The 110,284-nt window shown below is 71.7% G+C and carries 109 protein-coding genes, 1 tRNA gene and 1 pseudogene (2 of these 111 cut by a window edge); 44 read left to right on the top strand and 67 right to left on the bottom strand.

Features of this window, described 5'->3' with window-relative positions; genetic code table 11:
* Nucleotides 1–1,095, bottom strand: the 5' portion of a protein-coding gene (locus tag CCZ36_RS14715; RefSeq protein WP_128817822.1) for an alpha-lytic protease prodomain-containing protein. Its footprint begins 285 nt before the window's first position; only the first 1,095 of its 1,380 coding nucleotides appear in the window; the start codon lies at nucleotides 1,093–1,095; the stop codon falls past the left edge of the window.
* Nucleotides 1,096–1,296: 201 nt separating this feature from the next.
* Between CCZ36_RS14715 and CCZ36_RS14720 the strand changes: the two genes are divergently transcribed.
* Nucleotides 1,297–1,980 (top strand): phosphotransferase, encoded by a 684-nt coding sequence (locus tag CCZ36_RS14720; RefSeq protein WP_069738753.1) that lies wholly within the window; start codon nucleotides 1,297–1,299, stop codon nucleotides 1,978–1,980.
* Between the two features lie 85 nt (nucleotides 1,981–2,065).
* Here the strand turns inward: CCZ36_RS14720 and CCZ36_RS14725 are convergent, their stop codons facing one another.
* Together CCZ36_RS14725 and CCZ36_RS14730 are read right to left on the bottom strand one after the other, a co-directional pair.
* The gene (locus CCZ36_RS14725) at nucleotides 2,066–2,386 is read right to left on the bottom strand and encodes a DUF3263 domain-containing protein (RefSeq protein ID WP_069742436.1); all 321 of its coding nucleotides are present in this window, start codon (nucleotides 2,384–2,386) and stop codon (nucleotides 2,066–2,068) included.
* A gap of 87 nt (nucleotides 2,387–2,473) precedes the next feature.
* On the bottom strand, nucleotides 2,474–3,751 hold the full coding sequence (locus CCZ36_RS14730; RefSeq protein ID WP_069738755.1) for an ABC transporter substrate-binding protein: 1,278 nt from the start codon (nucleotides 3,749–3,751) through the stop codon (nucleotides 2,474–2,476).
* Between the two features lie 431 nt (nucleotides 3,752–4,182).
* Here CCZ36_RS14730 and CCZ36_RS14735 point away from each other — a divergent pair, with 431 nt between their 5' ends.
* Nucleotides 4,183–5,076 (top strand): ROK family protein, encoded by an 894-nt coding sequence (locus CCZ36_RS14735; protein ID WP_234428131.1) that lies wholly within the window; start codon nucleotides 4,183–4,185, stop codon nucleotides 5,074–5,076.
* A complete protein-coding gene (gene nagA / locus CCZ36_RS14740) occupies nucleotides 5,076–6,233 on the top strand; it encodes an N-acetylglucosamine-6-phosphate deacetylase (protein ID WP_128817824.1) in 1,158 nt (385 codons plus the stop codon). The genes CCZ36_RS14735 and nagA overlap by 1 nt, the downstream gene beginning before the upstream one ends.
* 69 nt (nucleotides 6,234–6,302) lie before the next feature.
* Here the strand turns inward: nagA and CCZ36_RS14745 are convergent, their stop codons facing one another.
* The 5 genes from CCZ36_RS14745 to CCZ36_RS14765 form a co-directional block, all read right to left on the bottom strand.
* Nucleotides 6,303–7,661 (bottom strand): lysine N(6)-hydroxylase/L-ornithine N(5)-oxygenase family protein, encoded by a 1,359-nt coding sequence (locus CCZ36_RS14745; RefSeq protein WP_069738758.1) that lies wholly within the window; start codon nucleotides 7,659–7,661, stop codon nucleotides 6,303–6,305.
* Nucleotides 7,662–7,709: 48 nt separating this feature from the next.
* Nucleotides 7,710–8,510, bottom strand: coding sequence for a nucleotidyltransferase domain-containing protein (locus CCZ36_RS14750; protein ID WP_069738759.1), 801 nt, complete (start codon nucleotides 8,508–8,510; stop codon nucleotides 7,710–7,712).
* Nucleotides 8,507–9,607: a histidinol-phosphate transaminase gene (locus tag CCZ36_RS14755; protein ID WP_069738760.1), complete on the bottom strand. Its 1,101-nt coding sequence runs from the start codon at nucleotides 9,605–9,607 to the stop codon at nucleotides 8,507–8,509. Before CCZ36_RS14755 ends, CCZ36_RS14750 begins: the two co-directional genes overlap by 4 nt.
* A 63-nt stretch (nucleotides 9,608–9,670) precedes the next feature.
* A complete protein-coding gene (locus CCZ36_RS14760; RefSeq protein ID WP_069738761.1) occupies nucleotides 9,671–10,501 on the bottom strand; it encodes a class II aldolase/adducin family protein in 831 nt (276 codons plus the stop codon).
* Between the two features lie 361 nt (nucleotides 10,502–10,862).
* Complete coding sequence (locus CCZ36_RS14765) at nucleotides 10,863–11,531, bottom strand: dTMP kinase (protein WP_128817825.1); 669 nt, start codon at nucleotides 11,529–11,531, stop codon at nucleotides 10,863–10,865.
* Between the two features lie 546 nt (nucleotides 11,532–12,077).
* On the opposite strand from CCZ36_RS14765, the gene CCZ36_RS14770 reads away from it, so the two are divergent.
* The 7 genes from CCZ36_RS14770 (at nucleotide 12,078) to CCZ36_RS14800 (ending at nucleotide 20,021) form a co-directional block, all read left to right on the top strand.
* Entirely contained in the window at nucleotides 12,078–13,349 is a 1,272-nt protein-coding gene (locus CCZ36_RS14770) for a hypothetical protein (protein WP_128817826.1), read from the top strand.
* A gap of 104 nt (nucleotides 13,350–13,453) precedes the next feature.
* Nucleotides 13,454–14,659: an argininosuccinate synthase-related protein gene (locus CCZ36_RS14775; RefSeq protein ID WP_069738763.1), complete on the top strand. Its 1,206-nt coding sequence runs from the start codon at nucleotides 13,454–13,456 to the stop codon at nucleotides 14,657–14,659.
* Entirely contained in the window at nucleotides 14,653–15,417 is a 765-nt protein-coding gene (locus CCZ36_RS14780) for a hypothetical protein (RefSeq protein ID WP_128817827.1), read from the top strand. Before CCZ36_RS14775 ends, CCZ36_RS14780 begins: the two co-directional genes overlap by 7 nt.
* Nucleotides 15,414–16,628: an ATP-grasp domain-containing protein gene (locus CCZ36_RS14785; RefSeq protein ID WP_069738765.1), complete on the top strand. Its 1,215-nt coding sequence runs from the start codon at nucleotides 15,414–15,416 to the stop codon at nucleotides 16,626–16,628. The genes CCZ36_RS14780 and CCZ36_RS14785 overlap by 4 nt, the downstream gene beginning before the upstream one ends.
* A gap of 164 nt (nucleotides 16,629–16,792) precedes the next feature.
* Nucleotides 16,793–18,022: an MFS transporter gene (locus CCZ36_RS14790; RefSeq protein WP_128817828.1), complete on the top strand. Its 1,230-nt coding sequence runs from the start codon at nucleotides 16,793–16,795 to the stop codon at nucleotides 18,020–18,022.
* Nucleotides 18,009–18,965 (top strand): GNAT family N-acetyltransferase, encoded by a 957-nt coding sequence (locus CCZ36_RS14795; protein WP_128817829.1) that lies wholly within the window; start codon nucleotides 18,009–18,011, stop codon nucleotides 18,963–18,965. The genes CCZ36_RS14790 and CCZ36_RS14795 overlap by 14 nt, the downstream gene beginning before the upstream one ends.
* Nucleotides 18,966–19,094: 129 nt before the next feature.
* Nucleotides 19,095–20,021 (top strand): 1-phosphofructokinase family hexose kinase, encoded by a 927-nt coding sequence (locus tag CCZ36_RS14800; protein ID WP_128817830.1) that lies wholly within the window; start codon nucleotides 19,095–19,097, stop codon nucleotides 20,019–20,021.
* Between the two features lie 75 nt (nucleotides 20,022–20,096).
* On the opposite strand, the gene CCZ36_RS14805 is transcribed toward CCZ36_RS14800, so the two are convergent.
* Nucleotides 20,097–21,101 (bottom strand): carbohydrate-binding protein, encoded by a 1,005-nt coding sequence (locus CCZ36_RS14805; RefSeq protein WP_069739814.1) that lies wholly within the window; start codon nucleotides 21,099–21,101, stop codon nucleotides 20,097–20,099.
* 143 nt (nucleotides 21,102–21,244) lie between these two features.
* On the bottom strand, nucleotides 21,245–22,903 hold the full coding sequence (gene cdgB / locus CCZ36_RS14810) for a diguanylate cyclase CdgB (protein WP_069739813.1): 1,659 nt from the start codon (nucleotides 22,901–22,903) through the stop codon (nucleotides 21,245–21,247).
* Nucleotides 22,904–23,288: 385 nt separating this feature from the next.
* Here cdgB and CCZ36_RS14815 point away from each other — a divergent pair, with 385 nt between their 5' ends.
* Entirely contained in the window at nucleotides 23,289–23,795 is a 507-nt protein-coding gene (locus CCZ36_RS14815; RefSeq protein WP_069739812.1) for a flavin reductase family protein, read from the top strand.
* 79 nt (nucleotides 23,796–23,874) lie between these two features.
* On the opposite strand, the gene arfB is transcribed toward CCZ36_RS14815, so the two are convergent.
* The gene (arfB, locus tag CCZ36_RS14820; protein ID WP_030088019.1) at nucleotides 23,875–24,309 is read right to left on the bottom strand and encodes an alternative ribosome rescue aminoacyl-tRNA hydrolase ArfB; all 435 of its coding nucleotides are present in this window, start codon (nucleotides 24,307–24,309) and stop codon (nucleotides 23,875–23,877) included.
* A 192-nt stretch (nucleotides 24,310–24,501) separates the two neighbouring features.
* Here arfB and CCZ36_RS14825 point away from each other — a divergent pair, with 192 nt between their 5' ends.
* Both CCZ36_RS14825 and CCZ36_RS14830 read left to right on the top strand, forming a co-directional pair.
* Entirely contained in the window at nucleotides 24,502–25,077 is a 576-nt protein-coding gene (locus CCZ36_RS14825; protein WP_006125579.1) for a TerD family protein, read from the top strand.
* A 331-nt stretch (nucleotides 25,078–25,408) separates the two neighbouring features.
* Entirely contained in the window at nucleotides 25,409–27,022 is a 1,614-nt protein-coding gene (locus CCZ36_RS14830; protein ID WP_128817831.1) for a M4 family metallopeptidase, read from the top strand.
* A 28-nt stretch (nucleotides 27,023–27,050) separates the two neighbouring features.
* Here CCZ36_RS14830 and CCZ36_RS14835 read toward each other — a convergent pair whose 3' ends face one another.
* The 3 genes from CCZ36_RS14835 to CCZ36_RS14845 form a co-directional block, all read right to left on the bottom strand.
* Nucleotides 27,051–28,451 (bottom strand): M1 family metallopeptidase, encoded by a 1,401-nt coding sequence (locus tag CCZ36_RS14835; protein ID WP_128817832.1) that lies wholly within the window; start codon nucleotides 28,449–28,451, stop codon nucleotides 27,051–27,053.
* Between the two features lie 71 nt (nucleotides 28,452–28,522).
* Nucleotides 28,523–29,836 (bottom strand): YncE family protein, encoded by a 1,314-nt coding sequence (locus tag CCZ36_RS14840; protein ID WP_237302665.1) that lies wholly within the window; start codon nucleotides 29,834–29,836, stop codon nucleotides 28,523–28,525.
* Nucleotides 29,837–29,880: 44 nt separating this feature from the next.
* Nucleotides 29,881–30,438 (bottom strand): GlcG/HbpS family heme-binding protein, encoded by a 558-nt coding sequence (locus CCZ36_RS14845; RefSeq protein ID WP_069739809.1) that lies wholly within the window; start codon nucleotides 30,436–30,438, stop codon nucleotides 29,881–29,883.
* Nucleotides 30,439–30,680: 242 nt separating this feature from the next.
* Between CCZ36_RS14845 and CCZ36_RS14850 the strand changes: the two genes are divergently transcribed.
* The 4 genes from CCZ36_RS14850 (at nucleotide 30,681) to CCZ36_RS14865 (ending at nucleotide 34,241) form a co-directional block, all read left to right on the top strand.
* Nucleotides 30,681–32,012 (top strand): sensor histidine kinase, encoded by a 1,332-nt coding sequence (locus tag CCZ36_RS14850; RefSeq protein WP_237302666.1) that lies wholly within the window; start codon nucleotides 30,681–30,683, stop codon nucleotides 32,010–32,012.
* Nucleotides 32,009–32,653 (top strand): response regulator, encoded by a 645-nt coding sequence (locus CCZ36_RS14855; RefSeq protein WP_069742427.1) that lies wholly within the window; start codon nucleotides 32,009–32,011, stop codon nucleotides 32,651–32,653. Before CCZ36_RS14850 ends, CCZ36_RS14855 begins: the two co-directional genes overlap by 4 nt.
* Nucleotides 32,654–32,761: 108 nt before the next feature.
* Nucleotides 32,762–33,607, top strand: coding sequence for a hypothetical protein (locus CCZ36_RS14860; protein ID WP_128817833.1), 846 nt, complete (start codon nucleotides 32,762–32,764; stop codon nucleotides 33,605–33,607).
* 136 nt (nucleotides 33,608–33,743) lie between these two features.
* Entirely contained in the window at nucleotides 33,744–34,241 is a 498-nt protein-coding gene (locus CCZ36_RS14865) for a hypothetical protein (protein WP_069739805.1), read from the top strand.
* 21 nt (nucleotides 34,242–34,262) lie between these two features.
* Here the strand turns inward: CCZ36_RS14865 and CCZ36_RS14870 are convergent, their stop codons facing one another.
* Nucleotides 34,263–34,946, bottom strand: a complete 684-nt coding sequence (locus CCZ36_RS14870) for a pentapeptide repeat-containing protein (protein ID WP_176735313.1) — start codon at nucleotides 34,944–34,946, stop codon at nucleotides 34,263–34,265.
* A 102-nt stretch (nucleotides 34,947–35,048) separates the two neighbouring features.
* On the opposite strand from CCZ36_RS14870, the gene CCZ36_RS14875 reads away from it, so the two are divergent.
* Complete coding sequence (locus tag CCZ36_RS14875; protein ID WP_237302667.1) at nucleotides 35,049–36,314, top strand: NAD(P)-binding protein; 1,266 nt, start codon at nucleotides 35,049–35,051, stop codon at nucleotides 36,312–36,314.
* Between the two features lie 109 nt (nucleotides 36,315–36,423).
* Nucleotides 36,424–37,410, top strand: coding sequence for a zinc-binding dehydrogenase (locus tag CCZ36_RS14880; RefSeq protein WP_128817834.1), 987 nt, complete (start codon nucleotides 36,424–36,426; stop codon nucleotides 37,408–37,410).
* 26 nt (nucleotides 37,411–37,436) lie between these two features.
* Here CCZ36_RS14880 and CCZ36_RS14885 read toward each other — a convergent pair whose 3' ends face one another.
* On the bottom strand, nucleotides 37,437–38,348 hold the full coding sequence (locus tag CCZ36_RS14885) for an aminoglycoside phosphotransferase family protein (RefSeq protein WP_128817835.1): 912 nt from the start codon (nucleotides 38,346–38,348) through the stop codon (nucleotides 37,437–37,439).
* Nucleotides 38,349–38,461: 113 nt separating this feature from the next.
* Here CCZ36_RS14885 and CCZ36_RS14890 point away from each other — a divergent pair, with 113 nt between their 5' ends.
* Nucleotides 38,462–39,862: an NAD(P)/FAD-dependent oxidoreductase gene (locus CCZ36_RS14890; RefSeq protein ID WP_128817836.1), complete on the top strand. Its 1,401-nt coding sequence runs from the start codon at nucleotides 38,462–38,464 to the stop codon at nucleotides 39,860–39,862.
* An 83-nt stretch (nucleotides 39,863–39,945) separates the two neighbouring features.
* On the opposite strand, the gene CCZ36_RS14895 is transcribed toward CCZ36_RS14890, so the two are convergent.
* Nucleotides 39,946–40,392 (bottom strand): MarR family winged helix-turn-helix transcriptional regulator, encoded by a 447-nt coding sequence (locus CCZ36_RS14895; protein ID WP_006125600.1) that lies wholly within the window; start codon nucleotides 40,390–40,392, stop codon nucleotides 39,946–39,948.
* A 152-nt stretch (nucleotides 40,393–40,544) separates the two neighbouring features.
* Here CCZ36_RS14895 and CCZ36_RS14900 point away from each other — a divergent pair, with 152 nt between their 5' ends.
* Nucleotides 40,545–42,011, top strand: a complete 1,467-nt coding sequence (locus CCZ36_RS14900) for an MFS transporter (RefSeq protein WP_128817837.1) — start codon at nucleotides 40,545–40,547, stop codon at nucleotides 42,009–42,011.
* Between the two features lie 186 nt (nucleotides 42,012–42,197).
* On the opposite strand, the gene CCZ36_RS14905 is transcribed toward CCZ36_RS14900, so the two are convergent.
* The 7 genes and pseudogenes from CCZ36_RS14905 to CCZ36_RS14930 form a co-directional block, all read right to left on the bottom strand.
* Entirely contained in the window at nucleotides 42,198–43,856 is a 1,659-nt protein-coding gene (locus CCZ36_RS14905; RefSeq protein WP_069739801.1) for an FAD-dependent oxidoreductase, read from the bottom strand.
* Nucleotides 43,857–43,865: 9 nt separating this feature from the next.
* The gene (locus CCZ36_RS14910; protein WP_069742421.1) at nucleotides 43,866–44,780 is read right to left on the bottom strand and encodes an AurF N-oxygenase family protein; all 915 of its coding nucleotides are present in this window, start codon (nucleotides 44,778–44,780) and stop codon (nucleotides 43,866–43,868) included.
* A gap of 424 nt (nucleotides 44,781–45,204) precedes the next feature.
* Nucleotides 45,205–45,360, bottom strand: a pseudogene (locus tag CCZ36_RS36955) (PAS domain-containing protein); the annotation flags it as partial.
* Between the two features lie 125 nt (nucleotides 45,361–45,485).
* Entirely contained in the window at nucleotides 45,486–46,277 is a 792-nt protein-coding gene (locus CCZ36_RS14915) for an ABC transporter permease (protein ID WP_069742413.1), read from the bottom strand.
* Nucleotides 46,274–47,278, bottom strand: a complete 1,005-nt coding sequence (locus CCZ36_RS14920; RefSeq protein ID WP_128817838.1) for an ATP-binding cassette domain-containing protein — start codon at nucleotides 47,276–47,278, stop codon at nucleotides 46,274–46,276. The genes CCZ36_RS14915 and CCZ36_RS14920 overlap by 4 nt, the downstream gene beginning before the upstream one ends.
* 41 nt (nucleotides 47,279–47,319) lie before the next feature.
* On the bottom strand, nucleotides 47,320–48,210 hold the full coding sequence (locus CCZ36_RS14925; protein ID WP_128817839.1) for a DUF4097 family beta strand repeat-containing protein: 891 nt from the start codon (nucleotides 48,208–48,210) through the stop codon (nucleotides 47,320–47,322).
* A gap of 119 nt (nucleotides 48,211–48,329) precedes the next feature.
* Nucleotides 48,330–48,854, bottom strand: coding sequence for a toxin-antitoxin system HicB family antitoxin (locus tag CCZ36_RS14930; protein ID WP_128817840.1), 525 nt, complete (start codon nucleotides 48,852–48,854; stop codon nucleotides 48,330–48,332).
* A 294-nt stretch (nucleotides 48,855–49,148) separates the two neighbouring features.
* Here CCZ36_RS14930 and CCZ36_RS14935 point away from each other — a divergent pair, with 294 nt between their 5' ends.
* Nucleotides 49,149–49,469, top strand: a complete 321-nt coding sequence (locus CCZ36_RS14935; RefSeq protein WP_128817841.1) for a hypothetical protein — start codon at nucleotides 49,149–49,151, stop codon at nucleotides 49,467–49,469.
* A 74-nt stretch (nucleotides 49,470–49,543) separates the two neighbouring features.
* On the opposite strand, the gene CCZ36_RS14940 is transcribed toward CCZ36_RS14935, so the two are convergent.
* Together CCZ36_RS14940 and CCZ36_RS14945 are read right to left on the bottom strand one after the other, a co-directional pair.
* Complete coding sequence (locus CCZ36_RS14940) at nucleotides 49,544–50,578, bottom strand: helix-turn-helix domain-containing protein (protein WP_128817842.1); 1,035 nt, start codon at nucleotides 50,576–50,578, stop codon at nucleotides 49,544–49,546.
* Between the two features lie 137 nt (nucleotides 50,579–50,715).
* Nucleotides 50,716–50,789 (bottom strand) — tRNA-Thr (locus CCZ36_RS14945).
* Nucleotides 50,790–50,942: 153 nt separating this feature from the next.
* Between CCZ36_RS14945 and CCZ36_RS14950 the strand changes: the two genes are divergently transcribed.
* From CCZ36_RS14950 to CCZ36_RS14965, 4 genes are all read left to right on the top strand, one after another.
* Nucleotides 50,943–51,629, top strand: coding sequence for an RNA-guided endonuclease InsQ/TnpB family protein (locus CCZ36_RS14950; RefSeq protein ID WP_237302668.1), 687 nt, complete (start codon nucleotides 50,943–50,945; stop codon nucleotides 51,627–51,629).
* A 469-nt stretch (nucleotides 51,630–52,098) separates the two neighbouring features.
* A complete protein-coding gene (locus CCZ36_RS14955; protein ID WP_128817843.1) occupies nucleotides 52,099–53,235 on the top strand; it encodes an ABC transporter ATP-binding protein in 1,137 nt (378 codons plus the stop codon).
* A 233-nt stretch (nucleotides 53,236–53,468) separates the two neighbouring features.
* The gene (locus tag CCZ36_RS14960; RefSeq protein ID WP_069739788.1) at nucleotides 53,469–53,882 is read left to right on the top strand and encodes a hypothetical protein; all 414 of its coding nucleotides are present in this window, start codon (nucleotides 53,469–53,471) and stop codon (nucleotides 53,880–53,882) included.
* A 96-nt stretch (nucleotides 53,883–53,978) separates the two neighbouring features.
* Nucleotides 53,979–54,695, top strand: coding sequence for a nucleotidyltransferase family protein (locus tag CCZ36_RS14965; RefSeq protein WP_128817844.1), 717 nt, complete (start codon nucleotides 53,979–53,981; stop codon nucleotides 54,693–54,695).
* Between the two features lie 85 nt (nucleotides 54,696–54,780).
* Here CCZ36_RS14965 and CCZ36_RS14970 read toward each other — a convergent pair whose 3' ends face one another.
* From CCZ36_RS14970 to CCZ36_RS15020, 11 genes are all read right to left on the bottom strand, one after another.
* Nucleotides 54,781–56,418 carry a DoxX family membrane protein gene (locus CCZ36_RS14970; protein ID WP_237302669.1) on the bottom strand — a complete coding sequence of 546 codons (1,638 nt, stop codon included), beginning with the start codon at nucleotides 56,416–56,418 and terminating at the stop codon, nucleotides 54,781–54,783.
* A gap of 170 nt (nucleotides 56,419–56,588) precedes the next feature.
* Nucleotides 56,589–57,545: a 23S rRNA (guanosine(2251)-2'-O)-methyltransferase RlmB gene (rlmB, locus tag CCZ36_RS14975; protein WP_069739785.1), complete on the bottom strand. Its 957-nt coding sequence runs from the start codon at nucleotides 57,543–57,545 to the stop codon at nucleotides 56,589–56,591.
* Nucleotides 57,546–57,665: 120 nt separating this feature from the next.
* Nucleotides 57,666–59,066, bottom strand: coding sequence for a cysteine--tRNA ligase (gene cysS / locus CCZ36_RS14980; RefSeq protein WP_069739784.1), 1,401 nt, complete (start codon nucleotides 59,064–59,066; stop codon nucleotides 57,666–57,668).
* A gap of 141 nt (nucleotides 59,067–59,207) precedes the next feature.
* The gene (locus CCZ36_RS14985) at nucleotides 59,208–59,612 is read right to left on the bottom strand and encodes a PPOX class F420-dependent oxidoreductase (RefSeq protein WP_010063550.1); all 405 of its coding nucleotides are present in this window, start codon (nucleotides 59,610–59,612) and stop codon (nucleotides 59,208–59,210) included.
* A gap of 61 nt (nucleotides 59,613–59,673) precedes the next feature.
* The gene (locus CCZ36_RS14990; RefSeq protein ID WP_128817845.1) at nucleotides 59,674–61,053 is read right to left on the bottom strand and encodes an MDR family MFS transporter; all 1,380 of its coding nucleotides are present in this window, start codon (nucleotides 61,051–61,053) and stop codon (nucleotides 59,674–59,676) included.
* Nucleotides 61,050–62,780: an ABC transporter permease subunit gene (locus CCZ36_RS14995; protein ID WP_128817846.1), complete on the bottom strand. Its 1,731-nt coding sequence runs from the start codon at nucleotides 62,778–62,780 to the stop codon at nucleotides 61,050–61,052. Before CCZ36_RS14995 ends, CCZ36_RS14990 begins: the two co-directional genes overlap by 4 nt.
* A gap of 4 nt (nucleotides 62,781–62,784) precedes the next feature.
* Complete coding sequence (locus CCZ36_RS15000) at nucleotides 62,785–64,311, bottom strand: ABC transporter substrate-binding protein (protein ID WP_128817847.1); 1,527 nt, start codon at nucleotides 64,309–64,311, stop codon at nucleotides 62,785–62,787.
* 31 nt (nucleotides 64,312–64,342) lie between these two features.
* Entirely contained in the window at nucleotides 64,343–65,008 is a 666-nt protein-coding gene (locus CCZ36_RS15005) for a GNAT family N-acetyltransferase (RefSeq protein WP_443069843.1), read from the bottom strand.
* 119 nt (nucleotides 65,009–65,127) lie between these two features.
* Complete coding sequence (gene ispF / locus CCZ36_RS15010; protein WP_069738133.1) at nucleotides 65,128–65,640, bottom strand: 2-C-methyl-D-erythritol 2,4-cyclodiphosphate synthase; 513 nt, start codon at nucleotides 65,638–65,640, stop codon at nucleotides 65,128–65,130.
* On the bottom strand, nucleotides 65,630–66,397 hold the full coding sequence (ispD, locus tag CCZ36_RS15015) for a 2-C-methyl-D-erythritol 4-phosphate cytidylyltransferase (protein ID WP_128817848.1): 768 nt from the start codon (nucleotides 66,395–66,397) through the stop codon (nucleotides 65,630–65,632). The genes ispF and ispD overlap by 11 nt, the downstream gene beginning before the upstream one ends.
* Nucleotides 66,398–66,735: 338 nt before the next feature.
* Entirely contained in the window at nucleotides 66,736–67,218 is a 483-nt protein-coding gene (locus CCZ36_RS15020; protein WP_003953493.1) for a CarD family transcriptional regulator, read from the bottom strand.
* A 675-nt stretch (nucleotides 67,219–67,893) separates the two neighbouring features.
* On the opposite strand from CCZ36_RS15020, the gene CCZ36_RS15030 reads away from it, so the two are divergent.
* Entirely contained in the window at nucleotides 67,894–68,610 is a 717-nt protein-coding gene (locus CCZ36_RS15030) for a DUF461 domain-containing protein (protein ID WP_128817849.1), read from the top strand.
* A 138-nt stretch (nucleotides 68,611–68,748) separates the two neighbouring features.
* On the opposite strand, the gene CCZ36_RS15035 is transcribed toward CCZ36_RS15030, so the two are convergent.
* Together CCZ36_RS15035 and CCZ36_RS15040 are read right to left on the bottom strand one after the other, a co-directional pair.
* Complete coding sequence (locus CCZ36_RS15035) at nucleotides 68,749–69,429, bottom strand: response regulator transcription factor (protein ID WP_003968183.1); 681 nt, start codon at nucleotides 69,427–69,429, stop codon at nucleotides 68,749–68,751.
* Nucleotides 69,426–70,688 carry a sensor histidine kinase gene (locus CCZ36_RS15040; protein ID WP_069738130.1) on the bottom strand — a complete coding sequence of 421 codons (1,263 nt, stop codon included), beginning with the start codon at nucleotides 70,686–70,688 and terminating at the stop codon, nucleotides 69,426–69,428. The genes CCZ36_RS15035 and CCZ36_RS15040 overlap by 4 nt, the downstream gene beginning before the upstream one ends.
* A 198-nt stretch (nucleotides 70,689–70,886) precedes the next feature.
* On the opposite strand from CCZ36_RS15040, the gene phoU reads away from it, so the two are divergent.
* Nucleotides 70,887–71,564, top strand: coding sequence for a phosphate signaling complex protein PhoU (gene phoU / locus CCZ36_RS15045; protein ID WP_006125649.1), 678 nt, complete (start codon nucleotides 70,887–70,889; stop codon nucleotides 71,562–71,564).
* A gap of 529 nt (nucleotides 71,565–72,093) precedes the next feature.
* Here phoU and CCZ36_RS15050 read toward each other — a convergent pair.
* A complete protein-coding gene (locus tag CCZ36_RS15050; protein ID WP_069738129.1) occupies nucleotides 72,094–73,422 on the bottom strand; it encodes an MDR family MFS transporter in 1,329 nt (442 codons plus the stop codon).
* A 226-nt stretch (nucleotides 73,423–73,648) separates the two neighbouring features.
* On the opposite strand from CCZ36_RS15050, the gene CCZ36_RS15055 reads away from it, so the two are divergent.
* Complete coding sequence (locus CCZ36_RS15055; protein WP_030120681.1) at nucleotides 73,649–74,410, top strand: phosphoglyceromutase; 762 nt, start codon at nucleotides 73,649–73,651, stop codon at nucleotides 74,408–74,410.
* A gap of 78 nt (nucleotides 74,411–74,488) precedes the next feature.
* Here the strand turns inward: CCZ36_RS15055 and CCZ36_RS15060 are convergent, their stop codons facing one another.
* The 10 genes from CCZ36_RS15060 to CCZ36_RS15105 form a co-directional block, all read right to left on the bottom strand.
* The gene (locus tag CCZ36_RS15060; RefSeq protein WP_128817850.1) at nucleotides 74,489–75,727 is read right to left on the bottom strand and encodes a tyrosine-type recombinase/integrase; all 1,239 of its coding nucleotides are present in this window, start codon (nucleotides 75,725–75,727) and stop codon (nucleotides 74,489–74,491) included.
* Between the two features lie 75 nt (nucleotides 75,728–75,802).
* Nucleotides 75,803–76,042 (bottom strand): helix-turn-helix transcriptional regulator, encoded by a 240-nt coding sequence (locus CCZ36_RS15065; protein ID WP_128817851.1) that lies wholly within the window; start codon nucleotides 76,040–76,042, stop codon nucleotides 75,803–75,805.
* 424 nt (nucleotides 76,043–76,466) lie between these two features.
* On the bottom strand, nucleotides 76,467–77,951 hold the full coding sequence (locus CCZ36_RS15070) for an ATP-binding protein (RefSeq protein WP_128817852.1): 1,485 nt from the start codon (nucleotides 77,949–77,951) through the stop codon (nucleotides 76,467–76,469).
* 3 nt (nucleotides 77,952–77,954) lie between these two features.
* Nucleotides 77,955–78,809, bottom strand: a complete 855-nt coding sequence (locus tag CCZ36_RS15075) for a bifunctional DNA primase/polymerase (protein ID WP_128817853.1) — start codon at nucleotides 78,807–78,809, stop codon at nucleotides 77,955–77,957.
* 94 nt (nucleotides 78,810–78,903) lie between these two features.
* Nucleotides 78,904–80,745 carry a winged helix-turn-helix domain-containing protein gene (locus CCZ36_RS15080; RefSeq protein WP_128817854.1) on the bottom strand — a complete coding sequence of 614 codons (1,842 nt, stop codon included), beginning with the start codon at nucleotides 80,743–80,745 and terminating at the stop codon, nucleotides 78,904–78,906.
* A 311-nt stretch (nucleotides 80,746–81,056) separates the two neighbouring features.
* Nucleotides 81,057–81,512 carry a hypothetical protein gene (locus CCZ36_RS15085; protein ID WP_128817855.1) on the bottom strand — a complete coding sequence of 152 codons (456 nt, stop codon included), beginning with the start codon at nucleotides 81,510–81,512 and terminating at the stop codon, nucleotides 81,057–81,059.
* A complete protein-coding gene (locus CCZ36_RS15090; RefSeq protein ID WP_128817856.1) occupies nucleotides 81,509–81,856 on the bottom strand; it encodes an RRQRL motif-containing zinc-binding protein in 348 nt (115 codons plus the stop codon). The genes CCZ36_RS15085 and CCZ36_RS15090 overlap by 4 nt, the downstream gene beginning before the upstream one ends.
* Nucleotides 81,853–82,851, bottom strand: coding sequence for a DUF2637 domain-containing protein (locus CCZ36_RS15095; protein WP_128817857.1), 999 nt, complete (start codon nucleotides 82,849–82,851; stop codon nucleotides 81,853–81,855). The genes CCZ36_RS15090 and CCZ36_RS15095 overlap by 4 nt, the downstream gene beginning before the upstream one ends.
* Entirely contained in the window at nucleotides 82,848–83,138 is a 291-nt protein-coding gene (locus tag CCZ36_RS15100; protein WP_128817858.1) for a DUF6303 family protein, read from the bottom strand. Before CCZ36_RS15100 ends, CCZ36_RS15095 begins: the two co-directional genes overlap by 4 nt.
* Nucleotides 83,135–83,398 (bottom strand): DUF6284 family protein, encoded by a 264-nt coding sequence (locus CCZ36_RS15105; protein ID WP_128817859.1) that lies wholly within the window; start codon nucleotides 83,396–83,398, stop codon nucleotides 83,135–83,137. The genes CCZ36_RS15100 and CCZ36_RS15105 overlap by 4 nt, the downstream gene beginning before the upstream one ends.
* 498 nt (nucleotides 83,399–83,896) lie before the next feature.
* On the opposite strand from CCZ36_RS15105, the gene CCZ36_RS15110 reads away from it, so the two are divergent.
* Together CCZ36_RS15110 and CCZ36_RS15115 are read left to right on the top strand one after the other, a co-directional pair.
* Nucleotides 83,897–84,649, top strand: coding sequence for a GntR family transcriptional regulator (locus CCZ36_RS15110; RefSeq protein WP_128817860.1), 753 nt, complete (start codon nucleotides 83,897–83,899; stop codon nucleotides 84,647–84,649).
* Complete coding sequence (locus CCZ36_RS15115; protein ID WP_128817861.1) at nucleotides 84,646–85,146, top strand: GNAT family N-acetyltransferase; 501 nt, start codon at nucleotides 84,646–84,648, stop codon at nucleotides 85,144–85,146. Before CCZ36_RS15110 ends, CCZ36_RS15115 begins: the two co-directional genes overlap by 4 nt.
* Nucleotides 85,147–85,261: 115 nt before the next feature.
* Here CCZ36_RS15115 and CCZ36_RS15120 read toward each other — a convergent pair whose 3' ends face one another.
* From CCZ36_RS15120 to CCZ36_RS15130, 3 genes are all read right to left on the bottom strand, one after another.
* Nucleotides 85,262–85,756, bottom strand: coding sequence for a Pycsar system effector family protein (locus CCZ36_RS15120; RefSeq protein ID WP_128817862.1), 495 nt, complete (start codon nucleotides 85,754–85,756; stop codon nucleotides 85,262–85,264).
* Nucleotides 85,757–85,800: 44 nt separating this feature from the next.
* Nucleotides 85,801–86,526: an adenylate/guanylate cyclase domain-containing protein gene (locus tag CCZ36_RS15125; protein WP_128817863.1), complete on the bottom strand. Its 726-nt coding sequence runs from the start codon at nucleotides 86,524–86,526 to the stop codon at nucleotides 85,801–85,803.
* Nucleotides 86,527–87,096: 570 nt separating this feature from the next.
* A complete protein-coding gene (locus tag CCZ36_RS15130; RefSeq protein WP_128817864.1) occupies nucleotides 87,097–87,840 on the bottom strand; it encodes a class I SAM-dependent DNA methyltransferase in 744 nt (247 codons plus the stop codon).
* A 105-nt stretch (nucleotides 87,841–87,945) separates the two neighbouring features.
* Between CCZ36_RS15130 and CCZ36_RS15135 the strand changes: the two genes are divergently transcribed.
* The 4 genes from CCZ36_RS15135 (at nucleotide 87,946) to CCZ36_RS15150 (ending at nucleotide 89,220) form a co-directional block, all read left to right on the top strand.
* Nucleotides 87,946–88,149, top strand: coding sequence for a hypothetical protein (locus tag CCZ36_RS15135; protein ID WP_128817865.1), 204 nt, complete (start codon nucleotides 87,946–87,948; stop codon nucleotides 88,147–88,149).
* 47 nt (nucleotides 88,150–88,196) lie between these two features.
* A complete protein-coding gene (locus CCZ36_RS15140) occupies nucleotides 88,197–88,583 on the top strand; it encodes a YunG family protein (RefSeq protein ID WP_069742468.1) in 387 nt (128 codons plus the stop codon).
* 149 nt (nucleotides 88,584–88,732) lie between these two features.
* Entirely contained in the window at nucleotides 88,733–88,981 is a 249-nt protein-coding gene (locus CCZ36_RS15145) for a hypothetical protein (RefSeq protein WP_032766341.1), read from the top strand.
* The gene (locus tag CCZ36_RS15150; protein ID WP_069738112.1) at nucleotides 88,978–89,220 is read left to right on the top strand and encodes a hypothetical protein; all 243 of its coding nucleotides are present in this window, start codon (nucleotides 88,978–88,980) and stop codon (nucleotides 89,218–89,220) included. Before CCZ36_RS15145 ends, CCZ36_RS15150 begins: the two co-directional genes overlap by 4 nt.
* Before the next feature lie 63 nt (nucleotides 89,221–89,283).
* On the opposite strand, the gene CCZ36_RS15155 is transcribed toward CCZ36_RS15150, so the two are convergent.
* From CCZ36_RS15155 to mshA, 3 genes are all read right to left on the bottom strand, one after another.
* Nucleotides 89,284–90,090: a hypothetical protein gene (locus CCZ36_RS15155; RefSeq protein WP_128817866.1), complete on the bottom strand. Its 807-nt coding sequence runs from the start codon at nucleotides 90,088–90,090 to the stop codon at nucleotides 89,284–89,286.
* Between the two features lie 281 nt (nucleotides 90,091–90,371).
* Nucleotides 90,372–90,884 (bottom strand): YbjN domain-containing protein, encoded by a 513-nt coding sequence (locus tag CCZ36_RS15160; protein WP_069742396.1) that lies wholly within the window; start codon nucleotides 90,882–90,884, stop codon nucleotides 90,372–90,374.
* A 68-nt stretch (nucleotides 90,885–90,952) separates the two neighbouring features.
* On the bottom strand, nucleotides 90,953–92,305 hold the full coding sequence (mshA, locus tag CCZ36_RS15165) for a D-inositol-3-phosphate glycosyltransferase (protein ID WP_128817867.1): 1,353 nt from the start codon (nucleotides 92,303–92,305) through the stop codon (nucleotides 90,953–90,955).
* A 200-nt stretch (nucleotides 92,306–92,505) separates the two neighbouring features.
* Between mshA and CCZ36_RS15170 the strand changes: the two genes are divergently transcribed.
* The 3 genes from CCZ36_RS15170 to CCZ36_RS15180 all read left to right on the top strand — a co-directional run bounded on the left by CCZ36_RS15170 (nucleotide 92,506) and on the right by CCZ36_RS15180 (nucleotide 96,285).
* A complete protein-coding gene (locus CCZ36_RS15170) occupies nucleotides 92,506–93,291 on the top strand; it encodes a methylase (protein ID WP_069738108.1) in 786 nt (261 codons plus the stop codon).
* 252 nt (nucleotides 93,292–93,543) lie between these two features.
* A complete protein-coding gene (locus CCZ36_RS15175; RefSeq protein ID WP_069738144.1) occupies nucleotides 93,544–94,626 on the top strand; it encodes a C40 family peptidase in 1,083 nt (360 codons plus the stop codon).
* A gap of 309 nt (nucleotides 94,627–94,935) precedes the next feature.
* Nucleotides 94,936–96,285, top strand: coding sequence for a PP2C family protein-serine/threonine phosphatase (locus tag CCZ36_RS15180; protein WP_069738107.1), 1,350 nt, complete (start codon nucleotides 94,936–94,938; stop codon nucleotides 96,283–96,285).
* Here CCZ36_RS15180 and CCZ36_RS15185 read toward each other — a convergent pair.
* The 4 genes from CCZ36_RS15185 to CCZ36_RS15200 all read right to left on the bottom strand — a co-directional run bounded on the left by CCZ36_RS15185 (nucleotide 96,267) and on the right by CCZ36_RS15200 (nucleotide 99,284).
* Entirely contained in the window at nucleotides 96,267–96,605 is a 339-nt protein-coding gene (locus CCZ36_RS15185) for a DUF2516 family protein (RefSeq protein WP_030078320.1), read from the bottom strand. The genes CCZ36_RS15180 and CCZ36_RS15185 overlap by 19 nt on opposite strands.
* 179 nt (nucleotides 96,606–96,784) lie before the next feature.
* Nucleotides 96,785–97,444 carry a hypothetical protein gene (locus CCZ36_RS15190; RefSeq protein ID WP_128817868.1) on the bottom strand — a complete coding sequence of 220 codons (660 nt, stop codon included), beginning with the start codon at nucleotides 97,442–97,444 and terminating at the stop codon, nucleotides 96,785–96,787.
* A 34-nt stretch (nucleotides 97,445–97,478) separates the two neighbouring features.
* Entirely contained in the window at nucleotides 97,479–97,994 is a 516-nt protein-coding gene (locus CCZ36_RS15195) for a helix-turn-helix domain-containing protein (protein ID WP_069738105.1), read from the bottom strand.
* Nucleotides 97,995–98,105: 111 nt separating this feature from the next.
* Nucleotides 98,106–99,284: an alpha/beta fold hydrolase gene (locus CCZ36_RS15200; protein WP_128817869.1), complete on the bottom strand. Its 1,179-nt coding sequence runs from the start codon at nucleotides 99,282–99,284 to the stop codon at nucleotides 98,106–98,108.
* Between the two features lie 116 nt (nucleotides 99,285–99,400).
* Between CCZ36_RS15200 and CCZ36_RS15205 the strand changes: the two genes are divergently transcribed.
* The 4 genes from CCZ36_RS15205 (at nucleotide 99,401) to CCZ36_RS15220 (ending at nucleotide 103,451) form a co-directional block, all read left to right on the top strand.
* Nucleotides 99,401–100,255 carry an alpha/beta hydrolase gene (locus CCZ36_RS15205; RefSeq protein ID WP_069738103.1) on the top strand — a complete coding sequence of 285 codons (855 nt, stop codon included), beginning with the start codon at nucleotides 99,401–99,403 and terminating at the stop codon, nucleotides 100,253–100,255.
* Nucleotides 100,256–100,648: 393 nt separating this feature from the next.
* Nucleotides 100,649–101,671: a peptidoglycan-binding protein gene (locus CCZ36_RS15210; protein ID WP_128819513.1), complete on the top strand. Its 1,023-nt coding sequence runs from the start codon at nucleotides 100,649–100,651 to the stop codon at nucleotides 101,669–101,671.
* Between the two features lie 147 nt (nucleotides 101,672–101,818).
* The gene (locus CCZ36_RS15215) at nucleotides 101,819–102,571 is read left to right on the top strand and encodes an HAD family hydrolase (protein ID WP_128817870.1); all 753 of its coding nucleotides are present in this window, start codon (nucleotides 101,819–101,821) and stop codon (nucleotides 102,569–102,571) included.
* 34 nt (nucleotides 102,572–102,605) lie between these two features.
* On the top strand, nucleotides 102,606–103,451 hold the full coding sequence (locus CCZ36_RS15220) for a phosphotransferase (protein ID WP_128817871.1): 846 nt from the start codon (nucleotides 102,606–102,608) through the stop codon (nucleotides 103,449–103,451).
* 30 nt (nucleotides 103,452–103,481) lie between these two features.
* Here CCZ36_RS15220 and CCZ36_RS15225 read toward each other — a convergent pair whose 3' ends face one another.
* From CCZ36_RS15225 to CCZ36_RS15240, 4 genes are all read right to left on the bottom strand, one after another.
* Nucleotides 103,482–104,171 (bottom strand): TetR/AcrR family transcriptional regulator, encoded by a 690-nt coding sequence (locus CCZ36_RS15225; protein ID WP_206515732.1) that lies wholly within the window; start codon nucleotides 104,169–104,171, stop codon nucleotides 103,482–103,484.
* A gap of 144 nt (nucleotides 104,172–104,315) precedes the next feature.
* Nucleotides 104,316–105,572, bottom strand: coding sequence for a GNAT family N-acetyltransferase (locus CCZ36_RS15230; RefSeq protein ID WP_069738101.1), 1,257 nt, complete (start codon nucleotides 105,570–105,572; stop codon nucleotides 104,316–104,318).
* A gap of 24 nt (nucleotides 105,573–105,596) precedes the next feature.
* On the bottom strand, nucleotides 105,597–106,583 hold the full coding sequence (locus tag CCZ36_RS15235; RefSeq protein ID WP_069738100.1) for an asparaginase: 987 nt from the start codon (nucleotides 106,581–106,583) through the stop codon (nucleotides 105,597–105,599).
* A gap of 50 nt (nucleotides 106,584–106,633) precedes the next feature.
* Nucleotides 106,634–107,281, bottom strand: a complete 648-nt coding sequence (locus tag CCZ36_RS15240; RefSeq protein ID WP_234428124.1) for an RsiG family protein — start codon at nucleotides 107,279–107,281, stop codon at nucleotides 106,634–106,636.
* Nucleotides 107,282–107,396: 115 nt separating this feature from the next.
* Between CCZ36_RS15240 and dtd the strand changes: the two genes are divergently transcribed.
* Complete coding sequence (gene dtd / locus CCZ36_RS15245) at nucleotides 107,397–107,846, top strand: D-aminoacyl-tRNA deacylase (RefSeq protein WP_069738099.1); 450 nt, start codon at nucleotides 107,397–107,399, stop codon at nucleotides 107,844–107,846.
* A 23-nt stretch (nucleotides 107,847–107,869) separates the two neighbouring features.
* Here the strand turns inward: dtd and ygfZ are convergent, their stop codons facing one another.
* From ygfZ to CCZ36_RS15260, 3 genes are read right to left on the bottom strand one after another with little or no spacing between them, the layout of a single operon-like run.
* Nucleotides 107,870–108,835 (bottom strand): CAF17-like 4Fe-4S cluster assembly/insertion protein YgfZ, encoded by a 966-nt coding sequence (gene ygfZ, locus CCZ36_RS15250; RefSeq protein WP_069738098.1) that lies wholly within the window; start codon nucleotides 108,833–108,835, stop codon nucleotides 107,870–107,872.
* 10 nt (nucleotides 108,836–108,845) lie between these two features.
* Complete coding sequence (locus CCZ36_RS15255; RefSeq protein WP_069738097.1) at nucleotides 108,846–109,295, bottom strand: Fur family transcriptional regulator; 450 nt, start codon at nucleotides 109,293–109,295, stop codon at nucleotides 108,846–108,848.
* Nucleotides 109,296–109,352: 57 nt separating this feature from the next.
* Nucleotides 109,353–109,925: an FABP family protein gene (locus CCZ36_RS15260; RefSeq protein WP_069738096.1), complete on the bottom strand. Its 573-nt coding sequence runs from the start codon at nucleotides 109,923–109,925 to the stop codon at nucleotides 109,353–109,355.
* 308 nt (nucleotides 109,926–110,233) lie between these two features.
* On the opposite strand from CCZ36_RS15260, the gene CCZ36_RS15270 reads away from it, so the two are divergent.
* Nucleotides 110,234–110,284: the beginning of a DsrE family protein gene (locus tag CCZ36_RS15270; protein ID WP_069738095.1), read on the top strand. It continues 312 nt past the right edge of the window; only the first 51 of its 363 coding nucleotides appear in the window; it begins with the start codon at nucleotides 110,234–110,236; the stop codon falls past the right edge of the window.

Here is a 110,284-nt window from a genome sequence, read left to right on the forward strand (position 1 = left end):
CGAGCCGCCGGAGGTGACGCCCTGCGCCTGGTTGCCGGAGATGTACGAGCCGCCGGAGTCGCCGGGCTCGGCGCAGACGCTGGTGCGGGTCACACCCGAGATGGTGCCCTCCGGGTAGGTGACGCTGGTGTTGAGCTGCTGGATGGTGCCGCAGTGCCAGCCGGTGGTGGAGCCGGAGCGGCACACCGAGGCGCCGACGACGGCGGCCGTGGATCCGGCGACGGTGACGTCGCCCCGCCCGTAGCCGTTGACCGTCGGGCGCGGGGTCCAGTTGGCGTTGGTGGCGACCCAGGCGTAGTCGCGGCCGGGGAAGGTGGAGCCCTGGAACGTGCCCTGGGCCTGCTGGTTGAAGCCGTTGGTGGTGGTGCCGACCCGGCCGCAGTGGCCCGCGGTGGCGAAGCCGTTCTGGGTGCCGCGCTTGACGGAGAAGCCGATGGAACAGCGGCCGGAGCCGTTCATGTAGTACGCGTCGCCGCCCCGGAGGTCGGCGAAGGTGCGGGGCTTCTCGGCGGAGCGGGCGACGGTGACGAGGGCGCCGTCGACCCCGGCCGCCTTGAGGAACGCCGTTCCGGCGGCGGTGCTCGCGGCGTTCACGACGACCCGGTTGGCCTCGACGTCGACGTACCAGACGGGCACGTCCTTGGGGGCCTTGCGCAGCGCGGCCTTGTCGAGGGCCTCCTTGACCCCTTCGAGCCGGTCCAGGCTGTGGCCGACGACCTCGGCCCTCGCCCCGGCCTCGGTGATCCGGACGGTCTGGGAAGCGTCGGTGGTGGCGACGGTCAGGGCCGCCTTCGCGCCGCTGACCCGGGCTCCGGCGTAGCTGGCGCCGAGGGACTTCTCCAGACCGGCGGCGACGGCGGCGGCGCGGTACTCGTTGGCTATCCGGCTCCGGGCGTCGTCCGCGTCCAGGCCGAGATCGCGCTCCATGGCGGCCAGCAGCCCGGGCGACAGGCTGTCGGCGGAGACCGGCGGGGCGGTGGTGCCCGCGGGGTCGGCGGACGCCACGCCGGTCAGCCCGGCGAGGGCGAGCGCGCCCACGGCCACCGTGGCGGTGCCGGCGACGAGGGCGCGTCTGCGGAGCGTGGTTCTCTCCACGTGACTCTCCTTGGTTCCAGGGGTGTCCGGGTCCGGCGGGGTTGGTCCGGACCAGGGAATTGCCGAAACCGTAGCGGCGGTGACGCCCGGCACAGGAGATCCCGTTCACCCCCCTCCCTCCGCGTTATGGGGCCGGTCGCCCCCCTGCGGCGGGGGAGAGCCGTCTCCCCTTCGGCGGGGCGCCCGGGTAGGTTCGCCCTCATGCACACAGGGCAACTTCTGGGCTCGGGACGCACCGCCGACGTGTACGCACTCGACAGCTCCTGGGTCCTTCGCCGCTACCGGGACCGCTCCGACACCACGGAGGAGCTGGCCGTGATGAGTTACGTCGGCGCCTTCGGCTTCCCGGTGCCGCGCATCGGCCCGCCCGTCGAGGGGGCCCGCCCCACGGACCTGGTGCTCCAGCGGCTGTCCGGCCCGACCCTGGCCGAGGCCCTGCTGGCGGGGCGACTGGGGGAGGCCGAGGCGGCGGCCCTGCTCGCCCGTCTGCTGCGGGAGTTGCACGCGATACCGCCCCGGGTCTCGACGGACCCGGAGGACCGCGTGCTCCATCTGGACCTGCATCCGGAGAACGTGATGCTGACGGCCGGGGGCGCGGTGGTGATCGACTGGTCCAGCGCGGCGGAGGGCCCGCCCGGCCTCGACCGGGCGATGTCGGCGCTGACCCTGGCCCGGATCGTGCTGGACCCGGCGTTCCCGGCCGGGGCCGACGTACGGCCGCTGCTGGCGGCGTTCCTCGCCGAACTCGCCGAGGACGGCGGCGCGTCGGCCGCCGATCTGGAGCTGGCCCGGGCCCGCCAGCAGCGGAACCCGTATCTCACGGAGGGCGAACGGGGCTGCCTGGCTGGGGCGGTCGACTTGGTGTTGGACCAATCCGGCGCCTGAGGCGAACCGAGCGCCTGCGGGAGATCAAGCCCCACCGGCGATCGAGGAGCGGGGCCCGGGGGCGGGGACCCCGAGGGGGGAAACCTCAGCGCCGCCCGCGCCGAGCGTCCCGCACCCGCCGCAGCCGGTTCACCGTGACCGGATCCTCCCGCAGCGCCCGCTCGTCCTCGATCAGCGCGTTCAGCAGCTGGTAGTAGCGGACCGGCGAGATCCCGAGCTCCTCGCGGATCGCCCGCTCCTTCGCGCCGGGCCCCGGCCAGGGCCGCCGCTCCAGGGCCAGCAGGGCCCGGTCCCGTACGGACAGCTCGTCCGCACCGGACGCGGGCACGGCCGGGGCGTCGTCGTGCTCGGGGGCGGCGCCGGGGTGATCGGGGTCGGGGCCGGGGCCGGGGTCGGGGTCGGTCATATCAACCAACCTAATACCCGCCCCCGACACCCACGCGCGGCCGCGACACCGCGCACACGGTCCGGGGCCGCGGCTCGGCGGCCTCCGCTACTCCGCGGCCTCCGCCTGCGCCGCCTCGGCGGATATCTCCCCGAGGATGCTCTCGGGGTTGCTGCCCGGCGCGACCGCGTTGCCGATCTTCTTCTTGATCGCGTCGCTGACCGTGGCCCAGGACGTCTTGCCGAACGGGGGCAGCGTCGAGTTGGGCAGCGCGACCAGGAACTCGTGCAGCTTCTGGTGCTTCTTGTCGGTCTCCATCGCGGCGGAGGCGCTGCCGGTCACCGGGAGGAGGTCGTACTGCTCGGCGAACTCCAGCACGTTCTCGTCGGAGTAGGCGTAGTCCAGGAACGTGCCGATCTCCTTGCGGTGACCGTTCTCCTTGAAGCCCATCATCCAGTCGGCGACACCCATGGAGCCCTTGGTCGGGCCGTCGGCGCCGGGCAGCGGCACCATGCCGACCTTGATGCCCTTGGCCTCGGCCTCGTCCATCAGGGTGGGGTGGCCGTTGAGCATGCCGACCTTGCCGGCGGTGAACGCCTCGAACGCCTTCGCCCGGTCCAGCTTGCCCGGCGCGACCGGGCCGGTGAGGCCCTTGCCGACGAGGTTGTCCCGCAGCCAGCGGAACGTGGCGACGTTCTCGGCGGAGTCGATGTCGTACGAGCCGACGTCGTCCGTGTAGCCGCCGTTGCCGCTGAGCAGCCACATCAGGGTTTCGGCCTGGGCCTCCTCCTGGCCGAGCGGCAGGGCGAAGGGGTAGTCGACGCCCTTCGCCTTGAGGGCGGCGGCGTCGCTGCTGATGTCGTCCCAGGTCTCGGGGGCGTCCAGGCCCGCCTGCTCGAAGAGCTTCTGGTTGTAGAAGAGCAGCCGGGTGCTGGCGACGAAGGGCAGACCGTACAGCGTGCCGTCGACCTTGCCCGCGTCGGTGAGCGAGGGCAGGAAGTTCGCCGTGGTGCGGATCGCGAGCGTCTCGTCGGCGGTGTAGAGCTTGCCCGCCTTGGCGTAGTCCGCGTACGCGCCGATCTGGGCGATGTCCGGGGCGTTGCCGGCCTTGACCATCTCGGCGACCTCGCGGTCGACGTCCTTCCAGGAGAGGACGGTGACATCGATCTTGATGCCGGGGTGCTCCTTCTCGAAGCCCGAGGCCACCCCGCTCCAGTACTTCTCGGAGCTGTTCTCCGGACCGGTGCCGTAGTCGGCGGCGACCAGCTTGAGCGTGACGTCGCCCGAACCGGCATCACCGCCGCAGGCCGACAACGTTGCCGTCATTCCCAGCGCGGCCACCGCCGCGGTCAGACCCAAAAAGCGCCGCTGCACAGCCTCGCCCATCCTCGTTGATCGCCTTGCCCGCGAACGGTGTGCACGGCGCGGGCCGCCGGCCTGGTGCGGCCGCGGCAGCGCCGCCCTGTCCTGGGCACCGTCCGGATGAACAGCGATTTTCCCCCATTACCGACGCGAAGGTCTACACCACCGGCGTATCGCTTCGGCAACGTATACGGGCCCTGAGGGCCACAACTCGCTTGCGGGTACTGGAAGTCGGAGACCCCGGCCCGTATCTTGGTCCAGACCTTTGGTCCGGATTCCACCGATCCGAGGTTCCCATTCGTGACCTTCCGGGAGAAAAAGCCCCGCCTTCACGCGTTCATCATTTTGTATGGGTGCGCAACAAACCACGCTAGTGGACTAGACCTTTTGGGGGTCGGCGGGCGAAACTGTCTCCCGTGAGACATGTCATCGCCCTCGATGTGGGCGGCACCGGAATGAAGGCCGCACTGGTCGGGACCGACGGCACCCTCCTTCACGAGGCGCGGCGGGCCACCGACCGGGAGCGCGGCGCCGAAGCGGTCATCGAGTCGATCCTCGCGTTCGCGACGGATCTGCGGGCCCACGGCGAGGAGCACCTCGGCGAGAGCGCCGTCGCCGCCGGGGTCGCCGTGCCCGGCATCGTCGACTCGGCGAAGGGCATCGCGGTGTACGCCGCGAACCTGGGCTGGCGCGACGTACCGCTGCGCGCCCTGCTCTCCGAGCGGCTGGGCGCCATCCCGGTCGCCCTCGGCCACGACGTCCGCACCGGCGGGCTCGCCGAGGGGCGCATCGGCGCCGGTCGCGGCACGGACCGCTTCCTGTTCGTCCCGCTCGGCACCGGGATCGCCGGGGCCATCGGCATCGCGGGCGCCATCGAGGCGGGCGCCCACGGGGACGCGGGCGAGATCGGCCACATCGTCGTTCGCCCGGACGGGCCCGAGTGCAGCTGCGGCCAGCGCGGCTGTCTGGAGACGCTGGCCTCGGCCGCCGCGGTGACCCGGGCCTGGGCCGCCGCGTCCGGGGACCCCGGGGCGGACGCCGCGGACTGCGCGAAGGCCGTCGAGTCGGGCGACCCGGCGGCGATCGAGGTCTGGCGGAACGCGGTCGACGCGCTCGCCGCGGGCCTCGTCACCGCGCTCACCCTCCTCGACCCGGGCACGCTCATCATCGGTGGCGGTCTCGCCGAAGCCGGGGAAACCTTGTTCACACCACTGCGTGCGGCCGTCGAGGAACGGATCACGTTCCAGAAGCTGCCCCACATCGTCCCGGCGGCCCTCGGGGACACCGCCGGATGCCTGGGCGCGGGGCTGCTCGCCTGGGATCTACTCTCCACGGAGGTTTCCGCCTGATGGCCCCTCGCGCAGCAGACAGCACCGTTCTCGCCGGTGCCCGGGTGGTGCTCCCCACCGGCACCGTCGAGGACGGCCGGGTGACCGTCGAGGGAACCCGCATCGCCGCCTCCGCACCCGAGGGCGCCCGGACCGTCGACCTCTCCGGCCACTGGGTGGTCCCCGGCTTCGTGGACATGCACAACCACGGCGGCGGCGGGGCCTCCTTCACCTCCGGCACCGTGGACGAGGTCCTCACGGGCATCCGTACGCACCGCGAGCACGGCACCACCACGATGGTCGCTTCCACCGTCACCGGCGAGATGGACTTCCTCGCCCGGCGCGCGGGCGTCCTGTCCGAGCTGGTCGAGCAGGGCGATCTGGCCGGGATCCACTTCGAGGGCCCCTTCATCTCGCCGTGCCGCAAGGGCGCCCACAGCGAGGACCTGCTGCGCGACCCGGACCCGGCCGAGGTCCGCAAGCTGCTGGACGCCGCGCGCGGCACCGCCCGGATGTTCACCCTCGCCACCGAACTGCCCGGGGGCATCGACTCCGTACGGCTGCTCGCCGAGCACGGGGTCATCGCCGCCATCGGCCACACGGACGCGACGTACGAGCAGACCGTCGAGGCGATCGACGCGGGCGCGACCGTCGCCACGCATCTGTTCAACGCCATGCCGCCGCTCGCCCACCGCGAACCCGGCCCGATCGCCGCCCTCCTGGAGGACGACCGGATCACCGTCGAGCTGATCAACGACGGTACGCATCTGCACCCGGCCGTCCTGGAGCTGGCCTACCGCCACAAGGGCGCGGGACGGGTCGCGCTGATCACCGACGCGATGGACGCGGCCGGCTTCGGCGACGGCTCCTACGACCTCGGGCCGCTCGCGGTCGAGGTCAAGGACGGCGTCGCCCGGCTGGTGGAGGGCGGCTCGATCGCCGGCTCCACGCTCACCCTGGACACCGCGTTCCGCCGGGCGGCCACCCTCGACGAGATCCCGGTCGAGGACGTCGTCCGGTCCATCTCCGCCAACCCGGCCCGGCTGCTCGGCGTCTACGACCGGGTCGGCTCGCTGGAGCCGGGCAAGGACGCCGACCTGGTGGTCCTCGACGAGGACTTCGTCCTCAAGGGCGTCATGCGCAAGGGCGAGTGGATCATCGAGCCGAAGACGGCTTAGGCGGCTGCTCCGGAAGAAGGAGGCCCTGGTACCGGAAGACCGGTACCAGGGCCTCCGCGTGCGGGGCGGTCACACCGGCGCGGCCGCCGTGAGCGCCGGGGCACGGGGCGCGTCGATGTCCCGGACGAGGCCCTTCACGAGCGCCTTGGTGATCTCGCCGGCGCGGACCGCCGTGTTGCTCAGCAGGCTGGAGGCGATCCCATGGCTGTGCTCGGTCGGCCCCTGAAGGTAGATCGCGGCGGGGCCCGGGAGGGTGGATTCCACGCTGTAGTCGCGGTTCACCCTCACACGTCCCTTGTCGGTGCACAGGATCGGCTCGACGCTGCCGAGTATCCCGTGCAGGTCCGTGGGCCGGTACCCGGTGGCGAGGACCAGGTAGTCGGTGCGCAGGACATCCCGCCGGCCGGTCGGCAGGAACTCGATCCCGACCCGCACGTGCTCGTCGCCGCTGTCCGCGGTCAGGAGCCGGGTGAGGTTGTGGACGTGCAGACGCTGCTTCCCCGCGACCTTCTCCTGGTAGAGCCGCCGGTACAGCTCGTCGATCAGTTCGATGTCCACCACCGAGTAGTTGGTGCTGCGGTGGTAGTCGAACATCATCTCCTTGACGTCGTCCGGCGACGTGTAGAAGTGGTCGACCGCTTCCGGGTCGAAAATCCTGTTGACGAAGGCGCTGTCGTCGGCAGGGGCGTACCCGTAGCGGGCGAAGACGGCATGGATGTCGGCGTCGGGGAACTCTCCGTGCAGGTGCGCGACCGTCTCCGCGGCGCTCTGCCCGGCCCCCACCACCGTGAAGCTGCGCGGGGCCTGCCCGGGCCCGGCGGGCAGGGTCTCCAGCCGGCCGAGGAGCTCGCTCGTGTGCCACACGCGGTCGGACAGCGAGGTGCCGTCCGGCAGGCGGGGCCGCAGCCCGCCCGCCACGACGACGTTCCGTGCGCGCTGGACGGCAGGCTCGGCCTGCTGTCCGCCGGCCCGGGTGAGGACCTGGAAGTGGGTGACCTCTCCGGCCTCCTCGACCGGAACGACGTCCACGACCTCCCGCCCGTAGTCGACCGCGCCCCGGAACGGTTCCGCGGCCCACTCCAGGTAATCGTGGAATTCCCTGCGGGAGGGGAACAGCGTTTTGTGGTTGATGAAATCGACCAGGCGGTCCCTGGCCTGCAGGTAGGCGAGAAAGCTGAACCTGCTGCACGGGTTCCGCATGGAGACGAGGTCCTTGAGGTAGGACACCTGCATCGTCGTGTCCTTCAGAAGCATGCCCCGGTGCCAGCCGAACGCCGGCTGCCTCTCGTAGAACCGCGCCGAGACGCGGTCGGCCTCGGGGACCTCCTGGTTGTACTCGGCCAGTGCGATGGCGAGGGCGAGGTTCGACGGACCGAATCCGATGCCCACGACATCGAGCACGTCACCCCGCCCGGGCGAGCAGAGCACATCTGTCTCGCTCTCCGCCCCTGTGCGTGTACTCAAGACGGGCACCCCTCAGACTCCGAGATCGTCGATGAAAGCAAATTTCGGCAGTTCCCCCGGGTAGACGCGCGACCTCTCCGCCGCCATCCACTCCACGCATGAATCGATTCTTCGCAGCGCGTCCGCCGTGTCGCTGAAATCTGACATGAGGTCCAGAACTCCCCTCATGGCGGGCTCCTGTTCCGGGTACAGCGCCCCGAAGAAGTCGCAGCACATGTCCGGATCCCGGGTGTACACCTGCTGTCGCTCGGCCACCAGTTCGAGGCCGGCGCGCAGCACGCGTTTCACCAGCCGCATGATGAGCGTCTGCGCGAAGGAGTCGGACGCGTCGTGCACGGCGTCCCGGACGACCTTGAGATCGAGCTCCAGGTTGAAGAGGTGGCTGAACGCCTCCGGACCGATCCGGTACGGGGCGATCCGCGGCCCGAGGTCCTCGCCGTGGACCAGTGCCGACTGGGTCTTGATGTAGAACCCGCTCTTACGGTCGCCGAGTACCGCGGCGACGGACGTGATGGCGAGGTCGATGTCGACGACGGCCGCGTGGCGGTCGAGCGTGCGCTCCGATGCCTCCCGGACCCACGCCCGGTCGATCCGGTGCTCCCGGCGGGTCACGCCCACCAGATCGAGGTCCGACCGCCCGAGTACGGCGGTGCCGGTGGCCACCGATCCCCGCACATAGACGCTGGCGAGGTCCGGATAGCGCGAACGGTACTCCTCCACGAGGCTCATCATGAGGGGGCGCCACTCCGGACCGACCTTGCCGATGTCCGCGAGGTTGACCAAGTGGCCGTCGGAATCAAGAGGAATGATCACTGGCCCGCCCCGGCCGCGAGGAGTGCGCCCTCGGTCGCCGCCAGTTCGAGGAACCGGTCGTTCTCCTCGGCGGCGCCCACCGTGACCCGTACGGCCTCGGGGAAGTCGCGGACGAGCACGCCGCCCGCCTTGCAATGCGCTGCGAAGGCGGCGGGATCCCGCATGGGGAGCCAGAAGAAGTTCGCGTGCGAGACGGGAGTACGGGGCGCGATCCGCTTCAGCACCGGGAACATCCGGGCACGCTCCGCGGTGATGTACTCCACGCGGCGACGCACCTCCTTCTCCTGTTCGAGCGCGGCCAGCGCAGCCACCTCGGCGAACGTGCTGGTGGCGAAGGGCGCGAGAAGCTTGCGCATGGCCTCGGCCACCTCCGGCGCGGCGGCCAGCCATCCCAGGCGCAGACCGGCGAGGCCCCAGGCCTTCGACATCGTGCGGAGGATCACCACATTTCTCCGGTCGCCGAACTCCCTCAGCCCGTCCGGAACATCGGGGTCGTCGACGAACTCGGCGTACGCCTCGTCGAGGACGACCAGGACCGAGTCCGGGACCGCGTCGATGAACGCGGTCAGCGCCGCCCTGGTGACGGCGGTGCCGGTGGGGTTGTTGGGGTTGCAGATGAGCACAACGCGCGTGTCCCGGGTCACCGCCGCGGCCATCGCGTCAAGGTCCTGGTCGACGCCGTCGGAACAGGGGACGGGGACCGGGCGCATATGGGCTCCCACAGCGACGACCGGATAGGCCTCGTAGGAACGCCAGGGGAAGATGAACTCCTGGCCCGGCTCGCACACCGCCTTCAGGAGCAGTTCAAGCAGGTAGACGGAGCCGAAGCCGGTCACGACACGGTCCGGGGTGATGCCGTGGTGGCCGGCCAGGGCGCTCCTCACCGCGACCGCCGCCATGTCCGGATAGCGGTTGGAGCCGGTGGCGGCCCGGATGACGGCGTCGAGCACCCCGGGAAGCGGGCCGAAGGGAAGCTCGTTCAGCGCCAGGCGTGCGGCGTCGGGCACCTGGGGCACACCACTGCCGTCGAGCGGGATGGGGCTCGGCAGGTAGGACGGAAGGCTGTCCAGTTCCGGCCGGGTAAGTTGCGCTTTCAACCGTCCTCCTGAGGATGGGTGGACCGGTGGTTCTCGCGAACCACCGGTGAGAGCCGGGCGGGATCAACCCGCCGTGGGCGCGAGCTCCTTGGGAGCGGGCATCCGGGAGGCGTCGGTGGTCCACGCCCCGTCCAGGTGCTCGATGTAGTCGTAGAGGGGCTGGAACTGCGCGCGTGCGCTCTCTTCGGAGGCCACGTACTTCCGCGTCCTGAGCGCGACCTCGTGCGGAATCGGTTCCAGCGGGCCGAGGCCTGCGGACAGCACCTGCGCCTGGCAGGCCCGCTCCAGGGTGATGTAGCGCCAGGCCGCCGCTTCCACCGATGCCCCCACCGTCAGCAGACCGTGGTACTTGAGGATCAGGGTGTTGAACTCGCCGAGCGCCTCGGCGGTCGCCCGGCCGTCCTCGAAGGTGTGCGGAAGCCCGCCGAACTCGTGGTCCACCGCCTGGTCCTGGTAGAAGGCGCAGGTGTCCTGGCTGATGATCGGCAGGATCCGGCCGGTGGCGGCCCAGATGCGCCCGTAGGTGGAGTGGAAGTGCGCGGACGCCACGACGTCGGGACGCGCGGCGAGCACACTGGAGTGCAGCACCAGGGCGCCGATGTTGACCGGGTGGCGGCCCGCCAGAACGTTGCCCTCGTAGTCCAGCAGCACCAGATCGTCGACGTCGATCGTCGAGAGGTGCACTCCGACGGGATTCACCCAGAACGCGTTCGTCACCTCCGGGTCACGGCAGGCGAAATGGCCGGCGAACCCCTCGCCCTCGTCGTACCCCCACCGTGAGAAGAGGCGAAGTGCCGCGATCAGCTGCGTCAGCCGGTGGTGCCGCTCCTCGGTGGCCGACCGCACGATCTCCGGATCGTCAGTGTCGTTCACCAGGACGATCGAACCCTTCATGGTGTATTCCCCTCGTTGTCGGATGCGTTGACGGAGCCGAACGCCCGGGGCCGCCGTACGGCGGCGGGCCCAGCGTGCGCACGGCGAAGAAGGAGGGCCCGTGGCCGGCGCGGGCATGGGCCGGGCCGGGCCGGGCCGCAAGGCGTGACGAGGCACGGCGGGCGGCCGACCGGAAGGTGCCCGGCGCGCGGGAAGAAGTGGCGCGGGGCGTCACGCGCCCGCGCAGGGCGTCAGCGTGGGCGCGCCGGGGAGAGCGAAGGCCGGACGGCTCGGCCCGGCAGGTATGCGGCCCGCCCGCCCGGGCCGGCTGCCCGCGCAGGACCGCCATCCGGGGCTTTGATATATCCGGTGGAGCGAAGGATCAGGAATCCGAAACCTTGGAAAAGATTTCAGGGAATGCGGACACCACGGCCTGCCTCATCGCCGCCTGCACTGTTTCGAAATCACCGTCTCCCGGGACCGAAACAAAGTCGGCGAACTCAGGCAGGCCGACATAGGCCTCCCGAAAGGCCGCCAGGAACTCCGGGCTCTCCTCGTCGATCCCGCGCACGTTGATGCGGCGTACCGCTTCGGCAGGAGAGACGTCCAGGAAGATCGTGAGATCCGGCTTGCGCGCGCCGCCGAGAAGCCTGCGCAGGAAGTCCACACTGCCGACCCCCTCGGCCTTGGCCAGTGCGTACTGGCAGTAGACATAGCGGTCGACGATGAGGAGGTCGGGGGACTTCGTGAGAGCCCTCTCGAAGGCGGAGACGCGCGCCAGTTGCGAGCAGGCGGAGACGAGGCGCATGGTCTCGCCTCCGATGAGGTCCAGATGGTCCTCGAAACCGTCCTGCTCGGCCATCAGGTTCAGCGCCTTGCGCACCGGAGCCATGGTGAGGCTCTCGTGGGCCTGCGCCGGCACCCCCTGCGAGTGGAGCCAGTCGCCGAGCATCCGGACCTGGGAAGACTTGCCGGCCCCGTCCAGACCCACTACGGCCACCAGGCGTCCGGTGTTGATTCCGGAATCCGCAGATTCTTGCTGAGTGCGCACTTCTACCGCCTAGAGACTGTTTCGTATCGCTGAGGAAAACCACCCGGCCCGCCACAGGTCCCACGAAGAGGCGGGTATATCGCGAAGGACGCTGGCTATTGATAGCGGAATCCGCGACTCTGCACTTGGGGCTCAGCCGGGCGACCTCAGCGAACCTAGACCGGCACCCGAGATCCTGTAAACCGCTTTCCTATTGCATCTCGGGGAATGAGATGAGACCCCCGGATAGACGCATTCCGCTTAGGTCGAACCCCCGGTCCCAAACGGACAAAAACGGGTCAAGTAGCGTGAAGCAATGGAGACGCAAGCCGAACTGTTGACGATTAATGACGGCGCCGCCTATCGTGCTTACTCGGTTGATCACCCCACTGTCCGCCGACCGCAGCGCCTCTCGTTGCCGTCGGCGTCACGGATTGTCCCGTTTCGGCCCCCGCAACGCCGCGAGGGGCGTTTCCGTCACCGCCTTGTCCCGCTCGGAAATCCATGGATTTACCGACTGCGATCGCCGGTACCCCTTTCACGGCTTAGTGAGTTTTAGGAGTCGCATTGACAGCGCAGTTGCCCGCTGACGACCAGGGGTCCGCCACGACGGTCTCCAGGCGCCTCGTCCTCGCCGACATCGCCCATCAGTACACGGTCGCGCCGGTCGAGAACGCGCCGGTGTGCATCGTCGAGCTCAGCCCCGAACAGGGCGACGGCGTCCGGGTCGTGGAGTACTTGCGTCAGGAGGACACGGTCGCGCGGTCCGTCGCGGTGCTGGATGCCGCGGGCCGGGCGCAGACTCCCGAGCCGCCGGCCGGGCCGACGGCGGCCTGGGGCCGCACGGGGCTCGACGAGGGGTTCGCGGACTACCTGCGCACCGCTCTGGCCGCGCTGGGGCATCCCGCGGCCGCGGCCCTCAAAGACGCCGCTCTCGCCCCGCTCGCCCCGGTCATGCTGCTCCGTACGCACGAGGGCCCGGAGCAGTCCCGTACCGAGGTGCTGATGTGCACCCGGGTGCGCGCCGTCGGAGTGCTCTTCACCCGGGTCGCCCGGTTCGACCACCGTGCCGACGTCGAGCTCGGCACACTGGTCGCGACGGCGTTCGAGCGCCGGACCGAGCTGGAGAACTTCGTCCGCGTCGAGGACAAGACCCAGCTGCTGTACGAGAAGGACATCGAGATCGAGGAGAAAATCACCCTCCTCGACGAGGCGAACATCTGGTCCCTCACCCAGGGCATGTGGGCAGCCGTCGAGGCCGGGGAGCTGCCGGGGTTCATCCCCGACCCCGGCTACGAGCTGACCCGCTGGCACTTCGTCCAGCACAACTTCGAGGTGACCGCGCCGGCCGACCGGGTCGGCCACTTCGCCTTCCAGGAGTACCCGGACGGCAGGTACCGGCTCAAGATGAAGAAGTTCGCGAAGGACTCGCTGCGCCGCGTCGAGACCTTCCGCAACGGCATAGAGGTTCCGGAGAGCGACTTCGAGGGCTATCTCGCCCGTGAGTTCCCGGACCTGAGCTTCCGGCCCCTGCCGAGCCTGCGGCGGACGAAGTTCGACATCAACATCCAGTCCGTCACCACCGGTCACGGCTTCGGCATCGAGACGGACGAGGTCACCCTCAGCGACGGCACCGGACGCGTGATGCGCCAGGTGGAGACGGAGTACCTGGACACCCGTCACCACGACGGCATGGACGGATCGACGATCGACGCGGAACTCGGCCGCCTGACCACCTTGGTGGAGGCGCATCTCGCCGGGCTCGGCATCTCGGCCAAGCGCGGCCTGTACTCGAAACTCTCCTTCCTGCGCGACAGCGCGCGAACTGCCGACAGCTGACCGCGAGGGGAGCCCTGCCCCGGGCAGAGGACGGGGCAGGACCGCCTCCTCATGCAGATTCCGGCCGGACCATAAGGACGTGCGGTGTGAAGACAAGCCGAAGGGTGATCCGGTCTTTTCACGACATCACACACAGTGATGCCGATGTGAAGCGCCCCATCGTGACGCTGTTCAGCGGCGGCCTGGACAGTACCTACCTCCTGCACCGGCTCGTGCAGGCCGGCGCCACCGAGGTGCACGCACTCAGCGTGGATGTCGGCGGTGACGAGAAGCCGGATCAGATCCGGGGCATCGCCGACCAGTTGGGCGTACGTCTGCACCTCGTCGACGAACGGGACGCGTTCCTGCAGGAGTTCGTCCGGCCCGCGATCGCCGCCCACGGCGTCTACCTGGACACCCATCCCGTGAGTTCGTCCCTGAGCCGGCCGCTCATCGCCCGCGCGGCCGTGCGCGTGGCGCGGGAGCTGGACGCGGGGATGATCCTGCACACCGCCAACCGCTCGCAGAACACCCTGCGCCGGCTGAACGGCGCACTCGACCAGCTCGGGTTCGAGGGTCACTTCGGCACGCCCTACGACCTCCACCCCGTGGACCGGGAGATGAAGATCAAGGAGCTGCGGGCCATCGGGCTGGAGGAGATGGCGGAACGCACGGCCAGCGGCGACTCGAACCTGTGGTGCCGCGAGTTCGAATCCGGGATCCTGGACGACCCTGAGCACCACGAGGTCCCGGAGGCGTTCTACCGGTGGAGCGCGCGCCGGGGGGTTCCCGAAGCGGAGTACCTGGAGGTGGCCTTCCGCGCCGGAGTCCCCGTCGCCGTCGACGGACGGGAGGCCCCGCTCGCGGACATCGTCTCCTCGCTCAACCGGACGGCCGGGGCGCACGGTCTGGGCCGTCACACCGGCCTCGAGCATCTGCCGGACGGCATGAAGGTCCTCGAAGTACGGGAGATGCCCGCCGCCTGGCTGCTGCTGGCGTCCCGGCGCCATCTGGAGACGGCGACGCTCGACGCCGAATCCCTCAGGGAGAAGCTCAACGTCGAGCAGATCTGGGTGCGTGAAGCGCTCGAAGGACGCTGGTTCGGCGGTCTGCGAGCGGCCTGCCAGGCCTTCATCACGGAACTGACGGCGCCGGTCACCGGCTCGGTGCGCTGGCGGCTGGACGGCAGCCGGACCTCCACGGTCTCCATCGTCGCCGACGCCACCAAATACGTACGCGACAGGGAGGACTGGGAGCAGACCTCCATCCGGCGAGAGCTGTCCTGCCTGGCCGGAGCGACGAACGACGAGAAGAGGAACGGACTGTGGTAGGAACCGGCCCGGACACCGCGCCCGCGACCGCCCTCCTGGTCATCGTCGACGCGACCGTGCACACCGCTCGTACGGCCCATGCCCTCGACTGCCGCACCGTGTTCGTGCAGCGCCCCGGCGCTCCCGTGCACGAGCTGGTCGACGACTCCTCGGGCTACTACAGCGTGGACTTCACCCGGGACGCGTTGTTCACCGGGTTCGTCGAAGCAGTGCTGCGCCCGCTGGCACCCACCGCGGTGATCTCCCTCAGCGACGAGGGCGCACGTCCGGCCGCGCTGGCGAACGCCGTCCTCGGCACGGCCGGCACCCCGGCCGAGGTGATCGAACGCCTCGCGGCGGGCACGCCCGACAAGCCGGCCCATGGTGCCTCGGACCGGTGGGCGTACACCTTCAGCGAGGCCGGGCAGCACCGTTGGGTGGCGCTCATGGACGCCGACGCCCCGCCGCGCCCGACCGAACGCATCGTGCCGGAAGAGGCGTTGAGCACGGATGAGTACGCGAGCGTCATGGCGGGCCTTAACCGGTTCCTCGACTCCGCAGGCCTGCGGAACGGACCCGCCCGTATCCGGCTGCGCGGCCGGAACGGCGAGGTGCGCGTCCTCGGCGGCGCACCCACCGTCGGCACGGACGAGCAGAGCGAGTTCATCCGGCGGCTCACCGGATTCGACCTGACGCGTGCCGCCCTGGCCGGAGCGGCCGGCCGCGCGGACGACCGTCTCACCGGCCCCGCCCACCCTCGGAAGGAGGCGACCCGATGACCAGGACGACCGCGCTGTTCATCAACGCCCACCCCTACTCGCACTTCCACCGCGGCGGTACCCACATCCTGCCGACCGCCGACATCGACATCCACATGGTGGCCCGCAAACAGATCGACGGCGGAGCCCGGGGGTTCGCCGAGAACCCCCTCGACCACGTCGCGCTGTGCGACGCCAACGACGAGGACCGCTGGCGGGAGATTTGCGCGTGGACGCTGCGCAACCACCCCATCAGCAGGGTCATAGCCGTGCATGAAAGGGCGGTGCTCCTCGCGGCGGAGATGCGCTCGATGTTCGGTCTCGTGGGGATGGACTACGAGACCGGACTGCGCTTTCGCGACAAAGTGAGGATGAAGGAGGCCGTACGGGCGGCCGGCGCCGCCGCCGTTCCGGACTTCGCCGCTCTCGACACCCCCGAAGACCTGGGGAAGGTGGACTGGAGCACGGGCCGCAAGGTCATCAAGAGCCGGCTGGGCCTCGCCGCGAAGGACCTCTACATCGTCCCGTCGCTGGAGGAGGCACGGCGCGTGGTCGACCGCCTCGACCTCTCCGACTCCCATTACGAGATAGAGGAGTTCGTCAGGGGCCAGATATACCACTGCGACTCCGTCGTACAGGACGGACGCATCCTCTTCAGCAGTGTCGGCAGATATCTGGCGGACCCCGCGAGCTACACCCCGGGGGGAATGTTCGGCACCGTCCTCGTGGGCGAGAGCCCGTTGCACAAGCGCATCACCGCAGTGAACGCGGACGTCCTGGCCGCACTGGGGCTCAAGGACGGCACCACGCACCTGGAGCTGTTCCACACCGCATCCGACGAACTGGTCTTCTGCGAGGTCGCCGCGCGCCCGCCGGGCGGCCTCATCCCTCCGGTCATCCAGGCGCAGTACGGCTTCGACATCGTCGAGACACAGATCCGCCTCGACGCCGGACTGGGCATCTCCCTGGGGCCGGCCCCTGAGCCCGTGGCGGGCGGCGGGACGAGCGGCTTCATCTCCTTCTACCCGGGCGGCTCCGGCTCCCGGGGCATCGCACCGGACCGGCTGGCCACGCTGGGGGTCGTGGAACACAGCACGCACCGCGGCGCCGGCAACAGCAGCGGCGGCGTCCGGCACTCCACGGACTTCCTCGACTCGTACGTGGTCAGGGCCCCCGACGACGAAGCGCTGCTGCGGCAGCTGGCCCGCATCGAGGACGAGTACCGGCGGTGACAGCGCGGCGCGTTCGCCACCGCGTGGGCGCGCCGCGCCCGGCCCACCTCCTTGAACGAGAGAACTGGCATGCCTGACTTCGGCCCGAACGGCCTTCGGACAGCGACGGGGCGCGAGCGCCCCGCCTCCTCGTCCGGCCTCCGCGTCCCGACGGGCGCGGACGTATGACCGCGGCGTCCGCGCCGGCTCCACCCACCGACACCCGCGTGCTGCGCGTCCTCATCGCGGCCTCGATGCTCTCGAAGGTCGCCGACTGGCAGCTGGGAATCGTCATTCCGCTGGCCGTGCTGGCGGAATCGGACTCCGTGGCCCTGGCGCTCGTCTCGTTCGCCCTGCGCGGTGTCTCGTACGTGGGGTCCCCCTTCCTGGGCTCGGTGATCGACCGTTTCGACAAGCGGACGGTCTATGTCCTTGCCCAGCTGCACCAGGCCGTCTGCCTGGTTCTGCTCGCGTCGACGCTGTCCAGCCAGCTCTCCGTGGCCCTGCTGGTCCTGCTCTCCGGGATCGGGGGCGTCGCGAGTTCGATCACCGGTCAGTTCGTGCTCATCCCCGTGCTGATCTCTCCGCCCCTCCGTGCCACGGCCGTCGCCAAGCTGAACTCGGCCATCGAGGTGTCCAAGGTCGTCGGCCTGCTCCTGGGCGGAACCGCCTTCGCCCTGCTCGGTCCGGCGGCGGCCTCACTGTGCATCGGGGCCCTGTACCTGGTCGCGGGCTGTATCGCCCGGCTGCTTCCCCGAGCACCGTCGAGCCATCGGAGAATGGATATCCGGCGAGACCTCGCGATCGGCTTCCGCTGGGTCGGACGCCGCGAGATCCTCTGGCTCGTCGTGACCATGTCCATGACGAACCTCGCAATCGGGCAGCTGGAGCCCGCCCTCATCACCCAGTTCAGCGACGGGGGGATGAACACCGCCGCGATCTCCGGGGTGATGGCCGCGGGCCTGCTCATGGGCGCACTCGCCAGCCGGCTCGCCCCGGCCATCGTTCCCCGTTGGAGCACCGAACGCCGCGTACTGGCGGCCCAGGTGCTGGGACTGGCCGGCCTGGCCCTCGTCGCCACGCCGCTGCTCCCCCTGCGCCTCCTCGGATTCATGGTGGAGTGCTTCGCGGTCGCCGTCAGCAACGTGGCCTCCATCACCTACCGGCAGGAGACGATTCCGGCCGATGTCGCCGGCCGGGCCAACGCGACGATCCGCATGTTCATCACCGGGGCTTCGCCCCTGTCCGGATTCCTCTTCGCGTGGGCGAGCGGTCTCGACGGATTCCGGTACTGGCTGCCGGCGCTGAGCCTGTGGGGCGCCGCGGTCGTGGTCTGGGCCGTCTACACCCGGACCTGCGAACGGGCCGCCGAGAAGGCGGATGCCCTGAAAGGAGCTTCCCTTGGAGATCGCTGAGCAGGACGGTGTGGTCGTCGCCACGGTGGACCGGGCGGAGGCCGAGCGGCAGGCGTGGAAGAGCGCGGGGGCACCGGTCGACATCGTCCGGCTCGCCGAACCGGACAGCCTCGACGAGTCCGCTCTCGCCGGTCTGGGATTCGTGACGCGCCCGCGCTGGATCAACTGGTGTGCCCCCGTCAAGGAGTCGGCGGCAGAGTTCGAGGCCGCACTCCCCGGAACCGAGCGCCGCAACGTCCGTCTCGGCCGCCGCTTCGTCGAGGACGAGGGTTTGAAGGTGAGCGTCCGGGCGGGGCTGACTCCCGCGCTCGTGGACGAGTTCCTGGTCGTCTACGACCGTCAGATCGAAGCGATGCCGCGCGGGAAGAACTACGCGCGCCGCTGGCGCGACCGCCTCCTGGACGCCGCCGACGAGCATGTCAGCGTCAGCGTGCACGACGGCACCCGCATGATCGTCGGATCTCTGTGGTGGATCCGCCCCGAGCAGTCCGTGATGCAGATGCGCTTCTCCGCCGCCTCGCCCGACGCGCGCGCGAGCCGGGTCATGCGCGTCGCCTACCTGGAGGCGCTGGAGTTCGCCCGGAAGAGCGGACTGCGCTTCGCGTCCCTCGGCAACGACCCTTCCCTCTTCGGCCATGTCGTCCAGCCCGGGCTGTTCACCTTCAAGAGCCGCCTCGGCTTCACCCCGTTGCCCTCTCAGATCCTCGACCCCCGGCTGGCGGGCGAGTACGCCGACAGGTTCCTCACCTTGCGGTCCCTGTCCGACCCCGCGCTCGTGGTGACGTGGGGAGGGCACCGGGGCGCTCCGCTGTCCTGGCCGGAAACCGCACAGGCCCCCGGCCACGATCTTCTGATCCTGTCGGCCGCGCCCGACGAGGCGCTCACGGCCCGATTCCGCGCCCGTGGCCTCCGGGAGGCCCGGTCGGTGACGGTGAGCACGTAACGAAGCGGTGGCGGTCGCCGCTCAGGACTGGGCCGACCGCCACCGCTTTGACATGATCATCAGAATCGCGTGCCGCCGGCCGGGGGCGCGCACCGCTGGGGCCATGTACCGAGGGAGGGGCCGGCCGAGATGATCCTGACCGTCACCCTGAACACCGCGCTCGACGTGACGTACACCGTCGACGCGCTCGTCCCGCACGGCAGCCACCGGGTCGGCGAGGTCATCGAGCGCCCCGGCGGAAAGGGCCTGAACGTCGCCCGGGTGCTGGGCGCGCTCGGCCACGACGCCGTGGTCACCGGCTTCGTCGGCGGTGCGAACGGAGACGTCCTGCGCGGCCTCCTCGCGCCGCTCCCGCCGCGCGACGCCCTCGTCGAGGTCGCCGGGAACACCCGCCGCACCCTCGCGATCACCGACCGCTCGACCGGCGACACCACCCAGCTCAACGAACCCGGTCCGCAGGTGAGCCCTGCCGACTGGGCCGCCTTCCTGCGGACCTACGAGGAGCTGGTCGCCGGGGCCGACGCGGTCGCGCTCTGCGGCTCCCTGCCGCCCGGCATCCATGTCGGGGCGTACGCCGAACTGGTCCGGATCGCCCGCGCCGCCGCCGTACCCGTGCTCCTGGACACCAGCGGCGAACCGCTGCGCCGGGGCATCGCCGCCCGCCCCGACCTGGTCAAGCCGAACGCGGAGGAGCTGGCCCGGCTGACCGGCTCCCGCGAACCGCTGCGCGCGGCGGGGGACGCCCGCCGCCGCGGGGCCCACGCCGTGGTCGCCTCGCTCGGCCCGGAGGGGGTGCTCGCGCTCACCCCGGACGGCGTCTGGCGGGCCGCCCCGCCCGCCCCCGTGCGCGGCAACCCGACCGGTGCGGGCGACTCGGCGGTCGCCGGGCTGCTCTCCGCCCTGGCCGAGGGCCTGCCCTGGCCGGAGCGGCTGGCCCGGGCGGTGGCCCTGTCCGCGGCGACGGTGCTGGCCCCGACGGCCGGCGAGTTCGACGCGGCGGCCTACGCGGAACTGCTGCCGCGCGTCACGGTGGAGCCGCACGTCCCGGCGCCCTGACCCGCCGGACATGCCGACGCCCCGGCCACCGGGACGGTGATCGGGGCGTGGGCAAGCGGTCGGCGTTCGGCCGTTCTACTCGATGTGGCCCGCCTTCAGCTCCAGCTGGTCGAGGTTGGCGTCGCACTGGTCGCCTTCCTCGCAGGACAGCTTGAGGGTGTTGGTGCCCTTGTCGAGCTGGACGTACGCGTAGGTGTTCGTCCAGCCCTTCTCCAGGTCGCCCTCTTCGGCGTGCGCGAAGTTCTTCATGTTGATGGAGCGCGGCTCCTGCGCGTTGACCGTCAGGGTCGTCTTCGCGTCCTTGCCGGGCACGCCGTAGGTCACGTACAGGGTGTACGCGCCGGCCTCGGGCACCTCGACCGTCCAGGTGGCCGAGCGGCCGACCTCGTTGAGGTTGATGTAGTTGCCGTTCGCGCCCTTGGCGCCCTTGACCGTGGAGTCCAGGGCCGCCGTGCCGCCCAGCGTCAGCGTCGCCGCGTCCTGCTTCGGCAGCTCGACCGGCTTCGGGGTCTCCTTCGGCTTCTCCTTCTCCGGCTTCTTCGACTCCTCGACCTCGCCGGCGGGGCCCTGCGAGGAGGACGCCTCGTTGCTCTTGTCGTCCTTGTCGCCGTCGTCGCCCGTGAGCAGGGCGGCGCCGATGCCGATGAGGACGACCGCGACCACGGCGACCGCCGCGATCAGGAGCGCCTTCGTGTTCGGGCCGCCACGGCCCGTGCCGCCGCCGTGACCGCCCTGCGCCGGGGGTTGTCCGTGGGACGCGCCGCCGGGGTAGGTCTCGGGGGCCGCGTACTGCGGGTTCGGCCGGTTGTACTGCTGCGCGGGCTGACCGTAGGCCTGCTGGGGCGGGTAGCCGTACCCGCCCTGCTGCTGCGGCACCTGCTGCTGGCCGTACTGGCGCTCACCGACGGCGCGCACCTGGTTGTAGGACGTTCTGGGCACGCCCGGCTGCGCGGCCGGACCCGGGTAGCCGTAGCCGCCCTGGCCGGGCGCCTGGGCGCCTGCCGCCTGTCCGTCCGCGTACAGGTAGCCGAACGGATCGTCGTCCTCGGGCTTGCTCGCGCCGTTGTTTCCGGCCGTCATCCCTGGGTCACTCCTCACCATCTCGCCAGCCGTCGCCGACCGGCCGAGCCTACCTCGAACGGAGCAGGCCCCGAAGTGAGCTCAAAGGCCCGGACGGCTCCGGGGAACGGGTACGGGGTAGGGGGAGAAACGGGCCGTGAACGTCATCCGGCCCTGCGGTGAACCTTCGACCGGGACCGCTTTTCCACGTACATCCGCTGGTCGGCGGAGCGCAGGACCTCTTCGACGGTCATGCCGCACTCGGCCCAGCCGATGCCGAAACTCGCCCCGACCCGGACCGCGCGCCCATCGACCCTTATGGGCGGAATGATGGCATTTCTCAGACGAACGGCCAGGTCAGCGGCGTCCGCCGCCCCGAGGCCGTCGGCGAGAACGACGAATTCGTCACCCCCGAGCCGGGCGACCGTGTCGCCGTCCCGCACACACGTGCTCAGCCGTCGGGCGACCTCGATGAGCACGGCGTCGCCGGTGTGGTGCCCGAAGCGGTCGTTGATCGACTTGAAACCGTCGAGGTCGCAGAAGAGGACCGCGAGCCCCTTCGTCCCGTCGTCGTGCTCCGGATCCGGAGCCACCGTGTGCACGTGGTGGTCGAAGGGCCCGCCGCCGGGGACCACCTCGCCCTCGTAGCCGTCGGCCTGGTAGCCGTGGGTCAGGGACGACTCGACGTCCCCGTACGCCGCGTCCAGCGCCTCGATCGCCGTCGCGGCCGGGGAGGAGTTCGGCCGCTCGCAGATCCGGGCGCTGAGCCGCGACTTCAGCTCGGCGCTGTTGGGCAGCCCGGTCAGCGCGTCGTGCGAGGCGCGGTGGGCGAGGTTCAGCTCGTGGCGCTTGCGCTCCTCTATGTCCTCGACATGGGTGAGCAGGAAGCGCGGCCCGTCGGCGGTGTCCGCGACGACCGAGTTGCGCAGCGAGACCCAGAGGTACGTGCCGTCCCGGCGGCTGAGGCGCAGCTCGGCCCGGCCGCCCTCGGCGGAGGTGCGCAGCAGGGTGCCGATGTCCTCGGGGTGGACCAGGTCGGCGAAGGAGTAGCGGCGCATGACGGAGGCCGGACGGCCGAGCAGCCGGCACAGGGCGTCGTTGGTCCGCAGCAGCCTGCCCTGCTGGTCGCCGCCCATCTCGGCGATGGCCATACCGCTGGGGGCGTACTCGAAGGCCTGCCGGAAGGACTCCTCGCTGGCCCGCAGCGCCTGCTGCTCCCGCTCCAGGCGGACCAGGGCGCGCTGCATGTTGGCCCGCAGCCGGGCGTTGCTGATGGCGATGGCGGCCTGGGAGGCGTACATCTGGAGCGCTTCGCGCCCCCATGCGCCGGGGCGGCGTCCGTTGCGCGGCCGGTCGACCGATATGACCCCGAGGAGGTCGCCCTCGCCCGCCGACGCGTACATCGGGGCGTAGAGCCGGTCGAGCGGGTGCCATTCGTCCTCGAACCGGGGTTCGGGCCCCTCGGTGTGCCACTGCGGTACGTCGTCGTCGAGCAGGACCCAGCCCTCGGTGTGCGGGATGAAGCGGAGACCGCCCCAGGCCTCGCCCATGGAGAGCCGGCGGTTCCAGGAGTCGCGGGAGCCGACGCGGCCGGTGATCAGGGCCTCGGCGGCGGCGTTGCCCGCGAAGGCGGCGATGACGAGATCGCCCTCGGGCCGGACCAGGTTGACGCAGGCCAGCTCGTAGCCGAGGCTCGCGACGATGCCGTCGGCCACGCTCTGGAGCGTGTCGGCCAGACTCCGCGCCGTGTTGAGATCGGCGACGGCCTGATGCAGCTGCCGCATGGTCGCCAGGCGGACGTACGGCTCCGACTCGGCCTCCATCGCTCGCACCCCCGAGACCTCGACAGCAACTCCAGGTTTCATATCGACGTACTTGTTGCAGTGTCCCCGCCACTGAATCACAGTGAGCTGTGCACCCGGTACACAGGGTCAGCAGAAAATGGACTCTGTGACTCAAGTCACAACAGATGACCGGGGGGTGCCGGTGACTCACGGCGACGACGGTCGTTCGGCGGTCACCGGGAGGGACGGACTCCCTTTGTGTGCGCCCGCGCACGCCCCTCCCCGCCGTCCCCCTCCCGGGGTCCTAGGACCGGCCTGGTCCCCTGGCCCGATGCGGCCGTCCGGCCCCCGCGGTTAGCGTCGGGATGTGCTCAACACGAAGCCCCCCACCCCGCGCCCCGAGAACGTCCCCCATGCTGGGGGCGTGAGCAACGACGAGTTCCGCGCCGCCCTCGCCCGGCTGGCCGCCGGGGTGGTGCTGGTCACCGCCCAGGAGCCGCCCCTCGACGAGGACGGCCGGGGTGAGGACGTGGGCATGACGGCGACCGCCTTCATGTCCGTGTCCCTGGAGCCGCCCCTGGTGACGGTGAGCCTGCGCAACGGCTCCCGGATGGACGACCTGCTGGACGAGCAGCCGCTGTGGGCGGTCTCCGTCCTGGCCGCGAGCCAGCGGCACATCGCGGGCCGGTTCGCCATGAAGGGCCGGATCAGCGACCGGCTGCTGTTCGAGGACATCGCGTACGTGCGGGGCGAGGTGACGCGGGCTCCGCTGATCGGCGGGGCCCTGGCGACGCTGGAGTGCCGGACCGAGCAGCGCGTGGTGGCCGGGGACCACACCCTGGTGATCGGGCGGGTGCTCACGGCGGAGCTGCCGAGCCCGGAGGGCGATCCGCTGACGTACTTCAAGGGGCGCTACCGGCAGCTGGGCTGACACCCGTTCCGCAACCGGGCCGACACCGCGTTCCGGGACGTGGCCGACGCGCCGCTTCGGGACGGGGCGTGGCCGCGGGCTACCAGTCGCGGCCCGAGCGGCCGCGCTTGGTGTCGCCGCGCTGCTTCTTCTCGCGCAGCCTGCGCTCGTTGATCCCGCGCGGGATCTTCCGCTTGATCCGGGGCTTGGGCGGCGGCGCGGTGGCCTCGGCGAGGAGGGCGGCGAGCCGCACGGCGGCCGTCTCGCGGTTGCGCCACTGGGAGCGGTGTTCGGAGGCCCGTACGGAGACCACCCCGCCCACCAGCCGGCCCGCGAGCCGCTCCAGCGCCCGCGCCTTCCACACCTCGGGGAGCGCGTCGGTCGCGGCCAGGTCGAAGCGCAGCTCCACCTGGGAGTCGCTGGTGTTGACGTGCTGGCCGCCGGGCCCGGAGGACCGCGAGAAACGCCACATGAGCTCGGCCTCCGGGAGGGAGACCGAGCCGCGGATGACATAGGGCCCGGACATGACACCCATGGTCCCTCCCCCGGGCCCCGCCCGTCACCTTCTTTTGCGCTGCCCCGCCCCCTGCGGGCGTCCCGTCCGAAGGAACTTCGTAAAGAAAGTAAAGCGAGCAGGAACCTCGTGGTCTCCTGCTTGCGTTAGGACGGGTGACGGTAGCTTTCGTGATGGCACGAAGCCCGCACACGACGAGGAAAGGGACTTCCCATGGCAGTAAGCCTGTCCAAGGGCGGCAACGTCTCGCTCACCAAGGAGGCACCGGGCCTTACCGCCGTCACGGTCGGCCTCGGCTGGGACGTCCGCACCACCACCGGCACCGACTTCGACCTCGACGCCTCGGCGATCGCGGTCAACGCGGGCGGGAAGGTCGTCTCGGACGGCCACTTCGTCTTCTTCAACAACAAGTCGACGCCGGACCAGACCATCGTGCACACCGGTGACAACGTCACGGGTGAGGGCGAGGGCGACGACGAGCAGATCAACGTCAACCTGGCAGGTCTGCCGGCCGACGTCGACAAGATCGTCTTCCCGGTCTCCATCTACGACGCCGAGACCCGCAGCCAGAACTTCGGCCAGGTCCGCAACGCCTTCATCCGCATCCTCAACCAGGCCGGCGGCGCCGAGATCGCCCGCTACGACCTGAGCGAGGACGCCGCCACCGAGACCGCCATGGTCTTCGGCGAGCTCTACCGCAACGGCGCCGAGTGGAAGTTCCGCGCGGTCGGCCAGGGGTACGCCTCCGGTCTGCGCGGCATCGCCCAGGACTTCGGCGTCAACCTCTGACGCGTCGCTCCCGAGCGCACAACAGTCCCGCCGGAGCCCCCGGCCGCGATCGCGGCCGGGGGCTCCGGCGTGCGTGAGCCACCGTTTGTCCGATCCTGTGTACGCAAGCCACCGCCCACCCGGCCCGGCGTGGGTGAGCCTCCGTCAAGCCGCCTCCACCGCGCCGCTGAAACCCGCCACTTCACCGAATACCGGACAGCACGACACCCCATTCGTACAAGAACTGGTCAAAAACTTGTGAGGCAATTGTCAGCACACCGTCAACTTCGCTCATTCGATGGCACGCTCTCCGCTCGTAGTCCCCCCACAGGACGACCGACGGAGAACACACATGAACCTCCACACGACCCCCCACAACTCCCGCGCCCCGCGCACCACGCGCCGACTCGCAGCACTCGCGGCCGTGGCCGCGATGGTCGTCGCCGGTGTCCAGGCCGGATCCGCCGTCGCCGGCCCCGACGACGGCGCCCGCACCGACGCGGCGAAGCCCGCCACAGCCGCCGCCCTGGGCGTGAACCCCGCCGCACAGCGCGCCACGGCCATCAAGTCGGCTCAGGCCGAGGCCTCCTCGGCGGCGAAGGCCCTGAAGCTCGGCGGCCAGGAGAAGCTGATCGCCCGCGACGTCATCACGGACGCCCAGGGCACCGTCCACACCCGCTACGAGCGCACCTACGACGGCCTGCCGGTCATCGGCGGCGACCTCGTCACCCACACCACCGCCGCCGGCAAGCTCCGAAGCGTCGACAGGGCGACCGACCGGAAGATAGCCGTGGCGTCGACGACGCCGAAGCTGAAGGCGGCGGCGAGCGCCCGCAAGGTGATCTTCGCCGGCCACGGCGGTGAGCCCGTTCTCGCCTGGGAGACCGTCAAGAAGGGCGTCCAGAAGGACGGCACGCCCAGCCGCGTCCACACCATCACCGACGCCACCACCGGAAAGAAGCTGCACAGCTACGAGGCGATCGAGACCGGCACCGGCAACAGCCAGTACAGCGGCGAGGTCGAGATCACCACCACGAAGTCCGACGCGGGCTTCGAGCTGACCGACGGCGAGCGCGGCGGCCACCGGACGTACGACCTCAACCAGGGTTCCTCCGGCACCGGCGACCTCGTCACGGACGACGACGACACCTGGGGCGACGGCACCGGCGGCGACCGGCAGACCGCCGCCGTCGACGCCCACTACGGCGCGGCGCAGACCTGGGACTTCTACAAGTCGGCGCTCGGGCGGGACGGCATCGCGGGCGACGGCAAGGCCGCCTACTCCCGGGTCCACTACGGCGAGAACTACGTCAACGCCTTCTGGGACGACAGCTGCTTCTGCATGACGTACGGCGACGGCGAGGGCAACAGGAACGCCCTCACCTCGATCGACGTCGCGGCCCACGAGATGACCCACGGCCTCACCTCCGCCACCGCCGACCTGGACTACGCGGGCGAGTCCGGCGGCCTCAACGAGGCGACCAGCGACATCCTCGGCGCCTCGGTGGAGTTCTTCGCCGACAACGCGTCGGACGCCGGGGACTACCTCATCGGCGAGAAGATCGACATCAACGGCGACGGCACCCCGCTGCGCTACATGGACCAGCCCTCCAAGGACGGCAACTCCGCGGACTTCTGGGACGAGAACCTCGGCGACCTGGACGTCCACTACTCCTCCGGCGTCGCCAACCACTTCTTCTACCTGCTCGCCGAGGGCAGCGGAAAGAAGACGATCAACGGCGTCGAGTACGACTCCCCGACCTCCGACGGCTCGACGCTGACGGGCATCGGACGGGAGAAGGCGTATCAGATCTGGTACAAGGCGCTCTCGGTCTACATGACCTCCACCACCGACTACGCGGGCGCGCGCGTCGCGACCGAGAAGGCGGCGACCGACCTGTTCGGCGCGGACAGCGAGGAGCTGAAGGCGGTCTCGGCCACCTGGACCGGGGTCAACGTCGCGTAACCCCGGCCGTACGGACCACGGAAGCCGGTCAGCCCTCCCGGGCGGGCCGGTTTCCGCCGTACAGCCAGGCGTCCCACAGCCCGCTGAGGTCCCGGCCGGTCTCCTCCTCCACGTACGCGGTGAAGTCGTCGGTGGAGGCGTTGCCGTGCCGGTACTTCGCCGTCCAGCCCCGCACCAGCGCGAAGAACGCCTTGTCGTCGTCCATGGCGAGCCGGACGCGGTGCACGACCATGGCCCCGCGCCCGTAGACCGGCGGGTCGAAGAGGTCGGGGGCGGCGGGCGGCCGGGCGGGCGGGAACGCCCAGTTGGCGTCGGAGTCGTACGCCTCGTCGAAGCTCTCCTGGACCGGTACGTCGTCGTGGTCGGCGGCCCAGAGCCACTCCGCGTACGTGGCGAAGCCCTCGTTCAGCCACATGTCCCGCCAGGTCTTCGGGGTGACGGAGTTCCCGAACCACTGGTGGGCCAGCTCGTGGACGAGGAGGCCGGTGTCGGGCGGGCCGGGGAAGACGGGCCGGTTCTGGGTCTCCAGGGCGTACGCCGCGTCGCCCGTGCGCTCCACGATCGCCCCGGCGGAGGTGAAGGGGTACGGCCCGAACCTGGCCCGCGACCACGCCAGCACCTCGGGGATCCGGGCCAGCACGTCCTCGCTCGCCGCCGCCGACTCGGGGTCCACGGCGGTGAACAGGCGGATGCCGTCGGGGGTGCGCGCCTGCTCGGTGGTGAACCGGCCGACGGCCACGGTCGCCAGATAGCTCGCCATCGGCTCGGTGGTCCGCCAGTGGTAGGCGGTGCGGCCGTCCTCCGTACGCCGGGCGACCAGCTGCCCGTTGGAGACGGCCGTCAGCGGATCGGGGACGGTGACCTCGATGTCGTACGCGGCCTTGTCGCTCGGGTGGTGGTTGCCGGGGAACCAGGCCAGGGAACCGGTCGGCTCGCCGAGGGCGACCGAGCCGTCCGCCGTCCGCAGCCAGCCCTCCTCCTCGCCGTCGGCGTCGGTGATGGCCTGCGGGGAGCCGGAGTAGCGCACGACGGTGGTGAACGTGCGGCCCTCGCGCATGTGGTCGTCGACCGACGCGGCGGGGCGGATCGTCAGCTCCTTGCCCGCCCGGTTCACGGCGGCGGGCTCCCCCTCGACGGTGGCGCTCTCCACGTCGAGCCCGGCGAGGTCGAGGTGGAAGGCGCTCAGGTGCTGGGTGGCGCGGGCGGTGATGGTGGCCGTGCCGCGCAGCCGGCCCGCGGCGGGGTCGACGTCGAGCTTCAGGCCGTAGTGGGTGACGTCGTAGCCGCCGTTGCCGAGCCCGGGGAAGTACGAATCGCGCAGGCCGACCGCGCCCGGGGTTCCCTCGACACCACCGGTGCAGCCCGAGCCGAGGAGCGCGATGGCCAGGGCGAGGAGAAGGGGGGCGGCGGCGGGGGCGCGGGGCTTCACCGGACGATTTTAGGGCGTCTCCGGTACGGGAAGGAGCCGCCCGCCTCGGGGGACGCACGGGCGGCTCCGGTTCAGAGGACGGCGATACCGAGGGGCCGGTCGCCCGCCGGCAGGCGGACGGGCTCGCTGTCCTCGTCGTCCAGGTCGACGACCGTGATCGCGTTCCCGTATCCGTCGCGGGTGAAGCCGCCGGTGACGTACGCCGTGCGGCCGTCCGCCGACACCGCCACGTCCTCGTGCGGCCCGTCCAGCGGAACGATCCGCTCCGAGCCGTCGGGGGCGCGGACGGTGAGCGAGGGGCCCTCGTCGTCCGGGCCGATCGGGCCGGTGCCGACCACGAGGAGGGTGCCGTCGGGGGTCAGCGTCGCGCCGTGCTGGTGGGTGTCGGCGGTCATCCGCTCGACCGTCACCTTCCCGGTGCGCGGGTCGAGCACGGCCAGCCGCTCCCCCTCGAAGGGCAGCAGCAGCTTCCCGTCAAAGGGGCGTACGACGGCGTAGTGCGGCTTCAGCCAGGAGCCGAGCCCGCCCTCCGTGCCGTACGGGGCGACCTGCATGCGGCGGGTCTTCAGCGTGTCCGCGTCGACCGCCGTCACGTCGAAGGAGTCGTGGTCGGTGGCGTACACCTCGCGGCCGTCCGGCGAGACGTCCACGTCGAAGGGGCGCATGCCGACCCGCGCGGTGCCGGTGACCTCGCGGGTCGCGGTGTCGATGACCTCGACCGTGCCGTCCTCGCCGGGCACGTTGACCCCGACGTAGACCTGGCTGCCGTCCGGGGCCAGAGCGATGCCCATGCCGCCGCCCCGGTACTCGCCGGTGGTGACGGGGCCGGACTCCGTCGCGTACGGGATCAGCGCGAGCCGGGTGCGCTGCCGGGTGTCGACGACCGCGACGCCCTCGGCGGTGGCGACCCAGGCCCGCCCGTCCTCGCCGACGACGAGTCCGTAGGGCGCGGTGCCGACCTTCACCGAGGCGATGGGCGCCCCGCCCTCCCCGGAGCCGTCCCGGCCGGGGTCGACGAAGGTCACGGTGTCGCTGCCGAAGTCGGCGACGAGGAGGGTGCCGTCGGGGGTGCGGCCCTCGGGGGCACGGGAGGGTCCGGGGGTCGCCACGGTGCCGGACGCGGCGGACGAGGCGTCCGGGTCCCCCGGGTCCGCTTCCGTGGTGCCGGTGGCGCACCCGGCGAGCAGGGCGGCGGCGACGAGGGCGAGACCGAGGCGGCGGGCGGCGCGGGGGCGGGCCGCCTCGACGTGGCCCCCGAGGAGCAGCGGCGTACGCGACTCCTCGTCGCGGACGTCGACCCGTGCGCCGCCCTCGATCGCGGCGCGCACCCGGTCGGTGTCACCGGTGCGTGCGGCGGTGAGCAGATCGTGATCGAGGGCGTCCATGGGTCTTCCTTCCGCTGGGAGCTTCCGCTGCCGTACGGGCGTGACTACCGGGCGAGCGAGGCGACGCCCGCCTGGGCGAACTTCTCGTCGAGGTCGCCGCTGGGCGCGCCGGCCACACCGATGCCCGCCACCGGGGCGCCCTTGACCTGGACCGGGGCGCCGCCGCCGAGGAACAGGGTGCCGGGGATGTCCTTCAGGTTCGGGGCCTGCTCCAGGCGCTTGACCAGCTCGGAGGTGGGGGCGTTCCAGGAGACGGCCGTGTACGCCTTCTTCACCGCGGACTCGGGGGACTGCGGTCCTGCGCCGTCGCCGCGCAGGGAGACGATGGTGTTGCCGTTGCGGTCGACGACCGCGACGGAGATCCGCTGGTTCTCCTTCTTCGCCGCGTCCAGCGTGGCCTGCGCGGCCTTGGTGGCGGCGGCGACGGTCAGGTGCGTCGTCTGCTGGAGGTTGCGGTTGCTCGTGTCGGCCTTGACGGCGGCGGCGGGGGCGGCCGCCGGGGAGGAGGCGCTCGCGGACATCGCGCCGAACGTGCCGGCCCCGAGGGCGGCGACGACGACGGCGCCGGTGACGACACGGGTGCGCGGCGACAGCTTCTTCATGGTGGCTCCTTGGTGATCCGGGTCGGCCCGGTGGCGTGGGGTGCGAGGAGGTCCGGAGTGGTCCGGGCGTTTCGCTCTGGTATCGATCCTCCCGGCGGATCCGGCACCGTACGGTCGACGTACCGGCTGGAAGCGGCGGGCGGGACGGTCGACGCCCCCGTCAGCCGATCGGTTGATGCGGGGGTGGCCGGATCGGTTCACCATGGAGGGGTTTACGCAGGTCAGCGACGGACGAGAGGGACATGGTGGAGCACCGCAGCGGTTCGCCGGACCGCGGACCCGGCGGCGGCCCGGATGCCGGCGGGGCCCCCGGGGGACCGGCCGGCGGCGGCACCGAGGCCGAGCGGCCCGGGGTCGCCGGGTCCGACCCCGACGCCCGCTGGCTCGCCCTCCTCATGCACGCCGCGTTCTTCCTGCTGCTCGGCGCCTCGCTGACCCGGTTCCTGATGCGGCACCCCGGCGAGGCCCGCACCCCGTGGATCATCGCCCTGTCGGTCACCCTGGCGGTGCTGTACCTCCTCGGCCCCGTCCTCGGCTCGCGCCCCACGCCGCGCCGGCTCGCCTGGCTCGCGGTGCTCGTCGTCGTCTGGATGGTGCTGGTCGTCCTGGCCCCGAGCTTCGCGTGGTGCGCGGTGCCGCTGTTCTACACCGGGCTCAGGATCCTGCCGCCACGCGCGGCCCTCGCCCTGGTCGCCCTGCTCACCGTGTTCGTCGTGGCCGCCCAGCTGCGGCTGGCCGACGGGTTCGACCCGAACCTGGTCCTCGCCCCGCCCGCCGTCGCCGCCGTGGCGACCGCGGTCTTCGTCCATATGCAGCGCCAGGCGGTACGGCAACGGGAACTGGCGGCCCGGCAGCGCGAGCTGATCGACGACCTGCTGCGGACCCGGCGCGAGCTGGCCGCCACGGAACGCCGTGAGGGGACCCTCGCCGAGCGCCAGCGGCTCTCCATGGAGATCCACGACACCCTCGCGCAGGGCCTGTCCAGTCAGCAGATGCTGCTCCAGGCCGCCGACCGCACCTGGAGCGCCGACCCGGACGCCGCCCGCCGCCATGTCCGTACGGCCACGGGCATCGCCGAACGCAACCTCGCCGAGGCCCGCCGCTTCGTCCACGACCTGGCCCCCGCCGACCTGGCGGAGGGCGGCGGACTGGAGGCGGCCCTGCACGCGCTGGCGGCCCGCGAGAGCGCCCAGGCGGAGGGCGCGCTCACCGTCCACTGCCATGTGGAGGGCACCCCGCACGCCCCGCTGCCGGACCGGGTGCAGTCCGCCCTGCTGCGCATCGCCCAGGGGGCCCTGGCCAATGTGCGGGAGCACTCGGGGGCGAGCGCCGCCGGGCTGACCCTGACGCACCTCGACGACCGGGTGGTCCTGGACATCGGCGACAACGGCCGGGGCTTCACCGCCGAGCCCGAGGGCGTGCGCGGCGGCCGCACCGTACGCGGCCACGGGCTGCCGGCGATGCGGGCCCGGGTGCGGCAGCTCGGCGGGACGCTCACCATCGAGTCGGCGCCGGGCGAGGGCACCGTGCTCTCCGCGGAGGTTCCGCTCACCACCACGGAGGACCCCACATGACCGAGGCATCCCCGGCCCCCGCCCGCGTGCGCATCCTGCTCTGCGACGACCACGTGGTCGTCCGCGCCGGGCTGCTCGCGCTCCTCGGCAGCGAACCGGACATCGAGGTCGTCGGCGAGGCGGGCAGCGGTGAGGAGGCCGTGGTGCTCGCCGCGCGCCTGAAGCCGGACGTCGTCCTCATGGACCTCCAGCTCGGCGAGGGCATCGACGGCGTCGAGGCGACCCGCCGCATCGCGGCCGACGGCACGGTCCACGTCCTGGTGCTGACCACGTACGACACCGACGCCGACATCACCCGGGCCATCGAGGCGGGGGCCACCGGTTATCTGCTGAAGGCGGAGCGCCCGGAGGAACTGTTCGCCGCGATCCGGTCCGCCGCCCAGGGCCGCACCACGCTCTCGGCCCCCGTCGCCAGCCGGGTGATGGCCCGGATGCGCAGCCCCCGCCCCAGTCTCACCGACCGCGAACGCGACATCCTGGCCCAGCTCTCCCAGGGCCTCGGCAACCGGGACATCGCCCGCGCCCTGTTCATCAGCGAGGCCACGGTCAAGACCCACCTGGGGCGGATCTACGACAAGCTCGGCGTCGACACCCGGGCGGGCGCGGTGTCGGTGGCGAAGGAGCAGCGGCTCCTGCCCTGACGGGGCCCCGGGCGGCCCGGGCCGCGCCCCCGGGTGGAGCAGTGCTGCTGGCAGGGGCGGGGAACCCGGCGGAGGCTGGGGGCGGACCCGAAGGGAAGCGGGGAACCCATGGCCGAGGACGCTCCGCCCCGGTCCGCCGATCTCAAGGGCGGGCCCGGCCACACGATCCTGCTCGCCCTGCTCCTCGCGGTCCCGGTGGTGAAGGTCGCGTACACCGTCGGGGGCGGCGGCTCGGCCCGTGACGTGTTCGTCGGCATGGAGCCCGCGAACTGGCCGGACGTCCTGATCGGCATGGTGCTCACCGACCCCCTGCTCGCCTCCGTCCTCGCCGTCGTCGTCTCCCGGGTGGTGTTCGCGCTGTTCGCGGCGCGCGGCGCGATCCCGAGAGGCGGCGGCCTCCTGCGCGCGCTCCGGCGGACGGCGCTGACCCTCGTGAACCCGGTCGCGATGGGTGTGGTCGACGCGTGCTTCTTCGGGCCCTGGTGGGGTCTGGGCACCGGGCTCGCCGCCTACGTGCTGCGCAAGGGCGTCGTCGTGGAGTACCTCACCGGCCGACGGCGGCCCCACGGACACGGAGCGAAAAGCGGCGCGCACCCCGTCGCCGCGGGCGGCCCGCACCCCGGCCCGGCGGGCGGCCCGCACCACGACGGCCACCGGCCGCCCCCGTGGCTGCGCCGGGCCGCGGCCTTCGAGCAGTGGGTGGCGCTGGGGCTGACCGCCGTCGCGCTCCCGGTCCTGGCGTTCGTCTCGGCGCTGGACGGACGGGCCTGGACCTCGATCGTCCGCTGCGAGGTCACCGACGGCGCCCGGGCCGAACGCGACCGTCTGATCGAGCTGAGCCGCAAGGGCAACGGCGTGGTGGGCTGGAACCTGGACGCCCACGAGATCTCCAACGGCCAGGGGTGCACGGGCGAGGAGAGCCTGTACGTACGCGAGCCCTGGTGGCGCTCCTGACCCCGTCGGCGGACGCAGAGGCCACCGAGCCACCGGGGCCGGCGTGGCGCCCGGTGCGCGAGGGGGCCACCGGGGTCGCCCAGGCCACCCGGATCGCCCGGGCCGCCCGGGCCGCCCGGCATGACACCATCGGACCGTGCTCGACATCGGCTACTCCCTCTCCCGTCGCTTCCCCGATCCCCCGCAGACCGACTACCGCCGCGCGGACGTCCGGGCGCTGCGGCACGATCTGTTCTCCGGCGACGTCTACCTCGCGGACACGAAGGCGGACCGCGAGCTGTCCACAGCCTGGGGATGGGTGCCGGTGCTCGACTTCGCGTGGGCGCTGTGCGACATCGTCGAGCAGATCGACCAGGACCCGCGCGGCAACCGCTCGCACCGGCGGCAGTACGCGGAGCTGGACTTCACCGAGTCCTCGGACGTCATGATCTTCGAGCGGCGCTTCGGCTGGGTCGACATCGAGGCGGACTGGATGCCCGGCGACGAGCCCCCGCTCACCTTCGGCCACTCCCTCCTGCGCCGTGAAGCCCGCGACTTCCTGCACGACCTGATCGCCGACCTGGCCGACCTGCACGACGGCCTCGCCGACAACCCCGTGATCTGGGACCTCCAGGCCCGCTTCCCCCGTATGTGAGGCCGTGGAGGACGGCCGCCCTCACGCCTCCACCCGCACCCCGATCTGCGCCGCGAACGCCGGAGCCAGCTCCATCAGCTGCGCCGGGCTGATCACCGCGCCCGCCAGCCGGTCCACGCCCCGGGCGATGTCCAGCTCGGCCACCGCGCGCAGGTCCACCGACTCCATCCGGGCGCTGCTGAAGTCCGCCCGCTTCAGCACGCAGTCCCGGAACTCGACCCGGACCAGGTGCGCGTCCCCGAAGTCCGGCTCGGCCAGCACGCAGCCCTCGAAGACGACGTCCTTCAGCCGGGCCCTGCGCAGATTCAGGTAGTCGATCTTGCCGCCCCGCACCACCACCCGCTCCAGCACCGCCCCGTGCAGCTGCACCCCGCCCAGGCGGGCGTCCACCACCTCCACGTCCCGCAGCGACGCCTCCGCGAGGTCCGTGCCCACGCCCCGTACGCCCGTCAGCACCGCGTCGATGAAGCGGGCCCGCGCCAGCTCCGCGCGGTCCAGGACGCAGCCGTCCAGCGCGCAGTCCATGAACCGGGCTCCCCGGCCCGAGGCGTCCGTCAGGTCCACCCCGTCGAACCGCACCCCGTCGTAGTCGCCGTCGGGCTCCAGGCCGTCCCCGTCCCACGGAACGAGCGGGGGCAGCCGCACCTCCGGCCGCCGCGCCGCCGTCACACCCGTCGTGCTCTTCTTCCTGCCGCTCGCTGCCATCCCCCCATCGTGACGCAGACCACCGACAACGCCCTGCCGCCGATGTCACGGGCAGCCGCCCCCGATCCGTCGCATCATCAAAGAAGCGAAGGAGATCCAGCCATGGGACACAGGGAACACCCGGGATCCACGGAGCACACGGGATCCACGGAATCCACTGGCCGCACCGGATGCACGGGGCACATCCACGTCGTCGGCGGGGGCCTCGCCGGGCTCACCGCCGCGATCACCGCCGCCGAGTCCGGTGCGCGCGTCACCCTGCACGAAGGACACCGGAATCCCGGCGGCCGGGCCAGGACGGCCGACGGCCCCTACCGGGCCAACGAGGGGCCGCACGCCGTGTACCACCGCGGGCCGTTCGGCACCTGGCTGGCCCGGCGTGATCTGCTCGGTCCCGTCGTCTCCGTACCGCCCCTCGAAGCGCTCCGCTTCCGCTTCCGGCGGGCGGGGGCCCTTCGCAAGCTGCCGCCCGCCGCGCTGCTGCGGCTCTCCCGCCGGGACCCCCGCACGGCCCCGGTGGACAGCACCTTCCGGGAGTGGGCCACGGGTCAGGTGGGCGAGGCGGGCGCCCGGGCCGCCGCGAACTTCGCCGCCACCGGGCTCTTCCACCACGACCCCGGCGCGCTCTCGGCACGGTTCGTCCAGGAGCGCCTGCGCCGGCTGGCCTCCCTTCCGCCCGAGGCCCGCTACCCGGTCGGTGGCTGGGCCCGGCTCGTCGAGCGGATGGCCGCGCACGCCCGGGGCCTCGGGGTCGCCGTCGAGACCGGCTCCCGTATCGACACCCGTACGCTCGGCGGCCTGACCCGGACCGGACCGGTGATCGTCGCCACCTCCCTCGACTCCGCCCGCGCCCTGCTCGACGACGCCTCCCTCACCTGGGAGAGCGGCCGCACCGTCCTGGTGGACCTGGCGGTGCGCACCCGGCGCGGTGACGCGTTCATCGTGTCGGACCTGGACGCGCCCGGCTGGCTGGAGCGGTTCACCGCCCAGGACCCCTCACTCGCCCCGGCCGGCGAACAGCTGCTCCAGGGCCAGTTCGCGATCGGCCCCGGCGTGCGGCGGGCGGAGGGCGTCGCCCGCGCCGAGACCCTCCTCGACCTCGGCTTCCCCGGCTGGCGGGAGCGCACCACCTGGCGCGTCGAGGCCCTCGCCGACGGCCGCACCGGAGCCGTCGACCGCCCCGGCACCACCTGGCGGGACCGGCCCTCCGTGGTCCGGGGCGACGACGTCTTCCTGGCGGGCGACCAGGTCGCCGCACCCGGACTCCTCAGCGAAGTCTCCTTCACCAGCGGCCTCGAAGCCGCGATGCTCGCGGTGAAGGCCGCCGGGCGGCGCTCCGGATCCGGGGTTGACCTCAACCGAACCTGAGGTACGAGGGTGGGGGGCGAGGGGGTGTCCGGCGGATCAGGACCGGACGCTCCCCGGCCCGCCGCAGCGGTGGGCGAGCCCGCCAGGACCGCGACCAGGGGAGCCCTTCATGCACGCCGTACGCCTCCACGCCTTCGGCCCCGCCGGCAACCTCGTGTACGAGCGGACCGAGGACCCCGTTCCCGGCCCCGGTCAGGTCCGTATCGCCGTGGCCGCGGCCGGGGTTCACCTCCTGGACACGGTCCTGCGGGAAGGGGAGCCGGGGCCCTTCCCGGCCCCCGTCGCCCTGCCCACCGTCCCCGGCCGCGAGGTCGCCGGGACCGTCGAGTCGCTGGGCGCCGGCACCGGCCCCGGCTGGCTCGGCAAGCACGTCGTCGCCCACCTCGGCTCGGCTCCCGGCGGGTACGCCGAACTCGCCGTCACCGACGCCGACCGGCTCCACGAGATCCCCGAGGGGCTCGACGCCGCCGCGGCCGTCGCCATGATCGGTACGGGCCGCACCACCCTCGGCATCCTCGGGTCCACCCCGCTCGGCCCGGACTCCGTGGTCGTCGTCACCGCGGCGGCGGGCGGCATCGGCACGCTGATCGTCCAGTACGCCAAGAACGCGGGCGCCACCGTGATCGCGCTGGCCGGGGGCCCGGCGAAGGTGGCGCGGGCGACGGACAACGGGGCCGATCTCGCCCTCGACTACACCCGCCCCGACTGGCCGCGCCGGGCCCGGAAGTACCTCGACGCGGCGGGCCTGCGGGCCACCGTCGTCCACGACTCCGTCGGCGGGGCCACCGCCCGCGCCGCGGTCGATCTCCTCGGCCCCGGCGGCCGGCACGTCGTCTACGGCTGGTCCGGCGGCGAGCCACTCACCTTCACCGCCCCGGAGCTGGCCGAACGCTCGATCACGTCCGGCTCCGTCCTCGGCCCGAAGATGATCGAGCGGGGCGGCGGCCTGCGCGCCCTGGAGACCCGCGCCCTCGCCGAGGCGGCGGCCGGCCGGCTGCGCCCCGCCGTCCAGCGCTTCCCGCTCGCCGAAGCCGCCGCCGCACACCGCGCGCTGGAGACCCGGGGCACCATGGGCAAGGTGGTCCTGGAGCCGTGACGGACGGGCGGGGCCCGGCGAACCGGTCAGGCGCGCCCCAGCAGCCGGCGCGCGATCTCCGCGTGGTCGGGGGCCAGCCGGGCCTTCCCCTCCGCGGCCCCCCACAGCCCGTTCTGGAGCACCCGGCCCAGCGTCCAGGCCCGTGCCCGCTCGCGCTCCAGGCCCAGCGCCTCCGTCAGCGCGTCGAACCGCCACACCACCTCCTCCGCGTCGAAGAGGTTGTCCAGCGCCGGGAACAGCTCGAAGCCCGGGTCCCCCGCCAGCGGCTTCGGGTCGAGCGCGATCCACTCCCCCGCCCGCCCCGCGTCCGCGCGCCCGGCCAGGACGTTGTCGTAGTGCAGGTCCCAGTGCAGCAGCCGGTCCCCCGGCTCCCCCGCGACCTCCCGCACCGCCGCCGCGCAGTCGACCAGCAGCCGCCGGTCCGCCGCGTCGGCCAGCAGGCCCACCCGCTCCGGCACCGCCGCGAGCATCCGCTCCACCACCTCGCCCAGCGTGCGCAGCCCCTCGGGCGCGGGCACCGCCACCAGCCGGGCCAGCACCGCGCCGAGCGCCGTCACCGCGCCCCGCACATCGGCCTCGCCGGACAACGGCCGCCGCTCGTCGAGCCGTTCCAGCAGCAGCGCACCGCTCTCCGGGTCGTGGTCGAGCAGTTCCACCGCCCCGGCGCCCGCGACGCCCCACGCCCTCAGCGCGACCGGTTCGCCCGCCGTCTCCTCGTCCACCGCCTGAAGCTTCAAGGCCGCGGGCCGCCCGTCCGACTCCCGCACCACCGGCAGGACCAGGGCGCACATCCCGTACATGGACGGGCCGTCAGGCCTCAGCCCCCACCGCTCCAGGCATCGCTCGGCGAGGTCCGGCAGGGCGGCGACGAAGGCCCGCCCGGCGGCCCCGTCGAAGGCGGACCGGGTGGCGGCCAACTCGTCCGGAATCTCGATCACGCCACCGATCCTAGGGACGGGCCGGGCGGCGGGAGACGAAACGGCCCCGCGCGCAGTAACGTCCCGCCACACGTACGCTCGGCATCTCACCGGACAGGGACACCAGGGGCATCATGAGCACCGTCAGTACCGTCGTCGGCGGCATATCGTTCTGGTACGCGCAGGAGGGCACCCCCGCCCCGCGCGAACCGCTCCCCGGCGACACGAACGTCGACGTCTGCATCGTCGGCGGCGGCTACACCGGCCTCTGGACGGCGTACTACCTGAAGAAGGCCGTCCCCTTCCTCAACATCACCGTCCTGGAAGCCAAGTTCTGCGGGTACGGGGCCTCCGGCCGTAACGGCGGCTGGCTGTACAACGGCATCGCGGGCCGCGACCGGTACGCCGAGCTGCACGGCCACGACGCCGCCGTACGGCTCCAGAAGGCGATGAACGAGACCGTCGGCGAGGTCGTCAGGACCGCCGCCGAGGAGAAGATCGACGCGGACATCCACCAGGGCGGCGTCCTGGAGGTGGCCCACACCCCGGCGCAGCTCGCCCGCCTGAAGGACTTCCACAGCGTCGAGATCGCCTTCGGGGAGACGGACCGGATCCTGCGCGGCGCCCGCGAGACGGCCGAGCGCGTCCGGGTCACGGGGGCCGTCGGCTCCACCTGGACCCCGCACGGCGCCCGGCTGCACCCGGCGAAGCTGGTCACGGGCCTCGCCGCCGCGGTGGAGGCGCTCGGCGTCACCATCCACGAGTCGACCCCGGTCACCGAGATCAAGCCCAAGCACGCCGTCACCCCGTACGGCACGGTCCGCGCCCCGTACGTCCTGCGCTGCACCGAGGGCTTCACCGCGAGCCTCAAGGGCCAGAAGCGCACCTGGCTCCCGATGAACTCCTCCATGATCGCCACCGAGCCGCTGCCCGCCCGGGTCTGGGACGCGATCGGCTGGCAGGGCCGCGAGACCCTCGGCGACATGGCCCACGCCTACTTCTACGCCCAGCGCACCGCCGACGACCGCATCGCCCTCGGCGGCCGCGGCTACCCGTACCGCTTCGGCTCGGCCACCGACAACGACGGCCGCACCCAGGCCTCCACCGTCACCGCCCTGCGCGACCTCATGGTGCGGCTCTTCCCCATCACGGCCGGCGTCCCCATCGCCCACGCCTGGTCGGGCGTCCTCGGCGTCCCGCGCGACTGGTGCGCCACCGTCACGCTCGACCGGTCGACCGGCCTGGGATACGCGGGCGGTTACGTCGGCTCCGGCGTCGCCACCGCCAACCTCGCCGCCCGCACCCTGCGCGACCTGATCCAGCAGGACTCCGGCCAGGCCGGCCCCACCGACCTCACCGCGCTGCCGTGGGTGAACCACAAGGTCCGCCGCTGGGAGCCCGAACCCTTCCGCTGGCTCGGCGTCCACGGCATGTACGCGGCCTACCGCGCCGCCGACCGCCGCGAGACGGCCTCGCCGCGCCCCGGCACGGACCCCCTCGCGAAGGCGGCGGACCGCATCGCGGGCCGCCACTGAGGCCGTGTTCCCGTACGCCACTGAGGCCGTTCCCGTACGCCACTGGGGCCGTTCTCGTACGCGACTGACGCCCGGGCCCGGCCTCAGTCGCGGGGCCAGGGCCGCCCGTCGAGACGTTCGATGGAGAGGTTCAGCCGGCTGAGGGAGGCGGCGAGCTGCTCGGCCTCCTCCGGGGTCCAGTCCGCGAGGACCTTCGCGAGGCCCGCCAGATTCCTGGTCCGGTCGTTGTCGAGGCGGCGCTCGCCCTCGTCGGTGATGGCGAACTTGCGGGCGATGCCGCCGTCGGGGTCCGGGATGCGCTCGACGACCCCGGCCCGCAGCATCGCGGCGGTCTGCCGGTTGAGCGTGGAGGCGTCGAGACCGAAGGCCTCGCTGAGCTGGCCGATGGACATGGGGCCCTCGACCTGGATCCGGCTCAGCAGGATGTAGGCGCTGCGGTCGAGCCGCCACTCCACACGCGGGGTCAGCAGATGCATGTACCGGCCGAGCAGCATGGTCTCGCGCTCGATCCGGTCGATGGGCTTGTCCACGCGCTCTTCCTTCGTCGACCAGAACTATCACGATAGATGTGCACTATGCATTAACTATGCACGATACATATTGCATGTATCTTGCATAGTCGAACACCGAAGGCACATCGGCCGACGAACCGCCCGGAAGGGCAAGAGGGAGAGCAGTACCCGTGGAGAGTTCACCCCCCGCAGCCCGCCCGGGAGCCGTCGTCGGCATCCTGGCCTTCGCCGGGATCGTGGCAGCGCTCACGCAGACCCTGGTGGTGCCGCTGATCGCGGAGCTGCCGAAGCTGTTCGACACCTCCGCGTCCAACGCGTCCTGGGTCATCACCGCCACCCTGCTCGCGGCCGCCGTGGCCACGCCCGTCGCCGGCCGGCTCGGCGACATGTACGGCAAGCGGCGCATGCTGCTGCTCTCGCTCGTCCCGCTGGTCCTCGGCTCGACGGTCTGCGCCCTGTCCTCCTCCGTGGTCCCGATGATCGCCGGACGCGGCCTCCAGGGCCTCGGCATGGGTGTGGTCCCGCTCGGCATCAGCCTGCTGCGCGACGTGGTCCCGGCCGAGAAGCTCGGCCCGTCCATCGCGATCATGAGCGCCTCGATGGGCGTGGGCGGCGCGCTGGGCCTGCCGTTCGCCGCCGCCATCGCGGAGAACAGCAGCTGGCGGGTGCTGTTCTGGGTGGTCGCCGTGCTGGCCCTCGCGGTCGGCGCGCTGATCCTGGCCCTGGTCCCCGGGGACCGCCCGGCCGCCCGGTCCGGACGCTTCGACCTGCCCGGGGCCGTCGGCCTCGGCGCCGCCCTGATCTGCCTGCTGCTCGCCGTCTCCAAGGGCGCCGACTGGGGCTGGGGCAGCGCGACGACGCTCGCGCTCTTCGCCGCCGTGGTGGTGCTGCTGCCCGCCTGGGGCTGGTGGGAGCTGCGGCTGACCGACCCGCTGGTCGACCTGCGCGTCACGGCCCGCCCCCAGGTCCTGATGACGAACACCGCCTCGATCCTGGTCGGCTTCGCGATGTACGCCCAGTCCCTCGTCGTGCCCCAGCTGCTCCAGCTGCCCGGCGCCACCGGGTACGGCATGGGGCAGTCGATGCTCGCGATGGGCCTGTGGATGGCCCCGGCGGGCCTGATGATGATGGCGATGTCCCCGGTCGGCGCGAAGCTGTCCGCGGCCAAGGGCCCGAAGGTCACCCTGGCCGTCGGCAGCCTGCTCATCGCCGTCGGCTACGGCCTGTCCGTACCGCTGATCGGCTCGGACTCCCCGTGGAGCCTGCTGGTCGTCACCCTCGTCTGCAACTCGGGCGTCGGCTTCGCGTACGGGGCCATGCCCGCGCTCATCATGGGCGCGGTGCCGCAGTCCGAGACCGCGTCGGCGAACAGCTTCAACGCCCTGATGCGCTCGATCGGCACGTCGTTCGCGGCGGCGGTGATCGGCGTGGTCCTGGCCCGGATGACCACGGACTTCGGCGGCTTCCCGCTGCCCTCCGAGGACGGCTTCCGGGCCGCGATGCTGATCGGCTGCGGGATCGGCCTCGCCGCCGCGGTCGTCGCCGCGCTCATCCCCGTACGCCCGGCGCCCGCGACGCTCCGGCCCGCCGCCACCGGACCGGCGGCTGTGCCGGAGGAGACGCGGACCAAGGCCTGAGCGGCCCCCTCCCACGGCGTGCCGGCCGGGGCAAGGCGGCCGGAACTGCCTTGCCCCGGGCCGCACTTGTCGCGCCGCCGATACGGGCGTACGGACATGAGGGCGGCGGGACCGGAGGTCAGCGGGCCACGAACCACCGGCTCACCGGGCCACCGGGCCACCGCGCCGCCGGGTCACCCCGCCGGGTCACCGGGTCAGTCGCAGCAACCGTCCCGATCTCGCCGTGGCCACCAGCTCCTCGACGGTGGCGAGCTTCACCCGGGGCCGGCCGTCGCGCCGCCCCCGGTCCCGTTCGGCGCGGTCGATCGCAGCCAGACCCCGGGCGTCCACGACCCGGCGGTTGCGTTGCCGGGCGAGCCGCCGGAACGCCTTGGCGTCGCCCTTCGGCGCGGGCAGCTCTCCGGCGACCGCGTCGGCCAGGAGCGTGCCGACCGTCTCGGCCGCGCAGGTGCGGTTGGCGCCGATCCCGCCGGACGGTCCCCGCTTGATCCACCCGACCACATAGCTGCCGGGCAGCCCGGCCACCCGGCCGCCCTGGTGCGGGACGGTGCCCGACGCCTCGTCGAACGGCAGCCCGGGGACCGGGATCCCGCGGTATCCGATGGCCCGCAGCATCAGCCCGGCACTCAGGTCCACCGTGCCGCCGCCGTCCGTGACGCGTACGGAGCGCACTCCGCCGCCCTCGCCCGGGATCTCCACGACCTCGGAGTGGAAGCGGAGCACGATCCGGCGCTCACCGCCCGCGGGGGACGCGGCGTCCGTCCGGGCCCGGGCGAGCCCCTTGAGCACCCCGGCCCGGTCGCCCGCCCCGGCCGCCTCGATCGCCGCCGCCGTCCGCGGATCGTGGTCGTCCACCACCAGTTCCACGCCCGGCACATGCTTCAGCGCGAGGAGTTCGGAACGGGTGTACGCGGCGTCCTCCGGGCCCCGCCGCCCCAGCACCACGACCTCCCGGACCCGGCTCGCCCGCAGCGCGTCCAGGGCGTGGGCGGCGATGTCGGTGGCCGCGAGTGCCTCCGGGTCGGCGACCAGGATCCGGGCGACATCGAGGGCCACATTGCCGTTGCCGACCACGACGACCCGCTCGGCGGAGAGGTCGACGCCCTGCGCGACGGCCTCCGGGTGGGCGTTGTACCAGGCGACGAACGCGGTCGCCGACAGACAGCCGGGCAGCTCCTCCCCCGGCACCCCGAGCCGCCGGTCCGTGGAGGCGCCGACCGCGTAGATCACGGCGTCGTGGTGGGCCGACAGCTCCTCGGCCGTGACGTCCCGGCCCACCTCGATCCCCAGGTGCATCCGGACCCGGGGGTGGGAGTGGAAGCGGGAGAAGGTGTCGCCGACCTTCTTCGTCGCGGGGTGGTCGGGGGCCACCCCGTACCGGACGAGCCCGCCCGCCACCGGCAGCCGGTCGATCAGGGTCACCTCGGCGGCGGTGTGCAGCAACAGGTCCTGTGCCGCGTACATCCCGGCGGGCCCGGTGCCGACGACGGCCACCCGCAGCGGCCCGAAGTCGGACGGCAGACTCCGCTCGAAGACCGGCTCGCCCCAGGCGTGGAAGTTCGGCCCCTCGACCTCGGCCGCGGGTGGTTCGGCGCCCTCGTAATAGGCGGCGTTGATGTCCGCGTACTCCCGCTGCCCGGCGGACAGCGAGTCCACCGGGAAGATCGCGTCCACCGGGCAGGCGTCCGCGCAGGCCCCGCAGTCGATGCACGCCCGGGGGTCGATGTGCAGCATCTCCGTGGAGCCGAAGGCGCGTTCCTCCGGCGTCGGATGGATGCAGTTGACCGGGCACACGGCCACGCAGGTGGCATCGTTGCAGCAGGTCTGGGTGATGGCGTAGGTCATGGCCCCGGCTCAGATCAGGTTCGCGCGCTTGTAGAACGCGAGGGCGGGCTTGGTGAGCAGACGGGCGGAGGCGAGGAAGTCCATCAGCCCCGAACAGCTGGACCGCATCATCGACTTGTGGTGCTCATTGGCCTTGGCGGCGGCCAGCGCGCGCCGCTTGTCGAGGCCGGCCTGCCGGTAGACCTCCGGGTTCACCATGCTGGTCACGATGAAGTACGAGGCGACGGCGACGACGAACGCGTTGATCTGCCGCCGCGCCCACCCCGCGCCCGCCAGCCGCTTGAGGGTCTCGTCCCGGGCGAACTTCATGTGCCGGGACTCCTCCACCACATGGATGTTGTTGATGGTGCGGACGAACGGCACGACCCGCTCGTCGCGCATCCAGTCCCGCTGCATCACGTCGAGGACCTCCTCGGCGACGAGGATCGCCGCGTACGCCGCCTCGCCGAACGCCAGCGTCTTGAACGCCCGGCCCAGCTCCATCACCGCGCGGCGCGGCCGGTAGTGGGGTGCGCCCAGCTTCTGCGCACCGCGCGCGAACATGATCGAGTGGCGGCACTCCTCGGCTATCTCGGTGAGCGCCCACTGGAACTCCGCGCCCGCCGGGTTCTTCATGTAGATGTCCCGCAGCACCATCTGCTGGAGGATCATCTCGAACCAGATCCCGGTGCTGGCGACCGAGGCCGCCTCCTGCCGGGTCAGTTCCTTGCGCTGTGCCTCGGTCAACTCGCCCCAGTAGGCGGTCCCGTAGAGACTGCTCCACTCCGGGCTCGCGCCGTGGAACTCCTTGTCCAGCGGCGTCTCCCAGTCCACCTCGGTGGCCGGGTCGTACGCCAGTTGCGCGGCCGAACCGAGCAGCCGCCGCGCGACGTCGTCACCCTCGGGACTTTCCTGGACCTTCGACGGAACGGTGCTGCCGGCCATGCTGCGGCTCCTTGGGTCGAGTGCGGTGATCCTTGATCGTGGTGGGGACGCGGACGGCGACGGCCCTGCCGTACGGGGCGGCCGCGCCGGAGCCTGACACCGGCCGGGCACCCACCCGCTTGTTAGACGCAAGGTATAACAAGGATCCCGAGCCGCCTACCCCTCGGTAGAAATCGGCCCGGGACCTCACCACATCTCCGCACATCTCCGCACGGAGCAAGGGGACTTCACCCTTCGAGCCACCCAGCCCCTGCGCGCCCCTCCCCGCGTCCCGCCCCACTGCCCTCCCCGCGCGGTCCCGGCCCCGTGTCCTTCTCGGCTCTCAGCGGGCGGGGTCCCGGCAGGCCCCAGCTCCAGCTCCTGCCCGCATCCACGTGCCGGTCCCGGCGGAGCCCGAAGCGGGTCCGGCCGCGAGGCCGGTGGCGGTACCCGGCACCTGCCGCCGGTCGAAGTCCGGCAGCAGATCCAGCAGTCCGCGCCCGACGAGCGCCGTACCGGGTGTTTCGAAGAGGGCCAAGGCGATGGAGTCGGCGCTGACGACCGTGCCGTTGCCGTCGACGAGGACGAGGCCGTCGGGCAGCGCGTCGAGCCCCGAAGCACCCCGCTCCCTGGGGAGAGCGGGGTGATCCGGATCTTCAGGAGTGCCTTGACGAGCCCCCGTACCTGCCCTGGCGTACCGCCCGCGCGGGCGGCCCGGCCGGCCGGCTACCGGGGGTCCTGCGCGAACTTCGCGGTCGACCAGAAGTAGCCGAGGACCACCAGACCGACGCTCCAGCCGACGGCCAGCCAGCCGTTGTGGCCGATCTCGGTGCCGAGCAGCAGGCCGCGCAGGGTTTCGATCGCCGGGGTGAAGGGCTGGTACTCCGCGATCGGCCGGAACCAGCCCGGCATCGTCTCCACCGGGATGAAGGCGCTGGACAGCATCGGGAGCAGCACCATCGGCAGGGCATTGTTGCTGGCCGCCTCCGCGTTCGGGCTGATCAGGCCCATGCCGACGGCGATCCAGGTGAGGGCGGCGGAGAAGAGCACGAGCAGCCCGAACGCGGCCAGCCACTCCAGGACCGTGGCGTCGGTGGACCGGAAGCCGATGGCGACGCCGACCGCGCCGACCACGACCACGCTCAGCACGCTCTGGAGCACGCTGCCGACGACATGTCCGACGAGCACCGAGCTGCGGTGGATGGCCATCGTGCGGAAGCGGGCGATGATGCCCTCGGTCATGTCGTTGGAGACGGACACCGCGGTCCCGACCACCGTGGAGCCGATGGTCAGCAGCAGCAGACCCGGCACGATGTAGGCGATGTACGCGGAGCGGTCGGCCCCCGCGCCGCCGATGCCCGCGCTCATCACATCGCCGAAGATGTAGACGAAAAGCAGCAGGAGCATGACAGGTGTGAGGAGCAGGTTGAGGGTGAGGGAGGGGTAGCGGCGGGCGTGCAGGAGGTTGCGGCGCAGCATGGTGTTCGTGTCGCGGACGGCGAGGGTGAGCGAGCTCATCGGGCGTTCTCCTTCGGCTGGTCGTTCCGGGCGGGGGCGGTGGCGGAGCCGGTGAGGGCGAAGAAGACGTCGTCCAGATCGGGCGTGTGCACGGTCAGCTCGTCCGCCTCGACACCGACCGAGTCCAGCCAGTCGAGGACGGAGCGCAGTTCGCGCTGGCTGCCGTCGCTGGGGATCTGGAGCGCCAGCGCCTCGTCGTCGCGCACGGCATCGCGCAGGGCGGAGGCGGCGGACCGGTAGCCGTCCGGGTCGGTGAAGCGGAGCTTGACGTGCCCGCCCGGGACGATCCGCTTCAGCTCTTCGGCAGTGCCCTCGGCGGCGATCCTCCCGTCGTTGAGAACGGCGATGCGGTCGGCCAGCTCGTCGGCCTCCTCCAGATACTGGGTGGTGAGGAAGACGGTCACACCGTCGGCGACCAGCTCACGGACGATGCCCCACATGGTGTGGCGGGAGCGCGGGTCCAGGCCGGTGGTCGGCTCGTCGAGGAAGATGATCCGGGGCCCGCCGACCAGCGTCATGGCGATGTCCAGACGGCGCTTCATGCCGCCGGAGTAGCCGGCGGCGGGCTTCTTCGCCGCCTCCACCAGATCGAAACGCTCCAGAAGCCGGGCGGCCACCCGCCGCCCCTCACGCCTGGACAGATGGTGCAGGTCCGCCATCAGCAGCATGTTCTCCTCGCCGGTGATCAGCCCGTCGACGGCCGAGAACTGCCCCGTGACCCCGATCGCGGCCCGCACGGCCTGCGGATCGGTGGCCAGGTCGTGTCCCCCGACGCTCAGTTCACCGGCGTCGGCGGCGATGAGCGTGGAGAGGATCTTGACGGCGGTGGTCTTGCCCGCGCCGTTCGGACCGAGCAGGGAGAACACGGTGCCCTGCGGCACCGACAGGTCGATGCCGTCGAGCACGACCTTGTCGCCGTAGGACTTGCGCAGTCCGGTGGCGCTGATCGCCTGCGGCGCGGCCTGGGCGGCACGCGGCGCGGAGGCCCGGGTGACAGTCATGCTGGTTCCCTTTCGCAAGCGGTGAGTGGAGCGGGGCGGGGTCAGGCGCGGCGGACGGTGATGTCGCCGGCCCCACTGCGGGCGTGCACCTCGACGGTCTCGTCGGAGTCCTCGGGACCGGCGGCGGCGCCGAGCGAGTTGCGTACGGTGCCGAACCTGGGGTTCAGGTCCAGCCAGGCGGCGGTGCCCTCGTGGATGCCCACTTCGAGGTCGCCGACCGACGTCCGCAGGGCGATCCGCCCGCGGATCACGTCGCCGACCCGGATGCGGCCGTTGGAGGACGTCGCCTCCACCCCCGCGTGGGCGACGCCGATCTCGATCCGGCCGTTGGCGGACTTGGCGACGACATCGCCGTGCGCGACGCCCACCGAGATGTCGCCGTTGGCCGCGTTGACCCTCAGCTCCCCGCCGACCTCGTCGATCTCGGTCGTACCGTTGCCGTTCTTGACGACCGCGGCCCCGGCGACCGACCCGATCTCGACCCGGCCCGAGCCGACGGCCTCGGCGCTCCCGGTGCAGCGCCCCAGGCGGAGATCGCCGTGGTCGGTGGAGAGCTCGACGAGGGCCGCCTCATCCACCTGGAGGTCACCGAGCGAGGTCTTCAGCCGCACCTCGCCGAGGGGCCCTTCGCAGAAGAAGCCGCCCAGGGCGGAGGCGCCCCGCACATCGGAGCCGGCGGGCAGTTCGATGCTCACCACGACGGAGCCCGGCTTGCCGAACAAGGTCCGCTTCTTCGGGGTCCTGACGGTGAGGCGACCGCCCGAGCAGGTGACCTGGGTCTGCCGCACGGCGCGTACGTCGTCCTGGTCGGCTCCATTGCCCGGCAGCACCTCGACGACCGTGTCGGTGCGCTTGCCGGCGGCGATCCGGGCGGTACCGGCGTCCAGCTCGACGACGACGGAGATGGGCTCAGGGGTATCGAAAGAAGGCATGGCTGTCCCGTCCTCTTGGCTCGGTGAGTTGATGAGCGATCAGTGGTGATCGATGGGGAACGTCGGCCGGATCGGCGATCCGCCGGTGAAGAAGGGGGTGAGGCGCGAAGTGGCGGCCGCTAACGGACCCAGCCGGTGAAACCGCGACCGCCCGAGTCCTTGCCCCGGCCCGGTGCGCTCGCGCGCCCCCCGCCGTCGAGGGCGACGGACACGGCCCGTACGAGCCAGGCGTTGACCGACAGCCCCTCCTCCGCCGCCGCACCCTCGGCGCGGCCCTTGAGATGGGCGGGGAGGCGGAGGTTGATCCGGACCATGGTGCCGTCGTCGGTCTCCGCGGCGGGCGGCGCCGCCACGACGGGAGCCACCACGGGCTCCCGCTCCTCCCGCACCGGCTCGGACACCGGCGGCGGTGTCACCACGAACTCGGGATCGAGCCCGCGCAGCCGTACGTCGACCGAGCCGGGAGCCAGCTCCCGGGTGACGTCGCTCATGGCCGCGGAGAGCACGTTGAGCAGGGTCAGCCGGGCAGCGGACTCCAGGGGAGCGCTGAGCCGCTCGGCAAGGGCGCGGGCTTCGTCACCGCCGGCATCCGCGGCGACGGCGAGTTCCCGCCGGAGGTTGTCGACGTAGGGGGTGAGGTCCATGACGCCATCATGGCACATGAATGGCACCACGTCGAGCCACTTTGGCACATCACCCTCAAAGAGGCCCCTGACCTGCACACACTCGACCACCAGCCGCACCGTGACGCCACAAAGACACCCCACAGCCCCAAGATGGCACCACACGTGACACCACCTCGGCACACGCGCGCCTCCGCGTGGCACACCCAGCCCCGCCACCGAACCGGATGTACTGACGACAAGCGCCCGCACGCGACGCTAAGCCCGCCCCCTCCCACCACCTCAGCCCCAGCGCCGCCCCGGAGGCCCCCCCACATGCCCCACCCCAAGACCTACCTCGCCCTCTGCACGCACACCCACCTGTTCCCGGGCGCGCGCTGCCGCCTCCAGGGGCTGCCCCACCCAGCAGCCTTCGCGGCGGCCCCGGAGCCGATCGAGGTCCACCTGCGCCTGTCCGACGGAGCGGCCACCGCGGCAGAGCTCCACACCGAGCCCCCGACAGGCCCGGCCCTCACGGTCGCCGCCTACACCACCGCGGCCGGCACCCCCATCCACGACATCACCTGGACCGTCGAGGCGATCGCCCGGAAGGAGGACGAAGTGGAACTGACCATCGGCGTCCCGAAACGCACCTGAACACCGCTCTTCGCCCCCCGCCGGAGTGGACAGGGCCCCCTGAACGCCGACGCGACCAGACCCGTCAGCTCAGCTCAGCTCAGCTCAACGCGCCCGCCCTCAGCCGCCTCGCCCGCCGCACTCCGAGCCGCACGCAGAACAGACGCACCGGCAGGGGTGAGCGTATGCAGAACGGCCGGCCCCATGCGGGCGGTCGTCAGGAGCCCCGCGTCACGCAGCACCGTCGCATGCCGACTGGCACTGGACGCCGAAACCCCGGCCGCCCGGGCGATCTCCCCCGTCGTGGCACCACCGGCCGCCACCCGCAGGGCGACCGCCCGGGCCCGGCCGAGCAGATGGACCAGAGACCGCTCAGGATCCTCCTCCCGCAAGGGACGCCCCGCCGGCTCGTGGAGCAACGAGTACCAGAGCACCGGCGGCAGCCCCGGATCAGCGAACGCGACCGGCTCACCCCAGTTGAAATACGAGGGGACAAGGGTCAGCCCACGCCCGTTCAGATACAGATCCCGGTCCCGCGTCTGCCGCGGATACGCCACCTCCAGCACCGGCGGACACCACCGGAACATGGCCCCGAGCCCCGCGAGCATGCCCTCGACCCCACCGTGCAGCAGCCCCCGCCCCCGCACCGCCCGCTCAGCCTCGATCCGCGCCTGGATCCGCTCCTGGTGCGGCACGACGACGGCACCGTAATAGGCCCGCAGCACCCCCACGAACTCCTGCCGCACGTCCTGCTCGGCCAGCCGCCCGGCCCACCCCGGCGCCCCGATGAGCCGGTCCAGCATGCCGACCTCCTCCGCGACCCGCTCCGCCGGCGTGGCCAGCAACGCCTCCAGCCCCGCTTCCAGACCCTCCACCCCGGTGGCCGGGGTGAGAAAGTCCGGGTAATACGCGGCCCTGGGATACATGGGCAACAACACCCGCCGCAGGGCCCGCTCCAACCCCTGCTCCCGCAGCTCCCGCCGCGCCGCCCGATACCACCCGGCATACGCCCAGCGGCCCCGGCCGGACTGCAGCCGGTGCATGCTCGCGGCGACCTCGAACAGGGGATCGGGGGCGGGGGCGAGTCGGGTCCTGGCCAGATCCGCGTCGTCGAAGTGGATGCGGAGCATGTGGTTCCCCCCATGGAGTCGGCTCAGTGCGAGCCTGGGGCATCGCGATGAGGAACCACTGAACAAGGACTAAACGGGCACGCGTCGCACAGCGAAGAAGCCCGGGTCGGAGGACATCCGACCCGGGCTTCACGGTGAGCCCCCTGTCGGATTCGAACCGACGACATCCGCCTTACAAGGGCGGCGCTCTGGCCAGCTGAGCTAAGGAGGCAAGGACACACGCCGCAGACGCGCGCCAAGACGTCACAACTCTACACAGCCCCGCTCCCCCACGGGCATGCATATGGGGCAGCCGTAACCTCCCACTCACCTGTTCGTTGAACGCACTGCAGTGCCATCCGAATATCGGACAGAGGGAAGGGCCGTGGTCGAGGCCGCAGGGAGGGAAAAGCCGATCCGCGTCACCGGCGCGGAGGCCAAGCTCCTCAAGCGCGAGGTGCTTGGCGTTCCCGACCGGATCAAGCATCAGCAGCGGATGGCCGTGCCGATGCAGCGGCGGACTCCAGGGGCTGACACCCACCAGCGTGTCTACCGCTACCGCTGCTACCCCACCCCCGCGCAGGCCGACCAACTGGTCAAGACCTTCGGCGCCTGCCGCTGGGCTTACAACGAGGGCCTCGCCCTGCGGGACAAGGCATGGCGCGAGCACCGAGTGTCCTTCGGTCATGCCGACTCCTGCCGGGCGCTCACAGGCTGGCGGAACGCCGAGGAGACACGCTGGCTGCAGGAGATTTCCTCCGCCGTGCTCCAGCAGGCGCTCCGCCATCTCGGCGCCGCGTTCGGGCGGTTCTTCCAGGGCTCGGGGAGACAGCCGAAGCGTAAGAGGAAGGGCCGTTCCCGGGACTCCGCGACCTACGTGCGTTCAGGCTTCCGCTGGGCGGAGGACCCGGAGCGGCCGGGTACGGGGCTGATCGCCCTGGCCAAGCAGTCCGGGCCGCTGCGTATCCGCTGGTCCCGTCCGCTTCCGGCGGGCGTGCTGCCGGTGAAGCTGATCGTGAGCCGGGACCGGGCGCGTGCGGTGGGTGCGGCACGAGGCACGACCGAGATGTGAACGCGGCGCGGAATCTGCGGGAGGAAGGGATGCGGTTGTACCAGCTGACGGCCTCCGCTCTGCCGCCCGGGCGGGCCATGCCTTCGATGATCAAGGCGTCCGAGATGTCAGATGTGGTGCTGACGGCGTAGTCGGATCAGGGATACACGAGACAGTGTGCGTCGGACCGACGGGCCGTCGGTCGCAAGGCCTGTGGAGTCCGTGTGAGACCGGCGGGGTATCGCCCTCAGGGCGATGTCCTGTTGGCGGTGGACGCCGAAGCAGGAAGCCCCGCAAGCCGCGGGGCGGGTCAAAAGTTCGGTGCTCTGGCTCTTCTTCCGCGGGCTGCCGGGTCGTTTTCGTCACCCAACAGGTACTGACAGAACACATGAACGCCAGGTAGCGTCACGGCAGGTTCGCGTCTGTGGACCAGACCACTCCCTACTCGGATCGTCCGGCACGTTCCTGCCGGTTGAGGAGAAGATCCATCATGGCCAGTGTCACGTTCGACAAGGCGTCCCGCGTCTACCCCGGCTCCACGAAGCCGGCCGTGGACCAGCTCGAGATCGACATCGCGGACGGTGAGTTCCTCGTCCTCGTCGGCCCCTCCGGTTGTGGCAAGTCGACCTCCCTGCGCATGCTCGCGGGTCTTGAGGACGTCAACGGCGGCGCGATCCGTATCGGTGACCGCGATGTCACGCACCTGCCGCCGAAGGACCGGGACATCGCCATGGTGTTCCAGAACTACGCGCTCTACCCGCACATGACCGTCGCGGACAACATGGGCTTCGCGCTCAAGATCGCCGGTGTGAACAAGACCGAGATCCGGGCGAAGGTCGAAGAGGCCGCCAAGATGCTGGACCTCACCGAGTACCTGGACCGCAAGCCGAAGGCGCTCTCCGGTGGTCAGCGTCAGCGTGTGGCGATGGGCCGGGCCATCGTGCGGGAGCCGCAGGTCTTCCTCATGGACGAGCCGCTGTCGAACCTCGACGCCAAGCTCCGTGTCTCCACCCGTACGCAGATCGCCTCGCTGCAGCGCCGTCTCGGCATCACCACGGTGTACGTCACCCACGACCAGGTCGAGGCCCTCACCATGGGTGACCGGGTCGCGGTGCTGAAGGACGGGCTGCTCCAGCAGGTGGACTCGCCGCGCAACATGTACGACCGCCCGGCCAACCTCTTCGTCGCCGGCTTCATCGGCTCGCCCGCGATGAACCTCGTCGAGCTCCCGATCACCGACGGCGGTGTGAAGTTCGGCAACAGCGTGGTTCCGGTCTCCCGCGAGGCGCTCTCCGCCGCCGCGGACCGCGGTGACACCACCGTCACGGTCGGCATCCGGCCCGAGCACTTCGACATCGTCGAGCACGGTGGCGCCGCCGCGAAGTCGCTGACCAAGGACACGTCGGACGAGCCGGCCGGTCTCGCCGTCGCCGTCAACGTCGTCGAGGAGCTCGGCGCCGACGGCTTCGTCTACGGTTCCACGCAGGTCGGCGGCGAGCACAAGGACCTGGTCGTCCGTGTCGGCGGCCGGGCCGTCCCGGAGAAGGGCACCGAGCTGCACGTCGTCCCGCGCCCGGACGAGCTGCATGTCTTCGCGACCTCCACCGGCGAGCGGCTCACCAACTGACCCGCCCCCGCCGTACGCACGGCCCCGCGCCCTCCGGCAACGCCCGGCGGCCGCGGGGCCGTTTGCGTGGTCCCGGCGGGTTTGGGTTTCGGAACCGAGCGGCGCCAAATACCCTGGCACACTGGGCATTTCACCCCGATCCGTCAACCTCGTATTCGAAAGGGCGCGTCGAACCATCCCCCGCGAGGGTGACAAATTGTCGCCAAGTCATCACCGGCCGCTACGCTCGCTGCGTGACCCACACCGCGCGCCGCATCGGCCGATCCCTCGCTCTCGTCCTGCCCGTCGTCATGGTTCTGTCCGGGACCCTCGCGGTCACCAGCGTTCCGTGGGCGGCGTCGGACAAGGACTCCCAGCTGCTGGCCGCCTCCTCGGAGACCGTGTCCAAGCCCGCGAAGCCGCACGCCCCGCAGGACGTCCTGCGCGAGAAGCTGCTCGTGGAGCTCCAGGAGAAGGACCCGGGCGCCGCCCTCACCGGTCTCCAGCGGGCCGTCGAGCAGCGCCCGTCGCTCGCACGTCACTGCATGTCGATCGCGAAGGCGCTCGGCAAGGCGGCCGTCGAGCAGTACGGCCCGACCCGGGCGCACCGCTTCTCCCGGCCGGTCTGCGACACCTCCTTCGCCTCCGGCGTCGCCCAGTTCAGCTGAGCCCGGGAGGTTCAGCCCCGGAAGCTGAGCCCGGGAGGCGGTCGCGCGCGCAGCGCAGCCGCCTCCTGTCGGCGGGCACCGCATATCGTGCCTGCCATGCATACGTATCCGACGCAGGCCGTGATCCTTGCCGGTGGCCAGGGGTCGCGGCTGCGGCCGTACACCGACGACCGCCCCAAGCCGATGGTCGAGATCCCCGGGACCGGGACTCCGATCATCGGCCATCAGCTGTCCTGGCTGGCCGCCGAGGGGGTCACCGACGCCGTGGTCTCCTGCGGGCATCTGGCCGAGGTGCTCCAGGAGTGGCTGGAGGGGGCCGTGCTGCCGCTCCGGGTGACCACCGTCGTGGAGACCGAGCCGCTGGGGCGCGGCGGCGGGCTGAAGTACGCGGCCGGGCGGCTGCCTGATCCTGAGCAGCCCTGGTACGCCACCAACGGCGACATCTGGACGCGCTTCTCCCTGCGGGAGATGGCCGCCTTCCACGCGGAGCGCGATGCCACCGCCACCCTTGCCCTGGCCCGGCCGCGCATCCCGTGGGGTGCGGTGGAGACGGACGCGTTCGGGCACATCACGGACTTCATCGAGTCGCCGCCGTCCCCGTATCTGATCAACGCCGGGGTGTACGTGTTCTCGCCGGCGTTCACGAAGCTGCTGCCGGACCGCGGCGACCATGAGCGGACCACGTTCCCCCGGCTCGCGCGTGAGCGCCGACTGGCCGGGTATCCGCTGCCGAACGGGGCGTACTGGCGGGCCATCGACACCGCGAAGGACCTCACCGAGGCGGCCCGCGAGCTGGGGTCCCAAGGCGCCTGACAGCCGTCGTACGCAGGCACACGAAGGGCGGCGCCCGACCGGTGGGAGAAACCGGTGGGCGCCGCCCTTGCCGTTGTCGTACGGGTCAGCCGAGGAGGCCGCCGATGGGGTTGCGGCCGCCGCCCGAGGTCGACCCCTCGCCGCCGGAGGAGGTCGAGCCGCCGGTGGGCGCCGGTTCGCCGCCGCCGCCGGAGGAGGAGTCGTCGCCGCCGGTGGAGCCGGAGGAGGTGGGTCCGGCGCTGGTGGCGGCCGGGGGCTGCTGCGGGGTGGACTGCTGCGGGGGCTCCTGGCCGGTGCCCTGGGTCTCGCTGGGCTGGGTGCCCGAACCGGCGTTCTGGCCGCCGGAGTCGCGGGTCGCGCCCGGGGTGACCTGGCCGGTGGCGGGGGTGGTGGCCGTGCCGGAGCGGCTGGGCTCCGGGCGACGCTCCTGCTCCGGCGTACGGGAGGCCTGGCCTTCGCCGGTGGACTCCTGGGGCAGGGGCATGCCGGGGAGGCGGTTGGTGGGGTTGTCGTTGCGGCCGGGGACGGTGACGACCTCGGTGGAGCGGACGGCGCCGCCGAGGATGGAGCCGATGAGGAGGGTGAGGCCGATGACGACGGTCGCGGCGACGGTGCCCCGGCGCAGGACCCACCGGCGCAGGTCCCAGATCTCCGAGCGGGGGCCGAGCTTGCGCCAGGCCTCTCCGGCGAGGCGGCCGTCGATGGAGTAGACGGGGGCGCCCGCGATGATCAGTGGGCTCCAGGCGGCCAGCAGGATGATGTCGGGGGCGTCGTACACCGGGACCTGGCGCCAGCTGACCGTCACCAGCAGTGCGGCGGAGAGCACGGCGCCGAACGCGGCGGCGACCCGCTGCCAGAGGCCGAGGACGGTGAGGACGCCGACGACGACCTGGAGGAAGGCGACGGTCAGTCCGGCGCCGACCGGGTGGGAGAGCGCGAAGTCGCGCAGGGGTTCGGCGACCGCCCACGGGTGCAGGGAGGTCAGCCACGTGACCATCGAGCCGCGTTCGCCGCCGTCGAAGTAGACGGGGTCGCACAGCTTGCCCATGCCGGCGTAGATCGAGATGAAGCCGAGGAGGACCCGCATGGGGAGCAGGACGACGCCCAGGTTCATCCGGTGGCCGGGGTAGTAGGCGTGCCGGACGGGGTCGCCCGTCCCGCGACGGGCGCGGGTGTCGGCGGCTTCGGCGGAGTCCGGGGAGTCGGCGTCGTAGTCGTCGCCGGAGCCTTCGGGTGCGTCGAGCGGGTCGTCGTACGCGCCGACGGCCTGCCGCATGGGCGGCAGCAGGGGGCCGGTGCGTCCCGGTGGGTGGGGGGCGGTCAGTACGGGGTTGGGCTGCGTCTCCTCCAGGAGCGGGATGACCTGGGTCACGCCCGCTTCGTGGCCGAGCCCGCCGCCGGGGGCCGCGCCGAGTCCGGCGTCGAGGTGTCCGGCGGTGGAGTTGCGCACGGCCTGGAGGAGGCCCGTAGCGCCGGGGTCGCCGGGGGCGGACTTGCCGCTCCAGACGACGGGTGCCCGCCTGCGGCCGCCGCCGGCGCCGCTCATGGCGGGGATGCGGGCCGTTTCCGCGGGGGCACCGCGCAGCCGTGCGCGCTGGCCCGGGGCGAGCTGCACCCGGAAGCTGGCGTGGTTGACGATGACCTGCGCGGGGTCGCTGTCCACCTTGGTCATGCTCAGGGCGGGTTGCTCGTCGAACCGAGGCGTTCTGGTGTCCACACTCATCTAACCGAGTGATGTGTGTTTAGGACACTGCCTCGACCGCACCGGATGTGTCCGAGACCCGTCAAGATCAGGCCAAACTCGGGCATCCGGGATGGATGTTCGGCGTTCGCGCGTCGACTCGCCCGGCGGGCGGGCCTGTCGACGGGCGAACGCCGTACGTCCGAGGCGTCCTAGGCGCGGCGGCGGGCCACCTCGTACAGCACGATGCCCGCGGCGACACCGGCGTTGAGCGACTCGGCGCCGCCCGGCATCGAGATCCGCACCCGGTAGTCGCAGGTCTCGCCGACGAGGCGGCCGAGGCCCTTGCCCTCGCTGCCGATGACGATGACGACCGGGCCGTTCAGCTCTTCCAGGTCCTCCACCGTGTGCTCGCCGTCGGCGGCCAGGCCGACGACCGTGAGGCCCGCCTTCTGGTAGCCCTCCAGGGCGCGGGTGAGGTTGGTGACCCGGGAGACGGGGGTGCGGGCCGCCGTGCCGGCGGAGGACTTCCAGGCTCCGGCGGTCATGCCGGCCGCGCGGCGCTCGGGGACGACGACGCCGTGGCCGCCGAACGCGGAGACGGAGCGGACGATGGCGCCGAGGTTGCGCGGGTCGGTCACGCCGTCGAGCGCGACGATCAGCGGGTCCTCGTGGTTGTCGTCGGCGGCGGCGAGCAGGTCGTCCGGGTGCGCGTACTCGTACGGCGGGACCTGGAGGACGAGGCCCTGGTGGTTCAGGCCGTTCGTCATCCGGTCCAGCTCGGGGCGCGGGGCCTCCATCAGGTTGATGTTGCCGCGGTCGCCGGCGAGCTTGAGGACGTCGCGGACGCGCTCGTCGTTGTCGATGTACTGCTGGACGTACAGCGTCACGGCGGGGACGCCGTCGCGCAGGGCCTCGTAGACCGGGTTGCGGCCGACGACCATTTCCGAGGTGCCCTTGGCGCCGCCGCGGCGGGGTGCGGGGCGGCGGGCGGCTGCCTGCTTGGCCTGGGCGTTGGCGACCCGGTTCTTCTTGTGCCCCTTGCGGGCGGAGGCGGGCGGGGTCGGGCCCTTGCCCTCCAGGCCACGGCGTCGCTTGCCACCGCTGCCGACCTGCGCGCCCTTCTTGTTGGACGTGCGGCGGTTCCTGCGCTGGCTGTTCCCGGCCATGACCTTGACCTACCTGTTCCTGTAACTCTGCGATCCGCATGCAGATGCAGATCGTGTACGTCTCATCAGTGTGCCGCCCGGATCGCCGGGCGGCACCATTGCCCTGCTCAGAGGGTGCGCTCAGCGCGGTCCCAGCGTCCACCGGGGCCCGGTGGGGCTGTCCTCGACGACGAGGCCGGACTGGCCCAGCTGGTCGCGGATGGCGTCGGCGGCGGCCCAGTCCTTGCGGGCGCGGGCCGACTGCCGCTGGTCGAGGACGAGGCGCACGAGGGTGTCGACGACGCCGTGCAGATCCTCGCCCCGGTCGTCCTCGCCCGCCCACTGCGGGTCGAGGGGGTCCAGGCCGAGGACGCCGAGCATGGCCCGGACCTCGGCGAAGCGGGCCGCGGCGGCTTCCTTGTCGTCGGCGGCCAGTGCGCTGTTGCCCTGGCGGACGGTGGTGTGGATGATCGCCAGCGCCTGCGGGACGCCCAGGTCCTCGTCCATCGCGTCGGCGAAGGCGGGCGGGACCTCGGCGGCGGGGGCGACGGTCTCCCCCACCTTCTCGGTGACCCGCTGGAGGAAGCCCTCGATGCGGGCGAACGCGGACTCGGCCTCGCGCAGGGCGTCCTCGCTGTACTCGATCATGGACCGGTAGTGCGGGGTGCCGAGGTAGTAGCGCAGGACGATGGGGCGCCAGTGCTTGACCATCTCGCCGACGAGGACGGAGTTGCCCAGTGACTTCGACATCTTCTCGCCGGCCAGGGTGACCCAGCCGTTGTGCACCCAGTAGTTGGCGAACGTGTCGCCGTAGGCCTTGGCCTGGGCGATCTCGTTCTCGTGGTGCGGGAAGATCAGGTCGATGCCGCCGCCGTGGATGTCGAAGGCGGAGCCCAGGTACTTGTGGGCCATCGCGGAGCACTCCAGGTGCCAGCCGGGCCTGCCCCGGCCCCACGGGGTCTCCCAGCTGGGCTCGCCCGGCTTCACGGCCTTCCACATGGCGAAGTCGCGCGGGTCGCGCTTGCCGGTCTCGCCCTCGCCGGAGGGCTGGCGCAGATCGTCCAGCTCCTGGTTGGAGAGCTCCAGGTAGCCGGGGAGGGAGCGCACGTCGAAGTAGACGTTGCCGTCGGCCTCGTAGGCGTGACCGCGCTCGATCAGGCCGCGCATCATCTCGATCATCTCGGGGACGTGACCGGTGGCGCGGGGCTCGTAGGTGGGCGGCAGGCAGCCGAGCACGTCGTAGCCGTCGTTGAACGCGCGCTCGTTCTCGTAGCCGATGGACCACCACGGGCGGCCCTGTTCGGCGGACTTCGCGATGATCTTGTCGTCGATGTCGGTGACGTTCCGGATGAACGTGACGTCGTAGCCGCGGTAGGTGAACCAGCGGCGCATGATGTCGAAGTTCAGACCCGAGCGGATGTGGCCGATGTGCGGTGCCGCCTGGACGGTGGCGCCACAGAGGTAGATCGAGACACAGCCCGCGGTGAGCGGGACGAAGTCACGGATCTGCCGGGCGCTGGTGTCGTGCAGGCGAATAGTCACGCCTCAAGGGTAGTAGGCCGACACCAGTGCCCCGCGACCCTTGGGGATCGCGGGGACAACTTTCTGGTACCGGGATGGTTCCGGGCTCCCCGGAGAGCGTTTTCCGGCCGTACGAGGGTGAGTCTGCGGGGTCTTTGGGCCTCAGATGCTGCCGACGACCTTGCGCGGCGAGATGCGGACGACCACGCGGGGGTCGTCGGCGCCGGAGTTCGGGTTGAACTCGGCGTACGGCTTGCCGGTGTACTTCACGGAGAGCTCGTCGATCAGCTCCTGTCCGCCGTCCGTCGTCAGCGTCGCCTCGCCGCGGATCTCGGCGTAGCTGTACGGGGCGTCGAAGGGCTGGACGACGACGGTGACGCGCGGGTCGCGGCGGAGGTTCTTCTCCTTGCGGCGGCCGACGGTGGTGGAGATGAGGACGTCGTCGCCGTCGCGCTTGACCCAGACCGGGGAGACCTGGGGGCTGCCGTCGGGCTGGATGGTCGCGATGTTGACGAACACGGGGGTGTCGAGCAGGTTCTTGAGCTCGGTGGAGAGTGCGGCGGTCATGCGTACGTCCTCCTGTGCGCTGCGGGTTCGGTGGCACCGGTCCGGTGCTCCGATGCTGCTCCTACCCGGCAACGGCGCGCGGCCCCGCTTCCTTCCCGCCGCGTCCGGCCGGAAGGGTGAACGCGAGGACCGCCCCGGTGAGCGGGACCGCTGCGAGCACCGCCCACCGCACGGGCGCGGGCGCCTCCAGCAGGGCGCCGGTCGCCGCGCTGCCCCCGAGCACGGCGAGCCCGGAGACGGAGGAGAGCGCCCCGGTGGCCAGGCCGAGCTGCCGGTCCTCGACCAGGTCCGGGACGAGGCCGCGGGCGGCGGGGACCAGCAGCATCTGGCCCAGGGTCAGCAGGACGACGAGCGCGGCGCCGGGCAGCAGTCCGCCGGGCCCGCCGGGCGTGAGCGGTACAGCGGCGAACCCGGCGGCCACGACCGCGAGACCGGTGACGAGCGCGGTGCGCGGGGCGATGCGACGGGCGGACCAGCGGGTCAGGGGGACCTGGGCGGCGACGACGAGCAGCGAGGAGAGGGCGAAGAGCCAGCCGAGCGCGGCCTGCGACCCGGTGGCCCGCTGCACCTCGACGGGGAGCGAGAGGTAGAGCTGGTTGTAGGCGACGAGATAACTGCTGTACGCGAGGCAGAGCAGCAGGAACGCCCGGTTGGCGAACACCGCCTGCCAGGACGACCGCCCCGGTTGAGCCGTACGGGTGGCATCGTCCGGGGCCCGCTCCCGTTTGCGGTCCCGTACGCGGTCGGCTTCCGGCACCCGGTTCCGGTTCCGTACGCGGTCGGCGCGCGGCGTCAGGCGGGCGTGTGCGGCCAGTACGCCGACGAAGACGACGGCCCCGGCGAGGCATGCGGCCCGGAAGCCGCCGCCGAGCAGCAGGAGCAGCGAGCCGAGCAGCGGCCCGAGGAACGCCCCGGCCTGTCCGGCGGCGGAGAACAGGGCGAGGACGTGGGCGCGCGGTTCGCCGGTGGCGCGTTCGTGCCGGACGGCCTCGCGGGCGGCCTCGGACTCGACGGCCGGGGAGAACAGCGCGGCGGCGAAGCCGATGAGGAGGACGGCGGCGATGACGGTGGCCGTGGATCCGGCGAAGGCGAGCCAGCCGAATCCGGCGATCCGCAGGCCGCAGCCCGCCAGGACGACGGGGCGGGGTCCGTACCGGTCGGTGAGTGCGCCGCCGATGACGAACAGGCCCTGCTGGCTGAAGGTGCGCAGCCCGAGGACGAGTCCGACCAGCCAGCCCGCCATGCCGAGGCCGCTGCCGAGGTGGGTGGCGAGGTAGGGCAGGACGGCGTAGAAGCCGATGTTGAAGGCGAACTGGGTGGCGGTGAGGAGCCGGAGGCGGGGGGTGGGGGCGCTCGCGAGCAGGGGCCGACGGGTCCTCGCCGTCCCCTCGACGTCCTGGGCGGGGGCTTCGGGGGAGGTCTCGGTGGGCCGGGAGGTCATTTCCGGCCTTTCGGGCCCGCTGGAGTGCTCCCGCGTACGGCCGCCGAGGTGAGGACGGCCAGCGCGCCGAGGACGGCGAGGGCGGCGGCGGGGGCGAGGACGGCCCACGGGGCTCGTTCCGCGTACGGCATGTTCTCCGACAGCATGCGGCCCCACTCCGGCGCGGGCGCCTGGGTGCCGAGGCCGAGGAAGCCGAGGGAGGCGAGGGCGAGGGCGACGGCCGGGACACGGAGGAGGGCGTGGCGGGCGACCGGTGGCAGGACCCCGGGCAGGACGTGGCGGCGCAGCAGGTGGGCCCGGTCCGCGCCGAGGGCGGCGGCGGCGGCGAGGTGCGGGGCCGCTTTCTCCTGGGCGTACAGGGCGGCGGTGTGCGCGGCGAGCGGGGCCCAGGCGACGGCGGCGACGGCTGCGGCGGCGCCCCCGGGGCCGGGTCCGGCGATGCCCGCGACGACGAGGCCGGCGAGGACGGCGGGGAGCGCGTTCACGGTCTCGGTGAGCGCCCCGGCGCGCAACGCGCCGAGGAGCAGCCCGAGGGCCAGGGTGACGGCTCCGACGGCGACGGCGGCGAGCGCGGTGCGGGCGGCGCCGTGGCCGAGGCGGGCGAGGACGTCGCGGCCGAGGTTGTCGGTGCCGAAGGGGTGCGCGGCGGAGGGCCCGGCGAGGCGGGCGGCGGTGTCGACGTGGAGGGGGTCGCGCAGGAGGCCCGCGGCGATGACCGCGACGAGCAGGGCGCCGAGGGCGAGTGCGGCGACGGTGAGCGCGCGGCGGCGGGGCAGCCGGGGTGCGACGAGGGCGGGCAGGGCGCGGTCGGTGAGCGCGGGGCCGAGGAGGACGCGGACGGCGAGGCGGGAGGCCAGGCCCGCGGCGACGCCGAGGAGCAGGAGCAGCAGCACGGCCGCCTGGAGGACGGGCAGGTCCTGGGCGAGGGCGGCGGCGAGTGCCGTACCGCCGAGGCCGGGGATCGCGTACAGCGTCTCGACGGTGACGGCGCCGCCGGTCAGTCCGACCGCGACGAGGCCGAGCTGGGGCAGCAGGCCCGGCAGCGTACGGCGCAGGGCGTGGCGGGCGACGGTGCGACCCGGTATGCCGCTCGCGGCGGCGGCCCTGGCCCAGGGTTCGGCGAACGCGCCGGGCAGGGCGTCGTCCAGCAGCCGGCCGAGCAGGGCCCCGGCGGGTACGCCCATGGCGAGGGCGGGCAGGACGAGTTGGCCGGGGGCGCCCCAGCCGAGGGCGGGGAACCAGCCGAGGTGTACGGCGAGGACGGTGGCCAGGACGGCGGCGAACAGGAATTCCGGCAGCGCGGCGAGCACCGCCGCGCCCGCTCCGGCGCGCACGCGCACGATCCGGCGCGCGGCCCCTCGCCGCAGGGTGCCCGCGCTCAGGGCGAGGGCGAGGAGCACGGCGACGGCGAGCGAGACGCCCATGAGCGTGAGGGAGTTGCCGAGGGCGGCGACGGCATCGGGGGCGACGGGCTGTCCGGAGACCCAGGAGTCCCCCAGGTCGCCGCGGAGCAGCCCGCCGAGCCAGTCGCCGAGTACGGGGAGCGGGCCGCCGTCGAGCCCGGTCTCGGCGCGGATCGCGGCGAGGGTCTCGGGGGTCGGGGCCCGGTCGGCGTACCGGGCGTGCAGGATCGTGCGGGCCGGGTCGGTCCGGGTCAGCCAGGGCAGCAGCCCGATCACCGCGACGACGGCGAGGAGCGTGCCGAGCCGTCCGGCGAGGTACTTCACGGGGTCACCCGACGCGGGTGTCGGCGGTGATGAGGGTGCGCTCCATGGGGTCGAGGGCGACACCCCGGACGCGGGTCTCGTCGTAGCCCTGGACGAAGCGTTCGTGGACGAGCGGGACGAGGGCGTCGGAGCCGAGGACCGCGGCCTCGGCGGTCATCTCGGCCTTGTGCCGGGCGTCGGTGTCGGCGAGGGAGGCGGCGCGGTCGACGGCGGCGTCGACGGGCCCGGCGCAGAGCTGGGTGATGTTGAAGCTGCCGTCGCAGGTGAAGTCGGAGGCGAGGTAGGAGAGGGGGTCGGCGGTGTCCAGGAGGGTGTTGCGGGCCTGGATGAACGCGTCGTACTTCCCGGCGAGCGCGTCGGCCTCCATCTGCGCGTAGTCGCGGACGACCTGCTTGACGGTGAAGCCGCGCTTCTCCAGCTGCTGCTGGACGACGGTGGCGGCCTCGGGCAGCTCGGGCCGGTTGGTGTAGGTGGCGAGCACGATCTGCCGGGCCTTCCTCACCTCGGCCGGGGTGGCGGCCTCCGCGCGGCCGGTGGGGGCGGTGCGCAGGCCGGCGGCCCAGGGGACGCCGGGACCGAGCAACCCTTGGGCGGTGTCGGCCCGGCCTTCGTAGACTCCGTCGACCAGCGCCCGGGAGTCGATGGCCTCGCGGGCGGCGGCGCGCATCGCCGGGTCGGCGAAGACGCCCCGTTCGGTGTTGAGGGAGAGGCCGTTGGTGCGGGCGGAGGGGAACTCGTGGACCATGCCGTCGCCGAGCAGCGAGGCCTGGGAGATGGGGACGTACTCGGCGACGTCGACGGCCTTGGTGCGCAGGGCGTTGGCGCGTGCGGTGCCGTCGGCGACGAACTTCACGTCGGCGCCGGGGGCCTTCGCCTTGGCGCCCCAGTAGGTGTCGTTGCGCTCCAGGGTGGCGCTGACCGCGCCGTTGACCTCGGTGAGGGTGAAGGGTCCGGTGGCGTGCCCGGCGGGGTTCACCTTGCCGCCGCCCTTTCCGTAGGCGGCGGCGGACAGGATGCTCAGCGAGGGGTTGGCGAGCCGCTGGGGCAGCAGCGGGTCGGCGTCCTTCGTGGTGATGCGTACGGTGCCGGCGCCCTCGGCCGTGGCGGTGAGGGTGGTGTCGGAGAGCACCCGGGGCTTCGGGGAGGCCTTCTGCGCCGCGGTCAGCGAGCGGGCCACGGCGGTGGCGTCGAGCTCCGTGCCGTCCTGGAAGGCAATGTCCCGGCGGACGGTGAACTCCCAGGCGTTGTCGCCGTCGCGCTTCCACGCCGACGCCAGCGCGGGCTTGGCCTCGCCGTTCGCGTCGAGCCGGGTGAGTCCCTCGACGACGGCGAGCCGGCTCAGGATGACGGCGTCGTCGCCGTACGGGGACATGGCCTGGGCGGGCGGGAAGGCCAGGGCCACCTTCAGCCGCTGGTCGCCGCCGGTCCCGCCGGAGCCGGATCCTCCGGAGGAGGTGCAGGCGGCGGTGGTGAGGAGCGCGGCCGCGGCCAGCGGCAGGGCGGCGCGGTGGAGGCGGCGGGACGTGAGCATGGGAGCGACCCTATATGAAAACGATTGTCATCTAACCTGCGGGGGTGCCGACCACGCCCGGGACCGCACCAGGGACCGCGCCCGGGACCGGCATCGGCAGCTCGAAGTGGACGATCCCCTGCCCGCCTCCGGGCAGCGTCCGCTCGTCGCACACCTCGCGGGCCAGCGAGCGCCAGAAGGGCTCGGCACCCGGCACGGCGGGGTCGGTGTGCAGGTACAGGGCCGTGTAGCCGCCCGCCCGCACCGCGAACTCCCCCAGCTCGCGCACCAGCTGCCGGGCGAGCCCGTGCCTGCGGTGCTCGGGGCGGACATAGATCCGGCAGAGTTGCGCGGTGCTCCCGGAGGGGAAGCGGTCGGCGACCCACTGCGGATTGGGCGGCGCCTGCGGCCCCCGGTCGCGGACGGCCCCGGTGGCGACGATCTCGCCGCGGTGCTCGACGACGAGCAGCGTGCAGCGTTCCGGGCGGAGGTAGGCGGCCTCGGGGTCGATGATGTCGGCGTGCCAGCGGGGTACGTAGCCGGACTTCAGGTCGCGGTAGACGGTGTCGAGCATCACAGCCCGGGCTCCGCCGAGGTCGTCGGGGGTGGCGGTGCGCAGGACGTACCGGGTCCCCTCGTGACCGGCCTCCCCGTGGCCGGTGTCGGCGCGACCGGTGTCGGCGCCTGCGTCCGTCCGGTCGAGCGTCGTCCCCGTCATCGCCGTGGTCGCACTGGTCACCGGTGCCACTCCCGCCACTCCCGCCTCGCGCGGCGCGCCGCACATCGCTTGCACCTTCAGCGTACGTGCAAACGATGTGCAGCAGGCAGCCGGTACGGCTAGCGGGTCCGGTAGACCAGGGCGGTGGCGATGCCCGCGATGCCCTCGCCGCGGCCGGTGAAGCCGAGCCCGTCGGAGGTGGCGGCGGAGAGCGAGACCGGGGCGCCCACGGCGGCGGACAGCACCTTCTGGGCCTCCTCGCGCCGCTTGCCGATCTTCGGGCGGAGGCCGACGACCTGGACGGCGACGTTCCCGATCTCGAAGCCGCCGGCGCGGACGATCCGGGCGGCCTCGGTGAGCAGGGTGATGCCCGCGGCCCCGGACCACTCGGGGCGGCCGGTGCCGAAGTGCTGCCCGAGGTCGCCGAGGCCGGCGGCGGAGAACAGCGCGTTGCAGGCGGCGTGCGCGACGACGTCGGCGTCCGAGTGGCCGGCCAGGCCCGGGCCCTCACCCTCCCACTTCAGGCCCGCGCACCACAGCTCGCGGCCCTCCTCGAAGGCGTGGATGTCGGTGCCGATGCCGACGAGCGGGATGACGGGGGCGGGCCCCGTCGCAGACGTGTCAGAAACCATCGTTGGCCCTCCTGCGGGCGAGTACCGCTTCGGCCAGCACCAGATCGAGCGGCCGGGTCACCTTGAACGCCTCTTCGTGGCCGGGGACGACGACCACGGGCCGGCCGAGGCGTTCCACCATGCCCGCGTCGTCCGTGGCGCCCTCGCCGTCGACCGCGACCTCGGCGTGGGCCCGCTCCAGCGTGTACCGGTCGAAGCCCTGCGGCGTCTGCACCGCGCGCAGCCTGGCCCGTACGGGGGTGGCGAGCACCGGCTCCGGCTCCCCGGGCGTGGCGGCGGGCTCGACCTCCTTGACGGTGTCCGCGAGCGGCAGCGCGGGGACGACGGCGGGCGCCCCGCCCCGTACCGCGGCGGCGACGGCGTCGACCGTGTCGACCGGCACCAGCGGGCGGGCGGCGTCGTGGACCAGGACGACGGCGACGTCCTCGGGCAGCGCTTCGAGACCGAGGCGGACGGACTCCTGGCGGGTCTCACCGCCCGGCACCACCAGGTAGTCGGTGCGCTCGGGCAGTGCGTGCTCGTCGAGGAGGTGCTTCACCTCGGGCGCGCCGCCCGGCGGGGCGACGACCACGACGAGGGAGACGGCGCGGGACGCGGCCATGGCGCGAACGGCGTGAATCAGCATGGGCGTCCCGCCGAGCACCCGGAGGGCCTTGGGCGCGCCCGGGCCGAGCCGCACGCCCCGCCCGGCCGCGGGAATCACCGCGGCCGTACGGGGAGGGCGCGGCCGGTCGGTCGGGGGTGGCGTCGATGACATCGGTTGCACTCCGAAGGTCCGAAGGTTCGGCAGGTTTGTTTCCACGACCGACATGGGTAGGGGCCCAGCGAGCCGGGTGCGACACCCTGACTCGCACCGGGCCCCTTCCGTGAGCACCCGCCCGGTCGAGTAAGCGCCGCATCGGGCTCACACAGCACGGGGGCCGCCCTCGCTCGACGGCCCCTTGCACACGGAGACGGATGCGGTTGTTCGCGGAATCCGGCACCGCGGCAGACTCGGATCCGGGTCCGAACATGCCGCAGCGCCCGACGACACAGCGTGGAAACGACTGGTCAGCGGGCACCGCGGCACATTCATACGACCGGTGTGATCCGGTTTCAGGACGCGAGGACCTCGTCGAGCAGGGCCTCGGCCTTGTCCTCGTTCGTGTTCTCCGCGAGGGCGAGCTCGCTCACCAGGATCTGGCGGGCCTTGGCGAGCATGCGCTTCTCTCCGGCGGAGAGACCGCGCTCGCGCTCCCGACGCCACAGGTCACGGACGACTTCCGCGACCTTGATGACATCGCCGGAGGCGAGCTTCTCGAGATTTGCCTTGTAACGCCGGGACCAGTTCGTCGGCTCCTCGGCATACGGTGCACGCAGCACCTCGAAGACCCGGTCCAGCCCGTCCTGCCCGACCACGTCGCGCACGCCCACGAACTCCGCATTGTCCGCCGGCACACGGACCGTCAGGTCGCCCTGGGCGACCTTGAGCACCAAGTAGGTCTTGTCCACGCCTTTGATCTGGCGAGTTTCGATAGCCTCGATCAGCGCGGCCCCGTGATGGGGATAGACCACGGTGTCGCCAACCTTGAACGTCATGTGACAGGTACCCCTTCCGTGGCTATCCAGAGTAACACGAGAATCGCCTCTCCTGAATGGCGTTTTCGCAGGTCAGGGCATATCTCGGGGCTTGACAACAGCGACACGAACGTGCTGCGGAAGGCATCCGGAGGACGGTATTCGCAGGTCGGAGCCGCTGTGCGCCCGGAGCGAAACATCCACGTCACACAGCCCGGAAGCCCCGCAGAAGAGGACGAAAGTCCCGTTTTGTCGGTTTCGAGATAGCGATCTTTCCCTACTCCGTTCGGTGATCGCTCACTCGTACGGGCGTAACTGTCCGGCCGCAATGAATTTGATCAAGCCAAGTGCCGGTCGGTGCTTTCCGTCGCGGAACACGAAGGCGAAGAAGCCGGGAACCGGAAAGGGGAAGAACCGGTGGGGCGTCCGTGAAGAATTGATCACGCGGATTATGTGAACGGCACATGACCTACCGCCCGGTAGAACGCCCCGGCGGCGGCCCGGTCCGGCCCTCGACCCCCGCTCGGGCCAACGCCCGGCCGACGCGACACCGCCTAGAGGCGGGTCGGGTGCGGGGCGGGCGCGGCGGCTCGGTAGCCTAAGGCCGCTGACACACCCTTAGGGCGGCTTTACACCACCGCTCGACGCCCGACGTCCGAAGTCCGCAGTCCGAACGTTCAAGGAGTTGCCGCCGCCGTGAGCCGCAGCCTTCGACACGGCGCTCTCGCCGCCACCGCCACCGCGCTCTCGATCTTCTCCCTGTCCGCCTGTGCGGCGGGCAACAACGCCGAGACGCTCAAGATCCGGCCGGACAACCCGGCCACCTCGGTGGGCAACATCAAGGTCCAGAACGCCAACGTGATCACGCAGCCCGGCGCCGGTACGGACGGCCCCGCCGTCATCGCCGCGACGCTGTTCAACGACGGCACCGAGCGCGAGGTGCTGGAGGCGATCACGCTGCCCGGCAGCAACGTCGAGGTGAAGCTCCAGGCGGCCGGCGGCAAGGGCCCCATCGTGGTCCCGGCCGGCGGTCAGGTCATCATCGGCGGCAAGGGCAACGCCGCCGCCGTGATCGAGAACAGCGGCGAGGCCGCGCGTAACGGCGACGTCCAGCAGGTCGTCTTCAAGCTCAGCCGGACCGGCGACGTCGGCCTCGGCGCGAGCGTCTACCCGGCCGAGGGCTTCTTCAAGGACTTCGGTCCCAGCCCGCAGGCCGAGCCGCCCGCCCCGTCGCCGTCCGGCAGCGCGACCGGCGACGCCGAGAACCCCGGCACGGCCGAGGGCGCGACGGGCGGTACGCCGGCGGACGGCGCGACCGCCGAGGGCGCCACGGGCCAGGGCGAGACGGGCGCACAGGGCGATGCGGCCACGCAGGGCACGGGTGACGCCGCCCCGGTGCCCGCGGCCCACTGACCCGGGCGCTCCGGCCCCGTAACGCACGCGCTCCGGCACAGCGCACGCAGCACCTACGCCGAAGGGGCGTCTCCCGGCCGGGAGACGCCCCTTCGGCGTACACGGGCTCGCGCACGCGCTCACGTGGCTCGCGGTGGTCTACGGCTCGAACTTGTACCCCAGGCCGCGCACGGTGACGAGGTAGCGCGGGGCGCCCGGGTCGGGCTCGATCTTGGCGCGCAGGCGCTTGACGTGGACGTCGAGGGTCTTGGTGTCGCCGACGTAGTCCGCGCCCCAGACCCGGTCGATGAGCTGCATGCGGGTGAGCACGCGGCCCGCGTTGCGCAGGAGCATCTCCAGGAGGTCGAACTCCTTGAGCGGGAGGTCGACCTTGCCGCCGGAGACGGTGACGACGTGCCGGTCGACGTCCATCCGGACCGGGCCCGCCTCCAGGGCGGCCGGCGTGACCTCCTCCGGCTCTCCGCGGCGGCGCAGGACGGCTCGGATACGGGCGACGAGCTCGCGGGAGGAGAAGGGCTTGGTGACGTAGTCGTCGGCTCCTATCTCCAGCCCGACGACCTTGTCGATCTCGCTGTCCTTGGCGGTGACCATGATCACCGGGACGTTGGAGCGGCTGCGGAGCTGGCGGCACACCTCGGTGCCGGGCAGGCCCGGGAGCATCAGGTCGAGGAGGACCAGATCGGCGCCGTTGCGCTCGAACTCGTCGAGTCCGTCGGGGCCGGTCGCCGCGATGGCGACCTCGAAACCTTCCTTGCGCAGCATGTAGGACAGGGCGTCGCTGAAGGATTCCTCATCCTCGACGACAAGCACTCGGGTCACGGAAGAGCCTCCGGGGCGGGGAAGGGGTCAAAGGTGTCGGTCTCGTACGGCCCCTCGTCGTCGCCGTTGACGATAAGCGGTCCGCCGGTGTTGCGCTCCCTCGTGGCGCCCGTTTCGGGCAGCCGGAGGGTGAAGGTGGAGCCCTGTCCCTCGGAGCTCCAGACGGTGACCTCCCCGCCGTGCGAGGCGGCCACGTGTTTGACGATGGCGAGGCCGAGACCGGTGCCACCGGTGGCCCGTGAGCGGGCCGGGTCGACGCGGTAGAAGCGTTCGAAGACCCGTTCGCGGTCCTTCTCGGAGATGCCGATGCCCTGGTCGGTGACGGCTATCTCGATGAGGTCCCCGCCCGGCGAGGCGAGGCGGCGTGCGGCGATGCCGACGCGGGTGTGGGCGGGGCTGTAGTTGACGGCGTTCTCGACGAGATTGCCGAGCGCGCCGACCAGCTGGCCGCGGTTGCCCCAGACCGTGAGGCCCTCGGCTCCCGCGGAGGCCATGGTGATCTGCTTGGAGCCGGCCTGCTGGCGGCAGCGGTCGATCGCCTCGGCGACCAGCGTCTCCACCTTGACCGGCTCGGCATCCTCCAGCGGGTCGTCGTTCTGCACCCGGGAGAGGTCGATGAGTTCCTGTACGAGGTTGGTGAGCCGGGTCGCCTCGATCTGCATCCGCCCGGCGAACCGCTCCACCGCCTCCGGGTCGTCGGAGGCGTCCATGACCGCCTCGGAGAGCAGGGAGAGCGCTCCGGTCGGGGTCTTGAGCTCGTGGCTGACGTTGGCGACGAAGTCGCGCCGTACCGCTTCTATCCGGCGGGCCTCGGTGAGGTCCTCCACCAGCAGCAGCACCAGCCGTGAGCCGAGCGGGGCGACCCGGGCGGAGACGGCGAGGGTGTCGCCCCGGCCCGTACCGCGCCGGGGCAGGTCCAGCTCGACCTGCCGTATCTCGCCGTCCCGGCGGGTGTCCCGGGCCATGTTGAGCATCGGCTCGACGGCCAGCCGGCCGCCTCGCACCAGGCCCAGGGCGTACGCCGCCGAGCTGGCCTTGACCACGCTGTCGCTCTCGTCGAGGACGACGGCGGAGGAGCTGAGGACGGAGAGGACGGTGTCCACTCCGGGGGGAAGGGCGGCGTTGCTGTCCGGCCGCAGTGAGGTGCGCGTGGGCCGTTTCAGGTCGCGCTCGCTCCAGCGGAACGCCAGCATGGCGATCACGCCGGTCAGGAGACCGGCGATCGCCGCAGCTGCGGCGACCGCCGCGTTCACGTCCATGCTTCAAGGTTATGCGGGTGCGGCGAGTCCCTCCCAGCCGTCCGAGTGCCATCTCGAACACTCGTCGCCCAGAGTTCACCGAGGGGTAGGAGCCGGTTCACTTAGGGGGCCGGATCCGGACGCGTTACGGCCCCACCGTGGCACCGTGGGGGTCGGTCCGAGACCCCGGCCTCAGTTCGGAACTGGAGAGGGACTTCCATGCGCGACGCTTACCACGAGGAACTCGATTCGATCGGAGAAGGCCTGGTCGAGATGGCCCGGCTGGTCGGCTCGGCGATCGGGCGGGCCACCACGTCCATGCTCGACGCCGACCTGACGCTGGCGGAGAACGTGATCGCCGGCGACCAGAAGGTCGACGACCTCCAGCACGACCTGGAGGCCCGCGCCATCGCGCTCCTGGCCCGCCAGCAGCCGGTGGCCACCGACCTGCGCATCGTGGTGACCTCGCTGCGGATGAGCGCCGACCTGGAGCGCTCGGGCGACCTCGCCCAGCACGTGGCGAAGCTGGCCCGGCTGCGCTTCCCGCAGTCGGCGGTCCCGCACGACCTGCACGCCACGATTCTGGAGATGGGCCAGCTCGCCCAGCGCCTGATGGCCAAGGCGGCCGAGGTCATCATCACCAAGGACGTCGATCTGGCGCTCCAGCTGGAGCAGGACGACGACGAGATGGACCTGCTGCACCGCACGCTGTTCCAGCACCTGATGGACGACCGCTGGAAGCACGGCATCGAGACGGCGGTCGACGTGACGCTGCTGGGCCGCTACTACGAGCGCTTCGCCGACCACGCGGTGTCGGTCGCCAAGCGCGTGGTCTACCTGGTGACGGGCGAGCACGCGGACGAGATCCAGGCGGCGGCCCCGGTCGAGGGCGCGTAGGCGAGGGCGCGCGGGGAACGCCACGCGGGGACGGCCTGCACGGACGGGCGGGGCGGTCGGGCGGGGCGGACGGGCCGGGGCCTCCGACGACCACCGGCGCTCACCGGCGGACGCGAGTCGCACATACGTTCCTGCGCGCGTGCGCCGTTGATGCGCCTGCCGGGGTGGGCATGCAATGGGACGGGGGCGTCGCCATGGCCGGGAGCGGTGGGTCGTGCCGTACGTCCCCGGCGGCGGCGCACCGGCGTCCGCCGCCCAGCCGTATGCCCTGAGGAGGGACCATGGCCGATTCCCCCACGACCGAACCCCAGCAGGAGACCCCGACCGAAGTGGTGCACCGAGTCGTGCTCGGAGCCTGCGGATGCGGGGCGGGCTGCGGGTGCGGCTGCCAGTCCGGAGCCCCGTGCCAGTGCGGCGGCTGCTGCGGCTGACCCGTACCCGCGGGTACACGCACACAGGTGCGCGTAGACGTGCGAACGCGCGGTGCCCGCCCGGACCCCCGTTCCGGATGGGCGCCGCGCGCCGCGTTTCAGCAGGCCCGCTCGACCGCCGCCGCAGGTGCGGCCTCCGGTTCGGCCTGGTCCGGCCGAGCCTCGGCCGGGACCGGCGCGGGCTCCGGCAGGACGTCCGCCGGGGGGTGCTCCCCGCGCGGCAGATTGCGCATCAGCAGCCAGTAGCCGAACCCGGCGACGGTGCCGATGACGGCGCAGGCGGCCCAGAGCCAGGCGGCGCCGTAGTGGTCGATCACGAAGCCGGACATCAGCGGCGCGACGAGCGCGGCCACCGACCAGGACATCGTGTACATGCCCTGGTAGCGGCCCCGGCCCCTGGCGGGCGACAGCTGGACGACGATGCCCGTCTGGGTGGGCGCGTTCACGATCTCGGCCAGCGTCCAGACGCAGACGGTGAGGGCGTACGCGGCGACCGACCCGGCGAAGGCGGTGAGCCCGAAGCCGTACCCGGCGAGCAACGACGAGATGATCAGCAGCCGGCGCGGGTCGCGGTCCTGGATGAAGCGGGTGACGGGGATCTGGAGGACCACGATCAGCACACCGTTGACGGCGATGGCGGTCCCGAAGTCGGAGCTGGACAGTCCGTCCGTACCCATCGCCACCGGCAGCCCCACGTACCCCTGCTGGAAGATCAGCGCCACCAGGAACGACAGCCCCACGACGCCCATGAACCGGCCGTCGCGCAGGACGGTGGTGAGCCGCACCTCGTCCTTGGGCCGCTTGCCGCCGACGGTCTTCACCACCGCTTCCTCGGGCCGCGACTCCGGCACCTTCACGAAGACGAGGACGGCGCAGACGAGCGTCATCAGGGCCTCGCCGAGGAAGCCGGCGAGGTAGCTGTACTCGGCGATGAATCCGGCCCCGGCGGAGGAGATCGCGAAGCCGAGGTTGATGGCCCAGTAGTTCAGCGAGAAGGCCCGGACCCGGTCCTTCGGGGGCACGATGTCCGCCATCATCGCCTGGACGGCGGGGCGGGACGCGTTGCTCGCCATACCGACGAAGAACGCCACGGCGGCGATGGCGAACGGGTGCTGCATGAACCCGAGCACCGCCACCGACACGGCAGTCGACGTCTGCGCGATCAGCATGGTGGGCCGCCGCCCGAGCCGGTCGGTCATCACGCCCGCGCCGAGCGAGGAGATGACCCCGCCGAGCCCGTGGAGGGCGGCGACGAGCCCCGCGTACGAGGCGGAGTAGCCCCGGTCCAGGGTCAGGTAGAGGGCCATGAAGGTCGCGACGAACGCGCCCAGGCGGTTGACGAGGGTGCTGGTCCACAGCCACCAGAACTCGCGGGGCATCCCGGAGACGGTCTCGCGGGCGGCTGTGCGCAGACCGGCGACGGACATATGGATTCCCCCCACGGGACGTACGGATGATGCGGAGACGGGCCTTGGGTAACACCTCCCGACCCGTTCGAGACATTACGAAGCCCGACTCCCCGCCCGCCACTGGATTGACGCCCCCCGTCAATCGTCCGCACGCCGGGCGCCGGGACCCGGCGTGCGGGACCGGCGCTGTCCGCGTTACGGGCGGGCGCGCGGGGGTCGCACGGGTTCGATTACGCTCGGGCTCATGGCCGACGCACCGTACAAGCTGATCCTCCTCCGCCACGGCGAGAGCGAATGGAACGCGAAGAACCTGTTCACCGGTTGGGTGGACGTCAACCTCACCGAAAAGGGCGAGAAGGAAGCAGTCCGCGGCGGTGAGCTGCTCAAGGACGCCGGTCTGCTCCCCGACGTCCTGCACACCTCCCTCCAGCGCCGCGCGATCCGCACCGCGCAGCTGGCCCTGGAGTCCGCCGACCGCCTGTGGATCCCGGTCCGCCGCTCCTGGCGCCTGAACGAGCGCCACTACGGCGCGCTCCAGGGCAAGGACAAGGCGCAGACGCTCGCCGAGTTCGGCGAGGAGCAGTTCATGCTGTGGCGCCGCTCGTACGACACCCCGCCGCCGCCGCTGGCCCGCGACGCGGAGTACAGCCAGTTCGACGACCCGCGCTACGCGACCCTCCCCCCGGAGCTGCGCCCGGACACGGAGTGCCTGAAGGACGTCGTCGTCCGCATGCTCCCGTACTGGTTCGACAGCATCGTCCCGGACCTCCTCACGGGCCGCACGGTCCTGGTCGCCGCGCACGGCAACAGCCTCCGCGCGCTGGTGAAGCACCTGGACGGCATCTCGGACGAGGACATCGCGGGCCTCAACATCCCGACCGGCATCCCGCTCTCCTACGAGCTCGACGCCGACTTCAAGCCGCTGAAGCCGGGCGGCACGTACCTCGACCCGGACGCCGCGAAGGCCGCGATCGAGGCCGTGAAGAACCAGGGCAAGAAGAAGTAGGTTTCTTGATCATGCCCCCGACCTGCGCGTATGGCGCGGATCGGGGGCATTTTCACGGCCTGGGCCCACTGTGGGACCTCAGCGGGGTGAATCCCCCGGCGGCCGGAGTGCCTCCCCGAGTGCCTTCCGGGCCCGGTCCCGGCTGCTCGGCATGAGGTGCGCGTACACCTTCAGCGTCAGGCCGGGGTCGGAGTGCCCGAGGTACTCGCTGACGGCCTTGATGCTCTCCCCCGCGTCCAGCAGAACGGACGCGTAGAAGTGCCTCAGCGCGTGCATGCCGTGCTCCCGGGCAGCCGTGTGCTCCCGGCTCTTGGCCTTCGGGATGACACCGACGGACGCCAGGGCGGGCTTCCAGTGGTCCTCATTGAGTGAGGTGCGCCAGACGTGCCCACCGTTGGGCCCGGTGAAGATCAAACGCTTGGTCACCGGCCGGCCGTTCGCGCGCATCCACGGCAGCGTGATCTCAACGGGCGGGAACCGCTTGATGTGCTCTTTGAGCGCTTCGGCCACGGGATCGGGCAGCGGGACGTCGCGAAGCTTGCCGCCCTTAGGCGGTGCGAACACGGGCTTGCTCAGACTGAGTTTGAGCTGCTGCACCACGTGCAGGGTGCCGCTGTCGAGGTCCAGCTCATCCACGGACAGCCCGAGGATCTCGCCCTGCCGGAGGCCGCATCCGGCACCCATGTCCACCATGGGCCGGAAGCGCTCGACCATGGCACCCCGCATGGCGAAGACGCGGTCCGGCTGCCACGGGACAACTCGGCGCGTCCCCATCTCCGGGAGCGTCACCGTGCGCGAGTGGCAGGGGTTCCGGCGAAGGTAGCCGTCTTCGACAGCGGCGGAGAGGATGGCGCGGACGTTGGAGAAGATCACACGGGCGTAAGCGCCGGACATGCCGGACTCTTCGAGCTGCGTCACGAACTCCCGCATGTGGCTGGGCTGGAAGGAACCCAAGGATCGGGCCCCAATGCGCGGGAAGGCGTGCAACTTGAGCTGAGACTGCATCGATGCCCGGGTGTTCGGGTCCCCGCTCTGGCTCGCAAGCCACCCGTCGGCAAACTCCTGGAACGACTTCCGGGACGCGTTCGGGTCGATGTAGTCGCCGCGTGCGACGTCCGCCGTGACCTTGCTCAGCCACTGCTCGGCGAGCCGCTTCTGTCCGTCGGGGAAGGACTTCCCCTTGCGCTTTCCGTCGGGCGCGAAGTAGCGGGCCCGGTAGCGCAGGCCGGACCCGTAGCGCTCGGTCTTAACGCGGACGGTCTTGCCGTCGGCGTCGGTCTCGGTCTTGAACCAGCGGTCTTGGATGCTGCCTGCCATCGGAGGCGAGTCCCTTCTCGACATGGATCAGGGGTGGCCGGTGACCGGCCACCCCTGGCGGTGCGTATGGCTGCGTCAGGCCGCGACGCGGTCGACGTTCTTGAGCTGGATGACGTAGGCCTGCACTTCGGCAGGGTCGTAGCGCACGTGCTTGCCGATGCGGAAGCCGGGAGGCCCGGTGCGCTTCCTGCGCCACTGGTAGACGGTTTCGAGCGGCACACCGAAGATCTCGGCGATGTCGCCCGGGGTGAGGTAGCGGTCGGGTAGCCCTCTGCGGAGGGTGGCGCGGGGGTCCTGAGCAGTCGTGGTGGCCACTGCGTCTCCTCGTCGGGGTGCAGGTCTGTCCGAGGTGTGGATTTCTGCGTCACCGCGTCACCCGCGTCATCCGAGGCTTTGACCTGCGGCTTTAGGTGACGCAGCGGGTTGGGTGTGCGTCACCCGTGCGTCACCTTCTGCGTCACCGGGTGACGCGGGTGACGCACGGGTGACGCAGGATTCGCCGTCTGCGTCACCCCTGCCGGTGCAGGTCAGGGACCGTTTTCCGTCCCTGGTGACGCAGGTGACGCAGACCTTCCCTACTTAGGAAAAAGGAGGGGGTGCCTGTAGTAGTGGCGGTGATCCTTCAGGCGAAGTGAGGGGCCCTTCGGGCACGCCTCTTGGCCGGCGTTCCGCCGAACAGCAAGAGGAGCACCCGGCGGCGGCGTGCTCCTCTTGCTTGTCCCCCGGGTGATCGGTGCGGTCAGAACGCTGCCGACTGCTCCGGCTGCTCAGGGGGCGGGGGCGCGGCCTGGCGGGTCATTTCGAGGTACCGGCCCGCTTTGGTGCGTCCGCTGTCGATGAGGACGCCCCGGGCGGCGAGGGTGGGTTGCAGGCGCTTGAGCCGGTCGGAGAGCACCTTGCCCGTGGTCGGCCACCCCTTCGGCAGGGGCCGTAGCTCCTCGCCGCTGTAGAGGCGGCTCAGGGCGTTCAGCCATTCCGTGGACGTCATGCGCTGCTCGCGGCCGGGGCCGAGGGTCTCGGCGTGCTGGAGGACGGTCTGCGCCAACAGGTCGCCTTCGATGACGTCGTCGTTCAGGTCGTCCAGGCTCGCCCGGTACGCAGGCAACGCCCCGAGCCCGGTGGCGGTGTCGAGTTGGGCGCAGAGGTGTGCGAAGTCCGCCATCCGCAGATCGGTCGGTGTCTCCGCCACGGCGGCCCGGACCTTGACCGTGAGATCGAGCAGCGAGCCGAGGACCACGGGCAACACCTCTTCGTACTCCGCCCACAACTCCGCCTCGGTCCGCCGGACCGTGGGCCGCTCCAGGCGCAGCGGCAGGAGCCGTTCCGCGAGGTCGGGGCGGATGACGCCGACGTCGATCCCGGTCAGGAGGAGCGGGCGGCGGTAGCGGGCCCGGTGGACGTCCCCGTCGGTGAACAGGGCGCGCTTGACGGATTCGGCTCCGGTGACGATGCAGCACATGGCGTCGGACAGGTCCGGGGTCATGTGGCTCAGGTTGTCCAGGGCGGTGACCCATCCGGCGGCGACGGCCGCGATCAGGTTCTCCTCGTCTTTCGGGGCCCGGCGCAGGTCCCCGCTCATGCCCTCCACGATCCGCACCAGCATCCGTCCCCCGGTCGACTTCCCCGCGCCTTGCGGGCCGGTGAGGAACGGGGCCGGGACGGGCACGCCCGGCCCCAGGCAGCCGATCAGCCACGCGATGGCGAGGCATTCGGTTTCCGCGTTGGCGAAGTTGCACAGCCGCATCAGCAGGTCGATGCCCTTGCCGTCGGTGTCCTTGGCCGGCAGGGGCAGTTCCCCGGTGAGCTGGGTACGCCGCCAGCACACCTCACGCGGGTCCGGCACGGTGATCTCCCACCCGTTGGGGTGGATACGGACCGACTGCCCGTCGGCGCGACCGAGGTCGAGCCAGGTGGCTCCGTCGAAGCCGGGGGCGACGCGGATGTGCACGGCCTGGGTGGTCTCGGTCATCGCCAGTGCCTCGATCAGGTCCAGCGCCTCCTTCAGGGCGGTGCCGTTGAAGACGCCGACCCCGTCTTTGAACATGCCGACCATGAGTTCCTGCCGGTGGCTTCCCGTGGTGCCCTGCGAGCGGATCGGACGGGCGACGGGGTGGCCGTTCTTCTGGGCGTAGACGGTGCCGTCGGCGGTGCGGAAGTACCGGAAGTGGGACTGCGCGTAGTCGCTGATGACCTCACGCGCCGGGTTCTTCTCGTCCTCGGACATGACTCACATCCCCAAAGCGGTAAGGGCGTTGGACCACGCATCGGCGCAGTGCCGGGGGCTTTCGCCCTTGGTCTGCGCGGCGGCGAACAGCCGGGCGGCGTGGGTGTCGGTGAGGCACCCGCACCGGCCGTGCGTGGAGAGCACGGCGAGGAACGTGCGGTAGACCGTGGCGTGCACGCCACTCGTCGCGGCGGTGATCCGCTGCTCGGCCATGGCGATGCCGCGCTCCAGGTAGGCGGGAGTCCGGTGTCGGCACTCCCCGCCCCCAGCCGGAACGGGCACGATGACGAGCCGGACCGCTACCGGCTTCTTGACGATCAGGGCCCGCACCACGTCGGGGAGGGCGGTCATGGTGCCGGTGCCGGGGCCGAGCCACCGGGCGTAGACCATGGCCGACTTGATGTCGACACCGTCCCGCACATCGTTCGCGGACCCCATGGCCCCCTGGTAGATCCAGTGTTCACCCCGGGTTGTGGGCACGGTCCGCGTGGTCGGGAGCGTGCGGCGGGCCCACGCGACCGCATCGGCGTGGTCCAGGTCAACCACCGTCAGCCCGATACCGCCGGGGTGGTAGGCGACGGCCGCCGCCTGCTTCCACGCCGGGGCCCATGCGGGGCCGGTGAGGGTGTCGGGGTCGGTGGTGGCGGCGGCCCATGCGTGGCAGGGGCGGGGGCAGGTGCAGGGGCCGGGGGTCTTCATGTTCGGCCGGCCGCCGCAGACGTTGTCCCGGCAGGTGGGGCAGTTCCCGAACGGGACCTTCCCGGCGCGCAACGGCAGCACGGGCACGCCCCGGGCGGCCAGGTCCAGGGCAGTGCGCAGGTGGTCGGGTACTCGCCGGATGGGGGTGGGTTGGGTCATGCTGGAGTCCTCCAGTTCGTTGTGCTGGATCACAAGGGCGGCCCGACTTCATTGGCGTGAGGGGGCCGCCCTTGGCGTTGCGTGGTGGGGGTGCTCAGGCCGCTTGCTGGCCGGGCAGGATGCGCCCGTCAGCGGTGCGCTGAAGTGCCCCGGACGCGGTGAGTGCTTTGATCTCGCGGGAGACGGTGCCCTTGTTCAAACCCGTCGCGTCGGCCACTTCCTTGGCCGTACGTGCACCCGCCTGCACCGCGCCCAGCACCTTGTCCCGGTTGGACGCGATCCCGGACGGGGCGATGTTCTTGACCAGCCGCAACGGTGCCGGGACCGCCTGGTTGGTGGTGGGGTGGCCGGGGGTCCAGATGGATTTGGGCAGGGCTCGGACGCCGGTGTCGTCCAGGGTCCAGGTGCGCAGCATGCGCGGCCCGTAGCCCTTGAGATAGCCGTGCCCCCGATACTCGCGCCCGTCGGGGATCTGGTGGGGGGCGTAGTGGGCGCAGTCGTCCAGGGCGACCTGCGCCTGAGTCGTGCCGGCCACCCGCAGGGAGAAGCGGGTCAGCAGGTTCGGGGCGATGAGCTTGTGCACGCCCGGGGCGGCCCCGTCGGTGAGCGGGTACTGCGTTGCCCACCACAGCACCACCCCGCGCGAGCGGCCCAGCGAGGAGAGTTCGATGAGCCGCTGAAGGCGGTCCTTGTCCCGCTGGATCAGGGCGAGGACGACCTGTCCTTCGTCGATGACGACGGTGAGCTGTCGGCCGTCCCAGACGCTGATGCCGCGCTTCTTCATGTCGTGCTTGCGGCGGGTCATCTCCGCATGCCCATCGTCCACCGCAGTGGTGATCTCGTCGGCCTCCACGGCGACGCGGCAGACGTTCTCCCAGATGTTGGCCTCTTCGCCCTTCCCGTCGATCAGGACCACGTCACCGCGCAGGTGGGCGGTCGCGATCAGCGGACGGAACGACCACGACTTGCCCGTGCCGGACGCACCGGAGACCAACAGCCGCTCATCGAACGGCACCAGCACCTCATCGCCGGTCTCGGTGTCCAGGCCCAGACTCATCATCAGCGGGTCGGCGGGGATGCGGTCGGGGGTCCACAGCGAGGAGACGCCCGCGGCTGCCGACCGCGTCGCCAACGACACCACCGCCCACCCACCACGAGACGCCGACGTGATCCGGACCCGCAGCGCGGTCCGCGCCCCGAGCAACGCCCGCACCGAGTCCGCCTTGTCCGCCAGCGTCTTGACCGTCCACGTGCCATCGAGCCGGATCTCGCAGCGGATACCGCCCGGCTCCAACAGGGGCGGGGTGGTGACCGTGCCGAACAGACCACGGTCCGGAGCGTGCTCCACCCAATACGAGGGGTCGAGGCGCTCCATGAGCTGGCGCTCCTCCAACGACAGCGACTCATCCACCACCACCCGCGCCCGACGCCGCCCGAGCCCGAGCGCGGCGGCGTTCGCCCCGATCAGCAGCGCGGACGTCGTGGCCGGCCACAGCGTGAGGTGCTGAGCGGACATGAGCACGGACGCGATGACGCCGGGCACGGCGTGCAGGGAGTGCGCCTGGATCGCGCGGGCCTTGAGCGTGGTCGGGTAGTTCACCCGCGCCTCCTTGAGCTTGCCCCGGGTGTCCCGCTCATGCGACGACGCCGCCTTCGTCGCCACCCGGGCAGCCCGGCGCGACGCGGCGAACGGGTTGCTCGACCCAGCGCGCGCGGTGGTCTTCTGCGCCCTGGCCGTGGAGAGGGTGGAGCGGGCGGCGTTGTGCTCCTTCTGCGCCGCCATGAGCGCCTTCAGGTGCTCGGGGGTGCGGAGCTTGGTGCGGCGCTCGGACTCCAGGTCCCAGCGCACCGCGAACGGCACGAACACCGGGGAGACCGCGTCCAGTGCCGTGGTGGTGGTGTTGGTGGTGGTCGACCATGCTTGCTTCCAGTCCACGAGAGTCCTCCAAGACCGTGGATAAGGGCCGGTGCGCCGTTGCGTGGCGACACCGGCCCGCCCTAGTTGCACAGGTGGCCACTGCTGGTTGCGTCAACAGCGGCGGTTGAACCCCCGCAACCGGCCCTGACCTGCGAAGTTGCAGAGTTGAGCCGTTCGGGGGGTGGGGGCCCTACGCGCCCGCGCGCGTAGGGCGACCGAAAACCGGGCCATGCAACCCCCTGGCAGGCCCCTGAACGGCCGCCCAGGGAGCCGGGGGTCAAACCCCATGTGTGAGGGGGTGCGGCCCGCCTGCGGGGCGTTGGGCGGTTTCAGTGGGTGGAGCGGCCGAACCACCGGTTGTGGACCGTGGTGTTGTGCACCGTCGCGGGTCGCCCGGTACCGAGGACGGTGGGGGCGATGCGGGAGGCGACGACGGCGATGGCGGCCCACATCACGAGCGACCCGAGACCAGCGGCGGCGCTCACGAGCTGACCGGCCCCCAGCAGGAGCTGACCGGCACCCCACCCGGCACCACCGGCGAGCAGTCCGCCGGCGGCGATGCGCTGGGCGCGCGGATCGAACAACGGCAGGGGCGTCAGGTCCCGGGGCTGGTAGACGGTGGGGGTGGTGGGCAGGTGCTCGCGGAGCACGGCCACCATGACCCCGTCCGGGCCGGGGACGTAGACGACCGTCCCCGCCCGCTCCGTGTGGAGCTGCACCGTGCCGGTGGTGGGGGTGGTCGGCGCGGTGGGCCAGCCCGGCAGGACGTGTTCGGTGGGCGTCATGGGGGCGTGTCCTTCCTGGTCGGCGGGGTGTCGTGGCAGGTGACGCACATGCCGAGCGAACGCGGGATGCAGTACCCGACATCACGGCGGCAGTTGGGGCAGGTGCGGCGGGCGAGCATCGCCGCAGCGAGCGCGGCGGCGCGGGCCGGGGTCATGGGGCGTACGGGCTTGGCCCGGTCGACGCGGTAGAGGTAGGCGACCAGCGGCCCGCGGCGACGCCGGGGCCGGTGGACTTCCGCGACGACGTCCTGACCACCCGGCCGCAACCCCAGCGCGCGGAGCTGACGGCGGGTGGCCAACCCGTCGGGGGCGAGACGCCACCGGTAGCAGGGCAGCGTGCTCACGACGCGGCCTCAAGGACGAGGCCGGTGCCGTCGCGGTGTTCCTGGTAGCGGGCGGAGACCCACCCGGTCGACCAGCCGCACAGCTCCGCAGCCGCCCGAACCGGCAGGCCCTCACCGAAGGAGGCGTGGACGACGAGCCGGGCCTTGTCCTCGGGAAGCTTCTCGTTCACCGGACCAGCGGCCAGCAGCTCCGCGCGTTCACGGGCCTCACGCTCGGCCCGCTCCTGCTGCTGCCGGCGCGCCTCCTGCTCACGCTCCAACCGGTCCCGCTCACGACGCTGGGCGGCCTCGCGTTCAAGGCGTTCACGCTCGGCCTGCTGCTGTTCACGCATCTGCTCACGGCGTTCACGGGCCTCACGCTCAGCACGCTCCCGCGCCTCCGCCCGCTCGCGCTCCTCACGCCGCGCCGCGTCCTCGCGGGCGGTCTGTTCACGGGCGATCAGCGCTTCATGCTCACGCTGTTCACGGGCCAACTGGGCCGCGTGCTCCCGCTCCTCACGCTGCCGCCGCTCCTGCGCCTCACGGCGTTCGGTGGCGGCCTGCTCGCGTTCTGCCCGCTCGGCCTTGAGCTGTGCTTCGCGGGCGCTCTGGGCGGCGGTGATGGCCCGCCGGTAGGCGAGTCCGGTCTCTGCGGTGACGATCAGCAGGAGCGGTGCGACCGCGTGGACAGCGGCCCCGACCAGGTCCTTCTTGAGCGCGGAGTCCGCGACGTTCAGGGCCAGGGTCATGCAGCCGGTCATCCATCGCAGAGCGATGGGCCACCGGCCTCCGTGCCCGCCCATCCCGGCCAGGACCGAGTCCAGGCGGACCACGATGACCACCGCCGCGTCCACGACGAGGGGCAGGATCGGGGCCGTCCACTCCCACCCCTTCGGGCTGTGGCGCTCCATCAGCGGCGTCACCGTGAGGATCGAGAACAGCATCGCGCCGCCCACGATCAACCAGGTCCCGACCGACAGCGCCTTCTCCGCTGAACGGATCTGAACAGCGTTCACGACGCCACCTCCCGCACCCGTGCCGAAGCGATCAGGCGCACCGGCCCGGCAGCGTCGTCGCTCGGAAGGTGGTCCTCGGTCCACTCCCAGCCGGGAGCGTCCGTGAACGCGTAGCCGAGCGCTTCCAGCGCCCGTGAACGGTCCTGAACGCTCGGCACCGCGTCCCCGTCGAGGACGTACTCGGGCCACTCGGAAACGGGCACCCCGAGAACGACGACGAACAGTCGCCACCGGCCTGTGGTCCGGCTCACCGACATCAGCGCCGTGAGCGCGTCAGCCGCGCTCATGCCGCACCGCCCGCCTGAACGGCACGGTTGGCCAGGTCCCGGCGGGCGGCCAGCACCCGTCGGCGGGCCCGGCGGATGCGCTGCTGGTCCAACTCAGTCGGGGTGCGGTCGATGGTCATGATCTGCGCGTCCAGCAGATCGACGTCCGCCAGAATGGCGGGCATCTCCCGGTCGATCACGTCCAGCTCCGCGTCCGACGGCTCACCATCGAACGCGGCGGCGGCCGTAACGGCCGCCTGAAGTGCTGCGATGCTCTCCATGGGTCTGTTCCTCTCAGACAGGAACGGCTCAACACGAACCCCCGGAGTTCCCGCTCCGGGGGTTCTCGCCGTTGGAACCAGGAACCGGCTCCCCTCAGCCCCGCCCGTACGACCCCAGGGGGCCGGACGGGCGGGGGAGGCAACCGGCCGCAGCGGCTATGGGCACTGCGGATGGTGTGGACGTGCGGGTGTCTCCTTCGGGAACACGAGCTCCCGGGTAGGCGTATGGAGACGTGACCTTTCGGTCTAAGCCCTCCGGTTGACCAGGGGTCCGGGTCCCTCGGCCCGCTCTGTCCCGGGCCCCTACGCCCCGAGCAACCCTGAAGAAGCACAGGAATGCCCGAGCCGCTGTAGCCATTGTCCGTACAATGGCTACAGGCAGGATGTTGGCAGAGCGGCCAGCGCATCGCAAGGGCATTGGCCACATTGACTAGACAATGGTGCGGACAAGCAGCTTCCATGGGAGGCATGACAGTGACTCGTCTCGGGCGGAACCCGATGTATCAGCAGATCGCGGACGCGCTGCGGGCGCAGATCACGTCCGGAAAGCTCGAACCAGATGCGAAGCTCCCGACTGAAGCTGAGCTTCGCGAGCAGTACGGCGTGTCACGAGAGACCGTGCGCAAGTCGCTCGCTCTGCTCGTGAACGAGGGGCTCGTCGTATCGGCGCGTCCGCAGGGCCACTTCGTCCGGCGCCGGCGGCCGATGGTGTTTCGCCCCCAAGCGGAGTTCCGGAAGCGGCCGTACTCGCCGGAGATGGACGCTTTCACGACCGAGTACGCGGCTGAGGGACGCGAGCCACGGCAGGAGATCGAGGTGGCCATCGTGGAGCCACCGGATGAAGTGTCCAAGAGGCTCCGGCTGGAACCGGGCGAGCTCGTCGCGGTGCGGAAACGAGTGCGCTACCTCGACGGGGAGCCGTTCAACATCAACGACAGCTACTTCCCACTCGCCCTCGTACGGGATTCAGAGATCATGCGCCCGGAGGACATCGCTCGCGGCGCCAACCAGGTTCTGGCCGAACTCGGGTACCGGCAGGAGAGGGCCCTAGATGAGTTGTACGTCCGGATGCCCACCCCTGAGCAAGTGCATCGACTTGACCTGGGTCCCGGGACGCCGGTCGGGATTCATGTTGTCACCGGCCACACAGCCGAGGGGAAGCCTGTAAGAGTCGCAGTGACTGTGCTCCCCGGCGACAGGCATGTGATCTCGTACGAGCGACAGCGCGAAGCGCCGAACGAGGACGCATGAAAGACCTACTCGTTCGCGCCGGCCGCCCTGATGAATTGGACGTTGTGGAAGCGTTGCTGCGCGAGGCCTCAACCTGGCTTGCCTCGCGCGGCATCGACCAGTGGCAGTACCCGCCCCACCGTGACCGCATTTTGGAAGCCCTTGAACGAGGGGTGTGCTTCCTCGCGTTCGAGGAGGGGGAGCCGGTCGCAACCATCCAAGTGGATGACTTCGCAGACCCTGAGTTCTGGACCCCGGAAGACCGGCCAGATGCAGCCCTCTACGTTCATCGCATGGCCGTAGCGCGCACGGCCTCCGGCGCGGGCATCGGCGGCCTGCTGCTCGACTGGGCGTCGGAACGTGCCTCAGCTCAAGGCAAGCGATGGTTGCGGCTGGACGCATGGAAGGACAACAAAGGATTGCACCATTTCTACAAGGACGCGGGCTTCACACTTCTTCGCATCGTGGATCTCCCACACCGCAGATCAGGTGCCCTATTCCAACGGTCGACCGACTGAGCGAGACCCCGGTACAGCTTTCGCTACCTCACCAAGGCCTGCGCACAGCTAAGCCAATCCATGGAATAACCTCTCTGCGACAGAGTCGGTCAACTGCACGACTAGAGACGCGGCGTCACCCGAAGATGATGTCGAGGAGGAGGGAGCCAGTACACGCTACGAGCGACAGGCCGAAACACCCCAAGGCAAACCGAATGAGCTCGTACTTTATATTGGCCACTCGGGATACCTCATACAGCTGGTCAAGCACCGGCATTTTAGGGCTCGCAAGAGTCGCCTTGATTAGACTTTCCAAGTCCTCCTTCTTATTTGTCGCAACGTCTCTGAAATAGGCAATCGAGGGCGTTTGAGGTTCTACGCTCCTGCGAGTTCTAGGGAAAACCGCAAAACCTAGACCAATCACCCCAAAAAGGGAAAGAGCGGTACCAATCCACCAGATCCATTCGAATCTATTGTTAAGTTGAAAAGGTACCCAATCACCGCCCAGGATCGCGCTCAGCACGGCACCTAGACCGATGCCTGACGCCGCAAGGAGCAGCGAAGCCTTCGCGTCTGCTCGATTCACCTCTTCCCTGGAATGCACCAACAATGAGTGCGCGTTGTCGCGCACGTCTGCGTCTGTGACCGGTTGGGCTCCCGCCCCGGACTGTGCCGTCATTTGCAGTTCTCCTGATACCAGGCTTCCATATCCTTGCGGATTACATCACCGTGCCAACAATTCCTATTCGCATTCCAGGTCAGCAGCTCCTTATTTTCATCACTCAGGTTCTGATGGAATACCTCAGACACCATGATCGCCTTGTCAAAATATCCCTGATTGCCATGTGCCGCCAACTTCGCCGCTTGATTTACCACGTCGCCCATGTAAACCACATCACTGATTCCGCTCCCCGAGTATCCGGCCTTAATCATCAGGGCGCGACCGTAAGACATACCGATCCCTACTTCAATCGGATCAAGATCTTTCTTCACAAGTTGATAATTGAGAACCTTGATCATGGAATTAAGGGCATACGAGATCGCGAAAACGTCATCGATATCAGGTCGGCGCGGAGTGTTGTAGACCGCCCAGGCGCCATCGCCGACGATGTTCACCTCCCGGCAATAAGGGTCGCTGTTCAGGATGGCCACGACTTCACTGACGTATGCACGGTAGAGGCGGGCTAGAGTAGGTCGGCGATATTTTGAAGGCAACTTAGAGGAGCCGCGAATATCAATGAACAGGGCTGAACAGTACGCATAGAACCCATTTGAGTACGTCAGCTTTTCTCGGTCGGGCAGGGAATCGGTCTTTTCGTAATTTACGTCCGCCTGATTCAGGATGTCCTTTAGGCGCTTGAAGCTGGCCTCGTAGTCGTACGGTCTGAAGTTGCTGTCCATGCCACTCCTCTAGTTCGCATTCACTAGCTTGCCGGAGCTAGACCTGTGTGACCATAGATCTGAGGCAAGTTCCTTGAATAGCACATTTGTGCATATTTGCGAACAGTCTCGTCGTCAGGCTGTGCGAAGGGGGACGATCTTCGGTCGGCGAGATTGAATGCAGCGCTGACGCCAACGACGAGAGCGGCGGCTCTGGGCGGCGGGACATGATGGCGGCACGAAGTGATCCAACCAGCCGACCGCCCGTCCCCGTACTCTGCAAGGGCCAGGCAGCGGCTGCTCCTCTTCGCGGCACGGGACCTGAGGTATCGCCACCGGGCCCTCTATGGGCCCTCCGAGGGTGACAAGCAACGCGCAACAACGACCAACGATGACAGCCCAACCGCAGGTCAGGTACGGCGGGCACCCTGCTGACCAGGACCGGAAAACGGGCCCGCCAGACCCAGGGCAAGAAGAAGTAGCCCGCATCTCGCTCATTGCCCGGGCCCCCTGCCGGCGGTTTCTCCGCGGGCGGGGGGCTCGTCGGTGTTCCGGGCCGGGAGGGCTGGTCGGCGCTCCGGGCGGGGGGCCTCAGGCCGTCGGCTTGCGCCACACCGAGATGTGCTTGGCGGAGTCCGGGCCGAACGGCGTCCCGTCCCAGTCCTCGACCCGGCTCTCCAGCTCCAGCCCGGCGATGCGGGCCATCAGGTCCAGCTCGGCCGGCCAGGCGTAGCGCTGGCGGCAGGTGCCTCGGCGGTAGCGGCCGTCGTCGCCGTCGCGGGTGAAGTGGTGCGAGACGAGGGTCTGCTCGACCAGGTCGAAGGTGTCGAAGCCGAGGTGCCGCTCGGACACGTCGAACGGCACCGCGACCTGGCCGGGCGGCAGGAACCGCAGCGGCGGTACGGTCAGTTCGATGACGAACCGGCCCCCGGGGGGCAGATGGCGGGCCGCGTTCTCGAAGCACGCGACCTGTTCGTCCTGGGTGAGCAGGTTCCCGATGGTGTTGTAGACGAGGTAGACCAGGGTGAACTCGCCGGGGACGACCGTGGTGGCCATGTCCCCGATCACCACCGGGAGCGTCACCTCGTCCACCTTGCGGCGGAGCACCGCCGCCATCGGCTCGGAGAGTTCGATGCCCGTCACCGGTACGCCTCGTTGCCGCAGGGGCACGCCCACGCGGCCGGTGCCGATGGCGAACTCCAGGGCCCGGCCGTCCCCGGCGAGTTCGGCGAGGAAGTCGAGGGTCGGTTCGAGTGCGGCGGGTGAGGAGTTCTCCGCCTCCTCGGCGTCGTAGCGGTCGGCGGTCTCTCGGGTCCACAGTTCGCTGCTGGTCACGGGCGACCACTCTGCTGGATACCCGCAGCCTCTGTCGACGTGATTCCCGGGGACAATGGGGGCGGTCGGCGTCGCCGGACGGCGGGCCGAAGAAGTGGGGTTGAAGTGGCCGGGAAGCGGTCGTATCTCGACACGCCGGGCTACCCGGCGTTCCTCGCCGTCGTGGCACTCTGGGCTGCGGCGAGCTCCGGAAGCCCTCTCTGCGTACGGGTGTTGGCAGGCATCACCGCCGCCCTCGCCGCGGGCCACCTGGCCGTGACCCTGGTCGGGCGGCGGCGCGACCGCCGTACGGCCTCCGGTGGCGGCTGAGGTGCGGAGCGACTGTCTTGTCAGTGCCGCCTGCCACGATGGCCACCATGACGATTCACCTGCTCACCGACATCGAACAGGCCGTGCGCGGCAGTTGGAGCGCCGAGACCTGTACCCCGGAGTACCGCGACCGCTGGACCCCGGACAATCCGGCACGTGACCAGTGCGGGGTCACCGCCATGGTGCTCAACGACCTGCTCGGCGGGGAGCTGATCCGGGGCGAGGTGCATGTCGACGGCGTGCGCACCGACTTCCACTGGTGGAACCGGCTGGGCATGGGCGTCGAAATCGATCTGACCCGGGAGCAGTTCGGGCCCGAGGAGACAGTCGTCGGCGGTGAGGTCGTCGTCCGGCCGCCCGGCGAGCTGCCCCGGCTCCAGGAGGAGTACGCGCTCCTGCGCGACCGGGTCGCGGAGCGGCTCGGACGGGGCTGAGCCCGAAGTGCCGTGCCGCACCTGATCCGTGGCCGATCCGTGCCCGGCCACAACGGCCGGAACACGCCTCGTACGCACTACGGTGAGCCCATGCCGTCACGCCGTCCGTGACGGCACCCTCCAGGGCAAGGAGATCGGGGAGAGCGATCATGGGTGAGTCTCTGAAGACCTTCGTCGGCGGTACCGAGGTCGAGGTGCCCAACAGCATCCCGGACATCCGGGCCACGCTTCCCGAGGAGAGACGCGAGGAGTTCGACCTCGCGATCAACGGGGCGGGGGTGCACGAGATCCAGGCCGTCATGCGGCACTGGATGCTGGAGGCCGTCCCCGATCCCGAGGCCGAGAAGATCCTGGACCGGCTGGCGCGGGACGAGGCCGAGAGGCGGAGCGTCGCTTGAGCTTCCGCATCTCCTACGCACCGCCCGCCGACGACACCCTGGCCAAGATGCGCGGCGGCGAGTCCTTCCGGGACGAGATGGTCCGCACCCTCGGCGAGGAGCCGTACGGCCACGCCTCCTCCGCGGTCAAGAGCGAGCGGGACCGGCGTGAGGCGACCGTCGCCGGGGCCATCGTCCTCTACTACGTCTCCAGGTCCGTCCTGACCGTGACCGTCGTCCGGCTCGTGCCCCTGCCCTGATCCCCCACGGCCGCGGCGCCCCTGCCCCGTGGTGGATCAGGACAGAGGCGCCGCGGTCGTACGTCAGGCGAGCTTCTTGTCCTGCGCCGCCACGACCTCCGCCGGCACCTCGAACTTCACGTCGCCGCCGGCCGCCGCCAGGTTGAAGGCGAAGAACGTCGCCACGGAGCTTCCCTTGCGCAGCGCCACCAGCTTGAACGGGGCGGTCTCGCCGTCGTCCTCGGAGGTGACCGTCCAGGCCGCGGCCTCGTCGCCGCCGGTGACCTTCTCCTCGGTGATCGACGCGACCTTCGTCGGCGCGTTCGCGACCGTGGCGGTGAAGCCGCCCGCGCACTCCGCGGCGGCCTTCTTCAGCGCGGCGAAGGTGTCCGGGCCCGCGGTCCCCTCGTAGGAGGTCAGCGCGACGAAGGTGGACGTCAGGTTGAAGGCGTCCTTGAACGCGTCGGCGCCCCCGCCCTTCGCCACGTCCTCCAGCGACTTCTTGCCGTCGGCCTTCGGCTCGTCGATCACCTTGCGCTTCGTGGTGGCCACCGCGTCCTTCTGCGCCACGCCGTACATGGCGTGGGCGACCGGCAGACAGGCCTCCTTGTCGGCCTTGACGCCGTCCGCCGGGACCTCGTCGGCCGGACCCGCCTTGGTGATCTTGGTGCCCTTCACGTCGCCCTGGGCGAGGGTGGCCGTCTCCAGCTCGGCGGCGGTGAGCGCCTTGGCGGGGGCCTCCGGGGCCGAGCTGTTGCCGTTCGCGGCGCCCTTCTCGTCCTTGCCGCCCTTGGCGTCGGCGTCCGACGAGCCTCCGCAGGCGGTGGCCAGCAGGGCGAGGGCGGCCGCGGAGGCGGCGAGAGCGGTACGTCGTACGGCAGTGGCGCGCATGGTTCTTCTCTCCGGTTCGAGGAGCAATCGCCCTTTCCCCGTACGGCGATTCGACGCCGCCTGGGACGGGCCGTCGCAGTGATCCACACTTTACGATCGAACCTGTGAGCGAAGACCGGTTCGGCAACGCCCTGCCGTGATCGTCATTTGGTTGTGATCATTCTGTGAATGCACTGTGCGGACCGGCCGTGCAACCCTCCTGCGCCTTCCCGAACCCGTCTGGACCTCTCTCAACCTTCCCGCAGGGACGCCGCCTTCCGGCGCCGCCGGGAGGGCGGGTGTCAGCTGTCGGAAGCGTCCCGGGTCAGGTGGCTGAACGCGTCCAGGTTCCGGGTGGACTCGCCGCGCGCCACCCGCCAGGCGTACTCCTTGCGGATCGAGCTCGCGAAACCCAGCTCCAGAAGGGTGTTGAACGCCCCGTCGGCCGCTTCGAGGACCACGCCGAGCAGCCGGTCCAGCTCCTCGGGGGTGACCACGGACAGGGGCAGCTTGCCGACGAGGTAGACGTCGCCGAGCGAGTCGATGGCGTAACTCACCCCGAACAGGCGGAGGTTGCGCTCCAGCAGCCAGCGGTGCACCTCGGCGTCGTTCTCGTCCGGGTGCCGGACGACGAACGCGTTGAGGGAGAGGGAGTGCTTGCCGACGATCAGGGAACAGGTCGTCGACAGCTTGCGGGTGCCCGGCAGGGTCACGACGTAGTTGCCGCGTTCCGGGCTCTCCCATACGAGCCCGGCATCGTTCAGCGTCGCCTCGATGACCTGGGCCGCTGCTGTCTCGTCGGGTGCGTCAGCCATGCAGCGAGCGTACGACAGCCCGGGGCCGGCGGCAGGAGGGGCCTCGGCCGGGGTGCGCCGCCGGGCGGTCAGCCGTGGTGCGCCCGGGCTCGGCGGCGGTGGTCGCAGAGCGCGGCCGTGTACACGTCGGCGGTCGCCGACGCGGAGGCGTCCCAGCCGAAGGACTGGGCGTGTGCCGCGGCGGCCGCCCCCATGCGTTCGACCAGTTCCGGCGCGTCCGCGAACCGCCCGAGTGCGCGGGCGTACGCCTCCGGCTCGTGCCCGGGTATCAGAAAGCCGCTGACCTCGTCGCGCACCGCCACCGGGAGCCCGCCCACGGCCGCCGCGACCACCGGCGTGCCGGTCGCCTGGGCCTCGATCGCGACCAGGCCGAAGGACTCGCTGTACGACGGCATGACCAGCACCGACGCGGCCCGGAACCAGTCCGCCAGCAGGTCCTGGCCCACCGGCGGGCAGAACCGTACGACGTCGGCGATGCCGAGGCGCGCGGCCAGCTTCTGGAGCCCCTCGGGCTTGGCGAGACCGCTGCCGCTCGGGCCGCCGACCACCGGCACCACGATGCGCGAGCGCAGCGACGGGTCCCTCTCCAGCAGCACGGCCACCGCGCGCAGCAGTACGTCCGGTGCCTTCAGCGGCTGGATACGGCCCGCGAAGAGCGGAATCAGCGCGTCCTGGGGCAGCCCGAGCCGGGCGCGCGCGGCGGCGCGGCCGTCGGCAGGGCGGAAGCGGTCGAGGTTGACGCCGGGGTGGACGACGGCGACGGCGGCCGGGTCGGCGCCGTAGAAGCGGACGAGTTCGTCGGCCTCCTCGGCGGTGTTGGCGATCAGCCGGTCGGAGGCGTTCACGATCTGGGTCTCGCCGATGACCCGGGCGGGCGGCTCGGGGGTGTCGCCCTCGGCGAGCGCGGCGTTCTTGACCTTGGCCATGGTGTGCATGGCGTGCACGAGCGGGACGCCCCAGCGCTGGGCGGCGAGCCAGCCGACCTGGCCGGAGAGCCAGTAGTGGGAGTGCACGAGGTCGTAGTAGCCGGGGCGCTGACCGGCCCAGGCCTGCATCACCCCGTGGGTGAAGGCGCAGAGCTGGGCGGGCAGGTCCTCCTTGGCAAGACCTTCGTACGGTCCGGCGTCGACGTGCCGGACCAGGACGCCGGGGGCCAGCTCGACCGCGGGGGCCAGGGAGCCGGTGGTCGCCCGGGTGAAGATCTCGACCTCGATGTTGATCGCGGCGAGGCGCTTGGCCAGCTCGACGATGTAGACGTTCATCCCGCCCGCGTCACCGGTACCGGGCTGGTGGAGGGGGGAGGTGTGCACGGAGAGCATCGCGATGCGGCGCGGCTTGCGGGACGCCCCGGAGAAGCCTCCGGGGAACCTGAGGCGCGCGGCCGTGCGGGTGGAGCCGAGCCGGGAGACGTACTGGCTCACCTCGTCGGTCCTCCTCGATAGGGGCAAGCTGCGGGAGAGGGCGTGAGGTCCCTCCGAGGTCGAGAACAGGGGAACGCCGCCTTTCATTTCCGCTTTGCCAAATCATTACGCGGTCGGCGGCGCGTCACAGTGGTGCCCGCCCGGCCGGGCGGGGCCCACTGCGGCCGGGCGCTCCGCGCCGCGTCGCATACGCTCGACCCATGCGCCAGCGCCCCATCGGCACCGCCACCCGCGGGACCACCAACCCGAACCGGCTGCGCCGCATGGACCGCTGGATCGCCGACGCGCACGGCCCCGCCCTGCGCCGCGCGGGGACGCCCGTGGCCGTCGATCTCGGGTACGGGGCGGCCCCCTGGACCGCGGTCGAGCTGCTGGACCGCCTGCGCACCGCCGAGCCGCGCACCGTGGTGGCGGGGATCGAGATCGATCCGGACCGGGTCGCGGCGGCGAAGCCGTACGAGCGTGAGGGGCTCACCTTCGTGCACGGCGGCTTCGAGGTCCCGCTGGCGGTGCGGCCGCTGCTCATCCGGGCGGCGAACGTGCTGCGCCAGTACGACGAGGACCAGGTCGCCGAGGTCTGGGCGCGGTTGTGTTCCCGCCTCGATACCGACGGGCTCCTGGTGGAGGGGACCTGCGACGAGATCGGCCGCCGTCATGTCTGGGTGGCCCTGGGGCCCGAGGGGCCGCGCACGGTCACCTTCGCGACCCGGCTCGGTTCGCTGGAGCGCCCCTCCGACCTGGCGGAACGGCTGCCGAAGGCGCTGATCCACCGCAATGTGCCGGGCGAGCCGGTCCACGCGTTCCTGCGGGACTTCGACCGGGCGTGGGCGGCGGCCTCCCCGTACGCCTCGCTCGGCGCGCGGCAGCGTTGGATCGCGGCCGTGCGTGCGGTGGCGGCCGACTGGCCGGTGACGGACGGGGTACGGCGGTGGCGGCAGGGCGAGATCACCGTGGCGTGGGACGCCCTGCGGCCCGACAGCCGCTGAACGTTCCCCCTCACCGGCGGATCACGGACAGAGATCGTCCGTTCCGGGAACGCCGCGGGGGCATCGTTCGTCCCTGAGGGTGGGGATGAGGCAGCCCAGGGGGGGGTTCCTGGCGAACGTGTCCCGTGCGGGCGGTATGTGACGTGCCGGGTGCCGTCGGCCTCTGTTGCTTTGGAGGGCGACATGGCACGATCGCGACGTTGCCGAAAAGTTACTGACGGTAAGTCAGATATGCGCCCGGAGGGGGAGCTCGTGAACCGACGCCACTGCGCCACTGCCGCCATCACGCTGGTCTGTGCGCTGGCCCTGCTGACGTCCACGGGCCAGGCCTCGGCCGCCCCCGTTCCGGAGCCCTCGCCCTCGTCCTCCGCCCCGGCCGACCCGTCGCAGCGCTACTCCAACGCGGACCTGGAGAAGGTCCGTGAGCAGATCGAGACGCTGTACCGGAAGGCGGGCGCGGCGACCGACGCGTACAACCTCGCCGAGGAGCAGACGAAGAAGCAGTCCGGCGAGATCGTGAAGCTGGCCAAGGCGATCGTCGACGGCCAGGCGCGCATCGCAGCGCTGAAGGACCGGGCCGGCGCCCAGGCCCGCGAGCAGTACCGCAACGGCGGTCTGCCGCCCGGCGCGCAGCTGGCCCTGAGCAACGACCCGAAGCTCTTCCTGGACGGGATCAACAAGGTCCGCCAGAGCCAGCAGGCCTCCAAGTCGCTGCTGACCGAGCTGAACCAGACGCAGCAGGACCTGGAGACGTACACCCAGGACGCCAGCGCCAACTGGGAGAAGCTGGAAGCCAACCGGGTCAAGCAGGCCAAGGCCAAGAAGAAGATCAACGCCCAGATCAAGGCGGCGGAGAAGCTCGAGTCGCGTCTGGAGAAGGAGGAGCGCGACCGGCTGCGCCAGTTGGAGCGGGACGCGGCGAACAGGGCACAGACCGCCTGGCTCTCCTCCGGCGCGGTCAAGGACGTCAGCGGCGAGGCGAGCGAGGCCGGAGCGGCGGCGGTGGCCTTCGCGACGGCGCAGATCGGCAAGCCGTACGTCTGGGGGGCCGAGGGCCCCGGTTCGTACGACTGCTCCGGCCTGACGTCCCAGGCCTGGCTGGCGGCGAAGCGGCCGATCCCGCGCACCTCGCAGGAACAGTGGCGGCTGCTCCCCCGCATCGACATCCAGGACATGCGCCCCGGCGACCTGATCATCTACCACGCCGACGCCAGCCACGTCGGGATGTACGTCGGCGACGGCGCGATCGTCCACGCCCCGCGCCCCGGCCGCAACGTCACGCTGGCGGGCGCGGGTTCGATGAAGATCCTCGGCGTGGTCCGCCCGGACAAGTAGGCAACCGCCGGGACACGTAGGGAGCCACCGGGACAGGCAGGGGGCCCACCGAGGTGACCCGGGCCACGTGAGCGGGGCCACGCCGCCGTCGGTGGGCGCGTGATGTTCGTCATGGGCGCTTCCGCGCCCGTGCGGTCGCCCATCGCGCCGGATCCGTGTCGGGACGCGGCTTATGACGGCGCATATGACGGGGGCCGGTCCCCGTGTGCCATTCCGTTCCCCCACCGGGGACCGCTATCGTCCCCGACTGGCGGGTCGTCGATCGTCGACCCGCCGCGCCCTCGGGGGGAGGGAAGGAAACCTGAACCGATGCCCGTACCCGTACCGCGGCAGCGAGCCGTTCCCGCTGCGGAGGCCTCCCACGGCGACCTCACCCTGCTGGTGATCGAGGACGACCCGGCGGGCACCACCATCACCGTCCCCGAGCTCTCGGCAGCGGCCGGGACCCGGGTCCGTGTCCGTACCGCCCGCAACCTCACCGAGGCGGCGCGGCTGCTCACCGACGACGTGGACTGCATCCTGCTGGACCTGGCACTGCCGGTCGCGAGCTCCGACGGCGGCCCCGACGACGGCCCCGTCTCCGGCCGGGCCGCCGAGCTGGCCGCCCTCACCCACGTCCTGCGGATCGCCCCGCTGCACGCGGTCCTGGCGCTGACCGCCGAGGACGACACGGAGCTGGCGGCCGAGGCGGTTCGCGTCGGGGCGCAGGACTACCTCTTCCGGGGCGAGCTGGACGCCCGCGTGCTGAGTCGCGCCATCCGGTACGCCGTGGAGCGCAAGCGCGCCGACATGGCCCAGCACCAGCTGACCGAGTCCCGACTGCGCGCCCAGGAGAACGCCCGACTGGAACGCGGCCTGCTCCCCACCCCGCTGCTGGACGGCTCCGGCCTGAGCTTCGCCGCCCGCTACCGTCCCGGCCGCAGCCGTGCCCTGCTCGGCGGCGACTTCTACGACGTCGTCCGCACCCCGGACGGCACGGTGCACGCGATGATCGGCGACGTCTGCGGCCACGGCCCGGACGAGGCGGCGCTCGGCGTCGAGCTGCGGATCGCCTGGCGGGCGCTGACGCTGGCCGGGCTGTGCGGGGACGAACTGCTCTCCACGCTCCAGCAGGTGCTGGAACACGAACGGCAGAGCGAGGAGATCTTCGCGACGCTCTGCACCGTCGACATCGCGCCCGACGAGCGACGCGCCGGACTCTGCCTGGCCGGCCATCCCGCACCGCTGCTCGCCCGCCACGGCCGGCCGGCCCGGCTGCTCCCGTACGAGGACGGCGGCCCGGCGCTGGGGCTGCTGCCGCGCGCCCGGTGGCCGCGACGCCAGGTCGAGCTGGGCGGCGCCTGGAGCCTGATGATGTACACCGACGGGCTCATCGAGGGGCGCGTGGGGACCGGCGGCAGCGAGCGGCTCGGCCAGGACGGCATGGTCGCGATGGTCAACGGCCGGCTGGAGCAGGGCCTGGCGGGCGAGGAACTGCTGGAGGCGGCCGTCGCCGAGGTGCGGGAACTGAACGGCGGCGAGCTGACCGACGATGTGGCGGTCCTGCTGCTGGGCCGCGATCCGGAGCGGACACGACGAGGGGGCGGCAGCGCACCGCGCTCCCGCCCCGCTTCACCCGTCGTCGCGCGCCCCCTGGGCGCTCAGCGCCCGCCGTTGTAGGGGCCGTACGGGCCGTCGCTGCTGGAACCGCCCCTGCGGCCACCGCCGCCGCCCGAGACCTCCTTGAGGGCTGGGCGCACGTCGACCATGAACACGATCGACGCGACGACGCCCGCGAGCTGCAGGAACAGCATCGGGATGAGCAGGTTCACGGCGACGGCGATGCCGAGAATGATCAGCCAGAACGACTTCTTCTTCTTGTCGGCGGCACGGTAGGCGTCCTCACGGGCGGTCGCCGCGAAGACGAACGCGACCACGGCCAGCACCAGCATCGCCAGATAGAGCAGCTGGAGAATCGTGCCGAATCCTGAGAGCAACATGCTGTGTACCGCCTAGTGAGTGGATGAGCGCCCTGCGGCCGAGAGGGCCAAGGTACCGGGACAACGAACCGGCCCCCCGTAAAGGTGCCCGCCCCGTGTCCCGGTCACGCGTACCGCGCCGGGGTCCCGCTTCGGGGTCCCGCGTGGGGGCCCCGCTTCGGGCAGAAGACCCGTGAGGGTCACTTGCCGTCGGTCGGCGGGGTCTTCCGGGCAGCGGGCTTGCGCGGCGCGGGCGTCTTCTTGGCGGGCGCGGCCTTGGCCTCGGCGGGCTTGGCCGGGGCGGCCTTCACGGAGCCCCCGGCGGCCGGCGCGCTCTTGGCCTCGCCCTTGGGGGCGGCCTTGGGCGTGGCCTCGGAGGCGGCGGGCTTGGGCGTGGCCTTCGGCTCGGCCTCGACGACGGCGGCGATCTCGACGATCTCCTCCGCGGTCTCCCCGCGCCAGGTCCGTACGGTCTGCTCGCCGTGCTCGGCGACCTTCTCGTACGTCTCACGGGCCTTGATCGCGTACTCGGCGGCCACGCCCACACTGCGGAGCGCCAGGTCCTGAGCGCTCTCGCCGAGCTTCTTCAGGTCGGCGGCGTCGAACGAACCGAAGACCTCGGTGACCTTCGCCTGCACGCTGGCCTGGGCCTCCTTGGCCTGCGTGGTCACCTTCTCCTGCACGGCCTTGGGGTCGGTGTTGCGCACGGCGTCGATCCGCTCGGGCGCCTCGGCCCGCAGCTGCTCGATCAGCGCCGGAACCTTGCGCGCCTGCTGGACGGCCAGGTCGGCCGTGCCGGCGGCGAAGTAGAGGGGGGTGGGGTCGGTGAGGGTCTTGCGCAGGTCATCGGTGATGGCCATGACTGTGGTCCTCCCGGATCATCAGGTCCAGCTGCTAGCTGTGAGGGTCTTGGTCCTTGGTGGTGCCCGGACCGGCGTCGTCGCCGTTACGGGTCCCGGCATCGACGCCCGCGTCACCACCGGCGCCGGCGTCCGCGCTCGCACCGGCGTCCGCTGCCGCATCCGCGAGCGCTTCCGCGTTCACGTCCGCGTCGGGCCCGGGCGGGAATCCGTTCTCGCGGCGGAAGGAGTCGTAGATCTGGAGCAGAACGTTCTTCTGCCGCTCGTTGATCGACGGATCGGCCAGAATGACCGCCCGCGTCTCCAGCTCCTCCCGCTCCCGCTCGTCGAGGATCCCCGCACGGACGTACAGGGTCTCGGCCGAGATCCGCAGCGCCTTGGCGACCTGCTGGAGCACGTCCGCGCTGGGCTTGCGCAAGCCGCGCTCGATCTGGCTGAGATACGGGTTCGACACCCCGGTGGCATCGGCGAGCTGGCGCAGCGAGAGCTGCGCTGCACGGCGCTGCTCCCGCAGGTACTCACCGAGATTGCCGACGTTGAGTGATGCCATGACTCGATAGTGCAACACCCTTGCTAACTTTTGCAAGCACATGCTTGCAAAAGTGTCGCGCGCCACGGGTCGCCATCATCCATACGGCGCTGCGGTGACCGCACGATGTGCTCAGGGTTCGAGCAGGAGCGTGAGCGCGTGGGCGAACTCCGCCGGCTCGGCGCTCGCGCCGAGGTGGTTGCCCGGCATGTCCATCAGGGGCAGCCCCAGGAGTCCGGCGAGCGCCTGGGTCGCCCGGCGCGCCATCTGGTGATGACTCTGCGAGCCGGCGCACAGCGTCACCGGAACGCGACGGACGGCCTGGACGTCGGGGACGTAGAAGACCGTGGGGCCGGCCATCCGGCCCAGGAAGTAGCGGTTCTTGTCGAGTTCCTCGACCGGCAGGCCGGGCAGCGCCACGGAGGCGGGAGGCGTCTGATCGGGTCCTGTGCGGTGGGCGGCGCCGCTGAGGTCGAAGAACTCCTGCACGGCCCGCTGGGGATCAGCCTCCGCCACGCTGAACGCCGCAGCGGCCCGGGCGGCCAGGTCGGCGTCGTCCAGGAGGGACACCAGGGGCGGCTCGTGCAGGACCGCCCGGCCGACGAGGCCGGGATGCCGCTTGGCCAGCTCCAGCAGGGTCACGGCACCACCGCTGGTGCCGACGTACAGGGCGGGCCCTCCGGTGAACCTGTCGACCAGCGCGGCAAGGTCCTCGGCCAGGACCTCCGGCGTGGGCTCGGCCATCCCCGGGACCGCGCGGCTGGCGCCGATGCCTCGTGGATCGTGGGTGACGACGGTGAACCGGCCGGTCAGCTCGTGCGCCAGCGCCGCGAACCCGGCCCGGCCGGCCGGCGCGCCGACGAGGAAGAGCAGGGGCCCCTCGCCCCGGACATCGAAGGCGATCGTGCAGTCCGGCCGGTCGAGGAGGTGCGCCGGGCCTGTGATCCGATCGCTGAAGTCCGCGATCTTCCGGGTGATCACGTCGAGCGCACGGTCCAGCTCCTCGCGCCTGTCGTGGATGCGACGGCGATGAGCTGTCAGCAGCTCCACCCGGAGCCCGGCCGGATCGGCCGCCTCGTGGTCGGCACCGGTGAACTGCGCGATGTCGGCCAGCGGCATACCCGTCCCACGGAGATGGACCAGCATGCGGATCAGCTCGACGTCGGCCGTCGTGTAGCGGCGACGCCCCGCGCCGTCGCGCCGGGGAGACGGCACAACTCCCTGACGCTCGAAGTATCGCAGTGTGTCCGGCTCCAGGCCGATCGACGTCGAGACCTCCGCGATACCGAACAGCTCATCTGTCTCACTCATGCCGGAAGCCTCGCCCCTGAACCCCGGTCCAGGTCAAGCGGGGCGGAAGTCCGCGCCCCGCTCCCGGTCCCGCTCCCGGCCCTTGTTCCGAAGATCGTTCTGTTGGAGGCTGAAGCATGCAGAATCCACCGACCTTCGTCCTCGTCCACGGAGCCTTCGCGAACTCGTTCTCCTTCGCGCCGCTCCAGGCCGAACTCGCCCTGCTCGGGCACCGATCGGCCGCCGTCGACCTTCCGGGGCACGGTTTCGGGGCCACGTACCCCGCCGCCTACCAGACGCCCCAGGACCTCGATGCGCTCGCCGCCGAACCGGGAGCCATCAAGGGCGTCACCCTCGCGGACAACGTGGCCCATGTGATCGAGGTCCTCGAACGGGCCAAGCGGAACGGGCCCACCATCCTCGTCGCCCACAGCCGGGGCGGCGCCACGGTCACCGCCGTCGCCAACGCCCGGCCGGACCTCATCGACCGGCTCGTCTACGTCTCCGCCTGGTGCCCCGTCGATCTGGACGTGAACGACTACTACGCCGAGCCGGAGATGGCCGACGTCGACGCGGGAGCCCTGGCCCTCGCCCTCGTCGGGAACCCGGCCGAACTCGGGCTGCTGCGGGTCAACTTCCGTACGGCCGACCCGGCGGCGCTCGCCGGGTTCCGGCAGGCTTTCGCCGCCGACCTCACCGACGACGAGTTCCGGACCTTCCTCAACACCTTCCAGCCCGACGAGAACCTCGACGTCGGCACGTCGGCCGACCGGGCGCAGGCCGCGACCTGGGGCCGGGTCCCCCGGACCTATGTGCGCCTGGCCGCCGACACCAGCCTTCCGCCCGCCGTGCAGGACCGCATGATCCGCGAGGCCGACGCGCTCACCCCCGACAACCCCTTCGACGTCCGGACCCTCGAGGGAAGCCATCTGCGCTGGCTCGTCCGCCCGAAGCCGGCCGCCGAGCTGCTCGCCGGACTCGCCGCGCTCTGACGCGCCCTCCGGGGCGGCCGACCGGCGTCGGAGGAGGCGTCCCGCCGCCTCTGACGCCGACGGCGTGGGCCCGGAGCCGGCCGCCCCGTCACGCCCCGGGCAAAGGGCCGCCGTGGCCTCCGCCGCGCTGCGCGGGCCCCGCCGGACGGGCCCCGATGGAGGGAGGCGGTGATCACCCAACACGGCCTACTGGTAAGCCCGTTGGGCCCGAGCGTAGGCCCGTGGGCCCCTGACAGGGCGGCCGGACGACCCTAGCGTCTATGCGGGTAGAACCTCGTACCCCCGCTCGTGACCCGCGCCCCGCCGACCACCCGCTGCTTCCGCCTGCTTCCGCCTGCTTCCGCCTGCTTCCGCCTGCTTCCGCCTGCTTCCGCCTGCTTCGAGGGAGACATGATGTGCCGATCCTGCGCAACCACTACCGCACCGGCCGAAACCCCGGTGGACGCGAAGAGTCCGGCCCACGGGCTGTCACGTCGAGGGCTGCTGGCCGGGCTCGGTCTGGGCGCGCTCGCCGTGAACCTGAGCCTGTCGACCGGAGCGTCCACGGCGGAAGCGGCGGAAGCGGCGGAAGCGGTTGAAGCGGCGGCGACGGCGGCCGCGAAGAACGGGGCGTGGGCCAATCCCGCCCTGGGGCGGTTCCCGGCCGGCGGCCACTACGGAGCGCCCAGGGGCGGCGCGTCCCACGCCGGGCAGGACATCAGCAACTCCACGGGCACCGCCGTCCACGCGGCGGCCGCGGGCACGGTCGTCCGCCGCTCGTGGGGCGGAGGCCTGCCGGGCCGGACCGGTAACGCCCTGGTGATCGCCCACGGCGGCAACCAGTACACGTACTACGGGCACCTCAGCGCCTACCGGGTCGCCCTCAACGCCAGGGTCACCGCCGGACAGCGGATCGCCGACATGGGGGCGACCGGCAATGTGACAGGGCCGCACCTCCACTTCGAGACGCACTCGGGGAGCCTCGGTACCACGGTGAACCCGGTCCGCTTCCTGGCCGCCCGGGGCGTGGACCTGGCCGGCGGCTGGTCGAGGATCGACCCGGGCGCGAGCGGCGCCACGGTCGTCGTGATCCAGCACCTGATGACCCGGCGCGGCCACGCGCTGGTCGCCGACGGACGGTACGGCTCCGTGTCGGTCGCCGCCGTCAAGCGGTTCCAGAGCTCCAAGGGACTGGTGGCCGACGGCCAGGTCGGCCCGGCCACCTGGCCCGCGCTCGTGTACACGCTGCGGCAGGGCGCCGGCGGGGACCACGTCCGGGCCCTGCAGACCGCGCTGAACAAACGCGGCGCCCGGCTGGCGGTCGACGGCGCCTTCGGTTCCGTCACCACCACCGCCGTCCGTGCCTACCAGAGCGCCAACCGGCTGGTGGCCGACGGCGAGGCGGGCCCGGTGACCTGGCGGGCGCTGACCGGCTGACCCACCGCCGCCTGGGGGCACGCCGTGACCTGTACTGTCCCGCAAACCGCTCGGAAGGGCGGTGCCGTGGTCGGCCAGGAACGGTCCGGCGGCCGCTCGTGGCCGACCACGTCCTCGCAACGTCGAAGACCACGCAGGAGACCAGCCATGAGCACGCGACACGCCCCGGCCCGGGACCGCACCCCGATCGCCTCCACCGCGCCCCCGCCCGCCGCCGCACCGGCCCCCGACGGCCCGGCCCCCGTCGGCCGCGCCTTCGACGCCGTGCTCTGCGATCTCGACAACGTCATCCGCTTCTACGACACCGCCCCTCTCGCCGCCCTGGAGCGGGCCGCCGGACTGCCGGAAGGCACCACGGCCGACATCGCCTACGCGCCCGGGATCGACCTCCCGCTGCTGCTCGGCCGGATCACCCCGGACGCCTGGGTGGAGTCCATCGCCGCCGGGCTCACGGAGCGGGTGGGCGCGGAGCGGGCCCACGAGCTGGGCCGGGCGCTCGCGGACGCGCCGTTCCACGCCGACGAGGAGGTGGTGTCGCTGCTGCGCCGGGCCAGGGCCCACGTCCCGCTGGTCCTCGTCACCAACGCGACCCTTCAACTGGACGCGGACCTGGAACTGTTGGGCCTGTCCGACCTGGCCGACGCGGTCGTGAGCAGCGCGCTGGAGCAGGTGGCCAAGCCCGACCCGGCCATCTACCGCATCGCGGCCGAGCGGGCGGGCGTACCGATGGAGCGGTGCCTGTTCGTGGACGACCGCCAGGAGAACATCGACGCGGCCGCCGCCCTCGGCATGGCCACCGCCCTCTACCGCGAACCGGCCGACCTCCGGCGGGCGTTGGGGCCCTGCGCGGAGGAGGCGGTGGAGGCCCAGCGGTGGGGGCAGCGGTCGAGGCAGCGGTGAAGGCGCAGCGCGCCGGGCGGAAGCCGTGAGCCCTATGGACCGTGAACCGGAGGTGGACGGGGACCCGGAAGAGGGCGGCGAACCGGAAGAGGGCCGGGACCCGGAAGTGCTCTCCGGCGGGCTGGCCAACGCCGGAGCCGTCGTGCGCCACGGCGATACCGTCGAACGTCCCGCCCCACCGCACGCCGCCCTCCTGCACGCCCACCTCCGGGCCCTCCGGGAGCAGGGGCTCGACGGTGTGCCCGTCCCTCTGGGAGTCTCCGTCTCCGGGCAGCGCGAGCGACTCTCGTACGTTCCCGGCGAGGTCGCCGTCAGTCCCTACCCGGACCGGGTCTGGGCGGACCACGCCCTGCGCTCCGTGGGGGCGCTGCTCCGGCGCATGCACGACGCGGCGGCGGGCGTACCGTTCGACCGCACGGCCGGATGGCCCGCCGACCTGGCCGATCCGGAGGGGGCGACAGCTCCCGGCGCGGTGATCTGCCACAACGACGCGTGCCTGGAGAACGTGGTGTTCCGGGGCGGTCGCGCCGCCGCCCTCATCGACTTCGACCTGGCCGCGCCCGGCCGCCCGGTGTGGGACGTGGCCATGGCGGCGCGTTACTGGGTGCCGATGCGGGGCCGCGCAGGTCTCGACCCGGCGCTCCGGCTGCGCGTCCTGGCCGACGGCTACGGACTGGGGCGCGCGGACCGGGCCGTTCTGCCCCGGGTGATCGAGCAGGCCACCGCGGCGTGCCGGGTGTTCGTCGAGCGGCGGGTGGCGCGGGGGGACGCGGCGTACACGGCGGCGTACGAGCGGAGCGGGCGCGCGGCGTGGGACCGGCACCAGAGCTGGCTGGCGGACCACCGTCCCGCACTCACCGCCGCCCTGCTCGCCGACTGAGCCGGCCCCCGCCTCCTCGCTCCTCGCCCCTCAGGCGCGCGGCTGCGACGGGGGTTCCAAGCCCGTCCGCAGCTGGACGAACGCCTCCTCGGCCGCCTGCACCGCCCCCGCGTAGACCCGGTCCGCGCTCTCCCCCGCGTCGATCCGCCGCCAGTTCTCCAGGGCCAGGATGCGCTGGACGGCGATGATCTGCCCGGCCGCCAGGCGGTCGGGAACCCGGCCGCCGAGGGCGCGCGCGAGGGCCGCCTCGGAGCGGCCCTGGTAGGCGTGCAGACGGGCGACCAAGGACGGCGTTCCGTACAACAGGCGCAGGAACGCCAGCACGTGGGGTGCGTCGCAGAGGCCGGTCACCGGGTCGCGGCGGTCGAGGCCGTCGAGGAAGTGGCGACGCAGGGCGTCCAGCGGGGTCTCGTCGGGGGCGCGGTCCGTGACCACCCGGGCCGCCTCGTCCTCGTGGTCGGCGAACCGGTGCAGGACCAGGTCCTCCTTGGCGGGGAAGTACCGGAACAGCGTCGGCTTGGAGATGTCCGCCGCGGCCGCCACCTCCGCCACCGACACCTTGTCGAATCCCCGCTCCAGGAACATCGTGATCGCCGCGTCGGAGACCGCCTGGTAGGTCAGCCGCTTCTTGCGCTCCCGCAGCCCGACCGGCGGCGACCCGTCGCCGGCAGCGGAATCGGAACGGTCGCCGTTCCCGGGGTTCTCTCCGTTCATGACCATGAAGCGTACGCGCCCGGCCTCAAGCGGAATTGGCGCCCTCGGCCGGGGCCGGAGGCCGGGACCGGGGCGGTCGCGGGGACGCGTAGCGCAGAGCCGGACCGCGCCAGCCGAGCCGCAGAAGCCGGACCGCGACAGCCGGGCCGCTCAGAACACGTCCGGGCACCAGGGCCGCCGGCCCGTGCGGAACACCGCGTCCGCCGTCGTCGCCGCACCCGGCCTCAGCTCGTCCGCCCGGCCCAGGTCCACCAGCCGCCGCACCGACTCGTCGCCCAGATACAGCGTGGCCAGCTCCGCCGCGTCCAGGGCGAGGTCGGCGCTCCGCGTGGTCGGGGTGCAGCGGGCGCCGGAGTCCGAGGCGTCCAGCAGGAAGCGGCCCCCGGCCAGGCCCGCCGGGTCCCGGACGTCCAGGACGAGCGAGGCCTCGACCGCGTACGTCCGGGCCTCCAGCGCGCGCGGTACGTCCAGCATCCGCAGCCACAGCCAGTCCGCGTGGGTGACCATGCGGGCCGCACGCGGGTCGGGGAGCAGCAGCGGGAGCAGGTCGTCGGGGGCGCGGTGGCCCGAGCGGACCGTGGTGATCCAGTCGACCGAGCAGAGGTAGTGCCACAGGGCCCGCTCCGCCGCCGGGTTCAGCGCGATCATGTCCCGTACGGAAGCGGTGTTCAGGGGCTGCTTGGAGTCGCCCCACTTGTCGTCCACGCCGTACACCAGCAGGCCGTCGACCTCGCCGTTCGCGGCGCGGTGCACCACGTAGAACGGTTCGGTCCACGTCTCGTGCTCCGCCCGGGGTGCGACGCCCGTACGCGTCCGCCACCAGCGCTCGCCGCGGCCGACGACGCCGGGGTGCCGGGCCGCCAGCGCCGCGTGCACCTCGGGGCCGGTCTTGCGGACGTCGGCGCCGTCCACCAGCTCGATCCGGCCACCGTCCGCCGGCTGCCCGGAGCGGCGCGGGTCGAGCCCGGCGCGGGCCACCGAGATCTCCCACTCGGCGGTCCAGGAGGCGGGGCCGAAGCCGTACCGTCCGTAGATCGGGTACTCCGCGGCGATCAGCGAGGCGACGACCTCGCCGCGCTCCTTGGCCGCCGCCAGGTCCGTGGCCATCATCCGGCTCAGCAGTCCGCGGCGGCGGTGCGTGGGCGACACCGTCACCCCGGTGACCGCGTCCGCCGTCACGGTGGCCCCGCCGACCACGGTGAGCTGCTGGGCGAACGAGCGGAACGTCGCCACGCACCGCCCGGCGTCGAAGACGCCCTGCATACGCGAGAGGTCCGCATCGCCGAACCGGTCCGCGACCAGTTCCTCGCCCGGCTTCTCGGCGGCGGGGGTCAGGAAGCCGACGCCCACCGCCTTCATCCAGTCGGCGATCTCGGAGCGGGTGACGGGGCGGACATCGAGGCTCATTCCTCCACGCTAAGCAGGCACGGTTCAGAATGTCGCGCGAATTTCCCCGACCTCGGCCGCCCCGCCGAGCAGCGGCGAACGTCCGATCCTGGCGACCACCGGGGCATCGACGCCCAGCAGCTCCAGGGCGCGGGCGAGCACCGGGCCGAGCGCCCGGACCGCCCCGTCGTCGATCTTGAAGGCGAGGGCCCGCCCGTCGGCGAGGGCGACCGCCTGGACGGCCTCGGCGCCCATCTTGGAGAGCGTCCCCGGCACCTCCCGCATCAGCCAGGTGTCGGGGCGCCGGGTGCCCGCCACGTACTCCGGGTGGGCGCGCATCGCGTCGGCGACCCGGCGCTCGGCGCTCCCGGGCTCCGCGAGCACGAAGGAGCGGAAGGCGCGGGCCAGGCCGGTCAGCCCGATCGCCATCAGCGGGGCCCCGCAGCCGTCCGTGCCGACCGCCGCGACGGGCTCGCCCGCGGCCTCGGCGACGACCTGGCCGACGAGCCGCTGGAGCGGGTGGGCGGGGTCGAGGTAGGTGGCGGTGTCCCAGCCGTTGCGGACGCAGACGGCGAGCATGGCGGCGTGCTTGCCGGAGCAGTTCATCGTGATCCGCTCGCGTACGTTCCCGGCCGCGAGGTACGTCTCCGCCTCCACCGGGTCCAGCGGCAGGTCGGGCGGGGTCTGGAGGTCGGCGGTGCTCAGTCCGTGCTCGGCGAGCATCTTCCGCGCGAGGTCGAGGTGGAAGGGCTCCCCGGAGTGGCTCGCGGCGGCCAGCGCCAGCCGTTCGCCCGACAGGTCGAGACCCGCCCGCAGGATCGCCGCGGCCTGCATCGGCTTGTTCGAGGACCGGGGGAAGACCGGCGCCGCCGGATCGCCGATCGCCCGCTCCACGCTGCCGTCGGCGGCCAGCAGGACCAGCGACCCCCGGTGGTGGCCCTCGGTGAACCCCGAGCGCACGACCTCGGCCAGGACGGGCGGGGCGGGTGCCGGGACGGAGGGTATGGCGGTCGGGGCGTCGGTCGACGTCATGGGTGGCCTTCCGGGGACGGGGTGCGGGACCCGCGCCCGGAAGGGTCGCTTCAGGCGAGCAGGTCGTCCACTTGTGCTTCCCCGTCACGGTACCTGCGGGCGATCTCCGCGCCGCAATCGTCGGCCGTGCGCTGGAGCTCGTGACGACGCCGGGAGACCTGCTGTTCGTAGCGGACGAGCCGGCCCATCGCCGTGTGCAGCTCCTCGTCCGTCCGGGCGTCCAGGTCGGACAGCCCGACCTCGGCGAGGTTCTCGGCGGCGAGCTGCCGGAACTCGTCGCCGCGCGGCGTCGTCAGCGTGACGTGCCGGGCGGAGGAGCGGTGCCGGGACGGGGTGTCGGCCAGGATCTCCGAGAGCCGGTCGACCACCGGGGCGTCCTCCACCGGCGCCTCCGGGTCCCGGCGGCGGGCCAGTTCGGCCCGGAGGATGTCGATCCGGCCCTGCACGAGCCGGCGTACGTAACTGAGATCGGCCTCGTCGCGCTGGGCCTCCCGGCGCAGCGTCCGCAGCTCCGGCAGCCGCAGCCCCCCGAACCCCGCGTCGCCGCCGGCCTGCTCCGGCACGGTGGCGGTGGCGGGCGTGGCGGGTGGCACCACGGGAGCATGTCCCGGCAGACTGCGCTGTACGGGTGACCTCAGGGTGCTGGTACGGGCCCCCGGAACGGCACCGGGAGATTGTCCGGCTCCATATGTACTCATGCTGTTTTGTCCCCTCGACCGGTGCGTCGGCACACCGACATCGTGCATCGTGCCACCCCTGCCCACGCCCCCGCTGACGTCTTGTACCCGTTCAGCCCAAGATAGGTTGGTCTGTATGCGTGCAGTGGTACAGAGAGTGGATGGCGCGAGCGTCTCCGTCGCCGGCGCGACGGACGACCCGTCGGTGCCGGGCACCGTCGGGGAGATCATCGGCGAGGGCCTGTGTGTGCTGGTCGGGGTCACCCATGACGACACCCCCGAGAAGGCGGCGCAGCTGGCCCGCAAGCTCTGGTCGGTGCGCATCCTGGAGGGCGAGAAGTCCTGTTCCGATGTGAATGCGCCCCTCCTGGTGATTTCTCAGTTCACTCTCTACGGGGACGCCCGCAAGGGTCGCCGGCCCACCTGGAACGCCGCCGCGCCGGGCGAGGTCGCCGAGCCGTTGGTGGACGAGGTGGTGGCGCGGCTGCGGGCGCTGGGGGCGCAGGTGGAGACGGGCCGGTTCGGAGCGGACATGCGCGTCTCGCTCACGAACCACGGCCCGTTCACGGTGATCATCGAGGTGTAGCCGTACGCCGCCGGAACAGGGCTCTACGGCTCGACGACCGTCTCCTGGGCGGCCGCCGTGTCCCCGGCGATCAGCTCCGCGTCGACGGCCACGTTCCGCTTGACCAGGGCCAGGGCGATCGGGCCCAGTTCGTGGTGGCGGGCCGAGGTGGTGATGAAGCCGAGCTGGCGGCCTTCCTGGCCGTCGGCGGCCAGCCGTACCGGTGTGCCGTGGCCGGGCAGGTGCACCTCGCTGCCGTCGAGGTGCAGGAAGACGAGCCGGCGCGGTGGCTTCCCCAGGTTGTGGACGCGGGCCACGGTCTCCTGGCCCCGGTAGCAGCCCTTCTGGAGGTGGACGGCGGTGCCGATCCAGCCCAGCTCGTGCGGGATGGTGCGGTGGTCGGTCTCGAAGCCGACGCGCGGCCGGTGCCCCTCGACGCGCAGCGCCTCGTACGCCAGGATCCCGGCGGCGGGCCCGTGGGCGGCGGCGAACGCCTCCAGCCCCTCGCGCGGCAGGAACAGGTCCCGGCCCTGCGGGGTCTCCCGTACGGCCACCCCGTCCGGGGCCCGGGCGATGGACCCGGCCGGGAGCTGGACGACGGCGATGTCCGGGGTGCGGTCGGCGACCTCGACCCGGTAGAAGAACTTCATCGACTCCAGGTAGGCGATCAGGTCGGCCTGGGTGCCGGGCTCGACGTGCATCCACACCGTCGTGCCGTCGTCCACCAGATACATCGCGTGCTCGATGTGCCCGTTGGCGGAGAGGATGAGGGCCTCGGTCGCCCGGTGCGGGGCGAGGTCGCTGACGTGCTGGGTGAGCAGCAGGTGCAGCCAGCTCAGCCGGTCGTCGCCGGTGACGGTGACGACGCCCCGGTGGGAGAGGTCGACGAAGCCGTTGCCGTCGGCGAGGGCGCGTTGCTCGCGGAACAGGTCGCCGTAGTGCGCGGCGACACCTTCGTCGCGGCCTTCGGCGGGGACGGCGCCGGGCAGGGACAGCAGGGGGCTCTTCATGCCGCCCAGCCTACGACTTGGCGGAGGTGTCCTTCGCGGCCATCGCCCCTGTGCAGTCCGCGCAGCGGCCGAAGATCGCGAAGTGCTTCATGTCGGTGTCGAAGCCGAAGTCGGCGCGCAGCTTCCGCGTGAACTCGGTGACGACGGACAGGTCCGCCTCGATGACGTCCTTGCAGTCCCGGCAGACCAGGTGGATGTGGTGGTGCCGGTCGGCCAGGTGGTACGAGGGGGCGCCGTGGCCGAGATGCGCGTGGCTGACGAGCCCGAGCTCTTCGAGGAGCTCCAGGGTCCGGTAGACGGTCGAGATGTTCACGCCGGACGCCGTCTTGCGCACCTCGCACAGGATGTCGTCCGGAGTGCCGTGCTCCAGGGCGTCGACCGCCTCCAGGACGAGCTGCCGCTGGGGCGTCAGCCGGTAGCCGCGCTGCCGAAGATCGGTCTTCCAGTCGGTGGTCACCACACGCCCAGTCTAGGACGTGTGGTCAAACCCCGGCCGGTCCCGCGGTCCCGGCGGCTCCTACTTGAAGAAAGCGATGCCGTCGTCGGGCATGTCCTCGAGGTTGCGCGCCATCTCGGCGACCTCCTCGGGGGTGACGACCTTCTTCAGGTGCGCCGACATGTACGGGCGCAGCTCGACCTCGGGGGTGGCCTTCTCGCCGACCCACATGAGGTCGCTGTTGACGTACCCGTAGAGCCGCTTGCCACCGCTGTACGGGCCGGAGGCCGCCGTGCGGGCGACCGCGTCGGTGACCAGGTCGATCTGCGGCTTCTGGTCCGCCAGCTCGCCGTACCAGATCTCGATGACGCCCTGGTCGCGGGACATGACGACCTCGACCTTGCGGTCCTTGTCGATGCGCCAGTAGCCGCTCTCGGTCTCCAGCGGCCGGACCTGCTTGCCCTCTTCGTCCAGGACCCAGGTGTGGGAGACGTACTCCAGGAAGTCCCGGCCGTCGTGGCTGAAGGTGACTTCCTGGCCGAAGTTGCACTTCTCCGCGCCGGGGAAGTCGGACACGCCCGCGCCCGCCCAGTTTCCGAGGAGGAAGGCCAGCGGGACGAGGTCCGGGTGAAGGTCGGACGGAATCGCGATCATGAGCGGCTCAGACGATCTGTGAGGGTGCGAGGGGTGGGCGGGAACCGACGGCCGACGAGGGTCAGCGCTGGCCCTGGTACAGCTTCTTCACGGTGATCGCGGCGAAGGCGGTGACGCCCACGCAGACCAGGACCAGCAGGGCGGTGAAGAAGGCTTCAAGCACGGGGAGCTCCTCGTGACGGGCGGTTGGGCGGCGGTGACAGGGCCGGGACCCAGCCTAATGGGTGGAGGCCCGGTCTTCTCGTTCAGGTGTCGGCCCGGCAAGGAGGCTGCCGCCCGGACGGACCCGGATGGATACAGTTCGAGACATGCCGAAGAAGCTTGTGATCAAGGTGACCGCCGGACCCGAGGCCGCCGAG

The sequence above is a fragment of the Streptomyces sp. S063 genome (assembly GCF_002832675.1).
Classification (GTDB): domain Bacteria; phylum Actinomycetota; class Actinomycetes; order Streptomycetales; family Streptomycetaceae; genus Streptomyces; species Streptomyces sindenensis.

What these genes read in the sequence shown, in the direction of transcription:
- CCZ36_RS15070 (WP_128817852.1), bottom strand. Translation starts at nt 77,951, where the DNA reads ATGTCCGAGGACGAGAAGAACCCGGCGCGTGAGGTCATCAGCGACTAC.
- CCZ36_RS15105 (WP_128817859.1), bottom strand. Translation starts at nt 83,398, where the DNA reads ATGGAGAGCATCGCAGCACTTCAGGCGGCCGTTACGGCCGCCGCCGCG.
- CCZ36_RS14970 (WP_237302669.1), bottom strand. Translation starts at nt 56,418, where the DNA reads ATGAGTGTGGACACCAGAACGCCTCGGTTCGACGAGCAACCCGCCCTG.
- CCZ36_RS14840 (WP_237302665.1), bottom strand. Translation starts at nt 29,836, where the DNA reads ATGGACGCCCTCGATCACGATCTGCTCACCGCCGCACGCACCGGTGAC.
- CCZ36_RS14785 (WP_069738765.1), top strand. Translation starts at nt 15,414, where the DNA reads ATGACCAGGACGACCGCGCTGTTCATCAACGCCCACCCCTACTCGCAC.
- CCZ36_RS14830 (WP_128817831.1), top strand. Translation starts at nt 25,409, where the DNA reads ATGAACCTCCACACGACCCCCCACAACTCCCGCGCCCCGCGCACCACG.
- CCZ36_RS15100 (WP_128817858.1), bottom strand. Translation starts at nt 83,138, where the DNA reads ATGAGCGCGGCTGACGCGCTCACGGCGCTGATGTCGGTGAGCCGGACC.
- CCZ36_RS14845 (WP_069739809.1), bottom strand. Translation starts at nt 30,438, where the DNA reads ATGAAGAAGCTGTCGCCGCGCACCCGTGTCGTCACCGGCGCCGTCGTC.
- cdgB (WP_069739813.1), bottom strand. Translation starts at nt 22,903, where the DNA reads ATGGAGGCCGAGTCGGAGCCGTACGTCCGCCTGGCGACCATGCGGCAG.
- CCZ36_RS14790 (WP_128817828.1), top strand. Translation starts at nt 16,793, where the DNA reads ATGACCGCGGCGTCCGCGCCGGCTCCACCCACCGACACCCGCGTGCTG.
- CCZ36_RS15240 (WP_234428124.1), bottom strand. Translation starts at nt 107,281, where the DNA reads ATGAGTACATATGGAGCCGGACAATCTCCCGGTGCCGTTCCGGGGGCC.
- ispD (WP_128817848.1), bottom strand. Translation starts at nt 66,397, where the DNA reads ATGTCATCGACGCCACCCCCGACCGACCGGCCGCGCCCTCCCCGTACG.
- CCZ36_RS15140 (WP_069742468.1), top strand. Translation starts at nt 88,197, where the DNA reads ATGACGATTCACCTGCTCACCGACATCGAACAGGCCGTGCGCGGCAGT.
- CCZ36_RS15040 (WP_069738130.1), bottom strand. Translation starts at nt 70,688, where the DNA reads ATGGACGTGAACGCGGCGGTCGCCGCAGCTGCGGCGATCGCCGGTCTC.
- CCZ36_RS14735 (WP_234428131.1), top strand. Translation starts at nt 4,183, where the DNA reads ATGAAGGCCGCACTGGTCGGGACCGACGGCACCCTCCTTCACGAGGCG.
- CCZ36_RS14855 (WP_069742427.1), top strand. Translation starts at nt 32,009, where the DNA reads ATGACCGAGGCATCCCCGGCCCCCGCCCGCGTGCGCATCCTGCTCTGC.
- CCZ36_RS15005 (WP_443069843.1), bottom strand. Translation starts at nt 65,008, where the DNA reads ATGACGGGGACGACGCTCGACCGGACGGACGCAGGCGCCGACACCGGT.
- CCZ36_RS15125 (WP_128817863.1), bottom strand. Translation starts at nt 86,526, where the DNA reads ATGGACAGCAACTTCAGACCGTACGACTACGAGGCCAGCTTCAAGCGC.
- CCZ36_RS15210 (WP_128819513.1), top strand. Translation starts at nt 100,649, where the DNA reads ATGTGCCGATCCTGCGCAACCACTACCGCACCGGCCGAAACCCCGGTG.
- CCZ36_RS14890 (WP_128817836.1), top strand. Translation starts at nt 38,462, where the DNA reads ATGAGCACCGTCAGTACCGTCGTCGGCGGCATATCGTTCTGGTACGCG.
- CCZ36_RS14930 (WP_128817840.1), bottom strand. Translation starts at nt 48,854, where the DNA reads ATGGACCTCACCCCCTACGTCGACAACCTCCGGCGGGAACTCGCCGTC.
- dtd (WP_069738099.1), top strand. Translation starts at nt 107,397, where the DNA reads ATGCGTGCAGTGGTACAGAGAGTGGATGGCGCGAGCGTCTCCGTCGCC.
- CCZ36_RS15155 (WP_128817866.1), bottom strand. Translation starts at nt 90,090, where the DNA reads ATGCGCGCCACTGCCGTACGACGTACCGCTCTCGCCGCCTCCGCGGCC.
- CCZ36_RS15235 (WP_069738100.1), bottom strand. Translation starts at nt 106,583, where the DNA reads ATGACGTCGACCGACGCCCCGACCGCCATACCCTCCGTCCCGGCACCC.
- ispF (WP_069738133.1), bottom strand. Translation starts at nt 65,640, where the DNA reads ATGGTTTCTGACACGTCTGCGACGGGGCCCGCCCCCGTCATCCCGCTC.
- arfB (WP_030088019.1), bottom strand. Translation starts at nt 24,309, where the DNA reads ATGGGTGTCATGTCCGGGCCCTATGTCATCCGCGGCTCGGTCTCCCTC.
- CCZ36_RS14800 (WP_128817830.1), top strand. Translation starts at nt 19,095, where the DNA reads ATGATCCTGACCGTCACCCTGAACACCGCGCTCGACGTGACGTACACC.
- CCZ36_RS14720 (WP_069738753.1), top strand. Translation starts at nt 1,297, where the DNA reads ATGCACACAGGGCAACTTCTGGGCTCGGGACGCACCGCCGACGTGTAC.
- CCZ36_RS15180 (WP_069738107.1), top strand. Translation starts at nt 94,936, where the DNA reads ATGCCCGTACCCGTACCGCGGCAGCGAGCCGTTCCCGCTGCGGAGGCC.
- CCZ36_RS14805 (WP_069739814.1), bottom strand. Translation starts at nt 21,101, where the DNA reads ATGACGGCCGGAAACAACGGCGCGAGCAAGCCCGAGGACGACGATCCG.
- CCZ36_RS15230 (WP_069738101.1), bottom strand. Translation starts at nt 105,572, where the DNA reads ATGAGCCTCGATGTCCGCCCCGTCACCCGCTCCGAGATCGCCGACTGG.
- CCZ36_RS14730 (WP_069738755.1), bottom strand. Translation starts at nt 3,751, where the DNA reads ATGGGCGAGGCTGTGCAGCGGCGCTTTTTGGGTCTGACCGCGGCGGTG.
- CCZ36_RS15060 (WP_128817850.1), bottom strand. Translation starts at nt 75,727, where the DNA reads ATGGCAGGCAGCATCCAAGACCGCTGGTTCAAGACCGAGACCGACGCC.
- CCZ36_RS14935 (WP_128817841.1), top strand. Translation starts at nt 49,149, where the DNA reads ATGCCCCACCCCAAGACCTACCTCGCCCTCTGCACGCACACCCACCTG.
- CCZ36_RS14940 (WP_128817842.1), bottom strand. Translation starts at nt 50,578, where the DNA reads ATGCTCCGCATCCACTTCGACGACGCGGATCTGGCCAGGACCCGACTC.
- rlmB (WP_069739785.1), bottom strand. Translation starts at nt 57,545, where the DNA reads ATGGCCGGGAACAGCCAGCGCAGGAACCGCCGCACGTCCAACAAGAAG.
- CCZ36_RS15020 (WP_003953493.1), bottom strand. Translation starts at nt 67,218, where the DNA reads ATGACGTTCAAGGTTGGCGACACCGTGGTCTATCCCCATCACGGGGCC.
- phoU (WP_006125649.1), top strand. Translation starts at nt 70,887, where the DNA reads ATGCGCGACGCTTACCACGAGGAACTCGATTCGATCGGAGAAGGCCTG.
- CCZ36_RS14965 (WP_128817844.1), top strand. Translation starts at nt 53,979, where the DNA reads ATGCATACGTATCCGACGCAGGCCGTGATCCTTGCCGGTGGCCAGGGG.
- CCZ36_RS14875 (WP_237302667.1), top strand. Translation starts at nt 35,049, where the DNA reads ATGGGACACAGGGAACACCCGGGATCCACGGAGCACACGGGATCCACG.
- CCZ36_RS14880 (WP_128817834.1), top strand. Translation starts at nt 36,424, where the DNA reads ATGCACGCCGTACGCCTCCACGCCTTCGGCCCCGCCGGCAACCTCGTG.
- CCZ36_RS15050 (WP_069738129.1), bottom strand. Translation starts at nt 73,422, where the DNA reads ATGTCCGTCGCCGGTCTGCGCACAGCCGCCCGCGAGACCGTCTCCGGG.
- CCZ36_RS15170 (WP_069738108.1), top strand. Translation starts at nt 92,506, where the DNA reads ATGCGCCAGCGCCCCATCGGCACCGCCACCCGCGGGACCACCAACCCG.
- CCZ36_RS15190 (WP_128817868.1), bottom strand. Translation starts at nt 97,444, where the DNA reads ATGGCCATCACCGATGACCTGCGCAAGACCCTCACCGACCCCACCCCC.
- CCZ36_RS14725 (WP_069742436.1), bottom strand. Translation starts at nt 2,386, where the DNA reads ATGACCGACCCCGACCCCGGCCCCGGCCCCGACCCCGATCACCCCGGC.
- CCZ36_RS15075 (WP_128817853.1), bottom strand. Translation starts at nt 78,809, where the DNA reads ATGACCCAACCCACCCCCATCCGGCGAGTACCCGACCACCTGCGCACT.
- CCZ36_RS15215 (WP_128817870.1), top strand. Translation starts at nt 101,819, where the DNA reads ATGAGCACGCGACACGCCCCGGCCCGGGACCGCACCCCGATCGCCTCC.
- CCZ36_RS14860 (WP_128817833.1), top strand. Translation starts at nt 32,762, where the DNA reads ATGGCCGAGGACGCTCCGCCCCGGTCCGCCGATCTCAAGGGCGGGCCC.
- CCZ36_RS14910 (WP_069742421.1), bottom strand. Translation starts at nt 44,780, where the DNA reads ATGGCCGGCAGCACCGTTCCGTCGAAGGTCCAGGAAAGTCCCGAGGGT.
- CCZ36_RS15110 (WP_128817860.1), top strand. Translation starts at nt 83,897, where the DNA reads ATGTATCAGCAGATCGCGGACGCGCTGCGGGCGCAGATCACGTCCGGA.
- CCZ36_RS15220 (WP_128817871.1), top strand. Translation starts at nt 102,606, where the DNA reads ATGGACCGTGAACCGGAGGTGGACGGGGACCCGGAAGAGGGCGGCGAA.
- CCZ36_RS14905 (WP_069739801.1), bottom strand. Translation starts at nt 43,856, where the DNA reads ATGACCTACGCCATCACCCAGACCTGCTGCAACGATGCCACCTGCGTG.
- CCZ36_RS14985 (WP_010063550.1), bottom strand. Translation starts at nt 59,612, where the DNA reads ATGACCGCCGCACTCTCCACCGAGCTCAAGAACCTGCTCGACACCCCC.
- CCZ36_RS15205 (WP_069738103.1), top strand. Translation starts at nt 99,401, where the DNA reads ATGCAGAATCCACCGACCTTCGTCCTCGTCCACGGAGCCTTCGCGAAC.
- CCZ36_RS15000 (WP_128817847.1), bottom strand. Translation starts at nt 64,311, where the DNA reads ATGCTCACGTCCCGCCGCCTCCACCGCGCCGCCCTGCCGCTGGCCGCG.
- CCZ36_RS15200 (WP_128817869.1), bottom strand. Translation starts at nt 99,284, where the DNA reads ATGAGTGAGACAGATGAGCTGTTCGGTATCGCGGAGGTCTCGACGTCG.
- CCZ36_RS15225 (WP_206515732.1), bottom strand. Translation starts at nt 104,171, where the DNA reads ATGGTCATGAACGGAGAGAACCCCGGGAACGGCGACCGTTCCGATTCC.
- nagA (WP_128817824.1), top strand. Translation starts at nt 5,076, where the DNA reads ATGGCCCCTCGCGCAGCAGACAGCACCGTTCTCGCCGGTGCCCGGGTG.
- CCZ36_RS15115 (WP_128817861.1), top strand. Translation starts at nt 84,646, where the DNA reads ATGAAAGACCTACTCGTTCGCGCCGGCCGCCCTGATGAATTGGACGTT.
- CCZ36_RS14990 (WP_128817845.1), bottom strand. Translation starts at nt 61,053, where the DNA reads ATGACCTCCCGGCCCACCGAGACCTCCCCCGAAGCCCCCGCCCAGGAC.
- CCZ36_RS14920 (WP_128817838.1), bottom strand. Translation starts at nt 47,278, where the DNA reads ATGACTGTCACCCGGGCCTCCGCGCCGCGTGCCGCCCAGGCCGCGCCG.
- CCZ36_RS15160 (WP_069742396.1), bottom strand. Translation starts at nt 90,884, where the DNA reads ATGGCTGACGCACCCGACGAGACAGCAGCGGCCCAGGTCATCGAGGCG.
- CCZ36_RS15085 (WP_128817855.1), bottom strand. Translation starts at nt 81,512, where the DNA reads ATGACGCCCACCGAACACGTCCTGCCGGGCTGGCCCACCGCGCCGACC.
- CCZ36_RS14955 (WP_128817843.1), top strand. Translation starts at nt 52,099, where the DNA reads ATGGCCAGTGTCACGTTCGACAAGGCGTCCCGCGTCTACCCCGGCTCC.
- ygfZ (WP_069738098.1), bottom strand. Translation starts at nt 108,835, where the DNA reads ATGAAGAGCCCCCTGCTGTCCCTGCCCGGCGCCGTCCCCGCCGAAGGC.
- CCZ36_RS15145 (WP_032766341.1), top strand. Translation starts at nt 88,733, where the DNA reads ATGGGTGAGTCTCTGAAGACCTTCGTCGGCGGTACCGAGGTCGAGGTG.
- CCZ36_RS14915 (WP_069742413.1), bottom strand. Translation starts at nt 46,277, where the DNA reads ATGAGCTCGCTCACCCTCGCCGTCCGCGACACGAACACCATGCTGCGC.
- CCZ36_RS15260 (WP_069738096.1), bottom strand. Translation starts at nt 109,925, where the DNA reads ATGATCGCGATTCCGTCCGACCTTCACCCGGACCTCGTCCCGCTGGCC.
- CCZ36_RS15055 (WP_030120681.1), top strand. Translation starts at nt 73,649, where the DNA reads ATGGCCGACGCACCGTACAAGCTGATCCTCCTCCGCCACGGCGAGAGC.
- CCZ36_RS14825 (WP_006125579.1), top strand. Translation starts at nt 24,502, where the DNA reads ATGGCAGTAAGCCTGTCCAAGGGCGGCAACGTCTCGCTCACCAAGGAG.
- CCZ36_RS15195 (WP_069738105.1), bottom strand. Translation starts at nt 97,994, where the DNA reads ATGGCATCACTCAACGTCGGCAATCTCGGTGAGTACCTGCGGGAGCAG.
- CCZ36_RS14760 (WP_069738761.1), bottom strand. Translation starts at nt 10,501, where the DNA reads ATGAAGGGTTCGATCGTCCTGGTGAACGACACTGACGATCCGGAGATC.
- CCZ36_RS14870 (WP_176735313.1), bottom strand. Translation starts at nt 34,946, where the DNA reads ATGGCAGCGAGCGGCAGGAAGAAGAGCACGACGGGTGTGACGGCGGCG.
- CCZ36_RS14925 (WP_128817839.1), bottom strand. Translation starts at nt 48,210, where the DNA reads ATGCCTTCTTTCGATACCCCTGAGCCCATCTCCGTCGTCGTCGAGCTG.
- CCZ36_RS15185 (WP_030078320.1), bottom strand. Translation starts at nt 96,605, where the DNA reads ATGTTGCTCTCAGGATTCGGCACGATTCTCCAGCTGCTCTATCTGGCG.
- CCZ36_RS14850 (WP_237302666.1), top strand. Translation starts at nt 30,681, where the DNA reads ATGGTGGAGCACCGCAGCGGTTCGCCGGACCGCGGACCCGGCGGCGGC.